Source organism: Streptomyces sp. NPDC017936 (genome assembly GCF_044328485.1).
In the GTDB taxonomy this organism is placed as follows: Bacteria; Actinomycetota; Actinomycetes; order Streptomycetales; family Streptomycetaceae; genus Streptomyces.
Genome location: NZ_JBIRHK010000001.1, coordinates 677427 through 788592, shown reverse-complemented (window position 1 = coordinate 788592; position 111166 = coordinate 677427). Strand labels below are relative to the sequence as shown.

General features: G+C 73.8%; 107 protein-coding genes and 2 pseudogenes (2 of these 109 only partly in view). 55 read left to right on the top strand and 54 right to left on the bottom strand.

Translation table 11 applies throughout. The features are described from left to right. From ACH4F6_RS03300 to ACH4F6_RS03290, 3 genes are all read right to left on the bottom strand, one after another. A protein-coding gene (locus ACH4F6_RS03300; protein WP_397958127.1) for a zf-HC2 domain-containing protein crosses the window boundary here: on the bottom strand, positions 1-61 show its 5' end (the start). The gene continues 596 nt to the left of window position 1, outside the view; 61 of the gene's 657 nt are visible here — the first part of the coding sequence; it begins with the start codon at positions 59-61; its stop codon lies beyond the left edge, outside the window. Between the two features lie 141 nt (positions 62-202). Further along, positions 203-715, bottom strand: coding sequence for a hypothetical protein (locus ACH4F6_RS03295; RefSeq protein WP_397958126.1), 513 nt, complete (start codon positions 713-715; stop codon positions 203-205). Between the two features lie 137 nt (positions 716-852). Next, positions 853-1401 (bottom strand): sigma-70 family RNA polymerase sigma factor, encoded by a 549-nt coding sequence (locus ACH4F6_RS03290; protein ID WP_397958125.1) that lies wholly within the window; start codon positions 1399-1401, stop codon positions 853-855. 245 nt (positions 1402-1646) lie between these two features. On the opposite strand from ACH4F6_RS03290, the gene ACH4F6_RS03285 reads away from it, so the two are divergent. Then, on the top strand, positions 1647-2798 hold the full coding sequence (locus ACH4F6_RS03285) for a CapA family protein (protein ID WP_397958124.1): 1152 nt from the start codon (positions 1647-1649) through the stop codon (positions 2796-2798). Positions 2799-2942: 144 nt separating this feature from the next. Here ACH4F6_RS03285 and ACH4F6_RS03280 read toward each other — a convergent pair whose 3' ends face one another. Continuing rightward, positions 2943-3404, bottom strand: a complete 462-nt coding sequence (locus tag ACH4F6_RS03280) for a universal stress protein (protein WP_397958123.1) — start codon at positions 3402-3404, stop codon at positions 2943-2945. Positions 3405-3574: 170 nt separating this feature from the next. On the opposite strand from ACH4F6_RS03280, the gene ACH4F6_RS03275 reads away from it, so the two are divergent. Beyond that, positions 3575-4417, top strand: coding sequence for a polysaccharide deacetylase family protein (locus ACH4F6_RS03275; protein ID WP_397958122.1), 843 nt, complete (start codon positions 3575-3577; stop codon positions 4415-4417). A gap of 37 nt (positions 4418-4454) precedes the next feature. On the opposite strand, the gene ACH4F6_RS03270 is transcribed toward ACH4F6_RS03275, so the two are convergent. After that, the gene (locus ACH4F6_RS03270) at positions 4455-5123 is read right to left on the bottom strand and encodes a class F sortase (RefSeq protein ID WP_397958121.1); all 669 of its coding nucleotides are present in this window, start codon (positions 5121-5123) and stop codon (positions 4455-4457) included. A 1086-nt stretch (positions 5124-6209) separates the two neighbouring features. On the opposite strand from ACH4F6_RS03270, the gene ACH4F6_RS03265 reads away from it, so the two are divergent. Beyond that, entirely contained in the window at positions 6210-6641 is a 432-nt protein-coding gene (locus ACH4F6_RS03265; protein WP_397958219.1) for a hypothetical protein, read from the top strand. A gap of 97 nt (positions 6642-6738) precedes the next feature. On the opposite strand, the gene ACH4F6_RS03260 is transcribed toward ACH4F6_RS03265, so the two are convergent. From ACH4F6_RS03260 to ACH4F6_RS03250, 3 genes are all read right to left on the bottom strand, one after another. Then, complete coding sequence (locus ACH4F6_RS03260; protein ID WP_397958120.1) at positions 6739-7503, bottom strand: DUF4239 domain-containing protein; 765 nt, start codon at positions 7501-7503, stop codon at positions 6739-6741. 20 nt (positions 7504-7523) lie between these two features. After that, positions 7524-7652, bottom strand: coding sequence for a hypothetical protein (locus ACH4F6_RS03255; RefSeq protein WP_397958119.1), 129 nt, complete (start codon positions 7650-7652; stop codon positions 7524-7526). 94 nt (positions 7653-7746) lie between these two features. Continuing rightward, positions 7747-7926 (bottom strand): hypothetical protein, encoded by a 180-nt coding sequence (locus ACH4F6_RS03250; RefSeq protein ID WP_397958118.1) that lies wholly within the window; start codon positions 7924-7926, stop codon positions 7747-7749. A 474-nt stretch (positions 7927-8400) separates the two neighbouring features. Between ACH4F6_RS03250 and ACH4F6_RS03245 the strand changes: the two genes are divergently transcribed. The 4 genes from ACH4F6_RS03245 to ACH4F6_RS03230 all read left to right on the top strand — a co-directional run bounded on the left by ACH4F6_RS03245 (position 8401) and on the right by ACH4F6_RS03230 (position 13035). Next, positions 8401-9375 (top strand): SCO0930 family lipoprotein, encoded by a 975-nt coding sequence (locus ACH4F6_RS03245; protein ID WP_397958117.1) that lies wholly within the window; start codon positions 8401-8403, stop codon positions 9373-9375. Between the two features lie 274 nt (positions 9376-9649). Beyond that, positions 9650-10462 (top strand): SAM-dependent methyltransferase, encoded by an 813-nt coding sequence (locus ACH4F6_RS03240; RefSeq protein ID WP_397958116.1) that lies wholly within the window; start codon positions 9650-9652, stop codon positions 10460-10462. Continuing rightward, complete coding sequence (locus ACH4F6_RS03235) at positions 10459-12594, top strand: putative bifunctional diguanylate cyclase/phosphodiesterase (RefSeq protein ID WP_397958115.1); 2136 nt, start codon at positions 10459-10461, stop codon at positions 12592-12594. Before ACH4F6_RS03240 ends, ACH4F6_RS03235 begins: the two co-directional genes overlap by 4 nt. Positions 12595-12645: 51 nt before the next feature. Next, entirely contained in the window at positions 12646-13035 is a 390-nt protein-coding gene (locus ACH4F6_RS03230; protein ID WP_397958114.1) for a DUF4440 domain-containing protein, read from the top strand. 6 nt (positions 13036-13041) lie between these two features. On the opposite strand, the gene ACH4F6_RS03225 is transcribed toward ACH4F6_RS03230, so the two are convergent. Further along, complete coding sequence (locus ACH4F6_RS03225) at positions 13042-13920, bottom strand: LysR family transcriptional regulator (RefSeq protein ID WP_397958113.1); 879 nt, start codon at positions 13918-13920, stop codon at positions 13042-13044. Positions 13921-14040: 120 nt separating this feature from the next. On the opposite strand from ACH4F6_RS03225, the gene ACH4F6_RS03220 reads away from it, so the two are divergent. From ACH4F6_RS03220 to ACH4F6_RS03200, 5 genes are all read left to right on the top strand, one after another. Continuing rightward, positions 14041-14712 carry a succinate dehydrogenase gene (locus ACH4F6_RS03220; protein ID WP_397958218.1) on the top strand — a complete coding sequence of 224 codons (672 nt, stop codon included), beginning with the start codon at positions 14041-14043 and terminating at the stop codon, positions 14710-14712. 1 nt (position 14713) lies between these two features. Continuing rightward, positions 14714-16663 (top strand): fumarate reductase/succinate dehydrogenase flavoprotein subunit, encoded by a 1950-nt coding sequence (locus ACH4F6_RS03215; RefSeq protein WP_397958112.1) that lies wholly within the window; start codon positions 14714-14716, stop codon positions 16661-16663. Beyond that, the gene (locus tag ACH4F6_RS03210) at positions 16660-17406 is read left to right on the top strand and encodes a succinate dehydrogenase/fumarate reductase iron-sulfur subunit (protein ID WP_397958111.1); all 747 of its coding nucleotides are present in this window, start codon (positions 16660-16662) and stop codon (positions 17404-17406) included. Before ACH4F6_RS03215 ends, ACH4F6_RS03210 begins: the two co-directional genes overlap by 4 nt. A 233-nt stretch (positions 17407-17639) precedes the next feature. Beyond that, the gene (locus tag ACH4F6_RS03205; RefSeq protein WP_397958110.1) at positions 17640-18413 is read left to right on the top strand and encodes a GNAT family N-acetyltransferase; all 774 of its coding nucleotides are present in this window, start codon (positions 17640-17642) and stop codon (positions 18411-18413) included. After that, positions 18413-19282 (top strand): lysophospholipid acyltransferase family protein, encoded by an 870-nt coding sequence (locus ACH4F6_RS03200; RefSeq protein ID WP_397958109.1) that lies wholly within the window; start codon positions 18413-18415, stop codon positions 19280-19282. Before ACH4F6_RS03205 ends, ACH4F6_RS03200 begins: the two co-directional genes overlap by 1 nt. Before the next feature lie 19 nt (positions 19283-19301). Here ACH4F6_RS03200 and ACH4F6_RS03195 read toward each other — a convergent pair whose 3' ends face one another. From ACH4F6_RS03195 to ACH4F6_RS03180, 4 genes and pseudogenes are all read right to left on the bottom strand, one after another. Beyond that, positions 19302-19595, bottom strand: a complete 294-nt coding sequence (locus ACH4F6_RS03195) for a gas vesicle protein K (protein WP_397958108.1) — start codon at positions 19593-19595, stop codon at positions 19302-19304. Beyond that, positions 19592-19833, bottom strand: a pseudogene (locus ACH4F6_RS03190) (gas vesicle protein). Before ACH4F6_RS03190 ends, ACH4F6_RS03195 begins: the two are co-directional and overlap by 4 nt. A 268-nt stretch (positions 19834-20101) precedes the next feature. Continuing rightward, the gene (locus ACH4F6_RS03185; protein ID WP_397958107.1) at positions 20102-22435 is read right to left on the bottom strand and encodes an ATP-binding cassette domain-containing protein; all 2334 of its coding nucleotides are present in this window, start codon (positions 22433-22435) and stop codon (positions 20102-20104) included. Positions 22436-22617: 182 nt separating this feature from the next. Continuing rightward, on the bottom strand, positions 22618-23631 hold the full coding sequence (locus ACH4F6_RS03180; protein WP_397958106.1) for an LLM class flavin-dependent oxidoreductase: 1014 nt from the start codon (positions 23629-23631) through the stop codon (positions 22618-22620). Between the two features lie 118 nt (positions 23632-23749). On the opposite strand from ACH4F6_RS03180, the gene ACH4F6_RS03175 reads away from it, so the two are divergent. Then, positions 23750-24241: an HAD family acid phosphatase gene (locus ACH4F6_RS03175; RefSeq protein WP_397958105.1), complete on the top strand. Its 492-nt coding sequence runs from the start codon at positions 23750-23752 to the stop codon at positions 24239-24241. A 36-nt stretch (positions 24242-24277) separates the two neighbouring features. Here the strand turns inward: ACH4F6_RS03175 and ACH4F6_RS03170 are convergent, their stop codons facing one another. Further along, positions 24278-24496: a dodecin gene (locus ACH4F6_RS03170; RefSeq protein WP_397958217.1), complete on the bottom strand. Its 219-nt coding sequence runs from the start codon at positions 24494-24496 to the stop codon at positions 24278-24280. A 317-nt stretch (positions 24497-24813) separates the two neighbouring features. On the opposite strand from ACH4F6_RS03170, the gene ACH4F6_RS03165 reads away from it, so the two are divergent. The 3 genes from ACH4F6_RS03165 to ACH4F6_RS03155 all read left to right on the top strand — a co-directional run bounded on the left by ACH4F6_RS03165 (position 24814) and on the right by ACH4F6_RS03155 (position 28259). Next, entirely contained in the window at positions 24814-26175 is a 1362-nt protein-coding gene (locus tag ACH4F6_RS03165; protein WP_397958216.1) for a sugar transferase, read from the top strand. 408 nt (positions 26176-26583) lie between these two features. Then, positions 26584-27135 carry a DapH/DapD/GlmU-related protein gene (locus tag ACH4F6_RS03160; protein ID WP_397958215.1) on the top strand — a complete coding sequence of 184 codons (552 nt, stop codon included), beginning with the start codon at positions 26584-26586 and terminating at the stop codon, positions 27133-27135. Beyond that, a complete protein-coding gene (locus ACH4F6_RS03155) occupies positions 27132-28259 on the top strand; it encodes a glycosyltransferase (RefSeq protein WP_397958104.1) in 1128 nt (375 codons plus the stop codon). Before ACH4F6_RS03160 ends, ACH4F6_RS03155 begins: the two co-directional genes overlap by 4 nt. A gap of 314 nt (positions 28260-28573) precedes the next feature. Here the strand turns inward: ACH4F6_RS03155 and ACH4F6_RS03150 are convergent, their stop codons facing one another. Then, a complete protein-coding gene (locus ACH4F6_RS03150; RefSeq protein ID WP_397958103.1) occupies positions 28574-29773 on the bottom strand; it encodes a glycosyltransferase family 4 protein in 1200 nt (399 codons plus the stop codon). Positions 29774-29805: 32 nt separating this feature from the next. Beyond that, a complete protein-coding gene (locus ACH4F6_RS03145; RefSeq protein WP_397958102.1) occupies positions 29806-30786 on the bottom strand; it encodes an NAD-dependent epimerase/dehydratase family protein in 981 nt (326 codons plus the stop codon). 318 nt (positions 30787-31104) lie between these two features. Here ACH4F6_RS03145 and ACH4F6_RS03140 point away from each other — a divergent pair, with 318 nt between their 5' ends. The 5 genes and pseudogenes from ACH4F6_RS03140 to ACH4F6_RS03120 form a co-directional block, all read left to right on the top strand. Further along, positions 31105-32565 (top strand): hypothetical protein, encoded by a 1461-nt coding sequence (locus ACH4F6_RS03140; protein ID WP_397958101.1) that lies wholly within the window; start codon positions 31105-31107, stop codon positions 32563-32565. Next, a complete protein-coding gene (locus ACH4F6_RS03135; RefSeq protein ID WP_397958100.1) occupies positions 32562-34115 on the top strand; it encodes a hypothetical protein in 1554 nt (517 codons plus the stop codon). Before ACH4F6_RS03140 ends, ACH4F6_RS03135 begins: the two co-directional genes overlap by 4 nt. 86 nt (positions 34116-34201) lie before the next feature. Then, positions 34202-35653: an oligosaccharide flippase family protein gene (locus tag ACH4F6_RS03130; protein ID WP_397958099.1), complete on the top strand. Its 1452-nt coding sequence runs from the start codon at positions 34202-34204 to the stop codon at positions 35651-35653. A gap of 130 nt (positions 35654-35783) precedes the next feature. Then, complete coding sequence (locus ACH4F6_RS03125; RefSeq protein ID WP_397958098.1) at positions 35784-37274, top strand: fibronectin type III domain-containing protein; 1491 nt, start codon at positions 35784-35786, stop codon at positions 37272-37274. Next, positions 37271-37690, top strand: a pseudogene (locus tag ACH4F6_RS03120) (adenylyltransferase/cytidyltransferase family protein); the annotation flags it as partial. The gene ACH4F6_RS03125 and the pseudogene ACH4F6_RS03120, both read left to right, overlap by 4 nt. 18 nt (positions 37691-37708) lie before the next feature. On the opposite strand, the gene ACH4F6_RS03115 reads toward ACH4F6_RS03120, so the two are convergent. Then, positions 37709-38410, bottom strand: coding sequence for a CDP-alcohol phosphatidyltransferase family protein (locus ACH4F6_RS03115; protein ID WP_397958097.1), 702 nt, complete (start codon positions 38408-38410; stop codon positions 37709-37711). 41 nt (positions 38411-38451) lie between these two features. Between ACH4F6_RS03115 and ACH4F6_RS03110 the strand changes: the two genes are divergently transcribed. Next, positions 38452-40002 (top strand): glycosyl hydrolase family 28-related protein, encoded by a 1551-nt coding sequence (locus ACH4F6_RS03110; RefSeq protein WP_397958096.1) that lies wholly within the window; start codon positions 38452-38454, stop codon positions 40000-40002. Positions 40003-40094: 92 nt separating this feature from the next. Here ACH4F6_RS03110 and egtD read toward each other — a convergent pair whose 3' ends face one another. The 4 genes from egtD to egtA are packed head-to-tail and all read right to left on the bottom strand — an operon-like array spanning position 40095 to position 44537. Beyond that, positions 40095-41057, bottom strand: a complete 963-nt coding sequence (gene egtD, locus ACH4F6_RS03105; RefSeq protein ID WP_397958095.1) for an L-histidine N(alpha)-methyltransferase — start codon at positions 41055-41057, stop codon at positions 40095-40097. Further along, the gene (gene egtC, locus ACH4F6_RS03100; protein WP_397958094.1) at positions 41054-41848 is read right to left on the bottom strand and encodes an ergothioneine biosynthesis protein EgtC; all 795 of its coding nucleotides are present in this window, start codon (positions 41846-41848) and stop codon (positions 41054-41056) included. Before egtC ends, egtD begins: the two co-directional genes overlap by 4 nt. Continuing rightward, positions 41848-43200 carry an ergothioneine biosynthesis protein EgtB gene (gene egtB, locus ACH4F6_RS03095; protein ID WP_397958093.1) on the bottom strand — a complete coding sequence of 451 codons (1353 nt, stop codon included), beginning with the start codon at positions 43198-43200 and terminating at the stop codon, positions 41848-41850. Before egtB ends, egtC begins: the two co-directional genes overlap by 1 nt. Next, positions 43197-44537 (bottom strand): ergothioneine biosynthesis glutamate--cysteine ligase EgtA, encoded by a 1341-nt coding sequence (gene egtA / locus ACH4F6_RS03090; RefSeq protein ID WP_397958092.1) that lies wholly within the window; start codon positions 44535-44537, stop codon positions 43197-43199. The genes egtB and egtA overlap by 4 nt, the downstream gene beginning before the upstream one ends. Positions 44538-44823: 286 nt before the next feature. Here egtA and ACH4F6_RS03085 point away from each other — a divergent pair, with 286 nt between their 5' ends. Continuing rightward, on the top strand, positions 44824-45645 hold the full coding sequence (locus ACH4F6_RS03085; protein WP_397958091.1) for a TIGR02452 family protein: 822 nt from the start codon (positions 44824-44826) through the stop codon (positions 45643-45645). An 18-nt stretch (positions 45646-45663) separates the two neighbouring features. Here ACH4F6_RS03085 and ACH4F6_RS03080 read toward each other — a convergent pair whose 3' ends face one another. Then, positions 45664-46134, bottom strand: a complete 471-nt coding sequence (locus ACH4F6_RS03080; RefSeq protein WP_397958090.1) for a type II toxin-antitoxin system PemK/MazF family toxin — start codon at positions 46132-46134, stop codon at positions 45664-45666. Positions 46135-46460: 326 nt separating this feature from the next. Next, positions 46461-47888, bottom strand: coding sequence for an amidase (locus ACH4F6_RS03075; RefSeq protein WP_397958088.1), 1428 nt, complete (start codon positions 47886-47888; stop codon positions 46461-46463). A gap of 228 nt (positions 47889-48116) precedes the next feature. On the opposite strand from ACH4F6_RS03075, the gene ACH4F6_RS03070 reads away from it, so the two are divergent. Together ACH4F6_RS03070 and ACH4F6_RS03065 are read left to right on the top strand one after the other, a co-directional pair. Next, positions 48117-49505 (top strand): glycoside hydrolase family 43 protein, encoded by a 1389-nt coding sequence (locus tag ACH4F6_RS03070; protein ID WP_397958087.1) that lies wholly within the window; start codon positions 48117-48119, stop codon positions 49503-49505. 182 nt (positions 49506-49687) lie between these two features. Next, positions 49688-50503 (top strand): SAM-dependent methyltransferase, encoded by an 816-nt coding sequence (locus ACH4F6_RS03065; protein WP_397958086.1) that lies wholly within the window; start codon positions 49688-49690, stop codon positions 50501-50503. A 379-nt stretch (positions 50504-50882) separates the two neighbouring features. Here the strand turns inward: ACH4F6_RS03065 and ACH4F6_RS03060 are convergent, their stop codons facing one another. Further along, positions 50883-51383, bottom strand: coding sequence for a MarR family winged helix-turn-helix transcriptional regulator (locus ACH4F6_RS03060; protein ID WP_397958085.1), 501 nt, complete (start codon positions 51381-51383; stop codon positions 50883-50885). 201 nt (positions 51384-51584) lie between these two features. On the opposite strand from ACH4F6_RS03060, the gene ACH4F6_RS03055 reads away from it, so the two are divergent. Both ACH4F6_RS03055 and ACH4F6_RS03050 read left to right on the top strand, forming a co-directional pair. Next, entirely contained in the window at positions 51585-53036 is a 1452-nt protein-coding gene (locus ACH4F6_RS03055; RefSeq protein WP_397958084.1) for an MFS transporter, read from the top strand. A gap of 383 nt (positions 53037-53419) precedes the next feature. Continuing rightward, positions 53420-54799 (top strand): TerD family protein, encoded by a 1380-nt coding sequence (locus tag ACH4F6_RS03050; RefSeq protein ID WP_397958214.1) that lies wholly within the window; start codon positions 53420-53422, stop codon positions 54797-54799. Between the two features lie 72 nt (positions 54800-54871). On the opposite strand, the gene ACH4F6_RS03045 is transcribed toward ACH4F6_RS03050, so the two are convergent. Both ACH4F6_RS03045 and ACH4F6_RS03040 read right to left on the bottom strand, forming a co-directional pair. Continuing rightward, entirely contained in the window at positions 54872-55816 is a 945-nt protein-coding gene (locus tag ACH4F6_RS03045; protein WP_397958083.1) for an FkbM family methyltransferase, read from the bottom strand. Between the two features lie 423 nt (positions 55817-56239). Continuing rightward, on the bottom strand, positions 56240-56803 hold the full coding sequence (locus tag ACH4F6_RS03040) for an NADPH-dependent FMN reductase (protein WP_397958082.1): 564 nt from the start codon (positions 56801-56803) through the stop codon (positions 56240-56242). A gap of 118 nt (positions 56804-56921) precedes the next feature. On the opposite strand from ACH4F6_RS03040, the gene ACH4F6_RS03035 reads away from it, so the two are divergent. Next, the gene (locus tag ACH4F6_RS03035; protein WP_397958081.1) at positions 56922-57572 is read left to right on the top strand and encodes a TetR/AcrR family transcriptional regulator; all 651 of its coding nucleotides are present in this window, start codon (positions 56922-56924) and stop codon (positions 57570-57572) included. 123 nt (positions 57573-57695) lie between these two features. Next, positions 57696-58745, top strand: a complete 1050-nt coding sequence (locus ACH4F6_RS03030) for a LacI family DNA-binding transcriptional regulator (RefSeq protein WP_397958080.1) — start codon at positions 57696-57698, stop codon at positions 58743-58745. 275 nt (positions 58746-59020) lie between these two features. Here the strand turns inward: ACH4F6_RS03030 and trxA are convergent, their stop codons facing one another. Continuing rightward, entirely contained in the window at positions 59021-59416 is a 396-nt protein-coding gene (gene trxA, locus ACH4F6_RS03025) for a thioredoxin (protein WP_397958079.1), read from the bottom strand. 157 nt (positions 59417-59573) lie between these two features. Here trxA and ACH4F6_RS03020 point away from each other — a divergent pair, with 157 nt between their 5' ends. Then, positions 59574-60992, top strand: a complete 1419-nt coding sequence (locus tag ACH4F6_RS03020; RefSeq protein WP_397958078.1) for a dihydrolipoyl dehydrogenase family protein — start codon at positions 59574-59576, stop codon at positions 60990-60992. Positions 60993-61013: 21 nt separating this feature from the next. Here ACH4F6_RS03020 and ACH4F6_RS03015 read toward each other — a convergent pair whose 3' ends face one another. From ACH4F6_RS03015 to ACH4F6_RS02985, 7 genes are all read right to left on the bottom strand, one after another. Continuing rightward, entirely contained in the window at positions 61014-61658 is a 645-nt protein-coding gene (locus ACH4F6_RS03015; RefSeq protein ID WP_397958077.1) for a peptide deformylase, read from the bottom strand. A gap of 319 nt (positions 61659-61977) precedes the next feature. Next, positions 61978-62343 (bottom strand): tetratricopeptide repeat protein, encoded by a 366-nt coding sequence (locus tag ACH4F6_RS03010; RefSeq protein ID WP_397958213.1) that lies wholly within the window; start codon positions 62341-62343, stop codon positions 61978-61980. 56 nt (positions 62344-62399) lie between these two features. After that, on the bottom strand, positions 62400-62846 hold the full coding sequence (locus tag ACH4F6_RS03005) for a MarR family transcriptional regulator (RefSeq protein WP_397958076.1): 447 nt from the start codon (positions 62844-62846) through the stop codon (positions 62400-62402). Beyond that, a complete protein-coding gene (locus ACH4F6_RS03000; RefSeq protein ID WP_397958075.1) occupies positions 62843-63325 on the bottom strand; it encodes a MarR family winged helix-turn-helix transcriptional regulator in 483 nt (160 codons plus the stop codon). The genes ACH4F6_RS03005 and ACH4F6_RS03000 overlap by 4 nt, the downstream gene beginning before the upstream one ends. 103 nt (positions 63326-63428) lie before the next feature. After that, complete coding sequence (locus ACH4F6_RS02995; RefSeq protein WP_397958074.1) at positions 63429-64394, bottom strand: pirin family protein; 966 nt, start codon at positions 64392-64394, stop codon at positions 63429-63431. Positions 64395-64412: 18 nt separating this feature from the next. Next, positions 64413-64901: a hypothetical protein gene (locus ACH4F6_RS02990; RefSeq protein ID WP_397958073.1), complete on the bottom strand. Its 489-nt coding sequence runs from the start codon at positions 64899-64901 to the stop codon at positions 64413-64415. Between the two features lie 2 nt (positions 64902-64903). Beyond that, positions 64904-65359: an ATP-binding protein gene (locus tag ACH4F6_RS02985; RefSeq protein ID WP_397958072.1), complete on the bottom strand. Its 456-nt coding sequence runs from the start codon at positions 65357-65359 to the stop codon at positions 64904-64906. 127 nt (positions 65360-65486) lie between these two features. On the opposite strand from ACH4F6_RS02985, the gene ACH4F6_RS02980 reads away from it, so the two are divergent. Together ACH4F6_RS02980 and ACH4F6_RS02975 are read left to right on the top strand one after the other, a co-directional pair. Beyond that, a complete protein-coding gene (locus ACH4F6_RS02980; RefSeq protein ID WP_397958071.1) occupies positions 65487-65717 on the top strand; it encodes a DUF397 domain-containing protein in 231 nt (76 codons plus the stop codon). Between the two features lie 96 nt (positions 65718-65813). Beyond that, the gene (locus tag ACH4F6_RS02975) at positions 65814-66728 is read left to right on the top strand and encodes a helix-turn-helix domain-containing protein (protein WP_397958070.1); all 915 of its coding nucleotides are present in this window, start codon (positions 65814-65816) and stop codon (positions 66726-66728) included. 75 nt (positions 66729-66803) lie between these two features. On the opposite strand, the gene ACH4F6_RS02970 is transcribed toward ACH4F6_RS02975, so the two are convergent. Continuing rightward, a complete protein-coding gene (locus ACH4F6_RS02970) occupies positions 66804-67619 on the bottom strand; it encodes an SAM-dependent methyltransferase (RefSeq protein ID WP_397958069.1) in 816 nt (271 codons plus the stop codon). Between the two features lie 419 nt (positions 67620-68038). Here ACH4F6_RS02970 and ACH4F6_RS02965 point away from each other — a divergent pair, with 419 nt between their 5' ends. Next, positions 68039-69016 (top strand): pyridoxal-phosphate dependent enzyme, encoded by a 978-nt coding sequence (locus ACH4F6_RS02965; protein ID WP_397958068.1) that lies wholly within the window; start codon positions 68039-68041, stop codon positions 69014-69016. A gap of 155 nt (positions 69017-69171) precedes the next feature. Beyond that, positions 69172-69531 (top strand): cupin domain-containing protein, encoded by a 360-nt coding sequence (locus ACH4F6_RS02960; RefSeq protein ID WP_397958067.1) that lies wholly within the window; start codon positions 69172-69174, stop codon positions 69529-69531. Positions 69532-69548: 17 nt separating this feature from the next. Here ACH4F6_RS02960 and ACH4F6_RS02955 read toward each other — a convergent pair whose 3' ends face one another. Together ACH4F6_RS02955 and ACH4F6_RS02950 are read right to left on the bottom strand one after the other, a co-directional pair. After that, a complete protein-coding gene (locus ACH4F6_RS02955; protein ID WP_397958066.1) occupies positions 69549-70901 on the bottom strand; it encodes a VWA domain-containing protein in 1353 nt (450 codons plus the stop codon). After that, positions 70898-71755 carry an AAA family ATPase gene (locus tag ACH4F6_RS02950; RefSeq protein ID WP_397958212.1) on the bottom strand — a complete coding sequence of 286 codons (858 nt, stop codon included), beginning with the start codon at positions 71753-71755 and terminating at the stop codon, positions 70898-70900. Before ACH4F6_RS02950 ends, ACH4F6_RS02955 begins: the two co-directional genes overlap by 4 nt. A 154-nt stretch (positions 71756-71909) precedes the next feature. On the opposite strand from ACH4F6_RS02950, the gene ACH4F6_RS02945 reads away from it, so the two are divergent. Further along, entirely contained in the window at positions 71910-72485 is a 576-nt protein-coding gene (locus ACH4F6_RS02945; RefSeq protein ID WP_397958065.1) for a hypothetical protein, read from the top strand. Between the two features lie 25 nt (positions 72486-72510). Here ACH4F6_RS02945 and ACH4F6_RS02940 read toward each other — a convergent pair whose 3' ends face one another. Beyond that, positions 72511-73356 carry an NAD(P)H-binding protein gene (locus ACH4F6_RS02940; protein WP_397958064.1) on the bottom strand — a complete coding sequence of 282 codons (846 nt, stop codon included), beginning with the start codon at positions 73354-73356 and terminating at the stop codon, positions 72511-72513. A 103-nt stretch (positions 73357-73459) separates the two neighbouring features. On the opposite strand from ACH4F6_RS02940, the gene ACH4F6_RS02935 reads away from it, so the two are divergent. The 3 genes from ACH4F6_RS02935 (at position 73460) to ACH4F6_RS02925 (ending at position 75926) form a co-directional block, all read left to right on the top strand. Next, positions 73460-73825: a winged helix-turn-helix transcriptional regulator gene (locus tag ACH4F6_RS02935; protein ID WP_397958063.1), complete on the top strand. Its 366-nt coding sequence runs from the start codon at positions 73460-73462 to the stop codon at positions 73823-73825. 84 nt (positions 73826-73909) lie between these two features. Beyond that, complete coding sequence (locus ACH4F6_RS02930) at positions 73910-74329, top strand: CBS domain-containing protein (RefSeq protein ID WP_397958062.1); 420 nt, start codon at positions 73910-73912, stop codon at positions 74327-74329. Positions 74330-74387: 58 nt separating this feature from the next. Next, the gene (locus tag ACH4F6_RS02925; RefSeq protein ID WP_397958061.1) at positions 74388-75926 is read left to right on the top strand and encodes an FAD-dependent oxidoreductase; all 1539 of its coding nucleotides are present in this window, start codon (positions 74388-74390) and stop codon (positions 75924-75926) included. A 10-nt stretch (positions 75927-75936) separates the two neighbouring features. On the opposite strand, the gene ACH4F6_RS02920 is transcribed toward ACH4F6_RS02925, so the two are convergent. The 6 genes from ACH4F6_RS02920 to rhaI all read right to left on the bottom strand — a co-directional run bounded on the left by ACH4F6_RS02920 (position 75937) and on the right by rhaI (position 83748). Next, positions 75937-76578, bottom strand: a complete 642-nt coding sequence (locus tag ACH4F6_RS02920) for a lactate utilization protein C (RefSeq protein WP_397958060.1) — start codon at positions 76576-76578, stop codon at positions 75937-75939. Continuing rightward, positions 76575-78062 carry a LutB/LldF family L-lactate oxidation iron-sulfur protein gene (locus ACH4F6_RS02915; protein WP_397958059.1) on the bottom strand — a complete coding sequence of 496 codons (1488 nt, stop codon included), beginning with the start codon at positions 78060-78062 and terminating at the stop codon, positions 76575-76577. Before ACH4F6_RS02915 ends, ACH4F6_RS02920 begins: the two co-directional genes overlap by 4 nt. Continuing rightward, the gene (locus ACH4F6_RS02910) at positions 78059-78814 is read right to left on the bottom strand and encodes a (Fe-S)-binding protein (protein WP_397958058.1); all 756 of its coding nucleotides are present in this window, start codon (positions 78812-78814) and stop codon (positions 78059-78061) included. The genes ACH4F6_RS02915 and ACH4F6_RS02910 overlap by 4 nt, the downstream gene beginning before the upstream one ends. Positions 78815-78947: 133 nt before the next feature. Next, entirely contained in the window at positions 78948-80399 is a 1452-nt protein-coding gene (locus ACH4F6_RS02905) for a rhamnulokinase family protein (protein WP_397958057.1), read from the bottom strand. Between the two features lie 5 nt (positions 80400-80404). Then, entirely contained in the window at positions 80405-82444 is a 2040-nt protein-coding gene (locus ACH4F6_RS02900) for a bifunctional aldolase/short-chain dehydrogenase (RefSeq protein ID WP_397958056.1), read from the bottom strand. A gap of 143 nt (positions 82445-82587) precedes the next feature. Further along, positions 82588-83748, bottom strand: a complete 1161-nt coding sequence (rhaI, locus tag ACH4F6_RS02895) for an L-rhamnose isomerase (protein ID WP_397958055.1) — start codon at positions 83746-83748, stop codon at positions 82588-82590. A gap of 306 nt (positions 83749-84054) precedes the next feature. On the opposite strand from rhaI, the gene ACH4F6_RS02890 reads away from it, so the two are divergent. From ACH4F6_RS02890 to ACH4F6_RS02850, 9 genes are all read left to right on the top strand, one after another. Continuing rightward, positions 84055-85572: a sugar ABC transporter ATP-binding protein gene (locus tag ACH4F6_RS02890; protein ID WP_397958054.1), complete on the top strand. Its 1518-nt coding sequence runs from the start codon at positions 84055-84057 to the stop codon at positions 85570-85572. Further along, positions 85569-86609 (top strand): ABC transporter permease, encoded by a 1041-nt coding sequence (locus ACH4F6_RS02885; RefSeq protein ID WP_397958053.1) that lies wholly within the window; start codon positions 85569-85571, stop codon positions 86607-86609. The genes ACH4F6_RS02890 and ACH4F6_RS02885 overlap by 4 nt, the downstream gene beginning before the upstream one ends. Continuing rightward, complete coding sequence (locus ACH4F6_RS02880; protein ID WP_397958052.1) at positions 86602-87603, top strand: ABC transporter permease; 1002 nt, start codon at positions 86602-86604, stop codon at positions 87601-87603. Before ACH4F6_RS02885 ends, ACH4F6_RS02880 begins: the two co-directional genes overlap by 8 nt. Positions 87604-87634: 31 nt before the next feature. Next, complete coding sequence (gene rhaS, locus ACH4F6_RS02875) at positions 87635-88717, top strand: rhamnose ABC transporter substrate-binding protein (RefSeq protein ID WP_397958051.1); 1083 nt, start codon at positions 87635-87637, stop codon at positions 88715-88717. A gap of 17 nt (positions 88718-88734) precedes the next feature. Then, complete coding sequence (locus ACH4F6_RS02870) at positions 88735-89055, top strand: L-rhamnose mutarotase (RefSeq protein ID WP_397958050.1); 321 nt, start codon at positions 88735-88737, stop codon at positions 89053-89055. Between the two features lie 69 nt (positions 89056-89124). Next, positions 89125-90549: a BNR repeat-containing protein gene (locus ACH4F6_RS02865; protein WP_397958049.1), complete on the top strand. Its 1425-nt coding sequence runs from the start codon at positions 89125-89127 to the stop codon at positions 90547-90549. 80 nt (positions 90550-90629) lie between these two features. Further along, positions 90630-91649: a LacI family DNA-binding transcriptional regulator gene (locus ACH4F6_RS02860; RefSeq protein WP_397958048.1), complete on the top strand. Its 1020-nt coding sequence runs from the start codon at positions 90630-90632 to the stop codon at positions 91647-91649. Between the two features lie 103 nt (positions 91650-91752). Then, a complete protein-coding gene (locus ACH4F6_RS02855) occupies positions 91753-93054 on the top strand; it encodes an alpha/beta fold hydrolase (protein ID WP_397958047.1) in 1302 nt (433 codons plus the stop codon). A 117-nt stretch (positions 93055-93171) separates the two neighbouring features. Beyond that, complete coding sequence (locus tag ACH4F6_RS02850) at positions 93172-94002, top strand: pentapeptide repeat-containing protein (protein ID WP_397958046.1); 831 nt, start codon at positions 93172-93174, stop codon at positions 94000-94002. Here the strand turns inward: ACH4F6_RS02850 and ACH4F6_RS02845 are convergent. After that, on the bottom strand, positions 93964-95508 hold the full coding sequence (locus ACH4F6_RS02845; protein WP_397958045.1) for a cytochrome P450: 1545 nt from the start codon (positions 95506-95508) through the stop codon (positions 93964-93966). The two genes, ACH4F6_RS02850 and ACH4F6_RS02845, sit on opposite strands and share 39 nt — an antisense overlap. Positions 95509-95617: 109 nt before the next feature. Between ACH4F6_RS02845 and ACH4F6_RS02840 the strand changes: the two genes are divergently transcribed. Together ACH4F6_RS02840 and ACH4F6_RS02835 are read left to right on the top strand one after the other, a co-directional pair. Beyond that, positions 95618-96235 (top strand): TetR/AcrR family transcriptional regulator, encoded by a 618-nt coding sequence (locus tag ACH4F6_RS02840; protein WP_397958044.1) that lies wholly within the window; start codon positions 95618-95620, stop codon positions 96233-96235. Positions 96236-96389: 154 nt separating this feature from the next. Further along, entirely contained in the window at positions 96390-97118 is a 729-nt protein-coding gene (locus tag ACH4F6_RS02835; RefSeq protein WP_397958043.1) for a DUF2470 domain-containing protein, read from the top strand. Positions 97119-97348: 230 nt separating this feature from the next. On the opposite strand, the gene ACH4F6_RS02830 is transcribed toward ACH4F6_RS02835, so the two are convergent. Both ACH4F6_RS02830 and ACH4F6_RS02825 read right to left on the bottom strand, forming a co-directional pair. Next, complete coding sequence (locus tag ACH4F6_RS02830; protein ID WP_397958042.1) at positions 97349-98602, bottom strand: aromatic acid exporter family protein; 1254 nt, start codon at positions 98600-98602, stop codon at positions 97349-97351. 182 nt (positions 98603-98784) lie between these two features. Continuing rightward, positions 98785-99279, bottom strand: coding sequence for an FBP domain-containing protein (locus ACH4F6_RS02825; protein ID WP_397958041.1), 495 nt, complete (start codon positions 99277-99279; stop codon positions 98785-98787). Between the two features lie 279 nt (positions 99280-99558). Here ACH4F6_RS02825 and ACH4F6_RS02820 point away from each other — a divergent pair, with 279 nt between their 5' ends. Then, the gene (locus tag ACH4F6_RS02820; RefSeq protein ID WP_397958040.1) at positions 99559-100848 is read left to right on the top strand and encodes an ROK family protein; all 1290 of its coding nucleotides are present in this window, start codon (positions 99559-99561) and stop codon (positions 100846-100848) included. 89 nt (positions 100849-100937) lie between these two features. Continuing rightward, positions 100938-101186: a hypothetical protein gene (locus ACH4F6_RS02815; protein WP_397958039.1), complete on the top strand. Its 249-nt coding sequence runs from the start codon at positions 100938-100940 to the stop codon at positions 101184-101186. 206 nt (positions 101187-101392) lie between these two features. Here ACH4F6_RS02815 and ACH4F6_RS02810 read toward each other — a convergent pair whose 3' ends face one another. The 3 genes from ACH4F6_RS02810 to ACH4F6_RS02800 all read right to left on the bottom strand — a co-directional run bounded on the left by ACH4F6_RS02810 (position 101393) and on the right by ACH4F6_RS02800 (position 104662). Next, the gene (locus ACH4F6_RS02810; RefSeq protein ID WP_397958038.1) at positions 101393-102421 is read right to left on the bottom strand and encodes an SDR family oxidoreductase; all 1029 of its coding nucleotides are present in this window, start codon (positions 102419-102421) and stop codon (positions 101393-101395) included. Between the two features lie 343 nt (positions 102422-102764). Next, positions 102765-104009: an aromatic acid exporter family protein gene (locus ACH4F6_RS02805; protein ID WP_397958037.1), complete on the bottom strand. Its 1245-nt coding sequence runs from the start codon at positions 104007-104009 to the stop codon at positions 102765-102767. Further along, positions 104006-104662: an HAD family hydrolase gene (locus ACH4F6_RS02800; RefSeq protein ID WP_397958036.1), complete on the bottom strand. Its 657-nt coding sequence runs from the start codon at positions 104660-104662 to the stop codon at positions 104006-104008. The genes ACH4F6_RS02805 and ACH4F6_RS02800 overlap by 4 nt, the downstream gene beginning before the upstream one ends. A gap of 325 nt (positions 104663-104987) precedes the next feature. Here ACH4F6_RS02800 and ACH4F6_RS02795 point away from each other — a divergent pair, with 325 nt between their 5' ends. The 3 genes from ACH4F6_RS02795 to ACH4F6_RS02785 all read left to right on the top strand — a co-directional run bounded on the left by ACH4F6_RS02795 (position 104988) and on the right by ACH4F6_RS02785 (position 107137). Beyond that, positions 104988-105797 carry an SDR family oxidoreductase gene (locus ACH4F6_RS02795; protein WP_397958035.1) on the top strand — a complete coding sequence of 270 codons (810 nt, stop codon included), beginning with the start codon at positions 104988-104990 and terminating at the stop codon, positions 105795-105797. Between the two features lie 4 nt (positions 105798-105801). Next, positions 105802-106827 carry a DNA topoisomerase IB gene (locus ACH4F6_RS02790; RefSeq protein ID WP_397958034.1) on the top strand — a complete coding sequence of 342 codons (1026 nt, stop codon included), beginning with the start codon at positions 105802-105804 and terminating at the stop codon, positions 106825-106827. A gap of 73 nt (positions 106828-106900) precedes the next feature. Next, on the top strand, positions 106901-107137 hold the full coding sequence (locus tag ACH4F6_RS02785) for a hypothetical protein (protein WP_397958033.1): 237 nt from the start codon (positions 106901-106903) through the stop codon (positions 107135-107137). Between the two features lie 60 nt (positions 107138-107197). Here ACH4F6_RS02785 and ACH4F6_RS02780 read toward each other — a convergent pair whose 3' ends face one another. The 4 genes from ACH4F6_RS02780 to ACH4F6_RS02765 form a co-directional block, all read right to left on the bottom strand. Beyond that, on the bottom strand, positions 107198-107803 hold the full coding sequence (locus tag ACH4F6_RS02780; RefSeq protein ID WP_397958032.1) for a VanZ family protein: 606 nt from the start codon (positions 107801-107803) through the stop codon (positions 107198-107200). A 176-nt stretch (positions 107804-107979) separates the two neighbouring features. Beyond that, complete coding sequence (locus tag ACH4F6_RS02775; protein ID WP_397958031.1) at positions 107980-108642, bottom strand: DUF4230 domain-containing protein; 663 nt, start codon at positions 108640-108642, stop codon at positions 107980-107982. 423 nt (positions 108643-109065) lie between these two features. Next, positions 109066-109446, bottom strand: a complete 381-nt coding sequence (locus ACH4F6_RS02770) for an anti-sigma factor antagonist (RefSeq protein WP_397958030.1) — start codon at positions 109444-109446, stop codon at positions 109066-109068. Positions 109447-109693: 247 nt separating this feature from the next. Then, a complete protein-coding gene (locus tag ACH4F6_RS02765) occupies positions 109694-110644 on the bottom strand; it encodes an NADP-dependent oxidoreductase (protein ID WP_397958029.1) in 951 nt (316 codons plus the stop codon). Between the two features lie 72 nt (positions 110645-110716). On the opposite strand from ACH4F6_RS02765, the gene ACH4F6_RS02760 reads away from it, so the two are divergent. Beyond that, on the top strand, positions 110717-111166 hold the beginning of the coding sequence (locus ACH4F6_RS02760; protein ID WP_397958028.1) for a GlxA family transcriptional regulator. 513 nt of this gene lie beyond the right edge of the window; 450 of the gene's 963 nt are visible here — the first part of the coding sequence; its start codon is at positions 110717-110719; its stop codon lies off the right edge, out of view.

Sequence of the window (111166 nt, the reverse complement as noted above, 5' to 3'; positions counted from 1 at the left end):
CCTCGTCCAGCACGCCGAGCGCGTACGCGCCGGCGTCGCGATGCCTTTCCAGGGACCTCATGCCGAAACCTCGTGCCGTTGAGTGCCAGTGGGGTTACTCGTTGCTCCCACCGGTACGCACCCGGCAGACGATTCACTCAAGGCCCATACCAAATCGTGACCCAGATGTTCGGAGCGGCCGCGGCCGCGGATTGGTGCGGATCTAAAAAAGATGGATCGCGAGGTGTCCGAGCGGCAGACCGAGCTGCCAGGCGGGCGTCCAGACCTCGGGTCCCTCGTCCTCGCCGGCGCCCGGCGCGCCGCCCGGCACCGCGTCGAGGTCGGGGGCGAGCAGCTCGGTCTCCTCCAGCCAGCGCCAGGCCGCCGCCGCCAGCTCCAGGTCGGGCGCGGGCCTTGCCGACCGGGCCGCCTCGGCGGTGAGTTGGGCCATGCGCTCGCCCACCCAGTCCTGCCACGGCTGGTCGTACGCGGTCAGGGAGAGCCAGGTCTCCAGCTGGGTGACGACCCGGATGCCGGAGAGTTCGCCGTCGGTGTCGGACAGGAAGATGGTCAGCGCCAGGGCGTCACGCCCGGCGCGGAACTCGAAGGACGTCGGCGGCATCAGATCGCCGGTCCGCAGCAGTTCGTCGGCGATGTACTCGGCGTACAACCAGGCCATGGGGACGGTGAGTTCGCCGTCGGCGCCGTCCGTGCCCTGATGACCTCTGTGCAGCATCCCTTCCTGCCTTCCTCCGGTGCGTGCGCGTCAGCCGACGCCGGGATCCCCCATCCGGAACACGGATAAGGACACCCGATTACTCAACCGGGGTGGTCGGCAAGGCGCTTTACGGAGGCTTGACCCGACCGTGGGTTTCAGCCCAGGTCGGGCGCGTAACCGGGAAGCACCCGGCGCAGGGCGCGCAGCGCGTAGTACGCGCGGGACTTCACCGTACCGGGCGGAATCCCCAGCGTTTCGGCGGCCTCCGCCACACTGGCCCCTTGGAAGTACACCAGCACCAGGACGTCACGGTGTTCCGGTGTGAGGGTCTTCACGGCCTCGCGCACATCGAGGGCCGCGGCCGCCCGTTCGGCGTGGTCGGCGCAGACCGGCGCGTTCTCCAGCACCGCGTCCCCGACCTCGGCGGGCCGGGCCTGGCGGGCCCGTCGCGCGTCGATCGCCAGCCGCCGGGCGACGGTGAGCAGCCAGGGCCGCACGGAGTCGAAGGCGTCGGCGCGCAGTGCCTCGGGATGCTGCCAGGCGCGCACCAGGGTCTCCTGGACGAGGTCCTCGGCCCGCTGGCGGTCGCCGTCACACAGCCTCAGCAGCAGCGCGTACAGGGGCCGGCCGTGCTCGCGCTGCAGCGCGGCGAGCTCGTGCTCGGCGGTCGTCGTCCTGGTGGTGAGGGTGGTTCCGGCCGTCATGGGCGTATGGCACCGCAGGGCGGCCGGGAGGGACAGGCCGCGCACACGGATCTGCGACGGACGGTCGATCGCGTCGACGAACGGTTCGACGAACGGTCGCGACCGCTTCGGCGGACGGCCGGGCTACGCCGATCGCGCGCATCGGGCGGGGCGTCGGGAGTGCCACGGACCGCCCGCTTCCGCTCATGGCTTAGTAGTGATACGTGCGCGTAAATATGACAATCCGTACGAAGCGTGGTAAGCCGGTGATCGCCCGCAGACACCAGGTGGCCCTGGCGCTGACGGCCCTCCTCGCGGTGACCGCGGCCTGGCGGGCCGACGCCCGCGACCCGGACACCCGGACCGCGGCGCCGGGCCCGCCCGCCACCCGCACGTTCACCCTCGCGGCCACCGGGGACGTCCTCCCGCACGCCTCCGTCATCGACCGGGCCCACTTCGACGCCGGCGGCCTCGGCTACGACTTCCGCCCCATGCTCGCGGGCGCCGAGCCGGTCGTCGCCGACGCCGACGTGGCCCTGTGCCACATGGACACCGTCTACGGGGCGAGCGGCGACTACACCGGCTCCCCCCTCTTCCGGTCCCCGCCCCAGATCGCCGACGCCCTCGCCGCCACCGGCTACGACAGCTGCTCCACGGCGTCCGACCACAGTCTCGAGGACGGCGCGCCCGGCGTCCGCCGCACCCTGGACGCCCTCGACCGGGCCGGCGTGCGCCACGCGGGCACCGCCCGCACCGGGGCCGAGGCCCGTGCCGTCACCCTCCTGCGCGCGGGCCCCGCGAAGGTCGCCCACCTCGCCTACACCTACGACACGGACGGCCGCCCGATGCCCGCCGGGCAGCCCTGGGCCGTCAACCGCATCGACGAGAACCGGGTCGTCGCCGACGCCAGGGCCGCCCGGGCGGCGGGCGCCGACGTGGTCGTCGTCTCCCTGCACTGGGGCACCGAGTGGCAGGACGCGCCGGACACCTTCCAGATCACCCTCGCCCGCAGGCTCACCGCGTCCCGCACCGGCGGCCGCCCCGACATCGACCTCATCCTCGGCACCCACGCCCACGTCCCCCAGGCGTACGAGAAGGTCAACGGCACCTGGGTGGTGTACGGCCTGGGGCACCAGATCGCCGGTGACATGTTCAACGCACAGGGCCTGCTCGACCCGCGCGGCAGCCAGTCCAGCGCCGCCCGCTTCACCTTCGCCGCGCCGGCCCGCCCCGGCGGCCGCTGGCAGGTGACCGGCGCCGCGTTCGTCCCGCAGCTGTTCGACGTCGACGCCGGCCGGATCGTCGACCTCGACAAGGCCCTCGCCCGGGGCGCGGACGTCGGCGGCGTACGCGACCGGATCCGCAACGTCGTGCTCAGCCGGGGCGCGGCCCGGGCCGGCCTCGGCACGGGAGGGTGACCGGCACGGGGAGGCGACCGGCACGGGGGCGGGGAGGGCGCGCGGCGCGGGAGGGGCGGGGAGGGCGCGGGACACGGGGACGTGCCGGGAGGCGCGCACCTCGCGGTGGCGGGGCGTCGGCGGGCCGCGCGGCCGGCGGCGGCGCTACGGCACCACCGTCACCGGCCACCGCCCCGCCTTCACCAGCCGTACCGCCACGGACCCCACGATCCGGTGACCCGCCTGCTCCGAGGCGCCCACCACCACCGCGTCGGCCTTCAGCTCGTCCGCCGCCCGCACCAGACCGCCGTACGGATCGCCGCGGAACGTGTGGAACTCCCAGCGCAGATCGAATATCCCCCGGACCCGCTCGGTGGCGTCCCGGATCTGCTGCACGAGGTCCTCGGCGATCTCCTCGGTCGTCCCGGCGACCGGCGCCCCGAGCGCCGCGCCCGCCGCCCCCACCGGCTGCACGTACACCACGGCGAGCAGCGCCCGCTGCCGCCGGGCCAGCCCCGCGGCGTAGGCGGCGGCCCGCAGGGAGGAGTCGGAGCCGTCCACGCCGGCCACGATGACCTTCGGGCCGTCCGTGCCCCGTTCGAACGCGGAGGAGTGCTGTTCCGTCACGGCCCCGAGGCTATCGGAACCCGCCGGTCCGGCCTCCGCGCGGGCCGCCCGCCGGGCGGACGGGCCCGGGGGTCCCGCGGCCGGAACGCACTGGGCCGCGCGGGTGGATCGGTGCCTCCACCCCGGTGCCGCGGGGGTGCGCCGGGCCCGCACCGGGCGACTGATGACTCATGCAGAAGGATCAGTTGTTCACGCGCCGCCGGATGCTGCTCGCCGGCACCGCCGCCGCCGGGGCGGCCGGCACGGCCGGACTGTTCGCGTGGGGAACGGGCGGCGAGCCGGACCGCACCACCGTCGCTCCGGCCGCCGGCGCCCCGCCGCAGGGCCTCCCGGCGAAGTCCTCCGCCTACCGCCTCCAGCCGCTGACCGGTCACGGCCCGCCGGGCGCCGTGCTCCGCCGGGTGCCCGTGCGGCGCGCCCCGCTGCTGCGGATCTCCGGCCGCGGCCGGACCATGGTGCTGACCTTCGACGACGGGCCCGACCCCGGCTACACCCCCGACATCCTCGACACCCTCGCCCGCTACGACGTCCGCGCGATGTTCTTCGTGTGCGGGGGGCTGGCCGCCGAGCACCCGCACCTGCTGGCCCGGATGGCCGACGAGGGGCACGTCGTCGGCAACCACACCTGGTCCCACCCCCTGCTCCTGCGGCTCTCCCGCCGGCAGATCCGCTCCGAGATGTCCCGCACCTGCGACGTCATCGAGGACGCCTGCGGCGAGCGGCCCCGCTGGTTCCGCGCCCCCTACGGCGCCTGGAACCGGGCGGTCTTCCAGCTCGGCGCCGAACTCGGCATGGAGGCGCTGGCCTGGACGGTCGACAGCCTCGACTGGACCACTCCCGGCACCCGCACCATCGTCGACCGGGTCGAGAACGGCGCGGGCCCCGGCGTCGTGGTGCTCTCGCACGACGCCGGGGGCGACCGCAGCCAGAGCGTACGGGCCCTGCGCGAGTACCTCCCGCAGCTCCTGGACGCCGGCTACCACCTCTCCGTCCCCCGCCGGCAGTACCTCTAGCCCGCCGGGCGGGCCGCACGCCCGCCCGGCCGGGGAGTCAGTGCGCCTCGACGAGGCGGGCGAAGGCGACCACGTTCCCGTCGTAGCCGTTCAGCTGGGTGAAACCGCCGCCGCAGGTGATCACCCGCAGTTCCGGGGCGCCCTTGGAGGCGTAGACGCGGTCGCCGGGGAAGTCGCTCTTGTCGAAGACCTCGACCCCGTAGATCTCGAAGACGGCGGTCTTCCCGTCCTGGCGCGTCACCTCGACGCGGTTCCCCTTCTTCAGCGCCCCGAGGCCGTAGAAGACGGCGGGGCCCTGGTCGTTGTCGACATGGCCGACGATGACCGCGGTCCCCTTCTCGCCGGGCGTGACGGCGCCGGTGAACCAGCCGGCCAGGTTCTTGTTCTGGGGCGGCGGCGCGGCGACCCAGCCGTCCGGGTCCAGGCCGACCGGAGTGACCGGGGCGTCCACCTGGATGGCGCCGATCCGGACCCGTGCGGGCATGCTGAAGGACAGGGGGGCCGGGGTCCGGCCCGAGGCGCCCTGGGCGTGGGCGTCCGCGGCCGCCGCCGAGGCGGGCTGCGGCGGACCGGTGTCGAATTCCCCCGACCCGTTCCGGACGAGCGCGAGGCCGGTCAGCAGAACAAGCGCTATCACGCCCCACGGAGCGCGTCGCTTCGGCCGCCCCTCCTCTTCCGCCATCTGGGACAGCTCGTACCAGGACATTCGCCCATCCCCTTTCGACGCGGCCGTCGCCGCGTCCCTTCGCGCATACGAGAACGCTAAGTCCCCCGTGGGGAACCGGCGACGGGACGCAGGCGAACGGGTGGCTCCCGCGCCGGCCGGTGCGCCATCCGAGGTGCCGCCGAAAGGAAATTTCTGACAGGGCGTGACCTGCGGCGATATCCGGGGTGAGCTCTTCGCCCGGCGTGTCGTCTCACCAGGACGGACCATTCCCGAAATGCGGGCGCGTGCACGGCATCTGAGGGTCGTTCCGGGAGGCGTTCGCTCGCCGACATGCCGGGGACGGGCCCCGGGGCGCCTTCCGCGGAGGATCACATGCGCAACTCACGTGCCCTGGCGACCGCGGTGACCGCGGCCGCCGTCCTCGGGCTCGCCGCCCCCGTGGCCGTCGCGGACGGCATGGGCAGTCCGGGCAGCCCGGGCGACAACGGACTGGGCGTCATCGGCAACGACGGAGGCCACTCGGGCTTCGGCCCCGGTGGCAACGGCAACAACAACGGGGGCCGGCCGGGGAACGGCTTCGGCGGGATCGGCAACAACTTCGGTGGAAACGGCAACGGCAACGGGCACAACAACGGCTTCGGCGGGAACGGGAACGGAAACAACGGCAACGGCAACGGCTTCGGCGGCAATGGGAACGGGAACGGGCACAACAACGGCAACGGCTTCGGCGGCAATGGGAACAACAACGGATTCGGCAACAACAACGGGTTCGGAAACAACAACAACAACGGGTTCGGAAATAACGGGTTCGGAAATAACGGACTCGGCAACAACAACGGTGGCCACGCGGCCAACAACTTCGGAGGCAACGCCCATAACAACAACGGCGGCCGGCCGGGGAACGGCAACATCGGCGGGAACGGCAACAACAACGGGGGACGCCCGGGGAACAACAACGTCGGCGGAGCCGGCAACAACAACGGGTTCGGCAACAACAACATCGGCAACAACAACGGGGGTCGGCCGGGGAACAACAACGTCGGCGGCGCCGGCAACAACAACGGAGCGCACGCGGGGAACAACAACGTCGGCGGAGCCGGCAACAACAACCGCCCGGGTGCCGACGTGGGCGGCGTCGCCGGCAACGCCGGCTTCGGACCGAGCAACATCGTCGCCCTGCCCAGCGTCATCTCCCGCGCCGGCCAGCTGACCCTCACCGTGGACGGCTGCCGCAGCGGCGGCACCATGACCTCCGACGCCTTCCCGAGGACCGGCCTGTCACCGATCAGCGGCACCGGCGGCACGTCCCGCGGCACCGTGACGGTCAACGGCAACGCGAGCCCGGGCACCCACAGCATCACCATCAACTGCGGCGGCCGCACCCTGACCAACCCGTCCGCCTTCACGGTCATCGGCGGCGTCCGCGGCGGTGTCGGCGGCAGCAGCTCCAGCGGGGCCACGGCGACCGACGTCGCGATCGGCGGCGGTCTCATCGCCACGGCCCTGATCGGCGGCGGGGTCTTCTGGATGCGCCGCCGCGCCGAACGCCGTACCTGAAGACCTCTCCTCGGGGCAGCGCCCCCCCGCACGCACCACGGCACAGGCCTTCGTCCCGTCCGGGATCCTGGACGAAGGCCTGCCGGTGCCGGGAGGATCAGCCCCCGACGTCCGGGAAGAGGGCCCGGAAGGGTTCGGCGGTCGCGGTGATGCCCCGGCTGTAGGGCGCGTCGAAGTCCCAGATCAGGAAGAGCAGGAAGGCGATCAGGGCGGAGAACAGGCCCGCCAGGATCAGTTCCCGGGCGGTGCGCCGGATCTGCAGGGCGAAGACCATCCCGACGGTGATGACGGCCCCGGCGACCAGCCCGAACCACACCACGCCGGGCATGGTGGGCTCGAGCGAGTCGGCGCGCGCGTTGCGTGCCTGCGCGGTCGCGGTCATCTGGTCCAGGAGCGGCTGGTAGGCCTGGGCCTCGAAGTCGGAGGCCGGCCGGTAGTCGGTGAGGTCCACGCGCAGACGCTGGAGGAGTTCGTCACCGCGCCGGGTGAGCCGCCCCTGGTCGGTCATCGTCCTCCACTCGGTGGTGACGACGTGTCCGACATAGGCGTTGACATCCTCCCGAATCCGGTCGCGCTCGTCGGCCGGGTACACCCGTACCCGTTCCGAGATCTCGCGCAGTGCCTGTGCCTCCGCCTGGACGTGGTCCTGGGCGACGCCCCGGGCCTCCCAGACCCCGGCGATGGCCAGACCCAGGACGATGGCGTACACCACGCCGATCCACATCGTCATGTACTCGATGACGTCGGGGGTCTCGGAGGGATCCTCGTCCTCGGCTGCCCTGCGGTGCCGGACGAGGGTGATGACGACCACCACCGCGCAGGCGGCGAGCATCGCGAGGGTGAGAACAAGCCATTCCGGCAAAGATGCCTCCAGGGTCGGCGTCAGCGCGGCCGCAGTGCGGCGACGGCGATCACCGCGGGCGCGGTGATGAGCAGGACGTAGGTGACCGGCGAGGGGCCGCCGCGGGCGGGCCGCCGGCGCGGCGACGCGTGGTACGCCGGGTAGTGCACGGGCGTCACGGAGGGGCGTGGCGTGGGCTTCGGCGGAGGGGTCGGGGTCGGTGGGGGCGGCGGTGGGGGAGGAGCGGGCGGGGGCGGCGGTGCCTCATGCCGCGGCGGTGCGGGCGGTGGAGGAGGCGGGGGCGGTGTGGTCCTGGGGGGCGGAGGGGGCGGCGTGGGCGACGGTTCCGGCGCGGGCGGCGGCTCGGGCGGCGGCTTCGGCTTCGGTGGCGGCTCCGGCGGTGGTGTGGGGGTCGGGGTGGGCGTCGGTGTCGGCACCGGGCACTGCGGCGGCTCCGGCCACGGGGGTGTCCCCGCGACCGCCACCGCTCCGGTGCCGTCCGGGCCCGTCGAGGCGTACGCACAGGCGTCGGCCACGGCCGCCCCGGCCGGCGCGGCCGCGAGGATCCAGACCGCGGTCACCAGGGCCAACGCCCGCGGGACCAGGGCGGATCGGGTCGTATCGGGTCCATGCACGACCGAGATCATGAGTCTTCCCGCCCGCGTGTACGCCCGTGTGCGGGGTGATTGCCCCGAACGGGGGAAGCGGGTCGCGGGCGGTCCGGACCGGGGGCGAGCGTGCGTCCGGCCGGCCGCACGCACGTACGAGCCGGGCGGTCGGGCCGGGCCCCGTCACCGGGGACGAAAAGATTTTTGTGCCGCCTTTGAACGCAACGCCCACCGACATGCGTACCCATGGCCGTGCGGCGGCGCAGCAGGGCGCTGCAACACCCTTGTGATGATCGGGGAGTTGTTGACGATGAAGACCTCCTGGCGGAGCGCCGCACTCGTGGCGAGCGCCGTGTCCGTGCTGGCGCTGACGACGGCGTGCGGTCAGGAAAGCGGTGCGTCGAGCGCGAGCCAGAACGTGGGGGCGACGGCACCGGCGGGCGGTATCGCGGGCGTGGGCAGCGGTTACGGCGGGGTCGGCGCCGGTGTGGGCTCCAGCGCTCCCGCGGCCACCGGAGGGGTCGGTGCGGGCGCCGGCGCGGGAACGGGCGCGGCCGGCCAGCTGTCCGTCTCCGCGAACGCGGAACTCGGCAAGGTGCTGATCGACGGGGGCGGCATGACCCTGTACCGCTTCGACGCGGACACCGCGGAACCGCCGAAGTCCAACTGCGACGGCGACTGCGCGAAGACCTGGCCGCCCGTGCCCGCCGACGACGCCACCGCCGGCGACGGCATCGACAAGTCGCTGCTGGGCGAGGTCACCCGGTCGGACGGCAGCAAGCAGCTCACCGTCGACGGCTGGCCCGTCTACCGCTACGCCAAGGACACCAACGCCGGCGACACCAACGGCCAGGGCGTGGGCGGCAAGTGGTTCGCGCTGGCCCCCGACGGCAAGAAGGCGAAGGCGGAGTCCGACCTGCCGGGGCTCTCCGTCCGCAACGACCCCAACCTCGGCGAGATCGTGGTCGACAAGAACGGCATGACGGTCTACCGCTTCCTGAAGGACAAGGCCTGGCCCGAGCCGGTGTCGAACTGCAACGACGCCTGCCTGGAGAAGTGGCCGGTCGTCGCCCCGGTCGCCACGAACGACACCGAGGGCGTCCAGAAGAAGGGCCTGATGAGCTTCACCCGGTCCGACGGCACCAAGCAGATGACGGTCAACTGCTCGCCGATCTACACCTTCTCCGGTGACAAGGCCCCCGGTGACATCAACGGCCAGGGCGTGGGCGGCCAGTGGTACGCCGTGGCCCCCGACGGAAAGCTGGTCGGCGCGCCGAAGCAGTAGGGGTCGCCTCCCCAGGGCCGATCCCCGCACCTGCCACGGCACGCACGACCCCCGGTCCGCCCCCTCCGCGCCGCACGGAGGGGGCGGACCGCTGTGCTGCGGGTCCCTCGCTCCTTCGGGTACTTTTCATGCTTCCCGCCGGAAAGGCCGATTCGGCACGTGCCGCAGGCAGTGACCGGGAACGGATGGTCAATTTCCGTTTCCGCTCGCCCGTTCGGCGGGCGATCAGTAGCCTCAGCTCGAACACCGGATCGCCTACGCCTTGGAGAGATGGATGGAGCGTCCCGCCTGGGCTCCACGGAGCATCGACATCTCCGTGCCCAGTGTCTCGCGGATCTACGACTATTACCTGGGCGGTTCGCACAACTTCGAGGTCGACCGGCAGGCGGCCCGCAGGGCCATGGAGTTCATGCCGGGACTCCCGAAGATCACGCAGGCGAACAGGGCGTTCATGCGCCGCGCGGTGCGGTACGCGGCCGGCCGGGGCATCACCCAGTTCCTCGACATCGGTTCGGGCATCCCGGCCTTCGGCAACGTCCACGAGGTGGCCCGGGCGGCCGTCCCCGGCGCCCGCGTCGTCTACGTCGACCACGACCCGGTCGCCGTCGCGCACAGCCAGGCGGTCCTGGAGGGCGACGAGGACGCGGACGTCGTCGCCGCCGACCTGCGCAAGCCGCGCGAGATCCTCAGCAGCCCCCAGGTCGGCCAGCTCCTCGACCTGGAAAGGCCGGTGGCGCTGCTCCTCGTCGCCATACTGCACTTCGTGGAGGACGAGGACGACCCGTACGCGGCGGTGGCCGAGCTGAGCGCCGCGCTCGCGCCCGGCAGCCTGCTCGTCCTCACGCACGCGTCGTACGAGGGGATCCCGCTCCCGCCCCGGCGGGCGGAGGGCGCGGTGGACGTGTACAAGGACATCCGCAACCCGCTGATCATGCGCTCGCGTGACGAGATCGCGCGGTTCTTCGAGGGGTACGACATGGTGGAACCGGGACTGGTGCCGATGCCGCACTGGCGGCCGGAGACGGCGCCGGAGGACGAGGATCCCTACGCCTTCTCCGGTTTCGCGGGCGTGGGACGCACTCCGTGACCGCCGTGCCGGACGGGCCGGAGGACAGACTGCGGCGGTTCGCGACGATCTGGAGCCGGGCGGTGTTCCCGGTGACGTCGACGTCGCTGACCCGGCCGGAGTTCGAGGAGCGACTCCTCCCGCTGGCCCGGCGGTTGAGCCAGGCCCTGCGGGCCAGGGCGTTCGACGCCGAGACCGGCAAGGAGGTCGGGGCCGCGCTGGTCGACGCGCACTGCACCGACCCGGACGCGCTCAGCCGCAGCCTGGACTGCGTCGACGCCTACCTGGTGCTGTACTGCGGTGAGGACGGCCCGCAGGAGGACCTGCGCACGCGCTGCTCCCGGCTCCAGCACGCCATGGCCGCCGGGTTCGCGCAGGCGCTGCGCGAGCGCACGCTGGCCGAGCAGGAGGCCATCGCCCGGGCCGCGCTGCAGGCGCAGGGCGTGGTCGCGCAGGCGCTGCACGCCAGCGAGGCCCGCTTCCGCGCGGTCTTCGAGGGCGCCGCCATAGGGATCGGCATCGCCGACCTGGAGGGCAACGTCCTTCAGGTCAACGGGGCGATGCTGCGCATGTTCGGCGGCGGCGAGCAGACGGTGCGCGGCCGCAACGTCCGCGAGTGGACGCACGCCGACGACGCGCCCCAGGTCTGGCGGCTCTACGAGGAGCTGGTGTGCGGCGAACGCGAGCACTACCACGTGGAGAAGGCGTTCTACCGCCCCGACGGAACGGTCCTGTGGACCAATCTGACGGTCTCCCTGCTGCGCGACGCCGACGGCACGCCGCAGTACCAGCTGGCGCTGATGGAGGACACCACCGAGCGGCGCCTGCTCAACCTGCGGCTGCGCTACGAGGCCACCCACGACGCGCTCACCGGCCTGCCCAACCGCACACTGTTCTTCGAACGCCTGGAGAAGGTGCTGTCGGCCGGGGAGGACCAGCGCTTCGGCCTGTGCTACCTCGACCTGGACGGCTTCAAGACCATCAACGACAGCCTCGGCCACGCGGCCGGCGACCGGCTGCTCGTCGAGGTCGCCGACCGGCTGCAGTCCTGCGCCACCGCGCCGGGCGAGATGGTCGCCCGGCTGGGCGGCGACGAGTTCGTGGCGCTGACCACCGGACCCGACTCCCGCGGCGAGGTCGACGAGCTCGCCGCGCGCATCATGAACGCCCTGGTGGCGCCGGTGCGCATCGACGGCCGGGAGCTGACCGTGCGCGGCAGCATCGGCATCGTCGAGGGCCGGGCGGGGGAGCGCAGCCCCGCGGAGGTGCTGCGCAGCGCCGACATCACCATGTACCGGGCCAAGTCGGCGGGCGGCAACCGCTTCGAGCTCGCCGACCCCGAGGCCGACGCCCGCGCGATCACCCGCCACGGGCTGACCACGGCGCTGCCGGCCGCGCTGGAGCGGGGCGAGTTCTTCATCGAGTACCAGCCCCTCGTCCACCTCGGCGACGGCAGCGTGCGCGGCGCGGAGGCCCTGGTGCGCTGGCTGCACCCGCAGCACGGCGTGCTCGGCCCCGACCGGTTCATCCCGCTCGCCGAGCACACGGGGCTGATCGTTCCGCTGGGCCGCTGGGTCCTGGAGCAGTCGGTCCGCCAGGCCCGCGCCTGGCGAGAACGCACCGGGGACGACGGTCCCCTGCGCATCAACGTCAACCTCTCCCCGTGCCAGCTCAATCATCCCGGGCTGGTGCAGGACACCGTCGACATCCTGGAGCGCGCGGGCGTCGAACCCGAGGCGCTGTGCCTGGAAGTCACCGAGTCCGCCCTGATCGGCGCCGACGACGACCTGCTCAAGCCGCTGCGCCGACTCGCCGAGATGGGCGTCGACATCGCCCTCGACGACTTCGGCACCGGCTACTCCAACCTCGCCAACCTGCGCCGGCTGCCGGTGAGCGTGCTCAAGCTGGACCGGTCCTTCACCCAGAGCATGCAGCAGTTCCCGGCCGACCCCGTCGACCTCAAGATCGTCGAGGGGATCGTCTCCCTCGCCCACAGCCTCGACCTCGCGGTGACCGTGGAGGGCGTGGAGACCGGAGCCCAGGCCGAACAGCTGCGCGTCCTGGGCTGCGACACGGCCCAGGGCTGGTACTACGCCCGTCCCGGCCCCCCGGACCGCCTCCACGAACTGGCCCTGGCGGACGCGAGGGGGTGAGGGCCGCAATCCGCTTGCGGAGGCGCGGGGGGCATGGGCGATCATGTGCGGATGACCCAGGGAACAGACGCGGTGAACGCGGCGATCGAGGGGGAACTGCGCCTCCTGGACCCCGCCGTACGGTCCTCCCGCACCGAGGCCGTGCGCCTGCTGGACCCCGAGTTCACCGAAGTGGGCTCCTCGGGCCGGCGCTACACGTACGAGGACATGATCGCGTGGCTGCCCGACCACCCGGGCAGCTCGGCGACCGGCCCGGTCTACGAGCCGTCGGAGATCACCGGCGTGCTCCTCGCGCCCGGCCTGGTGCACCTCACCTACGAGACCCGCTTCGACGGGCGCCGGGCCCGCCGCAGCTCCCTGTGGCGCAAGCGCGACGAGGAGACGGGCTGGCGCATGTACTACCACCAGGGCACCCCGGTGCCGCCGGACGCCGACCGGTGACCTGAGTCATCTCTCCAGCAGCATCCGCTGGAGCTCCCTGGCGGCCCGGGGCGGAGCCACGTCGCTGCGGTGCGCCAGGGCGATGGTCCGGTGCAGGCCGGGGCGGGCCAGGGGCGTCACCCGCAGACCGTGCCCGGACCGCGCGGCCACCATGCGCGGTACGACGGCGACGCCGAGCCCCGCCCGCACGAACCCCAGCACCGCGTCCATCTCGCCGCCCTCCACCGCGAACTCCGGCTCGAAGCCCTCCGCGCGGCACGCGGCCACGGTCAGCTCGCGCAGGTCGTACCCGTGCCGGAACATCACCAGGCGTTCCCCCTCCAGGTCGGCGACGCGCACGGTGCGCCGTCCCGGTCGCGGGGCGTCCGGGGAGGACACCACGACCAGGTCCTCGCGCAGCAGCTCCACCGTCGTCAGGGCGGGGGAGGGCGTCGGCAGCGGCAGGACGACCAGGGCCAGGTCCAGCGCGCCGCGGGCCAGCTGGCGGACCAGGTCGTGCGAGCCGCCCTCCTCGATCATCAGCCGGATGCCGGGATAGCGGTCGTGGAAGGCGCGCAGCACGTCCGGGAGCAGACCCGTGCACAGACTCGGCGTCGCGCCCAGCCGCACCCGGCCGCTGCGCAGCTGCACCAGCTCCTGCACCTCGTGCCGGGCCGTCTCGGCGTCCGCCAGGATCCGCCGGGCGAGCGGCAGCAGCGCCTCGCCGGCGTCGGTGAGGGTGATGTTGCCGCGCGCCCGCAGGAACAGGTCCGCCCCCAGCTCCCGCTCCAGCGCCTTGATCTGCTGCGACAACGACGGCTGCGCGACGTGCACGAGCTCGGCGGCTCGGGTGAAGTGGTGGGTCTCGGCGACCGCCACGAAGTACTGGAGCTGCTGGAACTGCATCCAGTCATCATAGGCACGCACTATCGAAACGAGCTGGACCATGTCTTGGACCGATGAGGTGGTGCGGCCGTAGCGTCCTGTCCCATGGCTCTGGCAACGCGGACGGACCGACGGCCGTCCATGGCGCGCACCGTGTGGGACTCCTCCGTCGGCAAGAAGACGGTGATGGCCGTCAGCGGTCTGATCATGCTGCTGTACCTGGTCGTCCACATGATCGGCAACCTGAAGATCTTCTTCGGGGCGGGGGAGTTCAACCACTACGCGCACTGGCTGCGCACGGTCGGCGAACCGTTCATGCACTACGAGTGGACCCTGTGGCTGGTCCGCGTGGTGCTGGTCGTCGCGGTGGTCGCCCACGCCGTCTCCGCGTACCAGCTCAGCCGCCGCGACATCAAGGCGCGCCCGGACAAGTACGTCCACCGCAAGCCGCGGGCGAGCTACGCCACCCGCACCATGCGCTGGGGCGGGATCATCCTCGGCCTGTTCATCGTCTGGCACCTCCTGGACCTGACGACCGGGACCGTGCACTCCGGCGGTTTCCAGGAGGGCCGCCCGTACCAGAACGTCGTGGACACCTTCTCCACCTGGTACGGCAACGTGATCTACATCGTCGCGATGCTCGCCCTCGGCCTGCACGTCCGGCACGGCTTCTGGAGCGCCGCCCAGACCCTCGGGGCCGGCAGCCGCACCCGCGACCGCGCCCTGAAGACCGTCGCCGACGTCCTCGCGCTGGTGCTCACGGCCGGTTTCGTCGCCGTGCCCGTGGCCGTCATGACCGGAGTGGTGAGCTGACATGACCTCGTACACCGACTACCTGACCGGCGAGCCCGTCGCCGACACCAAGGCCCCCTCCGGGCCGATCGGCGAACGCTGGGACAAGCGCCGCTTCGAGGCCAGGCTGGTCAACCCCGCCAACCGGCGCAAGCACACCGTCATCGTCGTCGGCACCGGCCTCGCGGGCGGCTCCGCCGGCGCCACCCTCGCCGAACAGGGCTACCACGTCGTCCAGTTCTGCTACCAGGACTCCCCGCGCCGCGCCCACTCCATCGCCGCGCAGGGCGGCATCAACGCCGCGAAGAACTACCGCAACGACGGCGACTCCGTCCACCGGCTGTTCTACGACACCGTCAAGGGCGGCGACTTCCGGGCGCGCGAGTCCAACGTCCACCGCCTCGCGCAGATCTCCGTCGAGATCATCGACCAGTGCGTCGCCCAGGGCGTGCCCTTCGCCCGCGAGTACGGCGGCCTGCTCGACACCCGCTCCTTCGGCGGCGTCCAGGTGTCCCGCACGTTCTACGCCCGCGGCCAGACGGGCCAGCAGCTGCTGCTCGGCGCCTACCAGGCCCTCAGCCGGCAGATCGCCGCCGGCAACGTCGAGATGCACCCGCGCACCGAGATGCTCGACCTGATCGTCGTCGACGGGCGGGCGCGCGGCATCGTGGCCCGGGACCTGATCACCGGGAAGATCGACACGTACTACGCCGACGCCGTCGTCCTGGCCAGCGGCGGCTACGGCAACGTCTTCTACCTGTCGACGAACGCCATGAACTCCAACGCCACCGCGATCTGGCGGGCGCACCGGCGCGGCGCGTACTTCGCCAACCCCTGCTTCACGCAGATCCACCCGACCTGCATCCCGCGCACCGGCGACCACCAGTCGAAGCTGACGCTGATGAGCGAGTCGCTGCGCAACGACGGCCGGATCTGGGTGCCGAAGGCCAAGGGCGACGACCGGCCGCCGCACCGGATCCCCGAGGACGAGCGCGACTACTACCTGGAGCGCGTCTACCCCTCCTTCGGCAACCTGGTCCCGCGCGACATCGCCTCCCGCGCCGCGAAGAACGTGTGCGACGAGGGCCGGGGCGTCGGCCCCGGCGGCCAGGGCGTCTACCTGGACTTCGCCGACGCGATCCTGCGCATGGGCCGCAAGGCCGTGGAGGCCAGGTACGGCAACCTCTTCGACATGTACCACCGGATCACCGACGAGGATCCGTACGAGGTGCCGATGCGCATCTACCCGGCCGTGCACTACACGATGGGCGGACTGTGGGTCGACTACGACCTGCAGACCACCGTGCCCGGCCTGTTCGCGATCGGCGAGGCCAACTTCTCCGACCACGGCGCCAACCGGCTCGGCGCTTCCGCGCTGATGCAGGGCCTCGCCGACGGCTACTTCGTCCTCCCGGCCACCATCAACGACTACCTCGCCCGCAACCCACGGCAGGCGGAGGTGTCCGACGACCACCCGGTCGTGCAGGAGGTGCTGGCCGAGACCCAGGACCGCCTCAACCTGCTGCTGTCCGTCGACGGCGACCGCACCCCCGACTCCTTCCACCGCGAGGTCGGCGAACTCATGTGGGAGTTCTGCGGCATGGCCCGCACCGACTCCGGACTGCGCAAGGCGCTGACGCGCATCCCGCAGATCCGCGAGGAGTTCTGGCGGCGGATCAAGGTCCCCGGCACCGGCGAGGAGTTCAACCAGTCCCTGGAGAAGGCCAACCGCGTCGTCGACTACCTGGAGCTCGCCGAGCTGATGTGCCTCGACGCCCTGCACCGCGCCGAGTCCTGCGGCGGCCACTTCCGCGAGGAGTCGCAGACCCCCGACGGCGAGGCCGCCCGCAAGGACGAGGAGTTCGCCTACGCGGCCGCCTGGGAGTTCACCGGCACCGGCGAGGCCCCGACCCTGCACAGGGAAGACCTGGTCTTCGAGTACGTCCACCCCACCCAGCGGAGCTACGCATGAAGCTCACCCTGCGCGTCTGGCGGCAGAAGAACGCCGACGCCGACGGCGCCATGTCCACGTACGAGGTGGACGGCGTCTCGCCCGACATGTCCTTCCTGGAGATGCTCGACACCCTCAACGAGGAGCTCATCCTCAAGGGCGAGGACCCGGTCGCCTTCGACCACGACTGCCGTGAGGGCATCTGCGGCGCGTGCTCGCTCGTCATCAACGGCGACGCGCACGGACCGGAGCGCACCACGACCTGCCAGCTGCACATGCGGTCCTTCCGGGACGGCGACACGATCGACGTCGAGCCGTGGCGGGCCTCGGCGTTCCCCGTGATCAAGGACCTGGTGGTGGACCGGTCGGCCTTCGACCGGATCATCCAGGCCGGCGGCTACATCACCGCCCCGACCGGCTCCGCGCCCGAGGCCCACGCCACACCGGTGCCGAAGCCGGACGCCGACTCCGCCTTCGAGCACGCGGAGTGCATCGGCTGCGGGGCGTGCGTCGCCGCCTGCCCCAACGGCGCCGCGATGCTGTTCACCTCCGCCAAGATCAACCACCTGAACGTCCTGCCGCAGGGAGCGCCCGAACGCGAGACGCGGGTGCTGGACATGGTGGCGCAGATGGACGCGGAGGGGTTCGGCGGGTGCACGCTCACCGGAGAGTGCGCGACCGCCTGCCCGAAGGGCATCCCCCTGATGTCCATCACCGGCATGAACAAGGAGTGGCTGCGGGCCACGCGGAAGGCGAGGCGGTAACGCCTTCCGGGGGCGCGGGACGACAGACGTTCGCCGACGGTGCGGACGGGCGGGGCCGGGGTGGTGCTCAGACACCCGGCCCCGTCTGGTTCCCCGGCGACCGCGCGAGCGCCTGGCGTTCAGCATTCCCCCATCCGTTCTCCCGGCACAGGTCACGTACACGCCAACCGGGGCCGGGAGAAACAGGGGGTAGCGCCACCGTCCCCGAAGTGGCCCGTGCCCAGGAGTGAGCCATGACCGGCGTTTCCACCCTCGACCGTCCCCCGCAGTCCACGGCATCCGTCCGGTACACCGTCTCCCTCGCCCGCGACGAGGCCGACGTGCGGGCCGCGCAGCGGCTGCGGCACGAGGTGTTCGCCGGTGAGATGGGCGCCCTGCTGTCCTCCCCGGAGCCCGGCCTCGACGTCGACCCCTTCGACGCGTACTGCGACCACCTGCTGGTGCGCGACGCCGGCACCGGACAGGTCGTCGGCACCTACCGGCTGCTGCCGCCGGAGCGCGCCGCGGTCGCCGGACGCCTGTACTCGGAGGGCGAGTTCGACCTGGCACGGCTGGCCCCCATCCGGCCCGGACTCGTCGAGGTCGGCCGCTCCTGCGTGCACCCCGACCACCGCGACGGCGCCGTCATCGGCCTGATCTGGGCCGGCATCGCCCGCTACATGGTGGACCGCGGCCACGAGTGGCTGGCCGGCTGCTGCTCCGTCCCGCTCGCCGACGGCGGCGTCCTCGCGGCCGGCACCTGGGACCGGGTGCGGGACAAGCACCTGGCGCCGGAGGAGTTCCGGGTACGGCCCCGGCTCCCCTGGACGCCGCCGGCCGGCGTGACGCCGCCCGCCCGCACCGAACTGCCCGCCCTGCTGCGCGGCTACCTCCGCCTGGGCGCCCGGGTGTGCGGCGAGCCCGCCCACGACCCCGCCTTCGGGGTCGCCGACCTGTACGTGCTGCTGTCCATGCGCCGGGTCGACCCGCGCTACCTGCGGCACTTCCTCTCGCTCGCGCCGGCCTGATGAGCGCCTGGCTGCCCGGCGCGCCGTGCACCCCCGCGGCGTGCGTGAAGGCCACCGCCCGCGCCACCGCCGTACCGCGCGCGGTGCTGCGGCTGGCCGCGGTGGTCGCGCTGCTGCTCGCCGGCGTCGCCCTGTCCCCGCTCGGCGGGCGGATCCCGGCGCCGGCCGTGCGGGCCTGGTGCCGGTGGATCGTGCGGGCGGCGGGCGTCCGGGTACGGATCACCGGCGCCGCCGCCGCGCCCGCCGGCGGTCTCCTCCTGGTCGCCAACCACATCTCCTGGCTGGACATCCCGCTGGTGGCCGCCGTACGTCCCGCCCGCATGCTCGCCAAGAGCGAGATACGCCACTGGCCGGTCGCCGGGGCGCTGGCCGCGCGCGGCGCCCTGTTCATCGACCGGGACCGGCTGCGCGCCCTGCCCGGCACGGTCGCCCGGATCACCGACGCACTGCGCGCCGGGCAGGCCGTCGCCGTCTTCCCCGAGGGCAGCACGTGGTGCGGCCGCGCCCAGGGCCGCTTCCGCCGGGCCGCCTTCCAGGCCGCGCTCGACGCCGCCGTCCCGGTGCAGACGGTGCGTATCCGCTACCGCCACGCCGACGGGGCCGTGAGCACCGTGCCGGCCTTCGTCGGCGAGGACCCGCTGGCGGCGTCCGTGTGGCGGGTGGTCACGGCACGCGCGCTGGTGGCCGAGGTGGAGGTGTGCCGTCCGCTCCGGCCCGGCGCGCACGCCGACCGCAGGGCGCTGGCCGACGCCGCGCACCGTCTGACCCAGGGCGGGCGGTACGGCCCACGGGCAGCGGACCACCCGGGGCCGCGGGGGCCGGCGGCAGACCGAGGTCCGAGGAGGCGGCACATCGGGAACGCCGTCTGACCCGTCCGCCGACGCCTCGTCACCACTCCGGGTCGGCGAGCAGCCGGCCGAGCGGACCGAGGTCGAGGTTCGGGTCGGCGCGGCTCAGGCCGTGCTGGGCGCACAGCTCGTCCATCTGCCGGTCCAGCAGCACCAGCGCCGTACCGAGCCGCTCCTCCTGCTCCTCGCCGAGCGCGCCCGCGTCGAAGCGCCGCACCGCCTGACGTTCCATCAGCTGCCGGAGCAGCTCCACCACCGTCAGCACCGGCGCGGCGAGGTCGTGGGTCACCCGCTGCGGGTCCAGGTCCACGGCGTGCGCGCGGCGGGCGTTCACAGCGGCCCGCTGTCCGCCCAGGGAGCGGGCACCCGCTCGCCGACCGACGAGAGCGGCGCGTGCAGGGACACGCGCACCAGCGGCACGTCCGCGACCGACAGCACCAGGTCCCCGCTGATCACGACACCGGTCGCGAGGACCCGGTCGAGCAGGTCGACCAGGGGCACCCCGAGGGGGCACAGGGCTCCGCCCCGTCCCACGGGACGGGGGAGGGCGCCGGGGCGGCACGGCCCGGCAGCCGGTTCGCGGTCACCCGGCCACCCCGCTCCCCGGGGCGCTCGGACCGGGCGGTGCCGGGTGATCCGCAAGCGACGGGGCGCCCGGTGCCGGTGGTGCGGGCGCCGCGGAGCAAGCGCCCGACGGCGCGGGAGCCGGCTGGGACGTCGCTGCGCCCGGGCCGGGCGCAGCGGGAGCACGTCGGCGCGTGTCCGCCCGGAGGCGCGGGCGGCCCGGGCCGGTGCGTGCGCACCCGTTCTCGGACCCGGCGTGCGGAGACGCGGCTCGGCTCAGCCGCGCAGCGCCCGCGCCAGATACGGCGCCGTCGCGCTGTGCTCGGCGTGGGCCACCTGAGCCGGGGGCCCCGCCGCCACGATCCGCCCGCCCGCGTCACCGCCGCCGGGCCCCAGGTCGATCACCCAGTCGGCGCCGGCGACGACCGACATGTCGTGCTCGACCACGATCACCGTGTGCCCGGCGTCGACCAGGTCGTGCAGCCGGCGCATCAGCACCTCGACGTCGGCCGGGTGCAGACCGGTGGTCGGTTCGTCGAGCAGGTAGAGGGTGTGGCCGCGGCGCACGCGCTGGAGCTCGCTCGCCAGCTTGATGCGCTGGGCCTCGCCGCCGGACAGCTCGGTCGCGGGCTGGCCGAGGCGGAGGTAGCCCAGGCCGACGTCGAGGAGGGTGGCCAGACTGCGGGCGACGGCCGGGGTGTCGGCGAAGAAGTCCGCCGCGGCCTCCACCGTCAGGTCCAGCACCCGGGCGATGTCCAGACCGCGGTACGTCACCTGGAGCGTCTCGGGGCGGTAGCGGGCGCCGCCGCAGTCCGGGCACGGCGCGTACGTGCTCGGCAGGAACAGCAGCTCGACGCCGACGAACCCCTCGCCCTGGCAGGTCTCGCAGCGTCCCCCGGCCACGTTGAAGGAGAAACGCCCCACGCCGTAGCCGCGTTCCCGCGCCGCGTCGGTGGCGGCGAACACCTTGCGGACGACGTCGAACAGGCCCGTGTACGTCGCCAGGTTGGAGCGCGGGGTCCGGCCGATCGGCCTCTGGTCGACCGCGACCAGGCGGCCCACGCCCTCCAGTTCCTGGGTGATCTCCCCGATCAGCGTGGACTTGCCCGACCCCGACACCCCGGTGACGGCCGTGAACACGCCGAGCGGAAACTCGGCCGTCACCCCGCGCAGGTTGTGCCGGGTCACCGGACCGACCTTCAGCCGTCCCCGCGGCGCACGGGCCTCGCGCACCGGGGCGGGGGAACGGTCGAAGAGGAAGCGGGCCGTCGCCGACCCCGCCACCGACGCCAGGTCCGCCGGCGGACCGCTGTACAGCACGCGCCCGCCGTGCTCACCGGCTCCCGGCCCCACCTCCACCAGCCAGTCGGCGGCACGCACCACGTCCAGGTGGTGCTCCACCACGAACACCGAGTTGCCCGCCGTCCTCAGCCGCTCCAGCACCGTCAGCAGGGCCTCCGTGTCCGCCGGGTGCAGTCCCGCCGACGGCTCGTCGAGGACGTACACGACCCCGAACAGTCCGGAGCGCGCCTGCGTGGCCAGCCGCAGCCGCTGCAGCTCGCCCGCCGAGAGGGTCGGGGTGGCGCGGTCCAGGCCGAGGTAGCCGAGGCCCAGCTCGACGACGGGCGCGATCCGGGAGAGGAGGTCGTCGGCGAGGACGCGGGCGGTCCCGGAGGCCTGGTCGACGACGTCCGCCAGCTCGGTCAGCGGCAGCGCGGCCAGCTCGGCGATCGTCCGGCCCGCGAAGGTCACCGCGAGCGCCTCCGGCCGCAGCCTGCCGCCGCCGCACGCCGGGCAGGGCGCGCTGGTCAGGAAACGCTCCGCCCGGGCCCGCAGGGTCGCGCTCTTCGAGTCGGAGAACGTCTTCATCACGTAGCGGTGCGCGCTCATGTACGTGCCCTGGTAGGGCCGTTGGATCCGGTCCGCCTCCCGTACCGGGTGGACCGTCACCACCGGCTGCTCGTCCGTGAACAGGATCCACTCGCGCTCGCGCGCGGGCAGTTCGCGCCACGGCCGGTCCACGTCGTGACCGAGCGCCGCGAGGACGTCCCGCAGGTTCTTGCCCTGCCAGGCACCCGGCCAGGCGGCGATCGCGCCCTGCCGGATCGACAGCGAGGGGTCCGGGACCAGGGACTCCTCGGTCGTGCGGTGGACCTCGCCCAGCCCGTGGCAGTCCGGGCAGGCCCCGGCCGCGGTGTTGGGGGAGAAGGCGTCCGAGTCCAGGCGCTCGGCGCCCGGCGGGTAGGCGCCGGCCCGGGAGAAGAGCATCCGCAGGGTGTTCGACAGGTTGGTGACCGTGCCGACCGACGAGCGGGAGGTCGGCGCGGAGCGGCGCTGCTGGAGGGAGACGGCGGGCGGCAGCCCGGTGATCTCGCCGACCTTCGGCGCGCCGACCTGGTGGATCAGCCGGCGCGCGTACGGCGCCACCGACTCGAAGTACCTGCGCTGTGCCTCCGCGTAGAGCGTGCCGAACGCCAGGGACGACTTCCCGGACCCGGACACCCCCGTGAACACGGCCACCACGTCCCGCGGGATGTCGACGTCCACGCCCTTGAGGTTGTGCTCGCGGGCGCCGCGGACCCGGACGAACGCGTCGTGTGGGCTCGGCATGGGGGCTCCGTACGGATCGGCGGCGGCGGGACGACCACCGGGCGGGACAAAACCCCCCGATTCTATGCGCGGCGGCGCCTGGCGCCCGGCGGCCCGCCCGGCTGCGGGCGTGCGCGCCCCGTGCGGGGCCTGTTCACCGGCTCACGGGTCCGGCTCACCGGCTCCGGCACGGGGGGCGGCCGTCACCCGGTCGTCCTTCCCCGGCCGACGACGGCGGCCAGCCGCCGGTAGGAGTCCAGCAGGGCCCGGCGGTCATGGGTGCTGGTCGTGACCAGGACCTCCGCGGCTCCCGTCTCCTTCAGCAGGTTCTCCAGCTCGGCGGCGACCTGCTCCTGCGTGCCCGCGATGTGGCCGTCGAGACCGGCCTCGTAGAAGCCGCGTTCCTTCGCGGTCATCGCCCTGCGCTCGGCCTCCTCGGCGGGCGGCAGCGGCGGGAAGGTGCCGTGCGTGCGCGCGTGCGCCATCGACCAGGCCTCCGGCACCAGCAGCCGCCGGGCCGCCTCGGGCGTGCCGGCCACGGCGACGGTGCCGGAGACGACGACGTACGGCTCCGCCGCCCAGGGGGAGGGCCGGAAGCGGGCGCGGTAGTCGTCGATGCCGCGCCGCATCCTGTCCCGGTCGCGCAGGTCCCCGATGACCAGGGGCAGGCCCGCCTCCGCCGCGATCCGCGCCCCCTCGCCCATGGCCAGCACGAACGGCGGGACGGTCAGGCCCTCGGACGGCCGCGCGTGCACGCCCGTCGGGGAGGTGCCCCGGAACCAGCCCAGCAGCTCCCGCAGCTGTCCGGCGAAGTCCTCGGCGTCGTCCTTGTCGCGCCCCAGGGCCCGGCGCACGCCGCCGGTGAAGCCCACCGAACGGCCGAGGCCCATGTCGATCCGCCCCGGGAAGAGGGACTCCAGGACGCCGAACTGCTCGGCCACGACCAGCGGCCGGTGGTTGGGCAGCATCACCCCGCCGGTGCCGACCCGGATCGTGCGGGTCGCGCCGGCCACCGCCGCGGCCAGCACCGTCGGGGCGGATCCGGCGACGCCGGGCACGCCGTGGTGCTCCGCCACCCAGAAACGGTGGTAGCCGAGCCGCTCCGCCTCCCGCGCCAGCCGCACGGTGTCCCGCAGCGCCTCGGCGCCGGTGTGGCCCTCGCGGACGCGGGAACGGTCGAGGACGGAGAAACGGGCCGAGGCGATCACGGAGCTCATACAGGGTTCAACACCTGCCGTCCCGCGGGATTCCTCACCCCGGCCGCGGCGTCCGGTACGGCGTGCCGCCCCGGGGCCGGGCTGTCGCCGGGCCCCGGGAGGTCCATAGGGTGAGGAGGTGACCGAGACCAGCAGGCGGCCGATCGCCGTGTTCGACCTGGACAACACCGTCGCCGACACGGCCCACCGGCAGCGGTTCCTGGAGCGCACGCCGCGGGACTGGGACGCCTTCTTCGCGGCGGCGCCGCAGGACCCGCCGATCCCCGAGGGCGTGGCGATGGCCGTGGAGAACGCGCGCCGCTGCGAGGTCGTCTACCTGACCGGGCGGCCCGAGCGCTGCCGGCGGGACACCCTGGAGTGGCTCGAGCGGCACGGGCTGCCCGAGGGGCGCCTGTACATGCGCCGTGACGACGACCGCAGGCCCGCCCGCCGCACCAAGCTGGAGACCCTGCGCCGGCTGGCCCGCGACCGCGAGGTGCTGGTCCTGGTGGACGACGACGACCTGGTGTGCGACGACGCCGAGCGGGCCGGCTTCCCGGTCTTCCGGGCGCGCTGGGCGCTCCCGTCGGTCACGCTGCGGGTGGCGCAGGAGCGGGAGGGCCGCACCTGAGGGGGCCGTCGAGCGGCCGCCGTCACACGGGCCCCGTCACTCGGACTCCTCCAGGCGGAAGCCGACCTTGAGGCCCACCTGCCAGTGGGCGATGTCGCCGTCCTCCCCGATCTGGCCGCGCACCTGGGTCACCTCGAACCAGTCCAGGTTGCGCAGGGTCTGCGAGGCACGGGTGATGCCGTTGCGGATCGCCTGGTCCACGCCCTCGGGCGAGGTGCCGACGATCTCCGTGACCCGGTAGGTGTGGTTCGACATGCGGTGCTCCTCTTCGCGGCGGGCGGCGTCACGGGTTGTCACGCGTCACTCCACCGTGCCCCAAGCCGCGTCGAAGCGCGAGGCGCCGAAAGCGGATATTCCTATGTATCGGATGATATAAGGATCATGTTGTTGGGGATGTGGCTGCTGCGTCGGCACTCCGGCAGCCGCACCCGCGATCCGTGATTGGGGGTTTGTAGGCAACCATGCGGCCGTTCAAGAACGTGACGTCCCGGCAGGCGCCGATTCCCGTGGCGCGCGACCCCGTCCGACGGGAGGAGACGAGGGCGCGCTGGTACGCCCCCTTCTCGGTGTGCGTGGACCTCCTCGCCGCGGCCCTGCCGGTCGCGGCGGCGTTCGTCAAGGTCGACGAACCCCATCCGCTGCGGCTGGCGGCCGCGGCGGCGCTGCTGTGGCCGCTCATCGGCGTGGCGAGCAAGCGGTACACCCCCGCCGCCTGGGGCGACGGGGGAGGGCTGAGGGCGGTGATACGGGACTGGCTGGTCCTGGTCGGCGCCCTGGCGACGCTCCGCGTGGTCTGCGGTCTGGACAGCGTGCCGGCCGAGGCGTTCACCGCGCTGATCCCGGCGCTGGTGCTCACGGGCGTCTGCCAGAAGCTGATCAGCCGTCACCTGCTGGCCGCCCGCCGGGACGCGCGCGCCCTGCGCCACGTGGTGGTCGTCGCCGAGGCCCCGACGGTCGACGCCGTGGTCGAGCAGCTCGCCCAGCGCACCGACCACGAGTACGTGGTCGTCGGCGCCTGTCCGGTGGGCGAGGGCGAGGTGCGCTCCGGGGTGCCGGTGTGCGTGCGGCTGCCCTGCGAGCCGCCCGAGGTGCCCGAGGACGACGCCGTGGCCGTGCTCGGGGCGGCCGACGAACTCGCGGCCGACCTGGTCTTCGTCGCGCCCGGCCCGCACATGCCCGGTGAGCGGGTGCGCCGGCTGTCCTGGGCGCTGCACGACCAGGGCCGCTCGCTCATGGTGCTGCCCGGCATCGTCGACGTGTCCCGCCGAAGGGTGCGGCTGACCTCGGCGGCCGGCCTCACCCTGCTGCACATCGCGCCGCCGACGCAGCGCGGCGCGCACGCCGTGACGAAGGGCGTCGTCGACCGGCTGGGCGCCCTCGCGCTGATCCTCCTGTTCTCGCCGCTGCTGCTCCTGCTGGCGCTGGCCGTCCGGCTCGGCTCGCCCGGGCCGGTCCTCTACCGCCAGATCCGGGTGGGCCGGAACCTGAGGCCGTTCCCCATGTGGAAGTTCCGCACCATGGTGGTCGACGCGGACCGGCTCAAGGGCGGGCTGGAGGCGGAGAACGAGAACGACGGGCACATGTTCAAGATGCGCCGCGACCCGCGCGTCACCCCCGTGGGACGCGTCCTGCGCCGCTACTCCCTGGACGAACTGCCCCAGTTGTTCAACATCCTGTTCGGGCACATGTCCCTGGTCGGTCCGCGTCCCCCGCTGCCCGAGGAGGTCGCCAAGTACAACCGCGTGGAGCTGCGCCGGCTCACCATCAAACCGGGCCTGACCGGCCTGTGGCAGGTGAGCGGCCGGTCGGACCTGTCCTGGCGCGAGACGGTCGCGCTCGACCTGCGGTACGTCGACAACTGGTCGCTGGCCGGGGACATGAACGTCATGGCCCGCACCCTGCGCGCGGTGCTGAACGGACAGGGCGCCTACTGACGGCGGATGTGGCCCCTCGGGGCCACATCCTCCATCCGGGCACGTCTGCCGCCAACACGCCGTGATCACGGATGATCCGTCTCCGGGGACGTGAAGGATCGCGGGCGTGGACGTCTTGGGCCCTCCGGAAGGGACACCGTCATGGCACAGACACCAGCCGCACAGACACCGGCCGCGCAGACACCGGCCGTAGAGACTTCAGCCGTAGAGACTTCAGGCGCACGGACATCGGTCGCACGGACACCGGCCGACGCACAGGGCGCGGCCGCACGGGACCCGGCGCCGCGGAGCCCGTCCGCCCCCGCCCCGGCCGCGCGGACCGCGGCCGTGAGGGCGGCGACGGCACCTCCGGCGGCCTCCGCTCCGCCGCCCGCCGATCCCGCCGGCGCCACGGCGCACCGGCCCGTCGTGGCGCGCTCGCTGCGCGGCTTCACCGGCGCCGGATACGACAAGGGGCGCCCCCTGGCGGTCCAGGCCGCCTGGTTCGCCGCGCTCCATCTGCTCTTCGTGAAGTGGTGGTTCCCCGCCCGCTGGCGGCCGGCCCTGCTGCGCGCCTTCGGCGCCCGCGTCGGGGAGCGGGTGCTGATCCGGCGCGGGGTGCGCGTCCACTGGCCGTGGAAGCTGGACGTGGGCGACGACGTGTGGATCGGCGAGGACGCCTGGATCCTCAACCTCGAGCCGGTCGCGATCGGCAGCGACTGCTGCGTCTCGCAGAACGCGCTGCTGTGCACGGGCAGCCACCGCCGTCGTTCCATCACCTTCGAGTTCGACAACGCCCCCATCCGGCTGGAGCCGGGCAGCTGGGTCGCCGCCCGCGCGGTCGTGCTGCGCGGGGTCACCGTCGGCCGGGGCGCGGTGGTCGGCGCCGGCGCCGTCGCGCACCGCGACCTCGCACCGGGCGCGGTCCTGACGGCGGCCGGTCCGTCCGCCTCCGCCCCCGTGAAGGGAGCCACGGCGTGAGACTGGTCCACGTGGTGACGCTCGTCAGCGACGACGGGGCCTTCGGCGGCCCGACGAGCGTGGCCGTCGCCCAGCTCGAGGAGTGCGCCGCCCGCGGCCACGACGTGACGCTGGTGTCGCTGTGGCGGGGCAGGTCACGGGCCGCGGACCGCATCGGCGGGGTCCGTTTCGTCTCCCGCCCGGCGCGGAGCCTCGTCCCGGGCCGGGGACTGCTCGGACTCATGAACCCGCTGCTGCTGCGGGACCTGTGGCGGGCCATGGGGAACGCCGACGCCGTGCACGTGCACGCCGGACGCGACCTCGTCTCCCTGGCCGCGCTCGCCGTGGCCCGGCTGCGGCGCACCGCCTTCGTCACCCAGACGCACGGCATGGTCGAACCCCGCACCGGAGCCGTCGCACGGGTCTTCGACCGTCTGTTCGTCCCCCTGCTGCGCCGGGCACGCTGCTGTCTCGTGCTCACCGAGCGGGAGCGGCGCGCCCTGACCGCGGTGCTGGGCCCCGACGGGCCGCCGCTGGTGTCCCTGCCCAACGGCCTGCGCCCGGGCGCGGGCGCGATCGGCGCGCGGCGGCGCGGCGACCACGAGGTGATCTTCCTCGCCCGGCTCCACCCGCGCAAACGCCCCGAGGCGTTCGTGGAGATGGCGGCCCTGGTCCACAAGGAGTTCCCCGAGGCACGGTTCACGCTGTACGGGGCGGACGAGGGGTCCCTCCCGGCGGTGAACCGGCTCGTGGCGGACCGCGGTCTGACCGACGTGGTCTCCTACGGCGGCGCACTGGACCACTCCGCGGCGCTGGAGGCCTACCGCAGGGCCGCCGTGTACGTCCTGCCGAGCGTGCACGAGCCGTTCCCGATGACGGTCCTGGAGGCGCTGGCCGAGGGAACGCCGGTCGTCTGCACGGACAGCAGCGGCATCGCGGCCGAACTCGCCCGCAGGGACGCGGCACTGGTCACCGACGGCAGCCCGGAGGCCCTGGCCGACGCGGTCTGTCTCCTGCTCGCGGACGAGCCCCTGCGCCACCGCCTCGCCGACGCCGGCCGCCGCGCGATCGACGAGGTCTTCTCCATCGGCGCGGTGGTCGACCGGCTCGAGGACGTCTACCGGGGCCGGCCGGCACACGGATGACCCACGCACCGGGCCGCCGGCCCCCCGGTCCTGCCGTACGGGCAGGGGAGGGAGGGGCCGGCGGCCCGGGTGGGTCCGCGCGCCGGCCGCCGGCCGCCCCGGTCCTGCCGTGCGGGCAGGGCAGGGGCCGGCGGCCGCCTCGGCGGAATCCCGAACGGCACGGGGCGGTACGCGCTTGCGGACCGTCGGACGTCTTCGCGCTGCCGCGCCGGCGGAGCACCTGACGGGCGGGGGTCCACCGGCGGTGGCCCCCTGGGGCCCGCCGCGGTGGCGGCGGGCCCCAGGGGGCCGGCGGAGCGCGGGGCGGACGGCCGTCAGCGGGCCGGGGGGCGGCTCACGGTGCGGAGGATGTCCTCGAACCGGGACGCGCAGTCCTCGAGGGCGAACTCCCGCTCGGCGAGGGCGCGGCTCTCCTTGCCCAGCGACTCGGCGCGCGCCGGGTCGGACAGCACCTCCCGGACCCAGGCGGAGGCGTCGTCGAGCGAGGACTCCTCCGGGGGGAAGACCGCGGACCCCGCCTGCCGGAGCAGGCGCGCGGCCAGGTTGTCCGCGGGCATCAGACCGAGCACCGGGCGTCCGGCGCACAGGTACGACAGCGTCTTGGACGGGACCGAGAACTCACCGGCGTCCGCCCCGAGGAGGACGACGAGGAGATCGCCCGTGCCCAGCACCTCGGGCAGCCGCTCGTAGGGCTGGAAGGGCAGCAGGGTCAGCTCGACGCCCCGGGCGGCCGCGGCCTGCCGGAGGACGGGCACGGCCGGGCCGTCGTTGACGACGACCAGACGGACCGGGGAGCCCCGGTCCCGCAGCCGCTCGGCCAGCTGTACCAGCAGCACCGGGTTGTGCTTCAGCCCGAGCGTGCCGGAGTAGAGCACCGTCCGCACGCCGGTCAGACCGTGCTCGGCCGACCAGGCGTTGGCCCGGTCCACCGGCGCGATCTCGTCCAGCGGCGCCCAGTTGGGGATGACGGTGACCTTGCCGGCGGTGCCCCACTGCCGGTGGATCCGCACGAAGGACTCGGCGATCACCACGATGGCCGAGGCCCGGCGCGCCGACCACTTCTCGCCCGCGCCGAAGACCTTGGCGGCGACGCCCATGGACCGGGCGACGTCGGCGGCGGCGAAGCTCTCCAGCGCGACGGCGGTCACGTCCTGGTGCCACAGCACCCAGGGGATGCGCAGCCGTCCGAGCACGGCCGCCGCCACGACCAGCACCGGGATGGGCAGGTTGGACAGCAGTGCCACGTCCGGTTTCTCGCGCCGCACCTGGTGGGCCAGTTCGAGGCCCAGCAGGGTCTCCTGGCGGAGCCGGCGGAAGTAGGCCTCCTTCCTGAGCGCCGTGCCGTCCCCGATGGTGACGAAGCGCAGCCCCGGGGTGTCCCCGGCGAGGTTGCCCTTGCCGGAGACGTAGGCCGTGCAGGTCGAGTGGACGACGTCGTGGCCGCGGCGCGCCAGCTCCCGGCTCAGCTGGGCCTGGAACGGGTGGCCGCTGTAGTCGTGGACGAGGATCCTCATCGGTTCTCCCTGTCCCGGTCCCCGGTCGCGGCTCACTGCCGGGAGCGCTTGACCTGGTCGTAGACCCAGGCGTAGGTCTGCTCCAGGCCGTCGATGAGGGTGACGGACGGCTCCCAGCCGTGGATCTCGCGGATCAGGGTGTTGTCGGAGTTGCGGCCGCGCACGCCCTGCGGGGCGTCGAGCCGGTAGGTGCGCTCGCAGCACACACCCGCGATCTGCTCGACGATGTCCACGAGCTGGTTGATGGTCACCAGCTCCGACGAGCCGAGGTTGACCGGCACCGCACTGTCACCGTTCATGATCATCTGGCTGCCGTGCAGGCAGTCGTCGATGTACATGAAGGAGCGGCTCTGCAGTCCGTCGCCCCAGATCTCGATCCGGTGCTCACCGGTGACGACCGCCTCGGCCACCTTCCGGCAGACCGCGGCGGGAGCCTTCTCGCGGCCGCCGGTCCAGGTGCCGTGCGGGCCGTACACGTTGTGGTAGCGGGCGACGCGGGTGACGAAGCCGTAGTCCTCGGTGTAGTGCCGGCACATGCGCTCGGAGAACAGCTTCTCCCAGCCGTAGCCGTCCTCCGGCTGCGCCGGGTAGGCGTCCTCCTCGCGCAGGGCGGTGAGGTCCGGGTCGGTCTGCTTGCCGGCGGCGTACACGCAGGCGGAGGAGGAGTAGAAGTACCGCTCCACGTCGGCCCGGTGCGCCGCCTGCAGCATGTGGGTGCTGGTCAGCACCGACATCATGCAGGCGGCCTTGTTGTTCTCGATGAAGCCCATGCCGCCCATGTCGGCGGCGAGCATGTACACCTGCCGGGCGCCCTCGACGCCGGCTCGGGCGTTGTCCGGGAGCGACAGGTCGGCGACCACGTTCTCGGCGTCCTGGTGGACCTGGTACCACTCGTGCCGGGGCTTGATGTCGATGGAGCGGACGGTCATCCCCTGGGCGAGGAGGTCGCCCACGAGATGCCCACCGATGAATCCCCCGCCTCCGGCGACGACGACGTCGACCTGCTTGCTCATGCGCCAACTCCCTTGGGAATCACGGAATCTGATGTGCGGTCAGTGAGTCCGCCGCTGTGGACGCCCGTCCGGGCCCAGGCCCGGCGGAGACCTGCGCGATAAGCTATGCAGACTTGTCATGATTTGGGGTAATTGGCGCGCCGCCGATAACTAAGATCACCCGATGACCGTTTTCGGTGGCTTGTGCGAAGAAGTCAATGATGTGTGCGCGCCTGGAACGTTTTGCCAAGTTCGAGCGCTATATATCTTTCGGTGATGCTTCAGCCTGAAAAATCGCTCGGCAGAGAGGTCGGGATGCAGGACGCTCGCGTCCGCAGTGTGGCTGCGGTCACTCTCTGGGCCGTTGCGCTCACCGTCCTGCTGCCCGGGCTGATCCTCCAGTCGGACGACGTGCGGATGTCGGTCGCACTCGCGTTGCAGGGCGTCGTCGTGGTGCACAGCGGCGGTGCGCTCGCCCGCGTGCTCACCGCGCCCGCGGTGCGGGTCGTCGCCTTCGGCTTCTGGGTCTTCGCCTACATCTGGTTCGGCCTGGCGCCCCTGGCGATGCTCGCCGTCGACGCGTACCCGTGGCCCTACCGGCCCGACGAGACGACCGCGTTCGAGGCCGTCGCCGTGGTCGAGCTCGGACTCCTCGCCTACAGCGCCGGAACGGCCCTCGCCGCCCGTCGCCGGCGGGTCCGGGCGGCCTCCGTCCCGCCGGGGTTCCTGGAGCGCCTGCTCTCGCGCCGGGTCGCGCCCTGGCGCCTGATGGCGCTGTGCGGGTTCGCCCTCGCCTTCGCGGCACTGGTCGTCTCACGCCAACCGGGCCGCCTCGCCGCGTACTTCACCAGCCGGCAGGCCATCACCGAGGCCGCCGCGACGGGCAACGCGCAGGAGGCCTTCCTCCAGGTGCTGCTCAGCTGGTCGCTGTCCGTCCCCGCCTTCTGGGCCCTGCTCGGCCTGCTGCACCTGCCGCGCGTGCCGGGCGGCGACCGCTGGCTGCGCGGCCTGCGCTGGCTGCTGCTGCCGGTGCTGCTCGTGCTGAACGCCGTCGTCAACAACCCGATCAGCAAGCCCAGGTTCTGGGTCGGCACCGTGCTGCTGACGCTGGTGTTCACCGTGCCCCGGCTGTCGCGGCCCCGTGCCTTCCGCGCCGCGGCGGCCGCTCTCATCGCCGCGCTCCTGGTCGTCTTCCCCTACAGCGACTACTTCCGCTACAGCGACCGGGAGGACGTCTCCGTCGTCTCCCTCACGGACCAGTTCACCACCAACGGCGACTACGACGCCTTCCAGCAGGTGCAGACCGGCGTCGACTACGCGCGGGAGAACGGCTTCCACCCCGAGGACGCGCTCGGCCCCCCGCTGTTCATGGTGCCGCGCTCGATGTGGCCGGAGAAGCCCGAGGACACCGGCATCGCCCTGGCCCGGTTCGCGGGATACGAGTTCCTCAACCTCTCCGCCCCGCTGTGGATCGAGAGTTACCTGTGGGCCGGCCCCTTCGCGGTGGTCGTCGTGTTCTGTCTGCTCGGCGCGTTCGGACGGCGGGCCGACGACGTACGCCACCTGCTGCGCGACCGGCCGGGCACCCTCGCGGCACTCCTCGTCCCGGCCTTCGCCTTCTACCAGATGGTCTTCCTGCGCGGCAGCCTGCTCGGCATCGCGGGCCCGCTGACGCTCCTGACGGCCGTCCCGCTGCTCATCAGTGCCCGTACCGCCCGGGCATCCCGGCTCCCCTCACCGGCGGTGCCGGCCGCACCCATCCGTCACGCATCGATCCCTGGAACAGGAGGGCACCCGTGACCGGCCCCATCCCCTTCGACGACCGGTACGACGAGCCGGACCAGCTACGCGACCAACTGCGCCGGATCCTGCGCCACCGTGCCCTGATCGCGCTGGGAATCCTCCTGGGGGTGCTCGGCGGGCTGGCCCTGTCCCTGCAGCGCGCCCACACCTACTCGGCGACCAGCGAAGTCCTCGTGCGCTCCACCACCGACCCCTTCGGCGCGGTCGGCGTCTCCGCCGACAACCAGGTCAGCATGAGCACCGAGCAGCGGATCGCGGCCAGCGCGGCCGTCGCCCTGCGCGCGGCGCGCCTCCTGGGCCGGCCGGAGAGCCAGGCCGGCGCGCTCGGCGCCCGGCTGCGGGTCACCAACCCGCAGAAGTCCCAGGTCCTGCGCTTCGAGTTCACCGCCGGCGAGCCCCAGCGCGCGGCGCGCGGCGCGAACGCCTTCGCCGAGGCGTACCTCGCCGACCGCAAGAGCCGCAACGACGCGACCGTACGGCGCGCCACGCGCGGGCTGGACCAGCAGATCTCCGGGCTGAACCACCAGCTGGCCAACGGCCGGGCGTCCAACAAGAGCGCCGCGCAGAACCAGCTGTACAACCTGCAGAAGCGCCTCCTCGACATCAAGTCCCGCGACACCGACGGCGGTGACGTCGTGCGCGAGGCCTCGGCGCCCGCCCACCCGGCGGGGCCCGGCCTGCGCACCCTGACCGGCATCGGCGCGGTGTGCGGTCTCCTCCTGGGCATCGTGCTGGCCTGGGTGCGCTCCGCCCTGGACAACCGGGTCCGGTCGGTCGGCGAGGCGCAGGCCGCGCTGCGCGCGCCGGTGCTCGGCCTGCTGCCCTCCGACGACGGGGGAGACCACGCCCTGCTGACGGTCGGCCGTTCCCGCAGCCCCCGCACGGAGGCGTTCCGGGCCCTGGCCTTCCGGCTGCGGCAGACCGGCGGCCCCGCCGGGCCGGGCCGGGTGCTCGTCGTGGCGCCGCGGACCGTCGCCGACGCCGAGGAGGTCGCCGCCAACGTCGCCGCGGCCCTCGCCGAGGACGGCAGCGACGTGGTGCTGGTCGACACCGCCCCCGACAGCACCAGCCTCGCCGAGCAGCTGCCGCTGATGCCGTACGAGGCACCCACCCTGGAGGAGGCGTTCCTCCCCGCCGGCAGCGTCCTCGTCGACATCGACGTCGTCGGCCGGTTCGCCTTCTCCTCCGGCGGCGGCACCGGCTCGTACGGCCGGATGGCGTCCGTCGAGGGCCTCGCGTCCTCCGTGGTCGTCACGGGACCCTTCCTCGGGCACGCCGACGCGCTGGCGGTCGCCCAGCGCGTCGACGGCGTCGTCGTGGTCGCCGGGCTGAACCGCACCCGGCGGGACGACCTCCGGCAGATCCAGGAGCTGGTCGGCTGCTCCGGCGGACGTCTCCTCGGGGTCGTCCTCGACGCCGGGCGCCCGCACCGGCGCATGGGCGGCGTCCTGCGCCGCCGTCCGAGGTTCGGCTCCGCGTCGCACGGCGACCCGTCGGGCATGGCCCTTCCGTCGCAGGACGGCTCGTTCAGCGTCTCCCACCGGTGACCGCCGCCGAAGCGACCGCTCGTCCCCGCGCCGGGGCGTCCGCCCCGAGCGGGGTGGCCGCGACCGCGCGGGGCGGGTGGTGGGGGATGGCGGGTTCCCTCGCGAACGCCGTCTTCTCCTTCCTCCTCGTCGGCCTGATCACCCGGGCCGTCGGGGCGCAGGGGGCGGGAGCGATCTTCACGGGCGTCGCCCTGTTCACCATCCTCAGCAACACCTGCAAGCTCGGCGCCGACACCGGGCTCGTGCGCTTCGTGCCGCGCGACCTCGCCGTCGACGAGGGCCGCTCGGTGGACGCGCTGCTGCGCACGGCCGTCCTGCCGGCGGCCGTGGCCTCCACCGCGGCCGCCGTGCCGCTGCTGCTGTGCCCGCCCGTGGCCACCGCGCTCCTGCCCCACCTGCCGCCCGGGGACGCCGTCGCCCTGGTCCGGTTCTTCGGGCTCTTCCTGCCCGCCGCCACCGTGGGCGCGGTCCTGCTCGGCGCCACCCGGGGATACGGCACGGTGGTGCCGTTCGTCGGGGTGGAGCAGATCGGCAAACCGGTGCTGCGCGTACTGATCGCCGTGCCGGTGGCCTGGTACGCGCCCGGGGTGACGGCCCTCGCCTCGGCCTGGCTGCTGCCCGCGCTGGCCGGCTCCGTCGCCGCCTGGTTCTCCCTGCGCCGGTGCCGGGCCGGCCGCCCCGTTCCGTCTCCCCGCGGCGGCACGGCCGTGCCCTGGCGGGACTTCTGGGGCTTCGCCGCCCCCCGGGCGGTCTCCTCCGTCTTCGACATCAGCGCCGTCTGGGTGGGCGTCATCCTGCTGTCGGTCCTGGCCACGGCCGGCGAGGCCGGCGTCTACACCGCCATCGGCCGCGTGGTCACCGCGGGCACCCTCGTCCAACTCGCCGTCCGGCTCGCGGTCGCGCCGGAGCTCAGCCGTCTGCTCGCGCTCGAGAAGCACGGCGAGGCGCACGAGGTGCACCGGGTCTCGACCTGCTGGACCGTCCTCCTCTCCTGGCCGCTGTTCGTGCTCGTCGCCGCCTACCCGGGGACCGTGCTGTCCGTCTTCGGGCCGGAGTTCTCCGACGGCGCGAGGGCCCTGGTGGTGCTGTGCGCCGCCTCCATGGTCAACGTGGCCGTCGGCAACGCCCAGACCGTGCTCCTCATGGCCGGCCGCAGCTCCTGGCACCTGGCCGTCACCGGGGCGGCGTTCACGGTGCAGTTGACCGTCGGCGTGCTCGCCGTGCCCGTCTGGGGCGTGCTCGGCGCCGCGGTGTCCTGGGGCGCGGCCATCGTCGTGGAGAACCTCGCGGCCGCCGTGCTGATCCGGTGGCGGCTCGGTTTCAGGACCGTCGACCGGGGCTACGCGGGGGCGTTCGCCCTCGGCCTGGCCGTCTCCGTGGTGCTGGTGGCCACCCGTACGGCGGAAGGTGACACTCCGTCAGGACTCGCCGTCGGGATGGTCTTGGGAATGTGTGTATTTGGGATTACTTTGTGGCGATATCGGACGTCGCTACGGGTGAGCGAGCTGGTCGGAGTGCTGCGCCGCCGCGCCGCATGAGCCGGACCCGGTCCTCCCGTCCGGGCCCACCCCGTCGGCGTCACCCCCATGTCACTGCTATCCGGGGTGTCCCTTGCACCTGAGAAAACTCCGCACGAAGCCGGCCGCCAGGGTTGCCGCCACAGCCCTCGTGTGCTGCACCACCGCCCTGCTCGACGCGTCCCTCGCCGCGGCCGCCGACGGCAAGCCGTCCTTCTCCGCCGATCCGCTGGCCACCTGGCAGACGGACGGCATCGTCTGGTCGCTGGCCGCGGCGAACGGCGTCGTCTACGTCGGAGGAACCTTCGACAACGTCCGCCCGCCCGGCGCCGCCCCCGGTCAACAGCAGGTGAAACGGCGCAACTTCGCCGCGTTCGACGCCGTCACCGGCAAACTCCTGCCCTGCGCGCCCTCGTTCACCGGCCACCACCACACCGTGCGGGCCATGAAGGCCTCCGCCGACGGGCGGGTGCTGTACGTGGGCGGGTCCTTCAACCGCGTCGGGTCCACCGCCGTCGCCAACGCGGTCGCCTTCGACACGTCCACGTGCACGCTGAGCAAGACCTTCCGGCCGTCCGTGTCCGCCACCGTCCGCGCCGTCGAGCCGACGGACCGGGCGATCTACCTGGGCGGCGACTTCTCCCGCATCGGCGGGCAGCCCAGGAACCGGGTCGCGGCCGTGACGCCCCAGGGCGCCCTGCTGCCCTTCCGGGCGGACGTCGACCTCCCGGTCCGTGCCCTGGCGGCCGCGACCTCGCACGGACGGCTCTTCGTCGGCGGCGACTTCGAGTCGGTCAACGGCCAGGGGGCCCGCTCGCTGGTCACCCTGAACCCCACCAGCGGCAAGACGGTGCTGACCTACCCCAACTGGTTCCCGCCCCTGTCGTCGGTGAAGACCATCGCACGCGACAAGACCCGCTTCTACGTGGGCGCCGAGGGCCACGGGCCGGGCATCTTCGACGGGCGCATCGCCGGCCGCCTCACCAACGGCACCCTGGTGTGGAAGGACACCTGCCGCGGCGCCACCCAGGCCATCGTGCCCTACGAGGGCGTCCTCTACAGCGCCTCGCACGCGCACGACTGCGACGAGACGCCCGGCGGATTCCCCGAGCGCGGCGACCGGCAGCACCTGCTGGCCCAGTCGCTCGACAACCGCAAGATCCTGCACTGGTTCCCCGACACCAACGACGGGCTGGGCGAGCACGTGGGCCCCCGCGCCCTGGCGGTCTCGCGGGGCACCCTGTGGGTGGGGGGCGAGTTCACCCAGGTCAACGGCGCCGACCAGCAGGGCCTCACCCGCTTCGGGGCCCGTGACACCGGAGCGCCCGACGTACCCGTCCTGGCGGTGTCCGGCACCGGCCCCGGTGCGGTGACCCTCACCTGGCGCGCCTCCTCGGACCGCGACGACGCGTCCCTGACGTACCGGATCTACCGCGACGGGAAACTCGTGGCACAGCAGACGAAGACGTCCACCTACTGGGACATGCCGAAGATGAGCCACACCGACACGGCGCCCCCCGGCAGCCACCGGTACGCCATCGAGGTGACGGACGGGACGAACACCTCGCCCAGGTCCGACGCCGTGACCGTGACCGTGCCGCCGAAGACCGACCGGACCCGGGCGGCGGGTGGTCCGCGGTGACACGCATCGGATTCGCGCCCGGGGTCTACGACCTGTTCCACATCGGCCACCTCAACATCCTGCGCGAGGCGCGCCGGCACTGCGACCGGCTCGTGGCCGGGGTGACCTCCGACGACCTCACCGCGCACCTGAAGGGCCGGGTCCCGGTCGTCCCGCTCGCCGAGCGCCTGGAGATCGTCCAGAGCGTGCGCTACGTCGACGAGGTCGTCGTGGAGGCGGAGGTCGACAAGCTGAAGACGTGGAAGCGGATCGGTTTCCACGTCATCTTCAAGGGCGACGACTGGCGGGGAACGCCCAAGTGGGAGGAGTTCGAACGCCGCTTCGCCAAGGTCGGCGTCGAGGTCGTCTACTTCCCCTACACCATGCACACCTCGAGCACCCTGCTGCGCGGCGCCCTGGAGCTGCTCTCCACCCGCCGGCCGCCGGAGATCCCCTCAGCGCAGCTCGCGGAACCACTTCACCAGGAAAGCGGCCATGAACACGACGTGGGCCAGCAGCAGCGCGCAGTACACCGTGAGGAAGACCTGCTGGCTTCCCAGGAGTAGGAAGCTGATGCAGGTCAGGCCGTAGTCGACCGGCAGCAGCAGCACGGAACGCAGCGCCGGGGGCGACCCGGCCGGAACTTCGCCCGGCGTCCGCACCTTGAGCTTCTCCGTCAGGATCCCGGCGAAGAAGATCACCACGGCAGCCAGCTGGAAGACCATCGGCGCCAGCTGGAAGGCCGGGTCGGGCAGGTCGAAGAACCGGTGGAACGACACCAGCACCACGAGGTGGAGGGTGACGATCTTGACGCAGTCGAGGACGTGGTCGAGCCACTCGCCCGACGGGCTCCCCGAGCGCTGCCCGCGCGCCAGCTGACCGTCCGCCGAGTCCAGCGCGAACCCCACGACCAGGGCCGCGCCGACACCGGCCGCCATCCCCGGACCGGGCGGCAGCAGGGCCACCGCGGCCAGCGCCGGGAAGGTGAACAGGGCGCTGAGGACGGTCAGCTGGTTCGGCGTCGCCCCCACGCCGTGGGCCAGTGCGGCCAGTACCCGTCCGGCCGGGCGGTTGACGAACCGGGTGTAGAGCGAGACCCCCTTGGCCGGCTTCTGAGCCGCCGACAGCTGTCTGAGCATCATGGCGAATTCGGTCATTTGCATCCTTTGATGACAAATCCTTGGGAAAGAAGGCAAGTATGGCAGAACGGGAAGGCGGGAAGTCTCGTGTCAGCCGTCGGGGATGGCTGCGCGGCGGCGCGACGGTGGTCGCCGCGACAGCTCTGACCGCGCACACCGCGTCCGCCGCCATGGGACCGGAACGCGCCCCCGACGACCCGCCCGGACCCTCGGGAGGCGGCCGGCGCCGTTCCGCCGGCCAGGTGCCCCTCGTGGTCAACGTGGCCGACATGGGCGCGGTGGGCGACGGACGGACCGACGACACCACGGCGTTCGAGATCGCCTACTCGCTGGCGGCCTCGCGGGTCGTCCGCGGGGTCGGACGCACGGTGATCGAGATTCCCGCCGGCGAGTTCCTCATCACCCGCCCGCACGCCCTGCTGAACGGCGCCGCCCCGCTGCGCTCGGCCAACGGCCTGCGCATCAGCGGGGCGGGCAAGCGCATGACCACCCTCGTCTTCCGGCCGGCCGACGGGCCGGGCTCCTACCTGTGCCGCAACGAGGACGTCTGGTCGAACCTGTCCTTCGAGCGCATGCAGTTCCGCTCGGCCACGCCGGGCGCCTCCTTCTTCAGCTCGTACTCCACCGGACAGGCGCAGGACTACCGGTTCTCGGAGTGCGAGTGGATGGGGGAGTGGGAGTTCGGGCTCGCCCTGGACGGCACGGACACCAACTCGGAGATGCGCTGGGAGGCGTGCCGGGTCGGCGGCAGCTACCGCCGGGCGTTCCTCTACTCGGGCCTGTCGCGCCGCCGGCAGACGGATCCCCACGAGCAGGACCAGTTCCTCAACTACTGGTTCACCGACATGAAGGTCGAGTACGAGTGGGGGAACTTCCTGGAGTTCCCCTACGGCGGTTCGATCACCTGCCGGGGCGGCTCCTACATCATCACCGGCACGCGTCCGCGCGGCACGCGGGAGTACGGCACCAGCAGCACGTTCTTCCGCTTCCCCGTCGCCCAGCACCACGACTCGGTGCAGCGGTTCCACGCGTCGGACATCCGGTTCGAGGTGCGCAACCCCGACGCGCGGATCATCGACTGCGTGTGGAAGAGCGGAACGGTCCACTTCAGCGACTGCGACGACACGAGCATCGCCTTCAAGGACTTCTCCGCCGACGTCCGGCCGCACCGCTACGCCGTGGGTCCGCGCGGACCGCTGATCCGCTACGAGTCCTGCCAGCTGGTGGGCCGTCACGAATACCGGACGACGGTCCCGCCGGACTCCCTGCCGACCCTCGCCCGTTACGACATGTGTCTGCTGCGCAGCCATCCGGCGGGCGAGTTCGCGATCGCCGAAGGCGCCGAACGGGCCGGCTTCGTCACCTTCGTCGACTGCCTGGACACGACCGCCCCCGACGCACCCGCGCCGGGCCGGCCCGACGGCCCGGTCCCGCCGGACGCGCCGGCCCCGCCGGACGGACCCGTCGCGCCGGGCGGCCCGGCGTCGTCGACGGGCACGGCGCCGCCCGCCGGCACGGCGCCGGCGCCGCCCGTGCCGCTCACGCCGCCGACACCGCCGATGCCGCCGGCCGGCGGGAACGCCGCGCCCGGCCCGGTCCCGGCGCGCTGACACCCGTCGCGGGCCGGCACGACCCCGCCGGCCCGCGCCGGGCCCGGCCGTCCGCGCGCCGGGCCCGGCGGATCACGCCCGGCGCACCGCGCTCAGCGCACCGCGCTCAGGGAGAGCGCGAAGCGCCCCTCGCGGTCCGTCCACCAGTGGGTCAGCTCCAGCCCGGCGGCGGACAGTTCGGCCCGCACCCCCTCCTGCCGGAACTTCGCCGACACCTCCGTGCGCAGATCCTCGCCCGCGGCGAAGTCGACGGCGAGGTCGAGCGCCGGGATCTTGACGGTCTGCGCCGTACGGGAGCGCAGCCGCATCTCGATCCACTCGTTCTCCGCGTCCCAGAGCGCGACGTGGTCGAAGGCGCCGGGATCGAAGTCGGCGCCCAGCTCCCGGTTGACGACGGCCAGGACGTTCTTGTTGAAGGCGGCCGTCACCCCCGCCGCGTCGTCGTAGGCCCGCACCAGCACGTCCTCGTCCTTCACGAGGTCGGTGCCGAGCAGCAGCGCGTCACCGGGCGCGAGCAGGCCGCGGACCGAGGCGAGGAAGGCCGCGCGCTCGTCGGGCACGAGGTTGCCGATCGTCCCGCCGAGGAACGCCAGCAGCCGGGGGCCCGGGGTGTCCGGCAGCGTCAGCGGGGCGGTGAAGTCGGCGATGAGGGCGTGCACGCCGAGGCCGGGCCGCTCGGCGATCAGGGCCCGTCCGGCCTGGGTGAGGGCGCTCTCGCTGACGTCGACGGGCACGTACGTGTGCAGCCCGGTCAGCGCGGCGATCAGGTGGCGGGTCTTCTCCGACGACCCGGAGCCCAGTTCGACGAGGGTGCGGGCGCCGGCCGCGGCGGCGATCTCCGCCGAGCAGTCCACGAGGATCTCGCGTTCGGCCCGTGTCGGGTAGTACTCGGGCAACCCGGTGATCCGCTCGAACAGGTCGCTGCCGTGGGCGTCGTAGAACCACTTCGGCGGCAGCGTCCTGGGGAAGGCGGACAGGCCGTCGCGGACGTCGGTGCGCAGGGCGGCGTCCGTGGCGTCCTCGGGCAGGGTGCGGGTGATGCGGAACGGGCTCACGTGCCGGTCTCCTCGGGGGGTACGGGTACGGGTGCGGTGTCCGCGGCCGGGTCCTTGAGCGGGGTGAGTAGGACGTCGGTGCGGTCCGCCGACAGCAGCGTGCGGTCCGGGACCTCCTGCCAGCGCGGATCGTCGTCGTAGGGCTCGGAGGCCACGACCGTGCGGCCGGACCCGGTCAGGTACCAGAGGGTGTCGCCCCAGGCCGTCGCGGTGACCGTCTCGCCGTCGGCGAGCAGGAGGTTGAGGCGGGAGCCGGGGGCCGCCGCGGCCACCTCCTGCACGGTGTCGGCCAGCGCCTGTCCCTCCGTGTCCCCGGCGCGCAGCCGGGCCAGGACCAGCGCCCAGACGAACGCCGAGTCGTTGCGGGCCTCCATCGACAGCACCTCGGCCGCCGGCAGGCCGCGGGCGAGGGCCGCCAGGGATCCGGGCCACCCCCGGACCGCCCCGTTGTGGCTGAACAGCCAGGGCCCGGCGGCGAACGGCGCCGCGGCGGCCTCCGCGTCCGCGCCGGCCAGCGTCGCGTCCCGCACGGCGGCCAGCAGCGCCCCGGTCCGTACGACGCGGGCCAGGTCGGCGAAGGACAGGTCGGCCCAGATGGGCCCGGCCCGGCGGTAGCGGGCCGGCACCGGGTCCCCCTCGGCGTACCAGCCCACCCCGAAGCCGTCGGCGTTGACCGTGCCGTACCGCTGCCTGCGGGGCGCCCACGACTGGCGGTACAGGGCGTGCGGGGGCTCCACCAGGATCCGGCCGAGCGGCTCCGCGGGCCCGACGTAGGCCACGTGACGGCACATCAGACGGCCCCCGAACGGGCCGTGCGGAACCCGGAGAAGATCTGCCGCCGGACCGGGTGGTCCCAGTTGCGGAACGTGCCCCGGCAGGCCACCGTGTCCACCGCGAACGAGCCGCCGCGCAGCACCTTGTACGCGGGTCCGAAGAACACCTCCGAGTACTCCTTGTAGGGGAACGCCCGGAAGCCGGGGTAGGGCAGGAAGTCGCTCGCCGTCCACTCCCACACGTCGCCGATCAGCTGCCGCACGCCGAGCGGGGACTCACCGGCGGGGTAGCTGCCGGCCGGGGCGGGGCGCAGGTGCCGCTGGCCCAGGTTGGCGTGTTCGGGTCCGGGGTCGGCGTCGCCCCACGGGTAGCGCATCGAGCCCCCGGTCGCCGGGTCGTACCGGGCGGCCTTCTCCCACTCGGTCTCGGTGGGCAGCCGCCGCCCGGCCCAGCGGGCGTAGGCGTCGGCCTCGTACCAGCACACGTGCAGCACCGGCTCGTCGGGCGGTACGACCTCGGTGACGCCGAAGCGGCGGCGCAGCCACTGCCCGCCGTCCCTGCGCCAGAACAGCGGGGCGCGCAGGGAGTTCCGGCGGACGTGGTCCCAGCCCTCCTTCGTCCACCAGCGTTCCTCCCGGTAGCCGCCGTCGTCGATGAACGCCTGGTACGCGGCGTTCGTCACCGGGGTCGTGTCGATGAAGAAGGGCGCCACCTCACGCACGTGGGCGGGGCGTTCGTTGTCCAGCGCCCAGGGCTCGGCGGAGGTGCCCATGGTGAACGGGCCGCCGGGGACGAGCACTTCGGGAGGGCCGGTGAACAGGGGGGCCGGGCCCGGGTCGGGGGCGGTCAGCGCCCGCGGGCCGGTGCGCAGCTGGTGGGTGATCAGCATCGTCTCGTCGTGCTGCTGTTCGTGCTGCGCGATCATCCCGAAGGCGAAGCCCGCCTCGGTCAGCCGCGTGCCGTGGAAATCGGCGGACTCCAGCACGTCGAGGGCCCGTCCGCGCACCTCCGCCGCGTACCGGCGGGCCTCGTCCGGCGGCAGCAGCGGCAGCGAGGGCCGTTCGGAGCGCGGGTGCTCGAACGCGTCGTAGAGGCTGTCGATCTCGGGGCGCATCGCCTCGCGCCCGGCCACCGTGCGCAGGAGCCACTGCTCCTCCTGGTTGCCGATGTGCGCGAGGTCCCACACCAGCGGGGACATCAGCGGCGAGTGCTGCGCGGTGAGGTCGGGGTCCTCGACGCAGGTGGTGAGGAGCGTGGTGCGCTCACGGGCGGTGGTCAGCGAGGCGAGCACCCGCTCGCGCAGGGTGTCGGTGTCGGCGGCCGGGCCGGTGGCGCCGGCGGTCTCGGTGTCCGGGGCGGGACCGGTCATGGGCGGATGTCCTTCCCGTGGGCGGCGGGCAGCGGGCCGGCCGGGCGGGGCCGGGAGGCGGCGGCGGTGCCGCGCAGGCGGTCGAGCCGGTCGTCGGCGGGGCAGCGGCCCGGCAGGACGTAGCGGTCGCGGAACGCGGTGACCGTCTCCGTGACGGCGGCGGTGGCGCCGATCCGGGGCAGTGCCTCCAGGGCCGCCGCGAAGCAGATGACGGCGGCCTCGTGCAGCTCGGGGTCGGTGAGTGCGGCGCGGGCCGCGTCGGCCCACAGCGGATTGTGCGGGGCGGGCTGCGACAGCGCCCGTTCCGCCAGGGGTTTCACCGCGCGGTAGGCGGTCTCGGCGGCCTGCGGATCGTCGAACAGCGCCGTCGTCACGGCGACCGGCACGATCCAGCCGTCGTCGCCGGGCTGGGCGTCGATCATGCGCAGTTCCAGGTGGCCGCGGGGCCTGACCGGCGGGAAGAGCGTGGACAGGTGGTAGTCGAGGTCCGCCCGGGTGGGCGAACCGGTCCGGACCCACTCCCGGAACGTCAGGCCGTCGGGCACGTCCCACGGCCCGCTGTCGCGCCGTACGCACATCACCGGCGCGTCCAGGACGCGCCGGGCCCAGGCGCCGCGTGGCTCGGCTCCGAGGTCGGGGGCGCCGGCGCGGTCGGCGCCGATCTCCGTCCACAGCAGTTGCCGGCTGGAGCGCCAGCCGGTGGGGGCGCCGTCGAGCACCGGGGAGTTGGCGAAGGCGGCGACGAGCACCGCGCCCAGGGTGTGCCCCAGCCACCAGCGCCGCCCGTGCCCCAGGGGGCCGGGCTCCTCGAACCCGGCGTCCAGGCAGACCTGCACGGACGCGGAGGTGCACATCATGGCCCGGCCGGCGGGGCCGGTGCGGTCGAGGTACGCCTCCATGGCGTCGTAGCGGGGTCGGCGCAGGAACCGGCGGGGCGGGTGCCACGGGTCGGTGCCGATGCCGGAGAGGACGAGCCCCGCCCCGCGCAGGACCGCGCGGACGGCGTCCAGGTCCGCGGAGAGGGTGCCGATGCACTCCATCAGGGAGGCGGCGGGCGGCGAGCTCAGCTCCAGCTGGCCGCCGGGTTCGACGGTGAGCGCCGATTCCAGGGGCACGGTCCGCAGGGCGGCGTAGGCCGCTTCGAGTCGTTCGGGTGTCACGGGGAGCTGCGGTGCGCGCAGCTCGTGGACGAGCCATTCCACCTCGACCCCGACGGTGCGGGGCGGGCCGGTCTTGAAGCAGATGCCCCTGACGAGGGCCTCCACCTCGGCTTCCGTGAGGGCGGTACGCGACCTCGTACAGTCGCCCGCCGAAGGGGAACTCGGTATGTCGGACATGTCGGGATCCTCCTGAGATTCCACCATGCCATCGGTCCGGCGGCGGTGGAGCCGGACCGGCATCACTCGTCCCACCCAAGACCCTCGGCCGGATTCGCACAAGGGTGCACAACCACACGTTCCGGGTCATGAACCTCCGATTCCGGGGGCGTGGGCCCCGCGGGGATATTCCGTTGCACCGCACGACCAGCATCGCTCACCATGCGTTCATGAGCACGACGGGGGAGGCGCACGGGACGGAGGACGCCGCGCGGAGCGCGGTCGCGGCGCCCACGGGGGTGGCGCCGTGAGCGCGCGTCTGCGGCAGATCGCCCGCGAGACCGAGCAGATCGTCGCGGCGGGCGCGTACCGTGCGCCGGACGGGCGCGAGGTGTCCCTCGCGGCGGCCGTCGAGGCCGCCCGCGAGGGCACGCGCACGGTGGGACCGGACCCGGTCCCGGTGCCCGGCCTGCCCGAGGTGGACCCGTTCGTGGAGGTCACCGGCGAGAGCAGCACCCGGGCCGCCCGCCGGCTCGCGGCGGACGGCCCGGTCGCCGTGCTGAACTTCGCCTCCGCCCGCAACCCCGGCGGCGGTTACCTCAACGGCGCCCAGGCCCAGGAGGAGGCCCTGTGCCGCGCCTCCGCGCTGTACGCCTGCCTGGTCGGGGCCCGCGCCTTCTACGACCACCACCGCGCCCACCGCGACGCCTTCTACACGGACCGGGTCGTCCACTCCCCGGCCGTGCCCGTGTTCCGGGACGACCGCGGCCGGCTCCTGGACGAGCCGTACACCGCGGGGTTCCTCACGGCCGCCGCGCCGAACGCCGGGGTGGTGCTGCGCACGACGCCGGAGCGCGCCCCCGAGCTGCCGCGCGCCCTGGCCGTCCGCGCCGAGCGCGTCCTGGAGACGGCCGCCGCGCACGGCTACCGGCGCCTGGTCCTCGGCGCGTGGGGCTGCGGGGTGTTCCGCAACGACCCCGCGCAGGTGGCGGGGGCGTTCCGGACGCTGCTGGAGCCGGGCGGGCGGTTCGGCCGGAGTTTCGCGCACGTGGTGTTCGGGGTGCTGGACCGGACCCCGGGGAGCGTGGTGCGCGGGGCCTTCGAGGAGGCGTTCGCCCTCCGGCCGTGACCCGGCTCCCCAGGGGCCTCAGACCCAGCCGTAGCGCTCCCGCAACCGGTGGACCACCAGGTTGAAGCGCATCCGGTCCAGCGCGCACGCCTCCCGGCGCATGCCCTGCTCGTGCAGCCGCAGCACGCGGTCCACGCCCACCCAGGAGTCCCGGCCGGACCGGTCCCAGGGTCCGCTGCCGATCGGCACCCACGCGCGGGCGTCCCTCCCCCCGCCGGACCGCCCGGCGTCGGGCCGCTTGCTGGACAACCGGACGGCCAGGAAGGTCCCGGCCGCCTCGCGGGCCACGACGAGCACCGGGCGGTCCTTGCCCCGTCCGTCGCCCTCCTCGAAGGGCACCCAGGTCCACACGATCTCGCCGGGATCGGGGTCGCCGTCGTGCGCGGGGGAGTACTCGGTGCGCACCCGGCCGACTTCCCGGGGGTCGGCCTCGGTGGTGGCGGAGGGGCCGGAGCGGCCCGGAACGTTCTCTTCGGTCAACGCGTTCACACGGGCACCTTAGAACCTGCCGCCGCGACGGACTCCGCCGCCGGGTGGCGGCCGCCTCCGTGACCTCCCGGGTCACGCCTCCCCGACGGGCGCACGGCCGGCGGGGCGGCGCGCCCGCAGGGACAAGTCCCGGGCGGGTGAGGGCCGTTGTGGCTCGAGGGGCGGTGGTGGCCGGCCCGGGTGAGCGCCGTCCGGGCGCGCGGCCGGCCCCTGGACGGGTCACCGGACCGGCCGCGCCGGCGATCCGTCCCCCGAGCCGGCCGCCGACGCCCCGTCAGGAGACCGGCGCACGGGCGCGACCCGCGAGGCGTACGCCGTCCACGCCGTCATCCGGCCGTCGCGTTCGCGACCGGCTCCGGCCGCGGCGGCCACAGCTCGTGCCAGCGCAGCTCCGCCTCCAACTGCGCGGCGAGCGACAGCAGCAGCGGCTCGCTGTGCGCCGGGCCGAGCAACTGCGCCCCGACCGGCAGTGAGCCGGGCGCGAACCCGGCGGGCACGTTGACCCCGGGCCAGCCGAGGACGTTCCACGGCCAGGCGTACGGACACGCGGCGATGATGGCGCGGTCGGTGGCGAAGCCGCCGAGGTCCGCCATGGCCCCGATCCGGGGCGGGCCGGTGGCCGTCGTCGGCGCGAGGACCACGTCGTACGCCGTGAAGAAGGCGCCGATCCTGCGGTGCAGGGCCGCCTCCGCGCGCCGGGCGGCCCTCAGCGGCGCGCCGCCCAGGAGCCGGCCCAGCCGGGCGGCGCCGTGGGTGCGCCGGTCGAGCAGCGCGGGGAAGGGCGCCTCGGCGACCCACTCGGCGATGCCCGCGGTCGCCCGGGGCACGAAGGTCAGCCCGATCCGCCCGTACGGCGGGTCGGCCTCCTCGACGGTGTGCCCCAGGCCGGCCAGCGTCCCGGCGAGGTCGACGATCCGGGCGCGCACCTCGGGCCGCAGCCGGGCGGGCACGGCGGTGAACGGCGGCTTCAGGGCGAGCGCGATCCGCAGCCGGCCGGGGTCGCGGCGGACGGCGGCCGAGGCGTCGACGGCGGGCGGGCGGTGCGGGTCGCGCTCGTGGTTGCCGCTCGCCGCGTCCAGCAGGAGGGCCGCGTCGGCCACGGTCCGGGTCAGCGTGCCGTTGACGGTGATGCCCTGGAAGGACTCGCCGCGCGGCCAGGTGGAGATGCGGCCGCGCTGCGGTTTGACGCCCACGAGATGGGTCCAGGAGGCCGGGATGCGGACCGACCCGGCGCCGTCGGAGCCGAGCGCGGCCGGCACCAGGCCCGCGGCGACCGCGGCCGCCGAGCCGCCGGAGGAGCCGCCGGGGGTGTGCGCGGTGTTCCAGGGGTTGCGGGTCGCGCCGAAGGCCGGGCCCTCGGTGAACGGCCACTGCCCGAGCTCGCAGGTGTTGGTCTTGCCGACGATCACGGCGCCGGCGGCGCGCAGCCGCCGCACCGCCTCCCCGTCCTCGGCGGCCGGCGGATGGGAGCCGCAGCAGCCGAAGGCGGTCGGCTCGCCGGCCACGTCCATGTCGTCCTTGACGGCGACCGGCACGCCGAGCAGGGGCCGCCGCGCTCCGGCGGCCAGCTCCCGGTCGGCGGCCCCGGCCTCGGCGAGCGCCGCCTCGGTCCGGACGATCCGGAAGGCGTTGAGGGTGCCCTGGGTCGCCTCGATCCGCGCCAGGGCCCGCTCGACCAGCGCGCGGGAGGACACCTCCCCCTCGGCCAGCGCACGGGCGGTCTCCGCGAGGCCTGCGGAACGGTCGAGCGTCATGCGGGACACCTCCGGGAGCACGTCGTCTACTGAACGGTAACGTGCGGGGAGGCCCGAAGGGACGACCGCCGGACGACGGCGGGTTCGGTGGCCGCCGCGGCTTTCCCGCGGGGCGTCCGCGCGTTCCTGCGCAGGGCATTGACGAGTGGGGGCCGCACCCCTACGGTCTGACCGAATTTCCGAACCGTGTTCGGAATCTCGGACGCTGAGCCGTAGGGAGAGCCGCCCATGACCACCCGTCCCCCCACGCCGTCCCGCCGCACCCTGCTGCGCGCGATGGCGGTCCTGCCCGCCTCGGCCCTCGTCCTCGGCGAGTCGCCCGGCCTGCTCGGCGCCGCGCTCGCCGCCGCCCCGCCCGGCGGCTCGGCCACCCGCTACACCATCGTGCCGTTCCTCGACAGCGACGACGGCACGGTGAACGTGTACCAGTCGGACGACGCCACCGACTTCCGGCTCCTGCGGTCCTCCGCCTACACACCGCCCGGCAACCGCATCCGCGACGCGAGCATCCTCAAGCACACCGACGGCTCGTACTACCTCACCTACACCACCCACACCTGGCAGGACGTCAGCACCACGATCGGCTTCGCCCGCAGCACCGACCGGGTCAACTGGACGTTCCTGTACGACCACCCGGTCCCCGTCGCGGGGCTGTCCCGGGCCTGGGCGCCGGAGTGGTTCGTCGACGGCGACGGAAGCGTCAACGTCATCGTCTCCTGCTCGACCACCGACGACGAGTGGATCTTCACCCCGTACCTGCTGAAGGCCGCCGACTCCGCGCTCACCTCCTGGAGTTCGCCGGTCGCCCTGGCCGGCATCGGCAAGAACCACATCGACACCTTCCTGGTGCGGATCGGTTCCACCTACCACGCCTTCACCAAGAACGAGACGACCAAGTACATCGAGTACGCCACCGCGAGCCGCCTCACCGGCCCCTACACCGTCTCCCGCACCGGCAACTGGGCGGGCTGGGGCAGCTACCGCGAGGGGCCGGCCCTCGTCCAGCTCGACAACGGCGCCTGGCGGATCTTCTTCGACGGCTACGGCGACGGCACCTACTACTACAGCGACAGTCACGACACCTTCGCCACCTGGAGCACGCCCAAGGCCCTGCCGGCCGTCTCGGGCACGGCACGCCACTTCACCGTCGTCAAGGAGACGGTCGCCGGCGGAGTGAGCCTCGCCAGGAACGTCACCCGCTCCTTCCGGTCGGCCAACTACCCCACCCGCTACTGGCAGGAGTCGTCCTCGCTGCTCGACCTCCCGGTGGTGACCTCCTCCAGCACGAGCGCCCAGAAGCAGAACTCCACCTTCACCGTCGTGGCCGGCCTGGCGGACGCGAACGGCTGCTCCTTCCGCGACGCGGCCGGCAACCACCTGCGCCACTACTCCTTCCGCGGCCGCTTCGACGCCGACGACGGCACCTCCGCCTTCGCGAAGGACGCCACGTTCATCGCCCGCACGGGCACCGCGAGCGGCTCGGTGCGCTTCGAGTCGTACAACTACCCCGGCCACTACCTGCGCCACTACAACTACCAGCTGCGGGTGGAGCAGACGGACGGCACGGACCTGTTCCGGCAGGACAGCTCGTTCGTGCCCGTCACGGGCTGGGCCTGAGAGCCGGGACGCCGGGGCCCGGCCGGGCGGGAGCGCGACGCGGCCGCCGGGCTCCCGGGCGTCGCGATTGGCCGAAACGGCACGGTGGTCCGCCTCCCGCTCGTCCGACGCGCGTTCGACGGCCGGAAGTTCGCCTAGGTTGGGGCCCTGATCATCCACGTGCACGCGCAGGAGGCTTTGCTGTGTCGGACGACAACCAGACCACCGGCAACGGAGCGGCGCCCGGCCGGATCGACACGTCCAAGCCGCACTCGGCCCGCTTCTGGAACTACTTCGTCGGCGGCAAGGACAACTACGAGGTCGACCGGGAGATCGGCGACCACATCAAGGACATCTTCCCCGGCCTCGTCGACGTGGCGGTCTCCAGCCGGCTCTTCCTGGGGCGCGCCGTCCGTCACCTGGCCGGTGAGCAGGGCGTCCGGCAGTTCCTGGACGTCGGCACCGGTCTGCCGACCGCCGACAACACCCACGAGGTGGCGCAGCGCGTGGCCCCGGACGCCCGGATCGTGTACGTCGACAACGACCCCATCGTCCTCGCCCACGCGAACGCCCTGCTCACCAGCTCGCGCGAGGGCAGGACCGCCTACCTGGACGCCGACCTGTACGACCCCGAGGCCGTCCTGAAGGCCGCCGAGGGCACCCTCGACCTCACCCGGCCGGTCGCCCTGATCATCCTGAACACGCTGGGGCACGTCGCCGATCACGAGCAGGCGCGCGACCTGGTGCGGCGGCTGATGGCGGGCCTCCCCTCGGGCAGTCACCTGGTGATCAGCGACAGCACCGCCACCAGCGAGGGCATGATCGCCGCGTCGGAGGCGTACAACGCGAGCGGCGCGGTGCCGTACCACGTGCGCAGCGTCGAGGAGATCGCCGGCTTCTTCGACGGTCTCGAACTCGTCGAGCCGGGTGTCGTCCGGGTGACCGACTGGCGTCCGGAGCCGGGTGATTCGGCCAATTCCGCCGTCGACGCCTACTGCGGGGTGGGCCGCAAGCCCTGACGGCCCGGGCCCCGGGCCCGTGGGGGGTCCGGCCGGCGGACGACGGAGGGCGGCCGCCGGCCGGAAACGCCTCCTGGCGGGACGCGGCCCGCTTCCGCTTCCGCGAGCCCTGCCCCCCACGGGCCGGCCTCACCCCCGCCCACGGCCTCGGATCCGGCGGCGCGACCGTCACCCGGCACGCCCCGGCCGACGGTCGCCGGCCGGGGCGGAGGGGGAGCACGCCTGCCGGGCGGGCACCACGGGACCGTGCCACGACTCCCTCGACGCCGACGCCGACGGCAAGTTCACGCCGACCCGCCGGCCCGCGGTGAGCCCACTTCCTCGAGGGCGCGGGGAACCGCGCGACCGGTCACGGCGGACCGGCATGCGCCGCTGACGCTCAGCCGCCCTCGACGGACCGCGTCCCGCGCGCGGCCGGCGCGGCCGACCGTCGTGGCCACGGCCGTCCCCCGATCCGCTCGATCCCGTGGTTGAAGCGCCGCAGATACCCCGCGAAGGCGGCGATCTCGTCGTCCGACCAGTCCGCCATCACCCGGTCCAGCACCTCGACGATGCCCTCGCGCTCCTCGTCGAGCAGCCGCCCGCCCTCGTCGGTGAGACGGAACTTGCGGGCCATCCCGCCCGCCGGATCGGGGATCCGGTCGAGCAGCCCGGCGCGCATCGCCGCCGCCGTCTGCCGGTTCAGCGTGGAGGCGTCCAGCCCGAAGGCCTCGCTCAGCTCGCCGATCGACATCGGCCCCTGGACGCGGATCCGGCTCAGCAGGATGTACGCGCTGCGCTCCAGCACCCCGTCCTTGCGGCGGCCTCCGCGGTGGTTCAGGAAGGTGTGGCGGCTGAGCAGCATCTGCTCGTACTCCACCTCCTGCGTCGGCCTGTCCATGTGCCCGAGCCTCCTGTTCGTGCGACCGCCCCGGGACACCTCCCGGCGGGCGGACGTTCCATCCTGGCACACCGTCGTGCACCCGCCACATCACATGGTTGATACATGCCGCATGTAAGATGCATATCCTTCACTTCCGGCAAGTAGTTCCGGACCGTCCGGCGCTGTTCCGGTACCGAGAGAAAGTCGAGGAGTCCGCCCATGGACGCCCCCCAGCCCACGGCCCGCGCGGGCGGCGTGGTCGCCACGCTCGCGCTCGCCGGCATCACGGCCGCGATCATGCAGACCCTGGTCACCCCGCTCATCGCCGAGCTGCCGCAGATCCTGAACACCTCGTCGTCGAACGCCGCCTGGGTCATCACGGTCACCCTGCTCGCCGGCGCGGTCTGCGTGCCGGTCGTCGGACGGCTCGGCGACCTCGTGGGCAAGCGGCGCATGCTCCTGGTGTGCGCGGTGCCGCTGGTGGCGGGCTCGGTGGTGTGCGCGGTCGCCTCCGACGTCGTGACCATGATCGTCGGACGTGGCCTCCAGGGCATGGGCATGGGCATGGTGCCGCTCGGCATCGCCCTCCTGCGCGACGTCGTCCCGGTGGAGAAGCTCAGCTCCTCCATCGCCCTGGTCAGCGCCTCCATGGGCATCGGCGGCGGCCTCGGCCTGCCCATCGCCGCGGCGATCGCCCAGTACGCGAACTGGCGCGTGCTGTTCTGGGGTTCGGCCGGCATGGCCGTCCTCGTCTCCGTGCTGATCTGGTTCCTCATCCCGGACGTCCCGGCCGCCGCCAAGGGCCAGCGCTTCGACCTGCCCGGCGCGCTCGGCCTCGGCACCGGCCTGGTCTGCCTGCTGCTCGCGGTCTCCAAGGGCGCCGACTGGGGCTGGGGTTCGGGCCTGACGCTCGGTCTGTTCGCCGCCGCCGTGGTCGTGTTCGCGGCCTGGGGACTGTGGGAGATCCGCACCACCGACCCCCTGACCGACCTGCGCACCACCGCCCGCCCGCGGGTGCTGCTCACCAACGTCGCCTCGGTCTTCGTCGGCTTCGCGATGTACGCGAGCATGCTCGTCATGCCGCAGCTGCTGCAGTTCCCGGAGGCCACCGGGTACGGTCTGGGCCAGTCGATGCTGGCGGCCGGTCTGTGGATGGCGCCCGGCGGCATCATGATGATGTTCGTCTCCCCGCTCGGCGGAAAGCTCACCAACGCCCGCGGTCCGAAGTTCACCCTGATCTGCGGCGCGCTGGTCATCGCGGCCGGCTACGGCCTGTCCATGGCGCTGATGGGCTCCGCCTGGGGGCTGATGCTGGTCGGCATCGTCATCAACAGCGGTGTCGGCCTCGCCTACGGCTCGATGCCCGCCCTGATCATGAGCTCCGTGCCGCTCTCGGAGACCGCCGCCGCCAACGGCTTCAACACCCTGATGCGCTCCCTCGGCACGTCGGTCGGCGCCGCCGTCATCGGCGTGATCCTGGCCCAGATGACGACCACCCTGGGCGGCCACACCTTCGCCTCCGAGGACGGCTTCCGCACCGCGCTGCTGGTCGGCGGCGGCCTCGCCCTGGTCTCCGCGGCCGTCGCGACCCTCATCCCCGCCGCCCGCGCCGCGCAGGCCGGCACGGAGGAGGCCGACCCGGCTCCCGAGCCCGAGCAGGCCAAGGTCTGACCGTCCGGGGCGGGCGGGGCCCCTCCCGTATCGCCCGGGTGCCGTGACCGACCGGCCCGCCCCGTACGCCGTCGCGTCCGCCCGTGGCCGGCGGACGCGACGGCGTCCCGCCTCACCGGGCGTTCACCACGCCCGCCGCCCGCCGCCCGCCGCCCGCCGCCCCCGCACAGTCGGGCCGGCCCCGTGAGCCGTGGCGTCCGGGAGCGTCCCCGCCGGCGCCCGGTCGCCGAGCGGAGTCCGGCCCGGAGTCCGGCCCGGGGCGTGCCACACCGTGCCGGCCGCCCTTTCCGGCATCGCGGGCCGAACCGGTGGCGGCCGCCGCCTCCCGGCCCGGTGTGGCACAGTGGCGGAAAAGGCCACGGGGAGAGCGCGGGGTGAGCGGCATGCCGGAGTTGGGCAAGGGCGGGAACACCGCGGTGGGAGCCGGCCCGGTGACCGTGGAACTGCACGCCGAGGGCGACACGGTCGACCTCAGCGCCCTCCTGGTCACCGCGGAGGGCAAGGTCAGGTCCGACGACGACCTGGTCTTCTACAACCAGCCCTCCGCCGCGTCCGGGGCCGTCCGCCACCTGGCCGCCGACGCCGGACGTCCCGAGCGCATCGAGGTCGACCCGGCCGCCCTGCCCGCCGACGTCGACCGGGTGGTGCTGGTGGCCAGTTGCGACCCCGACGACACCGCCCGCACGTTCCGTGAGGTCGAGAACGTCCGGGTCAGCGCCGTGCAGGCCGGCGCCGAGACGATCGTGTTCCGCCCGCCGGCCCTCCTGGACGGCGAGCGCGCCGTCCTGCTCACGGAGCTCTACCGGCGCGGCCCGGCCTGGAAGCTGCGCGCCATCGGACAGGGCTACGCCGACGGACTGGCCGGACTCGCCACGGACTTCGGCATCGAGGTCGCCGAGGACGACACCCCCGAACCCGCGCCGGCGCCCCCCGCGCCGCCGGTCGCACCGGCCCCGGCGGCGGGTCCCGTACCGCCCGCCGCACCGGTCCCGCCGACCGCTCCGCCCGCGACCCCGCCGAGCCTGGTCAAACCGCCGCTCGGGAGGATCAGCCTCGACAAGGGCAGCCAGGTCTCCCTCAGCCTGGACAAGGGCGACCCCCGGCTGGTCGTCACGGTGGCCCTGGAGTGGGACGGCGGCAGCGACCGGCGCCGCCGGCAGGGCGCCGACCTCGACCTGTACGCCCTGTACGTCCCCGCCGCGAAGGCGCTGCGCGGCTCCCGGGAACCGGGCACCCTGGTCAGGTCGGGCCACGTGGCGCAGGGCGAGCCGCTGCGGCCCGGCGGCGCACAGGCCCCCGCCGCGCCGGCGACCGCGAAGACGGGCAAGAAGGCGGGCAAGGCGGCGGACGTCGTCTACTACCGCGACCTCGGCTCGCTCACCGACCGCCCCTACATCCGCCTCGACGGCGACTCCCGCGTCCCCGGCCGCGAGGCCGTCCAGATCGTGCGCCCCGACGAACAGGGCTACGTCCTGCTCTGCGCCTACTCGGCGGTCAGCAACGGCTTCGGCTCCTTCCGCAGCTTCGGCGCCAGGGTCGTGGTCGACGACGGCCGCGGCTCCACGGTCACCGTCCCGCTCTACGAGAACACCAAGACCCGTTACTGGGTGGCGATCGCCCTCGTCGACTTCACCTCCGCGGACGGAGCGGCCATCCACCACGTCGAGGCCTACAGCGCCCGGATGACCGAACGCCGGCCGGTGCTGCACGCGGACGGCACCATCGAGATGAACGCGGGCCCGGTGGAGTTCAAACGCCGCTGACCCCACCGGCGGTCGTGCCGCGGGACCGGGGGACCCGCCGCCCCGCCGGCAGGAGCGGCGGGCCGTGCCGGCCTAGGCCGCGGGCGCGGCGTCCGCGCGCATCATCACGCAGTCGAACTCGATCACCCGCCCGGTGGTCGCCTCGCGCGTCACCGGGTACATGCCGGTGATGCCGAAGCCGTCCGCCTCGTACGCGGCGATCGCCTCGGACATCGGCGGGCTGCCCTCGTACAGCCGCAGCACGGCGACCTCGGACTGCAGGCCCACGAACTCCGCGGTGCGCTCCCCGGCCCCGGCGAAGACCTCCAGGTCGTAGCCCTGGGTGTCCATCTTCAGGTACGGGCAGGGGGCGGTGAGGCCCTCCAGGGCCTCGTCCATGATCTCGTCCAGACGGCGGACCGGGATCCGCGCCGTGTCGGTCGTGGCGAACCGCGCGTAGCGGCCCTTGCCGTAGGCGCTGGGCGCCAGCAGGGAGTTCATGGTCTTCCAGCCGGTGTGCAGGGCGGCGGCGGTGTTCTCGCGGCCCAGGGCGCAGGGGTACACCCGCCAGTCGGGGTCGTCCGCCGCGGCCTCCTCCAGCCGGGCGAAGGTCTCGGGGGCGGGCTCGAAGGAGACGATCCGCCCGCCGTAGCCGAGCCCGCGCAGCCGCCGGGCGTACTGACCGGTGTTGGCGCCGACGTCGAAGACGCAGTTCACGCCGTACAGGGCCAGCATGGCGGCCACGTGCCGGGTGCACAGGTACTCGGCGGCCGCCAGTTGCAGCCCGCGCTCGTCCCGCCCGGCCGCGGCGTCCATCAGGAGCACCGCGCCGCTGTCGCCGAGCCGGACGGCGCTGCCGTCGCCGCCGCCGGGCGTCCCGTCCTTCGTGCGCCGGACGATCCAGGTGCCCCTGCCCGCGCCCACGACCGCGTACGGGGCGGCGGACCGGGAGACCAGCGCGGCTCCCGGGGCCAGGTCGGTGACCCGCACACCGAGGCGGGGCACGAGCCGCAGGAGTCGTCGATAAAGGGTCTGCATCCGGCCACCCCTATCAGACCGGGCGGGGTCCGGGCCCCGGATCGCACGACATTCACCGATGCCGGTGACGAGGTGACCGGCTCACGGCTCCGTGCGGGCACGGCGTGCCGACCTCGGGAGCGGTCCGGCGCCCGGCGCGGGCGGGCTCGGTGAGGACCGGGGCGAACGGAGGCGGACGGGGGCACGGTGATCCGCGCGCCGCGGCCGGGGAGGCGGCCGGGGGATCGAGCGGTCCGTCGCCCGGCCGCCGAACGGCTCGCGGAGCCGGACCGGGGGTACGCGAAAAGGGCCCGGAGACGCGCTCCGGACCCTCGCACCACGGGCCGACGAGGTCCGGAGCGGCTCCGGGCCCCGTCGGCACGGCGCGGGGGTCCGGAGCGCGTCTCCGGACCCCCGGCGCCCGTTCGGCGGCGCCTACGGCACTCAGGCGGCCGCGGCCTCGCCGGCGTGGCCGTGCAGACGGGCGACGACCTCGGTCAGCTGCGCGGCGACCTCGGCGTCGTCGACCGGGTGGGTCTCGGCGAAGCGGGTCAGGGAGCCGGGGATGGAGAGCTTGAGGTCCTCGATCACCTTGCCGCCGGCGATGCCCACGGCCTTGCGGGCCTCGTCCTGCGCCCACACGCCGCCGAACTGGCCGAACGCGGTGCCGACCACGGCGACCGGCTTGCCGCCGAAGGCGCCGGCGCCGTACGGGCGGGACAGCCAGTCGATGGCGTTCTTCAGGACGGCCGGGATCGTGCCGTTGTACTCGGGGGAGAAGAGCAGGAAGGCGTCGGCGGCCTGGGCGGCCTCGCGCAGCTTGGCGGCCGTGGCCGGGACGCTGCCCTCGACGTCGATGTCCTCGTTGTAGAAGGGGATGTCGGCCAGGCCCTCGAAGAGGTCGACCTCGGCGCCCTCGGGAGCCAGCTTCACGGCGGCCTCGGCGAGCTGGCGGTTGGTCGAACCGGCGCGGAGGCTGCCGACGAGCGCGAGGATACGAACAGACATGGGGAACTCCAGGAGGCTGAAACAGTGCCGTCACGATCCGGACCGGGGTCCGTTTAAGGTTCTATCACTGTAAGCGGACCGCGGTCCAGTTTCATTCCCCGTGCTTTACGCTGTGTTCATGTCCACCCCGCTGCCGCCCTTCCGCAGGCCTGAGGAGACCTTCGGCGAACCCGAGCTGCTGCAGCTCGGCCAGACCGATGAGGAGCGCTGCCTGCGCGCCGACGCGGCCCGCAACCGGGCCCGACTGCTGGACGCCGCCGCCCGCCTGGTCGCCGAGCACGGCGCGGCCGCGGTCACGATGGAGGCGGTGGCCGCGGCGGCCGACGTCGGCAAGGGCACGGTGTTCCGCCGCTTCGGCGACCGCACCGGACTGCTGACGGCGCTCCTGGACCACTCCGAGCGGAAGTTCCAGGCGGCCTTCCTGTCCGGCCCGCCGCCGCTCGGGCCCGGCGCGCCGCCCGCGGAACGGCTGCGGGCGTTCGGCGTCGCCCTGCTGCGGCGCACGGTCGACGAGCTCGACCTGCAACTGGCGGCCGAGCCGGCGGCGGACCGCCGTTTCCAGGTCCCGGCGCGCCGCGTCCTGCACAGCCATGTCGCGCTGCTGCTGCGGCAGGCGGCCCCGCGGGCGGACGGCGAGCTCCTCGCCCACACGCTGATGGGCTACCTCAACCCCGTCCTCGTCCACCACCTGACCCGGCAGTGCGGCACGCCGCTGGAGCGCCTGGAGGCCGGCTGGAGCGACCTGGTGGACCGGCTGACGACCTGCTGACGGTCGCTCAGACACCGTCCGTGCGAGCGGAGTTCGCAGCCGCACCCGGAAAACCGGTCCCGCGGGGCGTCCGGACCGGCTCCCGCGGCCCCGCCCGGCGGGCCCGCCCGCGCTTCTGCCAAGATGCGGTACGTCATGGTGCAGATACCCAACACGCCCGCGCCGGCACCGTCGCCGGCGCCGCGCTCCGTGCCCACGAGCGCCGACGTGGCCCGCCTGGCCGGCGTCTCGCGCGCGACCGTCTCCTACGTGCTGAACAACACCAGCGCCGTACGCATCAGCGAACCCACCCGCCGCCGGGTCCGCCAGGCCGCCAAGGACCTCGGGTACGTCCCGCACGCGGCCGCCCGCAGCCTGCGCGCCGGACACAGCCGCATGGTCCTGATGCCCGCCCCGCCCGTCCCGGCGGGCCCCCTCTACAGCCAGTTCGTGCACGACTTGCAGAGCGCGCTCAGCCGCCTCGACTACACCGTCGTCCAGTACGGCGCCGGCGGCCTGCACGGGGACGACGCCGCCCGCGCCTGGGCCGAACTGCGGCCGGTCGCCGTCCTGGTGCCCGGACCCGGCCTCGGCCCGCGGGGCGTGGCGGTGCTCAAGCGCTCCGGCGCCCGCGCCGTGGTGACCCTCGCCTCCGAACCCGTCGAGGGCGCCCACGCCCTGTTGCTGGACCACACCGGCGTCGGCCGCAGCGCCGCCGGGCACCTGCACGCGCGCGGCCGCCGCCGCGTCGGCGTCGTCGTCCCCGAGGAGCCCGGCCACCGGATGTTCTCCGCGCCCCGCCTCTCCGGCGCCCGCGACGCCCTGCACGGCACCGGCGCCACCGTCACCGAACTGCCCCTCGCCTACACGGAGGAGTCCGCGGCGGCCCTCGCCGCCCGCTGGCCGGAGCTCGGCCTGGACGCGGTCTTCGCCTACAACGACGAGTACGCCATGCTGCTGATGCGGGCCCTGCAGGACGAGGGCGTGCGCGTTCCCGAGGACACGGCCGTCATCGGCGCCGACGACCTGATGCTCGGCCGGCTGCTGCGCCCCCGGCTGAGCACCGTCCGGATCGCGCTGCCGTCCGGCCGCGACCTCGCCGAACTGGTCGACCGGGCGGTCCGCAACCCGGATGCCGCGCCCGAGTCGCACGAACTGCTGGAAGCCTCCGTGGTGCACCGCGACTCCACCTGACGCCCCCGCGCACCGGTCGCACGCCGGTGACCGTGGCACGGCCGGGACGTCGCGCGCTCGACCGGACCGGGAGGCGTCCGCCCCCGGGACGCGGCTCGCCCGGTTGCGCCGATCACCTCGTTCCGCCGCGCGGCCGCCGGTCCGGCGGCCGCGCGCAGGGGCCTCCGGGCCCCGGGCGAGTCCCGCGGGCCGCCGGGCGCGGCGACGCGGCGCCGTACGCCCTGTACGGAGGGACTCGGACGGAAAGCGTCCGGGAGGTCACCCGGACCGGGAGGTCACTCGCTCCCGGCGCCCTGCGGACCCCCGGCGGCCTGCTGCTCCTCGACCGCCTTGCGGACCTCGTCCATGTCGAGCTTGCGGGCCTGCCCGATGACGTCCGCCAGGGCGGCCTCGGGCAGGGCGCCCGGCTGCGCGAACACGGCGACGCGGTCCCGGACGATCATCAGCGTCGGGATGGACTGGATGCCGAAGGCCGCGGCCAGCTCCGGCTGCGCCTCGGTGTCCACCTTGCCGAACACCAGGTCCGGGTTGTCCTCGGCGGCCTTCTCGTACACCGGGGCGAACTGACGGCAGGGCCCGCACCAGGACGCCCAGAAGTCGATCAGCACGAAGTCGTTGTCGGTGACCGTCTGGTCGAAGTTCTCCTTGGTGAGCTCCACGGTGCTGCTCATGACGTGATTCCTTCTTCCCGGTGCTACCCGCGGGGTGCTTCCCGGCAGGTGGTGGCTGACGTGGGGTGAAGCCGTCCGCACAACACGGCCGGCCGGTCGCGTATTCCGCGCCCCTACCCGTGTGGCCGCCCCTCACGCCACCCACCAGACTGACCCCATGACGGAAACGGAAAACATCGCGTACGACGTCGTGGTGCTCGGGGCCGGGCCCGTGGGGGAGAACGTGGCCGACCGCACCCGCGCGGCCGGCCTCACCACCGCGGTCGTGGAGAGCGAGCTGGTCGGCGGCGAGTGCTCGTACTGGGCCTGCATGCCCAGCAAGGCGCTGCTGCGGCCGGTCATCGCCCAGGCCGACGCACGGCGCCTGCCCGGCCTGCGCCGGGCGGTCGACGGACCGCTGGACGCGGCCGAGGTCCTCGCCCGCCGGGACTCCTACACCTCCGACTGGAAGGACGACGGCCAGGTCGGCTGGCTGGACGGCATCGGCGCCGACCTCCACCGCGGCCACGGCCGGCTGACCGGCCCCCGCACCGTGGCCGTGGGCGACAAGGTCCTCACCGCCCGGCACGCCGTCGCCGTCTGCACCGGCAGCCGGGCCGTGCTGCCCGGTCTGCCGGGCCTGGCCGAGGTGAAACCGTGGACGAGCCGGGAGGCGACCAGCGCGCGGTCGGTGCCCGGCCGCCTCGTCGTGGTCGGCGGGGGAGTCGTCGCCACCGAGATGGCCACCGCCTGGCAGGCCCTCGGCGCGCGGGTCACCCTCCTCGTGCGCGGCAAGGGCCTGCTGAACCGGATGGAGCCGTTCGCCGGCGAACTGGTCGCCGAGGCGCTCGCCGAGGCCGGCGCGGACGTGCGCACGGGCACGTCGGTGGCGTCCGTGACCCGGTCGGACGGCACCGTCACGGTCGTCACCGACAGCGGCGACCGCATCGAGGCCGACGAGATCCTCTTCGCCACCGGCCGCGCCCCGCGCACCGACGACATCGGCCTCGACACCGTCGGCCTCGAACCGGGCTCGTGGCTCCCGGTCGACGACAGCCTCCGCGTCACCGGCACCGACTGGCTGTACGCCGTCGGCGACGTCAACCACCGCGCCCTCCTCACCCACCAGGGCAAGTACCAGGCCCGGATCGCGGGCGCCGCCATCGTCGCCCGCGCCTCGGGGGCGTCCCCCCTGGACTCCGGCCCGTGGGGCGCCCACGCCGCCACCGCCGACCACCACGCCGTCCCGCAGGTCGTCTTCACCGACCCCGAGGCGGCCGCGGTCGGCCTCTCCCTCGCGGAGGCCGAACAGGCCGGCCACCGCGTCCGCGCCGTCGACGTCGACCTGTCCTCCGTGGCCGGCGCGGGCCTGTACGGGGACGGCTACAAGGGCCGCGCCCGCATGGTCGTCGACCTGGAGGACGAGATCCTGCGCGGGGTCACCTTCGTCGGCCCCGGCGTCGGCGAGCTCATCCACTCGGCGACCGTCGCCGTCGCGGGGCAGGTGCCGATCGCCCGGCTGTGGCACGCCGTCCCGTCCTACCCGACGATCAGCGAGGTGTGGCTGCGGCTGCTGGAGGCGTTCCGCGACAGCTGAACCGCCCGGCGGCAAGGCCGCTCAGGGCAGCTCGAAGCCGAGCGCCCGGGCGGCCTCCCGCGGTGTCGGCTGCGCCCACCGCTCCGCCACGGCCGCGTTGGCGGACAGGGAGCGCAGCTCGGCCCGGTCCAGGTAGAGCAGGCCGTCGAGGTGGTCCGTCTCGTGCTGGACGATCCGGGCGGGCCACCCGGTGAACACCTCGTCCAGCGGGCGGCCGTGCTCGTCCTCGCCCGTCAGCCGCACCTCGGCGTGCCGGGCCACCACCGCCTGCCAGCCCGGCACGCTCAGGCAGCCCTCGAAGAACGCGGCGCGTCCGCCGCCGACGGGCTCGTACGAGGGGTTGACCAGGACCCGGAACGGCTGCGGCACCCGGCCCCGCGCCACCCGCACCTCCTCCGGCACCGGCGCCGGGTCCTCGACGACCGCGATCCGCAGCTCCACGCCGACCTGCGGCGCGGCCAGACCCACTCCCGGCGCCGCGTGCATCGTGATCCGCAGGGCCTCGACGAAGCGGGCCAGCAACGCGGGACCGAGCTGGCCGTCGTAGCGCACGGTGCCGGCGCGCAGGACCGGGTCGCCGGCCGCGACGATCGGCAACGGACCACCGGGGGCGAGGAGTTCCTCGATCCGCTCGGCAAGGGGGGCGCGGGGAAGGGGAGGTGCCATCGGGCCAGCATGCCACGACGGCCCGGCACGCGAACGGCCGCGGAGCCCGTCCGCGCCCATGGGCCGGCCGTGCCCGCCGGCGACGCCGGGCATCCGGTGCCGCGGCAGGAGACCGCCGCCCGCAGGTCCTGCCCGGAGGACACGGTGGCGGCCGTGCGGCCCCGCGCGTACGGGAGCGGCCCGGCGGTGGTCCTCACCGCCGGGCCGCCCCCGGTCGTGCCGGGTCCCGCCGTGCCGTTCTCCGTCGTGCCGTTCTCCGCCGTGCCGTTCCCCGGCGTGCCGGGCCGCGTCGTGCGGGACCGTGCCGGGCCCCGCCGTGTCAGGTCTCCGGGAAGTCGCCCGCCAGGGCGGAGGCGAGGCGCAGGTGCGGTCCCGCCTCCTCGTGCCGTCCCTGCCGCTCCAGGGTGCGGCCCAGCATCAGCCGGGCGTAGTGCTCCACCGGGTCGCGCTCCACGATGATCCGCAACTCGGCCTCGGCCCGGCGCAGTTGGGCCGAGTGGTAGTAGGCGCGGGCCAGCAGCAGCCGCGGTCCGGTCTGCTCCGGGACCTCCTCGACCAGCCCGGCCAGGACCCGTGCCGCGGCGGTGTAGTCGCGCGCGTCGAAGAACAGCCGCGCACGCTCCCACCGCTCGGCGGGCGTCCCGTGGCCGTAGTACGCGCTGTCGTACGTGGCCTCGTATGTCATGTCCACTCGTGACCTCCTTCGAGGCCGACAACCGGACCGGTTGATTTAATATTCCACTACTTGTTCAGGGCGGCCAGTTCGCCGTCGGCCCGTTCGGTGATCAGGCTCAGCACCCGCCCGGCGACGGCCAGGTCCTCCGTCGGTATGCCCGCGTAGATCCGGGCGGTGAAGGGCGCCGTCTCGCGGGTCGTCCTGTCGTACAGCTCCCGCCCGGCGTCGGTGATCCGCAGCCGCGACGTCCCGTCCGGGGCCAGCAGCCGCGCGGCGACCAGCTCGTCGATCACGCCGTGCGTCGCGGCCGGGTCGGTCTTGAGCGCGTCGACGGCGCCGGCGACGACCTCGTCGCGCTCGACCGGACCGTCGGCGACGGCGGCGAGCCGGAGGACGACGGACTGCTGGAAGTCGACGCCGTGCCGGGCCAGCACGGTCTCGAGGACCGCTCGGGCGGCGTAGTGGGCCAGGGCGACGACCCGGGGGTCGAGCAGGGGTGCGGTGGTGGTCATGGCTGCTCCGTCTCGTTCTCGCCGAAGGGGTCAAGAGGTGCGTCGAGCAGGGCCGCCAGTTCGCTCGTGAAGGTGCGCGCCCGCGGGCTGTCCGGGCCGCCCAGCGGCTCCAGGAGCTGCTCCAGCAGCCCCTGGACCACCGTGATCGCCCGCCGTGTGACGTCCCGGCCCCGTTCGGTCAGGGCCAGTTGGACGGCCCGGGGGTCGCGCGGATCGCGGGTGCGCTCGACCAGTCCCGCGGACTCCAGGGCCCGCGCGAGTTTCGAGACGTACAGCGGTTCGAGTCCCGTGTGGTCGGCGAGGCGCCGCTGGCTGGGGCGTTCGCCGCCGCGCTGCATGCCGTGCAGCGACGCCACCAGGGAGTACTGGGCGTGCGTGAGGCCCAGCGGCGCCACCGCCCGGTCCACCGCCACCCGCCACTTCGTCGACAGGCGCCACACCAGATAGCCGGGCGTGGGCCCGTGGGAACCCTTGCTCATGACGGATACGGTACATGGCTACCATGTCCATGGCTACTATTTCCTCGGCGGCGGGTCCGGGCGCCCGGGGAGCGGGTACGCGCGGCTCAGGGCCGTGGACCGGTCAGCGGACCCTTCCGCGGGCCTTCAGGGCCGTCGGCGGCAGCGCGGGAGCGGGCAGCCGGTCGCCGTCGTAGCCCTTCACCTCGCCGAAGCGGGTGCCCGTCATCCAGTCCTCGCGGGCCTGTTCGATCTCCGCGTGGTCGCGTCCGACGAAGTTCCACCACATGACGAGCTCCTCGGCGAAGGGTTCGCCGCCGAGCAGCATCAGCCCCGCGTCGGACTCGGCCCGCAGGGGCAGTTCGGTCCGGCCGCAGCCGAGGTAGAGCATCGAGCCCGGCAGCACGGGCACGCCGTCGACGTGGACCTCGCCGGACATCGCGAGCACGCCGTACTCGAAGTCGGGGACGAGCGGCAGCCGTACGTCGGCGCCGCGGGCGAGCGCGAGATCGGCGCCGACGATCGGGGTGTACGCCGTGCCGGGCGAGGTCGCGCCGTCGAGGTCGCCGAGGACGACGGTGGCGGTGAGGCCGGGGGCGGTGACCGTGGGCAGGGCGGTGTGGTGCTCGAAGCGGGGTTCGGTGTGCCGGTGGGCGTCCGGCAGGGCGACCCACAGCTGGGCGCCGTGCAGGAAGCGGGCGTGCGTCCTCGGGCTCTCCTCCGAGTGGCTGATGGCGCGCCCCGACGTCATCAGGCCCAGCTCGCGCGGGCGGATCGTCGCCAGGCCGCCCGTGGAGTCGCGGTGCAGCACCTCGCCCTCGTGCAGCCAGCTGACGGTCTGCAGGCCCATGTGGGGGTGCGGCGGCACCTGCATGCCGGGTTCGTCGGCGATGTCGTCGGGGCCGTAGTGGTCGACGAAGGCCCACGCGCCGATCATGCGCCGGCCGAGGTTCGGCAGCAGCCGGCGCACCTCGGTCGACTCCCCGAGCGGCACGTGCCGGGGGCTCAGCAGCTCGCGGACGGGCTCGGCGACGACGAAGCCACGGCCACCGCACGCGCCGGGCACGGGAGCGCGGTCAAGGTTGCTCATGGCGGACAACCTAGCGCTTCACCGGCCGGTCAGGGCGGCGGCCAGCTCCCGGCTGGCCCGGACGATCTCCCGGTCCGGTTCGTCGAGCAGGTGGCGCAGGACGCCGCTCTGGGCGCGGACGGCGTGGCGGGCGTCGCGCTCCCACTCCACGTAGTTGTCGCGGCGCAGCAGCTTCGGGTAGGCGGCGGCCGTGGTCTCCCACTGGCGGGTGGCGGCGATGCTCTTCAGCAGGTGCAGGATCTCGACCCGGCAGGTGACCTGCGGCATGCGGACGAGTTCCCAGAGGAAGGGCACCGTGGCCGCCGTCGCCTGGCCGACGACGAAGCCGTACTGGCAGATGCGCCGGCGCAGCTGTCCGAGCGCGGGGCCGGCGGTGTCGGCGTCGCCCCGGGCGACGGTGGCCAGCAGCGAGGGGATGGCGGCGGCGCAGCCGGTCGAGTCCTTGATCTCGGGCCACGGCACGTGGTCCAGGTCCTCGAGCGGTGCGGGTCTCTTGGTGGCGGTCATGGTCAGAGGTGGGGACGGGTCGGGAGCATGGCCCAGACGGTCTTGCCCAGGGGGGAGCGGAGGGTCCAGCCCCAGTGCTCCGCGAGGGCGTCGACGATGCGCAGTCCGCGGCCGTGCTCCAGTAACGGGTCGGTGGCGTGCGGGTGGACGGGCGGCTCGTCGCTCGGGTCGGTGACGGCGCACATCAGGTGGGAGCGGCGCAGGGTGAGTCTGAGCCGTGGTCCGGCACCGGCGGTGGGCGGCTCCGGCAGGGCGTGCAGGACGGCGTTCGAGGCGAGTTCGGTGACGACCGCGAGCGCGTCCTCGGTGCACCGGTCCAGGGACCAGTCGCCGAGGGTGCGGCGGGTGAAGTCCCGTGCCTCGGCGAAGCCCTCCCGGCTGCCGGTGAGCCGCAGCGCGGCCGTTCTGGACGAATCGCGGACGGACGCGGGACTCCGGAACTGCGCGGGTGCTGACACGGCATCTCCCTGAGGCGACGTCAGGACGGGGCGTCGGAAGTGCGGTTGACGACACGGCTATTATCCACGCTGACGATGCCCTCGTGCAATTTCACGGGAAATTGCGCGTACGAGCGAGGAGAGTGCCATGTCGTCGGTGCCGAACGGAGTGCGGGCGAGCGCGCTGGGCGTCCGCTGGACGAAGAGCAGTCACAGCAACGCCGAGGGCAACTGCGTCGAGTTGGCCGTTCTGGAGGGCGGGGGCGTCGCGATGCGCAACTCCCGTGATCCCGACGGCCCGGCCCTGGTGTACACGCCGGCCGAGGTGGCCGCGTTCCTCGCCGGGGCGAAGGGCGGGGAGTTCGACCACCTGCTGTGACGGTGTGCGGGCGGGCCAATTCCCTTGCTGCGTGCGGCTGGAGGCCCTCGAATGCGATAATGCGGTCTGTCGCCTGCCGGTCAATGGGGAGTCAGCATGTCTGCCGAGTCGTCTCGCGTCTCCCGCCTCGAACCGTATCTGAACCGGGCCGAACCCGCCCCGACCTTGCTGAAAATGCTGGTCGGTGTCCAGCTGGCGGGCATCCGGGAGGACGCGGGCTTCGCTCAGGAGCAGGCCGCGCGGGCCCTCGGGTTCAGCCCGGCGAAGCTGTCGCGGATCGAGACGGGCAAGGGACGCCGGCCGCCCTCCGAGGCGGACGTCCGCGCGCTCCTGGGGCTGTACGGCACCGGCGAGCACGAGGCGTCCGTGCTGCTGCACCTGCTGCGGCGCGCGGGGGAGCCCGGCTGGTGGCAGCGGTACGACAAGCGGCTGATGCCCGAGTGGTTCGACCGGCTGGTGGGGCTGCAGGAGGCGGCCACGGCGATCCGTACCTTCGAGATCCAGTACGTGCCGGGCCTGTTGCAGATCCCCTCGTACACCCGCGCCGTGGTGGAGCGCGGGCTGCCGACGGCGTCGTCCCGGGAGGTGGAGCGCCGGGTCGAGCTGCGGACGCGGCGCTGTGAACTGCTCCGGCGGCCCGACGCGCCGCAGCTGTGGGCCGTCGTCGACGAGTCGGTGCTGCTGCGCGTCCTGGGCGGCCGCGAGGTGATGCGCGAGCAGCTCCACCACCTCGTGGAGATGGCCCGGCTGCCGCATGTCACCCTCCAGGTCGTGCCGTTGGACGTGACGCACGCGTCGGCGCCGGCCATCCCCGTGACCTACCTGCGGTTCGCCGGCTCCGACCTGCCCGACGTCGTCTACCTCGAGCAGATCAGGAGCGCCACCTTCCTGGAGGACCGGGAGGAGACGGAGGAGTACCGGGTCTCCCTGGACCGGCTGGCCGACGAAGCCCTCCAGCCGCGGGAGTCCGTGGCGCTGATCGAGGAGACCATCCGGCAGCGCTACTCCTGACGGATCCGGCGGCGCCACCGCCGGCAGGTCCGGCGGCGCCGTTTCCGGCGGGTCCGCCGGGCCCGCTCCCCGCGGTCATCCGAGGCGGCCCACGCCGCCGAACTCGATCCACTCCTGCGTGAGCTGGCGGGGCGCGACCTCGGTGTCGGGGCGCCAGGTGGAGACCTCGACCAGCCCGGGGTCGAGGATCTCCAGCCCCTCGAACCACGCGGCGACGTCCTGCTGTTCCCGCACCCGGCCCCAGTGACCCTGGGTGGCCTTGTCCATGAAGTCGGTGACGAACGTCCGGACCGCGGGGTCCTCGCTGACGAGCTGGCACATCACCAGGAAGCTGCCCGGCGCCAGGCGTTCGGCGACCCGGTGGACCACGGCGGACGGCCCGTCGGTCGGGCTGTCGGGAATGCAGTGGAAGACCGAGTTGAACAGCACCGCCACCGGTTGCGAGAAGTCGATCAGCCGCTCGGTCTCGGGGTGGGTGAATATCGCCTCGGTCTCGCGCAGGTCGGCGTGGATGACGGTGGTGCGCTCGTCCTGTTCCAGCAGGGCGCGGCCGTGCACGAGGACCATCGGGTCGTTGTCGACGTAGACGACGTGCGCCGTCGGGTCGACGCGCTGGGCGACCTGGTGGACGTTGTCCTGGGTGGGCAGGCCGGAGCCGTGGTCGAGGAACTGCCGGACGCCGTGCTCCTGCGCCAGGGTCCGCACGACCCGCCGGAGGAAGCGCCGGTTGTTCAGGGCGAGGGCGCGGGTGCTGGGGACGACCTTCTCGAGTTCCTCGCAGGCGGCCCGGTCGGCCGCGTAGTTGTCCTTGCCGCCCAGATAGTGGTCGTACATGCGTGCGGCCGTCGGGACCGAGGCGTCGATCTTCGTGGACAGCGGCTTCCCCTGCATGTCTTCCCCCAGCTCTCGGCCGTGACCCGCACCGGCGCGGTCGGCAACCCATCCTAGGGAAGCGGCACTTGGCCGTGCCACCCCTTGATCGAGGGTCCCCTGAAGGGGGCACGGCGCGCGGCGGGCGCGGTGTCGCGATCCGCGGTGGGGCACGGTGCGCGGAACGGTCGTCCGGACCGCTGGTCCAAGGTCCGGACCCGTGGTCTCATCGCTCCATGGGCTCCAGGAACTCCCGGGAGGCCGGGCGGGACGCGGGTCCTGCGTGCGCCGCTCCCGTCGTCGCCGCGCGCCGCGCCGGCGAGCGGGCCGCCGCCCGCCCCGGCATCCCGGTCCTCCGCCCGCCCCTGCCCGTCCCGGGCCCGGGCGGCGGGCCCGTCCGGCACCGCCGGCCACCACGACACCCCCGAGGGAGCACACCCGTGACGACCGCACCCCCGCCGATCACCCCCGACGACGTCCGTGACGCGGCCGCCCGCCTCCGGGGCGTCGCCCACCGCACCCCCGTGCTCCGCTCCCGCACCCTCGACGCGCTGGCCGGCGCCGAAACCCTGCTCAAGTGCGAGAACTTCCAGCGCGTGGGCGCCTTCAAGTTCCGCGGCGCCTACAACGCGGCCTCCCGGCTCCCGCCGGAGCGGCTCGCCCGGGGCGTCGCCGCCTACTCCTCCGGCAACCACGCCCAGGCCGTCGCCCTCGCCGCCCGGGAACTGGGCACCACCGCGGTGATCGTGATGCCGCAGGACGCGCCGCGCTCCAAGCGGGAGGCGGCCGAGGCGTACGGCGCCGAGATCGTGACGTACGACCGCTACACGGGTGACCGGGTGGCGATCGCCGAGGCACTGGCCGCCGAGCGCGGGCTGACCCTCGTCCCGCCCTACGAGCATCCGCACGTCATGGCCGGTCAGGGCACCGCCGCGCTGGAACTCCTGGAGGACGCGGGAGAGCTGGACGCGCTGCTCGTCCCGGTGGGCGGAGGAGGACTGATCGCCGGCAGCGCCACGGTGGCCAAGGGGGTGCGGCCGGGCATCCGGATCGTCGGCGTGGAGCCGGAGGCCGGGGACGACACCAAGCGGTCCCTGGAAGCGGGCCGGCGGATCGAGATCCCGGTGCCGCGCACCATCGCCGACGGCCAGGCCCTGCACACCCCCGGCGAACTGACCTTCTCGGTCAACCGGCGGCTCGTCGACGGCATCGTCCTGGTGTCCGACGACGAGATCCGCGCGGCGATGCGGTTCGCCTTCGAGCGGCTGAAGATCGTCGTGGAGCCGAGCGGCGCCACTCCGCTGGCCGCCCTGCTCACGGGCCGGGCCGGTGCCGTGGGCCGTCGCGTCGGTGTGATCGTCTCCGGCGGCAACATCGACGCCGGGCGCTTCGCCGAGCTGTGCGGGGACGCCGCCTGACAGCCGTCCTCCACCTGACAGCCGTCCTCCGCATGGCGGCTCCCGGCGGACGGGCGGACGATGGAGGTGCGGGGTTCGCCCCTGCCGGTGACGCGTGTGCCGCCGGGGAGACGGGCCCCGGTGGCAGTGGAGTGCGGCCGGAAGGGAGGCGCGTCATGCTGGAGGTCAAGACGCTCGAAAAGCCGGACGAGCGCCGTGATTTTCCCCGCGGTCACCTCGAAGTCGTCCATCTGACGGGGTGCGACTTCGCCGTGGGGACCTTCGAACCGGGCTGGCGCTGGTCCGAGTCCGTGGGTCCCGTCGCGGGAACGGACAGCTGCCGGATGAACCACAACGGCTACATCGTCCAGGGCCGTCTGCACATCCGCATGGACGACGGCGGCGAGCAGGAACTCGGGCCCGGTGACGTCTTCGTGTGCTCGGCCGGACACGACGCGTGGGTCGTGGGGGACGAGCAGTGCATCGCGTACGACTTCGAGGGCCAGACGGCCAAGGAGTACGCGAAGTCCGACTGAGGCCGGGGCCGGTTCGCTCACACGGGGAGCAGCCGCCCGATCAGGGCGCCGAGCTGGCGGGCGTTGCGGCACTCGTGCATCGCCACCAGCCCGGCGTACTCCGGGGCGGCCGAGTCGCCCGTCCCCCACAGCGCGCGCGGCTCCGGGTTCAGCCAGTACGCGCGGCGGGCCCGTCCGACGATCTCCCGCACCGCCGGGAGGTTGGGGTCGCTCATGTTCGTCCGCGCGTCCCCCAGCACGAACACCGTCGTGCGCGGGCCGACCGCCGCGCCGTACCGCTGCGCGAACTCGCCCAGCGCGACCCCGTAGTCACTGCTGCCGTGGTATCCGGTCACGCTCGCCTCCGCCCGGATGAGGGAACCCAGGCCCCGCGGATCGGCGCCGCCGTGCCTCAGCAGCCCGGTCACCTCGTCCACGCGGTTGACGAAGGCGAAGGCGCGCACCTTGCTGAACTGGTCGTGCAGCGCCTGCACCAGCAGCATCGTGAAGTCGGAGAAACCCGCCACCGAGCCCGACACGTCGCACAGCAGCACCAGCTCGGGACGGGCCGGACGCCGCCGGCGCAGCACCGGCCGCATCGGCACCCCGCCCGTGGACAGCGAACCGCGCAGGGTGCGGCGCAGGTCGATCGTGCCGCGCGCGGCCCGGCGCCGGCGCGCGGCCAGCCGGGTGGCCAGCTTGCGGGCCAACGGCTGGACCGTGCGCCGCAGTTCGGCCAGCCGGTCCTGGCCCGCGTACAGGAAGTCGACCCGGTCGGCGGTCGGCGCCACCGCGCGCCGGGCGATCTCGTCCCGTCCCCGCCGCTCGGCCACCCGGCGCCGCGCCTCGGTCGCGACCAGCGCCCGGAAGGTCTCGATGCGCCGCCGGATCTCGTCCTCCAGCAGCCGGCCGGCGAACCCGTCCCCGCCGCCCCGGGCCCGGACGTCGTCCCGCACCCGCGCCAGCAGCGTCTGCGGCCGCAGCCGTTCGAGGGCCTGGTACGACGACCAGCCGTCCGTCCCCGGCGAACTCCCGTACCCGCCGTACCCGTCGACCGCCTCGACGGCCAGCCGGGCCAGCAGTGCCCGGTCGTCGTCGGCCAGGGCCCGGGCCAGCCGGTCGCGCAGTCCGTCCCGGTCGCCGGGGTCCTGTCGGGGCGCGCCGACGCCGTGCGGGAAGTACAGGTCGAAGACGGTGTCGAACAGCCGCCGCTGGTCGTGGGTGTGCAGCAGGGTGGCGGCCAGCCCCTCGCGCAGCAGCGCGCGGTCCGCGAACCCCAGCACCGCCGCCGCCCCGGCCGCGTCCACCGTCTCGCCGGTGCCGATCCGCACCCCGTGGGCGCGGAGCGCGGCGACCAGGCCGACCAGCCGGTCGGCGGCACCGGCGCTCACACGGCGTCCAGGTCGAGCTTCGCGGCCGCCTTCAGCACGTCGTCCTGGTGCTTGAGGAGCACCCCCAGCGTGTCCTGGACGACGTTCTCGTCGAGGGTGCGGGCGCCGAGGGCGAGCAGGGTGCGGGCCCAGTCGACGGTCTCGGCGACGGAGGGCGCCTTGCGCAGGTCCATCGCGCGCAGCGCGCCGACCACCCGGACCACGGACTCCGCGAGCGCCGCGTCGATGTCCGGCACCTTCAGCCGGACGATCCGCCGCTCCAGCTCCTCCTCCGGGAAACCGATGTGGAGGAACAGGCAGCGGCGGCGCAGGGCCTCCGACAGCTCCCGCCCGGCGTTGGACGTCAGCACGACGAACGGGCGGCGGGTCGCGGTGACGGTGCCCAGTTCCGGGACGGTCACCTGGAAGTCGCTGAGCACTTCGAGGAGCAGCCCCTCCATCTCGACGTCGGCCTTGTCGGTCTCGTCGATCAGCAGCACCGTCGGCTCGTCGCCGCGGATCGCGGTCAGCAGCGGGCGCGGGAGCAGGAACTCCTCGCTGAAGACGTCCGTGCGGGTCTCGTCCCAGGTCTCGTCGCGGCCCGCGCTGATGCGCAGCAACTGCTTGGCGTGGTTCCACTCGTACAGCGCCCGGGACTCGTCGACGCCCTCGTAGCACTGCAGGCGCACCAGCCGGGCCCCCGCCACCGCGGCGACGGCCTTGGCGAGCTCGGTCTTGCCGACCCCGGCGGGACCCTCCACCAGGAGCGGCTTGCCGAGCCGGTCGGCGAGGAACACGGTCGTGGCGACGGCGGGGGAGGCGAGGTAGCCGGTCCCGGCGAGACGGGCGGCGACGTCGTCGACGGACGTGAACAACGGGGCCTCCGGGGGAGCGGGGCCGGCGCGGACGCAGGCCGGGCGGGCGGGGACGTGCGGCGGGCGCGTCACCGGAGACTATCTAAGCGCTTGTTCACCCTCGCTGTCATCAGGGTCGCCGGGCGCTGTCAGCGCCTCCCCGTACGCTCCGGTCATGGGTGTGTACGTGGTGAGCATCGACGAGCGGGAGTGGTTCGGCCGGGGCGAGGGCGGCCACGGGGAGACCGCCTCCGCCCTCGACGAGGAGCTGGTGCGGCGAGGGCGGCCGCCGTACCGGCCGGGACCCGGCGCGGCCGGCCCCGGCTGGTTCGAGGAGAAGGCCGGCCCCCCGATGGAGGGGTTCGCGGCGCTGTGCGAGGCGCGGCTGACCGAGACCGAGCGGGAGACGCTCCTGGGCTGGACCCTCCTCGTCCCCCTCTCGCTGGAGGAGCCGATCCGCCTGCCCCTCGGCTCGGCCTACTGGGACGAGACCGTCGTCGCCGGCGCCCCGCAGGTCCTCGCCCTCGCCGAGCGGCTGGCCCGCCTCCTCGCCCTGCCCCTGGACGCGATACCGGCGACCGGCGGCAACCTCGAACTGAGCCTGTGGTTCATGGAGGACGGGGCCCGCGGGACCGCCGAGGCCCGGCCGGGACCGTGGAGCGACGACCTGGACGCGGCCTTCTACACGGCCGTGCACCTGCGCGCCGCCCGGTACGCGCTGCGCCACGGCTGCCCGATCGGCTACTGCTGACGGCCACGACCAGGGGAGGGGCGCCCTAGCGGAAGACGGCCGCGTGCCGCCGCGCCCACTCCTCGAAGCCGCGCGGCGCCCGGCCCAGCACCCGCTCCACGTCCGGGCTGACGCGCCGCTCGTCGGGTGTCGGCTCGCCGAGGATGGCCAGGGTGGTCTCCACGACGGGTGCGGGCAGGAAGGCCAGCATCTGCTCGCGGGCCTCCTCGCGGGTCTGCTCGACGAAGCGGACCGGCTCGCCGAGCGCGGCGCCGATCGCCGCGGCCCGCTCCCGGGGCGTCGTCGGGACCGGCCCGGTCAGCACGTAGGCGCGGCCGGCGTGACCGTCCTCGCGCAGGGCGACGGCGGCGACCTCGGCGATGTCGGCCGGGTCGACGGTGGGCAGGCCCACGTCGCCGAAGGGCGCCGCGACGGTGCGGTGGGCGCGGACCGCCTCCGCCCAGGCGAGGGCGTTGGAGTGGAAACCCCCCGGCCGCAGGATCGTCCACCGCGGGGCCGCCTCCCGGACGGCGTCCTCGAGGGCGCCCGCCACGCCCCCGTGCGACGCCGAATCCGGCCGGGTGACGACCCCCTGGGAGGACAGCAGCACCACCCGGCCGACCCCGCCCGCCTCGGCCGCGTCCAGCAGGTCGCCCGGGGCGAGCCGGTGCGCGCCGGCGCCGCCGTTCTGCAGGAACAGCGCGTCGGCGCCGTCGAGGAGGGGCCGCAGGCTCTTCGCGTCGGTGAGGTCGGCGCGCACCGCGCGCACACCGTCCGGGACGTCCGCGTCCGTGATCGAGCGGGAGGTGGCGGTCACCCGCTCCCCGGCCGCCGCGAGGACGCGCACGAGCGCACGGCCGACGTTCCCGGTCGCCCCTGTCACCACGATCATGAATAACTCCCTGTTCGGAACGGGTTGTTGACGTTGCACGGGACGCTAACACCGTCGATATAGTAGGTACCCAGAGGAAAGTGACTTCCCGGAAGGGGTGCACATGACCGGCGACACCCGCGATCCCGAACGCGCCTGTCCCATCTCGCCCGTCGTGGACATCGTGTTCAGCCGCTGGACCACGCCGATCCTGTGGACGCTCCACGCCCGCGGCCGCCTGCGCTTCGTCGAGCTGGAGCGCGAGATCGCCGCCATCACCCCGAAGGTGCTGACCCAGCGGCTGCGCCAGCTGGAACGCGACGGTCTGGTCGTGCGCACCTACCACCCGGAGGTGCCCCCGCGCGTCGAGTACGAGATCAGCGAACTCGGCCTCAGCCTCGCCCCGCTCTTCGCCCACCTGGCCGAGTGGGCCACCGACCACCTGCCCCAGGTGGAGAAGGCCCGGGAGGGCTACGACACGAGGACGTGACCCCGTCTTACGGCGAGGCGTGCCGGGTACTCGGTGGCCCGAGCGGTGGAGAGGACACCGCCGGAGCCGGAAGGAGGACACGCCGTGACGCAGCACGTACGGGACATCATGACCGCCACTCCCGTGACCGTGGAACCCCAGGCCTCGGTGCAGGACGTGGCCAAGATCATGCGGGACGAGGACATCGGTGCCGTCCTGGTCACCGACGACGAACGGCTGCGCGGCCTGGTCAGCGACCGGGACCTCGTGGTGCGCACCCTCGCCGAGGGCGAGGACCCCGAGCGGACCACGGTCGCCGGCGCCTGCAGCGACGACCTGGTCACCGTGGGCCCGGACGACGAGCTGGACCTCGTGATACGGGTGATGCGCGAGCACGCCGTCCGCCGCGTGCCCGTCGTCGAGGAGGGCCGCCCGGTCGGCATCGTCTCCCTCGGCGACCTGGCGATCGAACGCGACCCGGATTCCGCGCTCGGCGACATCAGCGCCGCCAAGGGCAACCAGTAGGCCCGCGCCCCGGACCGGCCCGTCGTGTGACCGGGCCGGTCACGGGCACCCGGACCCCATGGACGAACAGGCGGACATCCACGGGTCGTACTGGCTGGACACCGCACCCCCCGGTGATCCGGCGCCCCCCTTGGAGGGGCCCCTCACGGTCGACGTCGCCGTCGTCGGCGCCGGCGTCGCCGGGCTCAGCACGGCCTGGGAGCTGGCCCGGCGCGGCCGTTCGGTGGCCGTGCTGGAGGCCCACCGGATCGCCGCCGGCGTCACCGGCCACACGACGGCCAAGCTGAGCGCCCAGCACACCCTCGTCTACGACCGGCTGCGGCGCACCCGCGGCCGGGAGGCGGCCCGGCTGTACGCCCGCTCTCAGACGGACGCCATCCGCCACGCCGCCCAGACCGCCGTGGAACTGGGCGTCGACTGCGAGTGGGAGGACACCGACGCCTACACCTACGCCGAGGACCCGGCCCGCACCGACGAGCTGAAGACCGAGGCGGAGGCCGCCCGCGAGGCGGGTCTGCCCGCCGAGTACGTGACCGGGACCGACCTGCCGTTCCCCGTCGCGGGCGCGGTCCGGGTCACCGGCCAGGCCCAGTTCCACCCCCGCAAGTACCTGCTGGCCGTGGCCGACGACATCCGCCGGCTCGGCGGCACGATCCACGAGCACAGCCGCGTCACCGGCCTCGACGAGGGCGAGCCCTGCGAGCTGACCGTCGAGTCCCCGGCGTCCACCACGAAGGTGACCGCCCGCAGCGTCGTCGTCGCCACGCACTACCCCGTCTTCGACCGCGCCCTGCTCTTCACCCGCCTCTCCCCGCGCCGCGAACTGGTGCTCACCGCGCCCCTCGACGCGGACCGGGCCCCCCGCGGCATGTACATCACCCAGGAGCAGAACACGCGCTCGGTGCGCACGGCCCCGCTCCCGGACGGCCGCCGCCTGCTCATCGTGACCGGCGAGCACTTCACCCCGGGCACCGGCGGCGACGTCGAGGAACGCTTCGAGCGGCTCGCCGCCTGGGCGACCGACCGCTTCGGCGACCTCTCCTTCAGCCACCGCTGGGCCACCCAGGACAACGACTCCACCGACTCCGTGCCGCTCGTCGGCCCCCTCCACCCCGGCAGCAGGCACGCGTACGTGGCCACCGGCTTCGGCGGCTGGGGGATGAGCACCGGCATCATGGCGGGCCGCCTGCTCAGCGAGCGGATCACCGGCCGCGACTGCGCGTGGAGCGACCTGTACGACCCGCGCCGCATCGCGTCCGTCGTCCGCGAGGGCGCCGCCTTCCTCAAGCAGCAGGCCGACGCGGCCCGCCACTTCGTCGGCGACCGCCTGCCGTCGGCGACCGGCCCGTCGGTGGACGAGATCGCCCCCGGCGACGGCGCGGTCGTCCACGTCTCCGGGGAGCGCCGCGCCGTCCACCGCGACGAGTCCGGACAGCTCCACGCCGTGTCGGCGCGCTGCACCCACCTGGGGTGCCTGGTCGCCTTCAACCGCGCGGAGCGGGCCTGGGAGTGCCCGTGCCACGGCTCCCGCTTCGACGTGCAGGGCAAGGTCATCCAGGGCCCGGCCCAACAGCCGCTGGAGCGCAAGGAGTTGTGACGCGGTCCGCTCAGCCCACCAGGACGACCTCCAGGGTGCGCGGGCCGTGCACGCCCTCCACCCGGTCGAGTTCGATGTCGCTCGTCGCCGAGGGACCGGAGATCCACGTCAACGGGCGTGCCGGGTCGAGCCGTTCGAGCGCCTGCGGGACGGAGGCGACCACCTGGTCGGGGACGCGCACGACGCAGACGTGGTGGTCGGGGACGAGGGTGACACGACGTCGGCCCTGGTCGGGGGAGCCGTCCAGGACGATGGTGCCGGTCTCGGCGATCGCGACCGCGCAGCCGGTCACCACGCTGTCCACGCGGTCCAGTTCGTGCGGGGTGCTGTCGGCCCGGTCGGGGATCCGCTCGGCGCCGGCCGCCGCGAGCCACTCCGGCTCCAGGCCCGGCGGCGCCAGCACCGTGCGCGCGCCCCGTGCCGCCAGCAACCCGGCGATCGTCGCCGCCAGGTCGCCGGGCGCACACCGGTGCACGACCGCCCGGTAGTCCGCGAGGTTCTCCGCCAGCAGGTCCACCGTCTCCGCGGCACTGCGCCGTCCGTGCTCCCGCGCGTAGGTCCGCGCCACGGCGTCCTCGTACGACCGGTCGTCCCGCGGGACGTCGGCCAGCGCGCGCCGCACCCGGCCCAGGATCCGTTCCCTGCTGCTCACTTCGCGCCTCCCGCGCCGGTGTCCTTGCCGTTCGTCCGCTGCCACCAGTCGCGGAACGGCTCCGCGGGCACCGCCGGCAGGTCGCGCGAACCGCTCCACGCCCTGCCGGGACCCGGCAGGGTGCGCGGATGCAGCCGCCGGGTGCGGGACGCCAGCCGCTGCCCCGCCCGCAGGGCGCCGGGCCGGGCGAACGCCCAGCGCGCCGCCCGCATCGCCGCCCGCTCGGCGGCGTGGCCCTTGGCGGGCTTGAGGACCACCCTGTTGCCCTCCCGGACCACCGGACCGCCCTGCACGACCCGCTCCCGCAGGTGCACCAGCACCTCCGGGATGTCGATGGCGACCGGGCACACCTCGTAGCAGGCGCCGCACAGCGAGGAGGCGTACGGCAGCGAGGCGTCGATGTCGCTCGCGGTGCCCCTCAGCTGGGGGCTGAGGATCGCGCCGATCGGGCCCGGGTAGACCGAGCCGTAGGCGTGGCCGCCGGCCCGCTCGTACACCGGGCAGACGTTCAGGCAGGCCGAACAGCGGATGCAGCGCAGCGCCTGACGGCCGACCTCGTCGGCGAGGGTGTCGGTGCGGCCGTTGTCGAGCAGCACCAGGTGGAAGGTTCGCGGCCCGTCCCCGTCGGTCGTGCCGGTCCACGTGGAGGTGTACGGGTTCATGCGCTCGGCGGTCGAGGAGCGGGGCAGCGTCTGGAGGAACACCTCCAGGTCCCGCCAGGTCGGCACGACCTTCTCGATGCCGACGACCGAGATCAGCGTCTCCGGCAGGGTCAGGCACATCCGCCCGTTGCCCTCGGACTCGACGACCACGAGCGTGCCGGTCTCGGCGACCATGAAGTTGGCGCCGGAGATGCCGACCTTGGCGCGCAGGAACTTCTCCCGCAGGTGCAGCCGGGCGGCCTCGGCCAGCTCGGCCGGGGTGTCGGTCAGGCCCTCGGGGGCCGGGCGGCCCCACTCGCCCATCTCGCTCGCGAAGATGTCCCGGATCTCGCCGCGGTTGCGGTGGATCGCGGGGACCAGGATGTGCGAGGGCCGGTCCCTGCCCAACTGCACGATCAGCTCGGCGAGGTCGGTCTCGTAGGCGCGGATGCCCTCGGCCTCCAGCGCCTCGTTGAGCCCGATCTCCTGGGTGGCCATGGACTTGACCTTGACGACCTCCGACTCGCCCGTCTCCTTGACGAGGGCGGCCACGATCCGGTTGGCCTCGTCGGCGTCGGCCGCCCAGTGGACGGTGCCGCCCGCCGCGGTGACCGCCTCCTCCACCTGCTCGAGGTACCGGTCGAGGTGACGGAGCGTGTGGTCCTTGATCCGCTTGCCCGCCTCCCGCAGTTCGGCCCAGTCGGACACCTCCGCCACGGCCTTCGCCCGTTTGGCGCGGATGGTGTGCGTGGCGTGGCGCAGATTGCCGCGCAGGGTCTCGTCGCGCACGGCCTCGTGCGCGGCCTTCGGAAACGCCGGCATGCCGACGAACGTCCCGCTCATGCGGCCGGTTCCTCCTTGGTGCTCGCCAGGATCTCCGCGATGTGCACCGGCCGCATGCCCGACTCGAGCCGGGCCATCGTCCCGCCGATGTGCATCAGGCAGGAGTTGTCGGCCGCGCACAGCACCGCGGCGCCCGTCGCCTCGGCGTTGCGCACCTTGTCGGCGCCCATCGCCGCCGAGACGTCGGAGTTCTTCAGCGCGAACGTGCCGCCGAAACCGCAGCACTCCTCCGCACCCGGCAGCTCCGCCAGCTCCAGCCCCTCGACCGCCTCCAGCAGGCGCCGGGGCCGCTCCCCGAGCCCGAGTCCGCGCAGCCCGTGACAGGTCGGGTGGTAGGTCACCCGGTGCGGGTAGTACGCCCCGACGTCCGTCACCCCGAGCACGTCCACCAGGAACTCGGTCAGCTCGTACGTCTTCGGCACCACCGGCGCCAGGGTCGCGGCGAGGGCGTCCCCGCGCCCCTCGGCCCGCGCCCGCTCGCCCATCCGCGGGTACAGCTCCCGCACCATCGCGCCGCACGACCCGGAGGGCGTCACGATCGCCTCGTACGCGCCGAAGACGTCGGAGAAATGCCGGGCCAGCGGTTCGGCCTCGTGGCGGTAACCGGTGTTGTAGTGGGCCTGCCCGCAGCAGGTCTGGGCCATCGGGAAGTCCACCTCCACGCCCAGCCTGGTCAGCAGTTTCACCACGGCACGGCCGGTGTCCGGATAGAGCGTGTCGTTGACACAGGTCAGGAACAGTGCGACACGCATCGCGGCTCCTCGGGGTCGATCATCGGATGGGTGCCGGGGGCACCGCCCACGCGGGTTCAGCGTAGTGGGGGAGGTGGCCCGGCACCGGGACGAGGGGGAGGCCCCGGCCCACCGCGGTGGGCCGGGGCCGGGGTCAGCGCGCGGTCAGCCGGGCCTGCGCCGCGCGCCAGCGGTCGGTGCCGCCCTGCGGTTCGTAGCGGGTCAGCGGCTGGGTGCGGGCGAGCAGCCGCCGCATGGCGTGCCGGTCGCCGACCAGCCCGTGCGCCCGGGCCTGGACGAGGACGTTGCCGAGGGCGGCCGCCTCCGTCGGACCGGCCACCACGGGCAGTCCGCAGGCGTCGGCGGTGAGCTGGCACAGCAGCGCGTTGCGGGTGCCGCCGCCGACGACGTGCACGACGTCGACGGGATGGCCGGCCAGCCGCTGGGCGTCCTCGACCGCCCGCCGGTGGGCCAGCGCGAGCGAGTCGAGGATGCAGCGCGTGATCTCGCCCCGGCTCTCGGGCACGGGCTGCCCCGAGGCCCGGCACGCCTCGGCGATCCGCTCGGGCATCCGCCCCGGCGCGAGGAACGCCGGGTCGGAGGCGTCCACCACCGAGCGCAGCGCCGGCACCCCGGCCGCCTCCCGCAGCAGCGCGCCCAGATCCGGGTCGCCCCAGGCCCGTACGCACTCCTGGAGCAGCCACAGGCCCATGATGTTGCGCAGGTAGCGGACCGTGCCGTCCAGCCCCAGCTCGTTGGTGAAGTTGGCGGCGCGGCTCGCCTCGGTCAGCACCGGAGCCTCCAGCTCCAGGCCGGCCAGCGACCAGGTGCCGGTGCAGATGTAGGCGAACCGCTCGCCCGTCGCCGGCACGGCCGCCACCGCGGAGGCGGTGTCGTGCGAGCCGACCGCCGTCACCGGCACCGGACCGGTCAGCCCCGTTTCCTCCAGTACCTCCGCCCGCAGCACGCCCGCCGGATCGCCCGGCTGCCGCAGCGGCGCGAACAGGCTCAGGTCGATGCCGAGCCGGGCGGCCACGTCGTGGGACCAGTCCCGCGTCCGGGGGTCGACGAGCTGGGTGGTCGAGGCGTTGGTCAGCTCGGTGCCCTGCTCGCCGGTCAGCCAGTACGACAGCAGGTCCGGGACGAGCAGCAGGCGCCGCGCGTGCGCCAGCTGGGCCGTGGAGGCCGCGGCCGTCAGCTGGTACAGCGTGTTGAAGGGGGCGTACTGCAGGCCCGTCGCCGCGTACAGCTCGGCCGCCGGCACGGTGGCCCACACCTTCTCGGCGACGCCCTCCGTGCGGGCGTCCCGGTAGTGCACCGGGTTGCCGAGCAGGGCCCCGTCGGCGTCCAGCAGGCCGTAGTCCACGGCCCAGCTGTCGATGCCGACGGAGTCGAGCCGGCCACCGGCCGCGGCACCGGCCGCCCGCAGACCCTCCAGCACCCCCGCGTACAGGCCGAGCACGTCCCAGCGCAGCCCCTCCGGGACCCGCACGGGCCGGTTGGGGAAGCGGTGCGCCTCGGCCAGCTCCAGCGAGTCCTGCGTCACGCGGCCGAGCATCACCCGCCCGCTGGAGGCGCCGAGGTCGACCGCGGCGTACGCGCGCACGGCCGTCACCGGAGGAAGGCGGCCGCGACGCCGGCGTCGACCGGGACGTGCAGTCCGGTGGTGTGGGTGAGGTCGCCGCCGGTGAGCGCGAAGACCGCGTTCGCGACGTGCTCCGGCAGCACCTCCCGCTTGAGGATGGTCCGCTGCGCGTAGAACTCGCCCAGCTTCTCCTCCTCCACCCCGTACACGGCGGCCCGCTGGGCGCCCCAGCCCCCGGCGAAGATGCCCGAGCCGCGCACCACGCCGTCCGGGTTCACGCCGTTGACGCGGATGCCGTGCTCGCCCAGCTCGGCGGCGAGCAGCCGCACCTGGTGGGCCTGGTCGGCCTTGGTCGCCGAGTAGGCGATGTTGTTCGGCCCGGCGAAGACGGCGTTCTTCGAGGCGATGTAGACGATGTCGCCGCCCAGTTCCTGCGCGATCATCACCCGCGCCGCCTCGCGCGAGACCAGGAAGGAGCCGCGGGCCATGATGTCGTGCTGGAGGTCCCAGTCCTTCGCCGACGTCTCCAGCAGCGGCTTGGAGATGGAGATGCCGGCGTTGTTCACGACCAGGTCCACGCCGCCGAAGGCGAGGACGGCCGCCTCGAACGCCGCGGCGATCTGCTCCTCGTCGGTGACGTCCACGGTCACCGCGACGGCCTTGTCGGCGCCGCCCAGCTCCTCGGCGACGGCGGCGGCGTTCTGCGCGTTCAGGTCCGCGACGACGACGCAGGCGCCCTCGGCGACGAGCCGGTGCGCGATCGCCCGGCCGATGCCGCTGCCCGCGCCCGTCACCAGCGCCACCCGGGTGGCCAGCGCCTTCGGCTTCGGCATCCGCTGGAGCTTGGCCTCCTCCAGGGCCCAGTACTCGATGCGGAACTTCTCCGACTCCTCGATCGGCGCGTACGAGGACACCGCCTCGGCGCCCCGCATCACGTTGATCGCGTTGACGTAGAACTCGCCCGCCACGCGCGCGGTCTGCTTGTCCTTGCCGAAGGAGAACATGCCCACGCCGGGGACCAGGACGATCGCGGGGTCGGCGCCGCGCATGGCGGGGGAGTCGGGCCCGGCGTTGCGCTCGTAGTAGGCCGCGTACTCCTCGCGGTACTCGGCGTGCAGCTCCTTGAGGCGGGCGATCGCCTCGTCCAGCGGAGCGGTGGGCGGCAGGTCCAGGACCAGGGGCCGCACCTTGGTGCGCAGGAAGTGGTCGGGGCAGGAGGTGCCCAGCGCGGCGAGCCGGGGGTGCTCGGCGCGGGCCACGAAGTCGAGGACGGCCTCGGTGTCGTTGAAGTGCCCCACCTGCGGGCGGTCCTGCGAGGCCACGGCCCGGACGTACGGTGCGAGCGCCGCCGCCCGCTTGCGCCGCTCGGCCTCGGGCAGCGGCTCGTACCCCTCGATGACCGGGCCGAAGGGCTCCGGCCGGCCCTTCCGGGCCAGGAACGCCTCGGCGGTGCGGATGATGTGCAGCGAGTTGCGCTCGCACTCCTCGGCGGTCGCGCCCCAGGCCGTGATGCCGTGCCCGCCCAGGATCACACCGATGGCCTGCGGGTTGGCCTCCTTGATGGCGGCGATGTCCAGACCCAGCTGGAAGCCGGGCCGCCGCCACGGCACCCAGGCGACCGTGTCGCCGAAGCACTCGGCGGTCAGCTTCTCGCCGTCGGCGGCACACGCGAGCGCGATGCCCGAGTCGGGGTGCAGGTGGTCGACGTGGGCGGCGTCGACGAGTCCGTGCATCGCGGTGTCGATGGACGGGGCCGCCCCGCCCTTGCCGTGCAGGCAGTAGTCGAACGCGGCGACCATCTCGTCCTCGCGCTCGACCCCGGGGTAGACGTCGACGAGCGCCCGCAGCCGGTCCAGCCGCAGCACGGCCAGCCCCGCCTCGGTGAGCGTCCCGAGGTCCCCACCGGACCCCTTCACCCACATCAGCTCGACGTCCCCGCCGGTGACGGGGTCGGTCTCGGAGCCCTTGGCGGACGCGTTGCCGCCGGCGTAGTTGGTGTTGCGGGGGTCGGCGCCGAGGCGGTGGGACCGGGCGAGGAGAGCGGCGGCTTCGGGGTGCGGTGCCATGAACTGTCAGTCCTTACGTGTGGGGAGTCGGCGAGGTCGGCGCCCTCGGCGGCGCGGGGCGGTCTCGATGTGCGGGTCCACCGCGTGGGCGCGACCGGTCGCATCCGGCTCGCACCCCGCGGGGAGGAGAACCCGGCGGAGGCTCACGCCCCCCAGCCGGCCTGCTCGCCACCGACCCGCTCGGCGACGATCTTCTCGGCCCACCCGGACGCCTTGTACGCGGCGATGGGGTCGGGGGCCAGTCCCCTCTCCTCCCGCAGCTCGCGCAGCAGCGGCCGCACGTCCGTGTTGTACGCGTCCATGAGCACCGCGTTCGCCTCCAGCACGTCGCCGGCGGCCTGTGCGGCGGACAGCGCAGACCGGTCGACCAGCAGCGCCTTGGCCGTCGCCTCCTGGACGTTCATCACCGAACGGATGATCGCCGGGATCTTCGCCTCGATGTTGTGGCACTGGTCGAGCATGAACGCGACGTCGGGCGTGAACCCGCCCCCGCGCACGACCTCGTACATGATCCGGAACAGCTGGAAGGGGTCCGCCGCGCCCACCATCAGGTCGTCGTCGGCGTAGAAGCGCGAGTTGAAGTCGAACCCGCCGAGCTTCCCCTCCCGCAGCAGCGTGGCGACGATGAACTCGATGTTGGTGCCCGGCGCGTGGTGCCCGGTGTCGACGACGACCTGGGCCTTCGGCCCGAGCTTCAGGCAGTGCGCGTACGCGGTGCCCCAGTCCGGGACGTCGGTCGTGTAGAAGGCCGGCTCGAAGAACTTGTACTCCAGCAGCATCCGCTGCCCGTCCCCGAGCCGTTCGTAGACCTCGGCCAGCCCTTCGGCGAGCCGGTCCTGGCGGGCGCGGATGTCGTCCTGGCCGGGGTAGTTCGTCCCGTCGGCGAACCACAGCTTCAGGTCGTTCGAGCCGGTGGCGTCCATGATGTCGACGCACTCCAGGAGATGGTCGACGGCCTTGCGGCGGATCGCCGCGTCGGGGTGGCAGACGCTGCCCAGCTTGTAGTCGTCGTCCTGGAAGGTGTTGGAGTTGATCGCGCCCAGGCGGACACCCCGGTCCTCGGCGTGTTTCGCAAGTGCGGAGTAGTCCTCCACCTTGTCCCACGGGATGTGCAGGGCGACGGTCGGGGCCACGCCCGTGACGGCGTGCACCTGGGCGGCGTCGTCCAGCTTCTCCTGCGGCGTGCGCGGCACGCCCTGCTGGGCGAACACCTTGAAGCGGGTCCCCGAGTTCCCGTACGCCCACGACGGCGTCTCGACGGCCTGTGTCTTCAGCGCGGCCTTCACCGCGGCGAGGTCGGTCACTTCGGGCTCCTGTGACATCGGTCCGGAGGCGACTCCGGACGTGCTTCGGACGAGCTTGGAAAAGCTCTTGATGAAACGATTCAAAACGGAAAGCTATGAGCCCGTCGGTGGAGTGTCAAGCCTTCTGTCCAGGTCGGCCTTCCGTGACCGGTGAGTGACCTTCGCCTATCGAAAACTTTTCGAAGCGGACCCATTGACGTGACATGCCCGCGATGCCTAACGTCCCGGCAACCCAGTTGAAACCTTTCACGACGCTGTGACGGCCCCTGGTGGGTACGGTCCGCAGACGTCGTCGAGGAGCCACCCATGACCCACCCGTCCGACACGGGACCGGCCCCGGTGCTGGCGCTCAGGGACGTCGCCAAGTCCTTCGGCGCCGTACGCGCCCTGCGGGGCGTCTCCCTGGAGCTGTTCCCCGGCGAGGTGCACGCCCTCGCCGGTGAGAACGGTGCGGGCAAGTCGACCCTGATCAAGACGCTCGCCGGGGTGCACCGACCGGACGCCGGCCAGGTGCTGCTCGACGGTGAGCCCGTCGTCTTCCACGGCCCCGGTGACGCACGCGACGCCGGTATCGCCGTCATCTACCAGGAGCCCACGCTCTTCCCCGACCTGTCGATCGCCGAGAACATCTACATGGGCCGCCAGCCCAGGCGCGCCCTCGGCCGCATCGACCACAAGGCCACCCACCACGCCACCGCCGCGCTGATGCAGCGCCTCGGCGTCGACCTCGACCCCGACCGCCCGGCGCGCGGCCTGTCCATCGCCGACCAGCAGATCGTGGAGATCGCCAAGGCCCTCTCCTTCGACGCCCGGGTCCTCATCATGGACGAGCCGACCGCCGCCCTCACCGGCAGCGAGGTCGCCCGCCTCTTCGGCGTCGTGCGCACCCTGCGCGAGCAGGGCGCGGCGGTGCTGTTCATCTCGCACCGGCTGGAGGAGATCTTCGAGATCTGCCGGCGGGTGACGACCCTGCGCGACGGCGCCTGGATCGCCAGCGAACCGCTGGCCGGGATGACCGAGGACGACCTGGTCCGCCGGATGGTCGGCCGTGACCTCGACGAGCTCTACCCCAAGCAGGACGTCACCCCGGGCGAGGTCGCCCTCAGCGTCCGCCGGCTGACCCGGGAGGGCGTCTTCACCGACGTCTCCTTCGAGGTCCGGCGCGGCGAGATCGTCGGTCTCGCCGGACTCGTCGGCGCCGGCCGCACCGAGGTCGCCCGGGCGGTCTTCGGCATCGACCGCTGGGACGCCGGCGAGGTGGAGGTCGACGGGCGCAGGCTCGTCAACGGCGCCCCCTCCACCGCCATGGCCGCCGGGCTCGCCCTGGTCCCCGAGGACCGCCGCGCCCAGGGCCTGGTGATGGACATGTCGATCGAGCGCAACATCGGACTCACCGGACTCCGTACGACCGTCAGGGCCGGCCTGATGGACCGCGGCGCCGAACGCAGCCGCTCCCTCGACTGGGCGGTCAAGCTCCAGGTGAAGTACGCCCGGATCGCCGACACCGTGAACACCCTGTCCGGCGGCAACCAGCAGAAGGTCGTCCTCGCCAAGTGGCTGGCCACCGGCCCCAAGGTGCTCATCGTCGACGAGCCGACCCGGGGCATCGACGTCGGCACCAAGGCCGAGGTGCACCGGCTGCTGTCGCAACTGGCCGCCGACGGCGTCGCCGTCCTGATGATCTCCTCCGACCTGCCCGAGGTCCTCGGCATGGCCGACCGCGTGCTCGTGATGCACGAGGGCCGGCTCACCGCCGAGATCCCCCGCTCCGACGCCACCGAGGAAACCGTGATGGCCGCCGCCACCGGGAGGGCCGCCGCATGACGGTGATCACCCCGAACCAAGCCCCCGCCGCCGAGGTGCCCAAGTCCAGCGGCACCCGGCTGGTCGACCGCGTCTTCAAGATGCGCGAACTCGCCATCCTGATCGTCTTCCTGGTGATGATCGCGGTCACCCAGGCGGGCAACAGCGAGTTCCTCTCCGAGCAGGGCATCAAGGACCTGCTGCTGAACGCGACCATCCTGGTCCTGGTCGCCACCGGCCAGTCCCTGGTGGTGATCACGAGGAACGTCGACCTGTCCGTCGGCTCCACGCTCGGCATCACCGCCTTCGCCGCGGGCGTCCACCTCCAGGGCGGCGGCGACCCGGTCGTCGCGATCGCCCTCGCGGTGCTGCTCGGCATCGGCGTCGGACTGCTCAACGGACTGCTGGTCAGCCTCGGCCAGGTGCCGGCCCTCGTGGTGACCCTCGGCACGATGTACATCGTCCGCGGCGTCGACTCCATCTGGGTCGGCTCCCGGCAGATCACCGCGGCCGACCTGCCCGGCTCCTTCGTCGACTTCGGCGCCGGCGGCGTCTCCGCCGTGCCGTACCTGGCCTTGATCGCCCTCGCCGTGCTGATCGCCACCGCCTACTACCTCAAGCACTTCGGCAGCGGCCGCGAACTGTACGCGCTCGGCTCCAACCCGGAGGCCGCCCGCCTGGCCGGCATCCCCGTCCGCCGGCGGATCCTCGTCGCCTACACCTTCTGCGGCGCCCTCGCCGGCCTCGCCGGAGCCCTGTACCTGGCCCGCTTCGGCAACGTCGACTCCGGCACCGGCAACGGCTACGAACTCACCGTCGTCAGCGCCGTCGTCGTCGGCGGCGTGGTCTTCACCGGCGGCTCCGGCAGCGTCTACGGCGCCGCGCTCGGCGCGCTGCTGCTGACCTCCATCAACAGCGTGCTGCCCGCCCTCGGCGTCAGCTCCGTCTGGGTGCTCGCCATCAACGGCATCCTGCTCCTCCTCGCCATCGCCGTGGACCGCGTGGTCGCGCTGCGGGTGGCGTCGGCCCTGAAGAAGAGGAACGCCCGCCATGCCTGAGTCCGGATCCTTCGCGAGCCGCGCGGTCCGCTGGGACACGGTCGTCGGCGCCCTCCTGATCGTCCTGCTGCTGTTCTCCTTCTCCTTCGTCGACGGCTTCGGCAACGCGCTGAACCTGTCCTTCCTGATCGGCAACACCCTGCCGATCGCGCTGATCGCGCTGCCCATGACCCTGCTGGTGGTCTCCGGGGAGATCGACCTGTCGGTCGCCTCCACGGCCGGCCTGTCCGGCGCCGTGATGGGCGCCCTGTGGAACCAGGGCCTGACCATCGAGGCGATCATCCCGATCTGCCTGCTGCTGGGTGTCGTGTGCGGTCTGGTCAACGGCCTGCTGGTGACCCGGCTCGGACTGCCGTCCCTCGCCGTCACCATCGGCACCCTCGCCGCCTACCGGGGCATCGCGCAGATCGTGCTCGGCTCCGACGCGGTGACCGACTTCCCGAGCCAGTACCTGGACTTCGCGGCCGGACGCGTCGGCGACACCTTCGTCCCGCAGGCCTTCCTGCCCTTCCTGGTCCTGCTCGCGATCGCCGTGGTCGCCCTGCACGCCACCCCGTTCGGCCGGTCGCTGTTCGCGATCGGCGCCAGCGAGGAGGCCGCGCGCTTCGCCGGCATCCGCGTCAAGCGGCAGAAGCTGCTCCTGTTCACCCTGACCGGCCTGATGGCCTCCCTCACCGGCGTCTTCTGGGCACTGCACTACGCCAGCGCCCGCTACGACAACGCCACCGGGCTCGAACTCTCCGTCATCGCCGCGGTGCTGCTCGGCGGCATCGACTTCGACGGCGGCAAGGGCACGCTCGGCGGCGCGATCGCGGGAGTCTTCCTGCTCGGCGCGCTGCAGAACGTGATGAGCCTGAAGGACGTCTCCGCCCAGTCGCAGATCGTCGTCACCGGCGTCCTGCTCGTCGTCTCCGTGCTCGGCCCCCGGGTCGCACGCCAGATCTCCGTCGCGAGGGCGGGCCGTAGAGCCGCCGCCTCGACCCCGACGGGCTGAAACCCCGCTCATCCCTCGTAAAGGACCCGCCATGCGCAAGTCATCCCTCCGCCGTGCCTGCGCGGCCCTCGCGGCCGTCACCTCCCTCGCCCTCGCCGCCACCGCCTGCGGCGGCACCACCAAGGAGGACGTGAAGAACGAGAGCACGGGCGCGGCCGCCTCCGGCGCCAAGGCCGACCCCAACGCGGCCACCAAGAAGGGCCTGACCGTCGGCTTCCTGCCCAAGCAGGTCAACAACCCCTACTTCACCTCCGCCGACAAGGGCGGCGAGGCCGCGCTGAAGGAGCTGGGCTCCGGCTACAAGGAGGTCGGGCCGTCCAGCGCCACCGACACCTCGGGCCAGGTGTCGTACGTCAACACCCTCACCCAGCAGCAGGTCGACGCGATGGCCGTGTCCGCGCAGGACCCGGGCGCCCTGTGCACGGCGCTCAAGCAGGCCATGAGCAACGACATCAAGGTCGTCACCTACGACTCCGACACCAATCCCGAGTGCCGCAACGCCTTCGTGTCGCAGGCGTCCGCCGAGGACCTGGGCCGCACCGAGGTGCAGCTGCTCGCCGAGCAGATCGGCTACAAGGGCGAGATCGCGATCCTGTCGGCCGCGCAGACCGCGACCAACCAGAACACCTGGATCGAGTTCATGAAGGACGAGCTGAAGGACTCCAAGTACAAGGACATCGAGCTCGTCAAGGTCGCGTACGGCAACGACGACGCCCAGCAGTCCTTCCAGCAGACGCAGGGCCTGCTCCAGGAGTACCCGAACCTGAAGGGGATCATCTCCCCGACCACCGTCGGCATCAAGGCGGCCGCGCAGTACCTGTCGGGCTCCAAGTACAAGGGCAAGGTCAAGCTGACCGGCCTCGGCACCCCCAACGACATGCGCAAGTACATCAAGAACGGCACCGTCGACGCCTTCGAGCTGTGGGACCCCTCCAAGCTCGGCGCGCTGGCCGCGCAGACCGCCGTCGCCCTGGTCTCCGGCCAGATCACCGGCAAGGAGGGCGAGACCTTCACGGCCGGCGGCACCAGCTACACGATCGGCAAGGACGGCGTGATCAGCCTCGGCAAGCCGACCGTGTTCGACGCCAAGAACATCGACCAGTTCGACTTCTGATCCCTGGAGGGGTGTTGATGCAGCGCGTGTGCTTCCTGCTGAAGGTCCGGGCCGACCGCCTCGACGAGTACCGCGAGCGGCACGCCGCCGTGTGGCCGGAGATGTGCGAAGCGCTCTCGGCCGCCGGCTGGCACAACTACTCGCTCTTCCTGCGCGAGGACGGACTGCTCGTCGGCTACCTGGAGACCGAGGACTTCGCGGCCGCCCGAGCCGGCATGGAGGCCACCGACGTCAACGCCCGCTGGCAGGCGGAGATGGCGCCGTTCTTCGAATCGCTGGACGGCGCCCGGCCCGACGAGGCCATGAAACCGCTCACCGAGGTGTTCCACCTCGCCTGATCCCCCGTGCCACACCTGCGTGCCCCACCCCGTCCCCTCCCTCACCTCGCCCGACGATGGAGTCCCGAGATGAAAAGACGAACGCTGCTGGGCGCCGCGCTCGCCGGCGCCGTGGTCACCCCCGCCCTCGCCTCCGGCACCGCCCGCGCCGCCGACCCCGGCCCGTCCGTCACCCGGACCGGCACCACGACCCTCGACAGCCAGGCCCTCTTCTTCGTGTCGTACGACGGCCTGGTCAACAACAACGCGTTCCAGAAGAACGGCCTGCTGACCTACAAGGGCCACCAGTACGCCGCCTGGTACACCGCCGACCGAGGCGCCGTCGTCGGCCGCAGGGTGCTCGGCGGCACCACCTGGTCCACCGTCAGGGTCGGGCACACCCTGCGCTACGACGACTCCCACAACGTCATCTCCATGGGCGTCTCCAAGACCGACGGCCGCCTGCACCTGAACATGGACTCCCACAGCGACGGCTTCACCTACGTCAAGTCGGTCGCCGGGCTCATGGACGACCCAGCGGGCCTGAGCTGGACCGCGAGCCGCTTCGGCGCCCCCCGGTCCACCCTCGACGGGCTCGCGCTCACCTCGCAGTTCACCTACCCGCAGTTCGTCGCCACGCCCGAGGGCCGGCTCCAGCTCAGCTACCGCGCCGGCGTCTCCGGCAACGGCCGCAACGCGCTCGCCGAGTACGACGGCACGTCCTGGACCGGCCTGGGCGAGTGGAGCGGCTCCACCGGCACCTACACCAGCGAGCACGGCTCCAGCACGGCCCGCAACATGTACCTGCACGGCATCGACTACGACCGCAACGGCCGCCTGCACGCCTTCTTCACCTGGCGCGAACAGAACGGCGCCGTGATGTGCAACGGCGGCGGCATCACCAACCACGACACCGGCTACGTCCACTCCGACGACCGGGGCCGCACCTGGCGCAACGACGCGGGCGCCGTCGTCGGCGTGACCGGCGGCTCCGACAAGGTGTCCGTGAACGACGCCGGTCTGGTCGTGGACCCGCTGAACCCGGACCACTCCCTGATGAACCAGGAGAGCCAGTTCACCGACTCCGCGGGCCGGCCGCACGCGATCATCTCCTACGTCCCCGGCCGCTTCGGCCAGTGCACGACGAACTACGTCGCCGACCGGACGAGGAACGGCCGCGCCTTCCACGTCCGCAAGAACGCCTCCGGCGCCTGGCAGAAGACCGAGATCCCGGTCCCGCTGGACTCCAGCCAGCGCACCAAGCTGATCCTGGACGCGTACGACAACGCCTACGCGATCCTCCCCTTCGGCCGGATCGCCGGCGCGTCGAAGGCCTCCGGGCACACCGACTGGAAGCTGCTCTTCGACGGCGGCGGCCTCAACGCCTTCGGCGAGGTCGTCGTCGACGAGACCCGGGTCGCCCAGGACAACGTCCTGTCCTTCCTCTACCAGGAGAAGTCGAGCGGGACGACGCCCTCGGCGCTCCACGTCGTCGACTTCCGGCTGCCCGTCTGACCGGTCCGGCGCGCGGCGGGGCGAAGGTAATGTGAAGACCTCGCCCGCCGCCCCTCGTTCCCCCTGGAGGTCCCCGCCCGATGGCCCAGTCGGTGGGTATCAAGGACGTCGCCCGTGCCGCCGGAGTCTCCGTCGGCACGGTCTCCAACGTCATCAACCGCCCGGACACCGTCGCCACGGAGACCCGCGCCCGCGTGCTGTCCGCGATCGACCGCCTCGGCTACGTCCGCAGCGAGTCCGCGCGCCAGCTGCGCGCCGGCCGCAGCCGGATCATGGGGCTGCTCGTCCTCGACATGGGCAACCCGTTCTTCGTGGACGTCGCCCGCGGCGCCGAGCGGGCGGCCCGCCGCGCCGGGCTCGGCGTGATGGTCTGCAACAGCGCCGAGAACGTCGGCGAGGAGGCCGACTACCTGGCGCTCTTCGCCGAACAGCGGGTGCGGGGCGTGCTGCTCACCCCGGCCGACGCCACCGGCCGCAACATCGACTCCTTCCGCCGGCACGGCATCCCCTTCGTCCTGGTCGACCGGGTCTCCGAGGGCACCACCGAGTGCTCGGTCTCCGTGGACGACGTGGCCGGCGGCGCCCTCGCCGTACGGCACCTGATCGACGCCGGCCACCGCTCGATCGCGTATGTCAGCGGCCCGCCCGGCTTCAACCAGGTCCGCGACCGCCGCACCGGCGCCCTCAGCGCCCTCGCGGAGGCGGGCCTCGGCCCGGAGCACCTGCGCGAACTGCCCACGGAACGGCTCGACGTCGCCGCGGGACGGGACGCGGGCGCCCGCCTGCTCGGCCTCGCCGACCGTCCGACCGCCGTGTTCTGCGCCAACGACCTGCTCGCCCTCGGCGTCCTGCAGGCCATGTACGCGGCCGGCGTCACCGTCCCCGACGACCTCGCGATCGTCGGCTACGACGACATCGAGTTCGCGGCCGCCGCGGCCGTCCCGCTCACCTCCGTGCGCCAGCCCGCCGTCACCATGGGCGCCCTGGCCGCCGAGATGCTGCTGGAGGAGACGGAGGAGGACCGGGGCAGGCACGAACACCGGCGGGTGGTGCTCCAGCCGGAACTGGTCGTGCGGCGCTCCAGCCTCTCGGCGCGCTGAGTCCCCGTTCAGTAGCCATTCGTGATCCCCGGCGTCCGCCGGCGCCCGGACATGTGCTGAACTGGGACGCGGCCCGCACCTCGATCGCCCCGGGAGCCCCCTGTTGTCCCTCAGCTACCGCCAGCCCGGCGTCGTCCTCACCGACCGTCACTTCACCGTGCCCCTCGACCACGCCGACCCGGCGGGGGAGACGATCGAGCTGTACGCCCGCGAGGTCGTCGCGAGCGACAAGGCGGGCCAGGACCTGCCCTGGCTGCTCTACCTCCAGGGCGGACCCGGCTTCGGCGCCAACCGGTTCGTCGGCAAGCCGGCCTGGCTCGGCCGCGCCCTGAAGGAGTACCGGGTCCTCCTCCTCGACCAGCGCGGCACCGGCCGCTCCACGCCCGCCAACCGCCAGACGCTCCCGCTGCGCGGCGGCCCCGCCGAACAGGCCGGCTACCTCACCCGCTTCCGCGCCGACTCCATCGTCCGGGACTGCGAGCTGGTCCGCCGCGAGGTCACCGGCGGCGCCCCGTGGACCGTCCTCGGCCAGAGCTTCGGCGGCTTCTGCACGGTCACCTACCTCTCCCTCGCCCCCGAGGGCCTGGCCGCCGCCGTGATCACCGGCGGCCTGCCGTCCCTGGACGCCCACGCCGACGACGTCTACCGCGCCGCCTACCCGCGCATGGAGCGCAAGGTCGCCGCGCACTACGCCCGCTACCCGCAGGACGTGGAGCGGGTGCGGCGGATCGCCGGTCACCTCCTGGACCGGGAGGTGACCCTGCCGAACGGCTACCGCCTGACGGTCGAGGCCTTCCAGTCGCTCGGCATCCTCCTCGGCGGCGGCGAGGGCAGCCACCGGCTGCACCACCTCCTGGAGGACGCCTTCGTCCGCACCCCGGACGGTCCCGCCCTGTCCGACGCCTTCCAGGAGGAGGTCCAGGGCCTGCTCTCCTACGCGAGCCACCCGCTCTACGCCCTGGTCCACGAGGCGATCTACGGGCAGGACGCCCGCCCCACCGCCTGGGCGGCCGAACGGGTGCGCGCACAGTTCCCGCAGTTCGACGCGGCGAAGACGCTCGCGGGCGACGGGCCGCTGCTGCTCACCGGCGAGACGGTCCACCCCTGGCTGTTCGACTGCGACCCCGCGCTGCGCCCGCTGCGCGAGACCGCCGAGCACCTCGCCGCCCGCACCGACTGGACGCCGCTGTACGACCCCGCCCGTCTCGCCGCCAACGAGGTTCCGGTCGCGGCGGCGGTCTACCACGACGACCTGTACGTCGACACCGCCCACTCGCTGCGGACCGCGCGCGCCGTCCGCGGACTGCGCACCTGGGTCACCGACGAGTTCGAGCACGACGGCGTCCGGGCCGGCGGCCCCCGCGTCCTCGACCGCCTGCTGGCCCTGACGCGCGACGAGGCCTGACGGAGCCGACGGGGCCCGGCGGAGGCCGCGTACGTCACGGGGCCCGGCGGAGGCCGCGTACGTCACGGAGCCCGGGCGGGGGCCAGGACGTGACGGCAGGTCAGTAAGGTGGACGGAATGCGAGAACAGATGGCGGACCGGAGCGGTCTGCGCGGTGACTGCGGGAACTGCTTCGGGCTGTGCTGCGTGGCCCTGCCCTTCGCCCGGTCCGCGGACTTCGCGATCGACAAGGCCGCGGGCAGACCGTGCCCCAACCTGGGGGAGGACCACCGCTGCGGCATCCACACCCGGCTGCGGCAGGAGGGCTTCACCGGCTGCACGGTCTACGACTGCTTCGGCGCCGGGCAGAAGGTCTCGCAGGTCACGTTCGGCGGCCGGGACCGGCGCTCGGGCGACCGTGCGCACGCCCGCCGCATGGTCGAGGTGTTCCCGGTGGTCCGGCAGCTCCACGAGCTGCTGTGGTACCTCACCGAGGCGCTCGCGCTGCCCGCCGCCCGTCCGGTCGTTCCGCGGCTGCGGACGGCGCTGGAGAAGACCGAGGCCCTCACCCGGGGGACTCCCGAGGAACTGACCGCCCTGGACGTCCCCGCGCACCGCCGGGACGTCAACGTCCTGCTGCTGAAGGTGAGCGAGCTGGCCCGCGCGGGCCGGTCCGGACGCGGGAAGGACCGTCGGAACGCGGACCTGATGGGCGCCCGTCTCCGCGGCGCCGACCTGCGCGCGGCCGACCTGCGCGGCGCCTACCTGATAGCCGCCGACCTCACCGGCGCCGATCTGCGCGGGGCGGACCTCATCGGGGCCGACCTGCGCGACGCCGATCTCACGGACGCCGACCTCACCGGCGCGTTCTTCCTGACCCAGCCGCAGGTCGACGCGGCCCGGGGGAGCGCCGGGACCCGGCTGCCGGAGTCAGTCACCCGCCCCGCGCACTGGACGGCGGGGCTCTGACCCGCCCTCGCCGCGGTCCCGCCCGTCCGCCGGCGCCGGAGCGGACGTGCGGCGCTCCGGGCGCAGCCGCAGCCCCTGCGGCATGAGCGTCAGCCGCTCGGTCACCCGCAGCCGGTAGGCCGGGTCGGGGCGCAGCTCGTAGCGGCGCAGCAGCAGGCCCAGCACGAGCGTGGCCTCGTGCAGCGCGAACTGCCGTCCGATGCACGCCCGCGCCCCCGTGCCGAACGGCTTGAAGGTGTGCGGGGCCCGCGCCCGGACCGCCCCCGCGTCGAAGCGGTCCGGGTCGAACCGCTCGGCGTCGGCGCCCCACACCTCGGGGTCGCGGTGCAGCATCGGCGTCAGCACGAGCGCCCACGCGCCGCGCCGCATCGGGTGCTCCCCGGCCAGCACGGTGTCCTCGCGGGCCTCCCGGGCGAACGCGGGCGCCGTCGGCCACAGCCGCAGCGACTCGTCCAGCACCCGGCGCACGTACCGCAGCTTGGCCACCTGGTCGTACCCGGGTGCCGCGGCGTCCCCCCACACCCGGTCCACCTCGGCGCGGGCGCGGGCGGCGACGTCCGGGTGCCGGGAGAGGTAGTGCAGGGCGAAGGAGAGCGCGCCGGAGGTGGTCTCGTGCCCGGCGACGAGGAAGGTGATGACCTGGCGGCGCACGTTCTCGTCCGACAGCCGTTCGCCCGTCTCCGGGTGGGCGGTGTCCAGCATCCGGTCGAGCAGGTCGCCGTCCCCGCCGCCGTCCGCGCGGCGCGCCCGCACCAGGTCGTCGACGGTGCGGTCGAGGTGGGCGATGTCGGCCTCGTTGCGCCGCGCGGCCCGCCACAGCACGCGGGGGGACGGCACGGTGTTCAGCCGCTGCGCGTAGCTGAGGGTGCCGACCATCGCGGTGACGAACGGGTGCGGCCGGGAGCGTTCGAAGGAGCCGAAGTCGTGTCCGAAGCCGGTGCGCGCGATGGTCTCCAGGGTCAGCTTGGTCATGTCCCCGGGCACGTCCACGGACCGTCCGGCGGCCGCCGCGCGGTCCCAGTGACCGGTGAGCCGCTCCGCCACGTCCAGCATCATCGGGTGGTAGGCCCCCATCGCCTCCCGGCTGAAGCCGGGGGCCAGCACGTCGTGGGCGAGCTGCCAGTTGGGCTCGTGGTTGTAGGCCGTGAACAGCCCGTCCCCGGCCACCGGCCGCAGGTTGGCCACCCCCAGCCCCACGTGCTTGGCGAAGCGGGTCTCGTCGGCCAGGTCGGCGACGAGCCGCGCACCCCACACGAACACGAACTCCCTGCCGAACGCGCGGCGCCGGTAGATCGGCCCCAGCCGGCGGGCGTGCCGCAGGGAGTCCTGCAAGGGGGTGCGCGGACTCGCCCCCAGCACGTCGCCGAGCAGCGGGAGCCGGTACGGCGGGTGCGGGATGCGGTGCAGCCCGGGCCACCCGTGCTCGGCGCCGCGGAACCCCCTCGGCACCTCCCCGGTCGTGCCGCCCGCCGTCCCGGCCGTCGCCCCGGTCCTCGTCCCCGCCATGACGCGATCTCCCTCGGATCAGCGGTGCGCTGCGCCTGTTGTACGTGGGTTCAATAGCGTGGGGCCAGTCTGGTCCCGGCGTCGAACGGGCGTCAAGTAAGGTGCGGGCATGGCCGAGGAGACGCGCACCCGGCGGCGGCTCAGTACCGGGGAGCGCAGGGAACAGCTCCTGTCGGTGGGCGCGCGCCTGTTCTCCGAGAGCCCCTACGACGAGGTGTGGATCGAGCAGGTCGCCGAGATCGCCGGGGTCTCCCGGGGGCTGCTCTACCACTACTTCCCGACCAAGCGGGACTTCTTCGCGGCGGTCGTCGAGCGGGAGAGCGAGCGGATGCTGCGCATGACGGCGGCGGTGCCGGGCGTCCCCGTCCGCGAACAGCTCGCCCCCGGCCTGGACGTCTACCTGGAGTACGTCCGCACCCACGCCCACGGCTACCGCGCCTTCCACCGCGCGGACGCGGCCGGCGACCAGGGCGTACGGCGGGTCTACCAGCGGGCGCTGGCGGCCCAGGAACGCCAGATCCTCACCGCCCTCGCGGCCGACCCGGAGTACGGCCCGCTCCTGCGGCGGCGTGCCGACGTCCGGCTCGCGGTACGGGGCTGGCTGGCGTTCATCACGGCGGTCTCCCTGGAGTGGCTGCGCGCCCCGGACGGCTCCCCGTCCCGGGAGCAGGTCCGGGACCTGTGCGCGAGGGCCCTGCTCGGGGTCCTGCCGACCCCGCCGGCATGACCCCGCCGGGGGGAGGACGGGACACGACCGCCCCTCCCTCACCGTCACCTCCGACGACCGCGGACCGGCCCGAGCCCCACGGGCACGACGGCCGCGGTTGGCGTGGGCTCGGATCTTCGATAGGTTAGGCAAGGCTTACCTAAGGAGGTTCGGGATGGGTGACAACCACAGCTGGGCGGCCGTGCCCGGCACGGCCGAACGGGCCCGGTCGGTGCTCGCCGCCTCATGGTCCTGCGCGGTGACCGCGGACGGCGGGCGCGAGGAGTTCGTCGGCGCGCACACCGTCGACGAGGACGGGCGGGTGCGCCTGCGGGTCCCCGAGGACAGCGCCCTGCTCACGGCGGCGATCTGCGCGCCGCGGGGCGAGCCGTCCGCCGTGCTGGAGTTCGCGGACGTCGCGCCCGTCCCCGTCCGCAGCCGTATCCGCGCCCGGCTCTGGCTCGCCGGCTGGTTCGTCCCGGAGGACGGCGGCCTCGCCTTCCACCCCACCCGGATCGTGCTGAAACAGCCCTCCGGCGCCCTCGTGGTCGACCTCGAGGAGTTCGCCGCCGCCGCGCCCGACCCGCTCGCCACCGCCGAGGCGCAGCTCCTCACCCACCTCGCCGACGCCCACCCCGACGCCGTGGAGCGCCTGACCCGGCTCGTCGGGCCGGACAGCCTGCACGGCGCCGTCCGCGTCCAGCCCTACGCCGTCGACCGGCACGGCCTCACGCTGCGCATCGAGCGCGCCCGCGCGCACGGCGACGTCCGCCTGCCCTTCCACGCGCCCGCCGACGACGTCGGGCAGCTCACCGAGCGCGTGCACGTCCTGCTGGCACAGGCCGCCGCGGCCTCCTGCCCGCGCGCCGCCCTCCAGCGGCAGCGCGCGGACGGCGACGGGTGAGACGGACGGCGCGTCCGCGCGCCGCGGCGCACCGGTGACGCCGTCCGCCGAGGGGCGCCGCCGGCCGTGCCGGAGCGCGGAGCGCCGGTGGGCGGCGAACAGCGGGCCCGTCCGGCACGAGGGCGATCCGCCGGGGAAGCGGCCGTGACGGCCGCCCCGGCGTGCGGGGACCGCCGGACGCGAGAGCCCGGTCCGCCGCGACGCCCGCCGCCGAACGGGGTGACCTGACCTCAGCGGTCGCGCCCGCCGAAGCCCGTGCGGTGGCGCCACAGCTCCTCCTGCACGCCCAGGCGCTCGCGCAGTCGGGTCAGACGCGGCATCCGCGCGCGCTGTTCCCCCGACACCCGGTCCAGCTCCTCCAGGAGCCGGCGGGAGCGGTGCTCGGTGTCGAGTTCGTCGATCATGCGGTTGACCTCGGTCAGCACCGCCCCGTGCAGCTGCCACTGCCGGGCGTCGTGCTGGAGCCGCCCCAGCAGCAGCTGGGCCAGCTTGTCGCGGGTGGCGGCGGCCTGCCGCAGCTCGGCGGTGAGCCGGGCCTCCGCGGCGTCCGCGTCGAGGCTGACGTGCGTGGTGACGAGCACCGAGAAACTGACCACGGCGTCGGCGACCTCCGACAGCAGCCGCTCCACCACCTCGCCGATCTCGGGCTCGAACAGGGTGTCGGGCTCGCGCTCCTTGGCGAGGTCGGTGAGCGTACGGGCCAGCACCCGCAGGACGACCGTGCAGATCTCCAGCGTGTCCAGGCCGGTGCGCAGCACCACCCGGTGCAGCAGGCCCTCCCGCACCCGGGGATTGAGCCGCAGGCTGTCCTCGGCCTGCCGCAGGGACGCGTCCACCTCCACGATGTCGTGGTCGAGCCGGCGCGCCTCGTGCAGCCGCGCCGCCGCCTGCTCGAACGCCGTGCGTCCGGAGGCCTGCTCGCCGATGCGCAGCATCAGCTGCCGCACCCGCCGGGCCAGCCCCCCGATCGACTCGCCGGCCTCCTCCACCCACACCGGAGGGGGCAGCAGGAGGTTGATGGCGAGGCCGACGACGGCCCCGATCAGCGTCTCCAGGATGCGCGCCCACGCCGTGTCGCCGATGCTGGTGACCCCGAGCACCAGCATGGCGCTGATCGCCACTTCGGGCACGTACTCGTCGACCCGCACCAGGTGCCCGACCGCCAGCGACGCCACGATCAGCAGCGCGAGGGACCACCAGGTCAGCCCCACCAGCAGGCTGAAGGCGATGGCGACCAGCACCCCGGCCACCACCGCGTTGACCCGGCGCACGCCGTTGGTGATCGTCGCGAACAGCGTGACCTGGACGACCAGCAGCGCGGTCAGCGGAGCGGTGAGCGGGGCGGCCTCGGGACTCAGCCGCAGCGCGATGACATAGGCGATCGTCGCCGCCGCGGCGGATCGGAAGGCCTGGACGACCACGGGTTCCCGGTGCCGTTGGACCAGCCGCACGAGCGGTGCGGCACGTTCACGTACATCTGCCATTCCTTGGCCAGTTCCCGTTCCTCGGTGACCTCGAACGTTCCTTCCGCCACAGGTCAGGAGTTCCCGGCGGAGGAGGTGGCGCGGCCACGAGGGCGGTTTCCGGCCACCCCTCGCCGGGTTCCCCGAGTGCTCCGCGGAACACCGGTGGCGGCGACGGGCCGGAGGACGGTCGTGCGGCGGCGTCAGGCGTACAGCTTGTCGAGGAAGGCGGCGAGGTTGCCCTCGGTCCGGGCGATCTGCTCCTCGAGCGTCAGGCTCTCCTCGAAGCGGCCGCCCGCCTCCGGGGTCTTACGGCCCCGGACGTAGAGGGAACAGGCCAGGTCGGTGCACATGTACAGGCCCACCGAGTTGCCCTCGCGGCCCGCCGCGCCCGCCTTGCGGGCCGTCATCAGGGAGACGCCGCCGCCCGGATGCGTGGTCAGGCACAGCGAGCACATGCTGCGGTGCAGGAAGCCGCGCTGCGACGCCGGGAAGCGCAGCGTCACGCCGACCGGCCGGCCGTCCCGTTCGGTGACCAGATAGCTCCGGTCGGGCGCGCCCGGATCCCGCCATCCGAGGAAGTCCAGATCGTCCCAGGGGCGCTCGTCGAGGTCGCGCGGCACGGCCAGGCGCTTGGCCTCGCCCTTGGAGCAGTTGACGAACGAGGCGCGGATGTCCTGTTCGGTGAGCGGTCTCATGGGGGAGCCTCCTCGGCCGTACCGGAAGAACCTAGGGGAGCTAGGTTTTTCCCTACAGTAATCAAGCCCGTAGGAGAGGAGCCACCCGTTTTCCCCGGTGGGCGGGCGTCCCGCCCTCGTGCGGCGCGGGCCCGGACCCCGGCGTTCCTCGTCGCCTACGTACCCGTCACACGGTGGACGTCTCTTAGCTCACAGCGTGAACTAAGGGTTGGACGAATGTCGCGCCCAACCCGCCCGCAGCGGTATGTTGCAGGTCGGGCGAGGTGCGAGGGGAGCCACATGGCAGGGCGCAACGGGCGTACGGTACGCGATCTGAGGCGGGCCAACCGCACGGCCGTACTGCAACGGATCTACTTCGACGGGCCGCTGAGCCGTTTCGAGCTCGGCCCGGTCACCGGGCTGAGCTCCGGCTCCGTCAGCAACGTCGTCGCGGACCTGATCGCCGACGGGCTGCTGGAGGAGGCCGGCAGCGTCGACTCCGACGGCGGCCGCCCCCGCACCCTGCTGCGGGTCGCCGCCGGCAGCGGTCACATGATCGGCGTGGACGTCGGCGAGACCCGGGTGCGGATCGAGCTGTTCGACCTCACCCTCACGGAGCTGGCCCGCGCGGAGCGCCCGTTGGAGCAGCGCCGGTACGAGGTCGAGGGCATCGTCGGCCACATCCGCGACGGTGTCGCCGAGGTCCTCGCCGCCGCGGGCATCGCCGCCGGGGGGCTGCTCGGCGTCGGCATCGGCGTCCCCGGCATCGTCGAGCGCACCCCCGACCGGGGCGCCGTCGTGCACGGCCAGACGATCGGCTGGGACGCCGTCCCCCTGGAGGAGCTGCTGCGCGCGGGCTCCCCGCTCCCCGACGCCGTCCCGTACTTCATCGACAACGGCGCCAAGACCCTGGGCCAGGCCGAGATGTGGTTCGGCGGCGGGCGCGGCGCGCACAACGCCTGCGTCGTCCTCTTCGGCTCCGGCGTCGGCGCCTGCCTCGTCACCCCGGACGTCGAACAGGGCCGCGCCGTGGAATGGGGACACCTGACCGTCCGGGTCCGGGGACGCCGCTGCCGCTGCGGCGCCCTCGGCTGCCTGGAGGCGTACGCGGGCGCCGAGGCGCTCCTCGACCGCTGGCGCGAGGAGGGCGGCGAGCCCCCCGAGGGCACCGACGAGGAGACCGCGCTGACCGCCATGCTCGCCGCGGCCTACCCGGCCGGGGGAGAGCCGGCCGACCCGGTCGCCCGCGCCGTCCTGGAGGAGACCGCCGAGTACCTGGGCGCCGGGCTCTCCGACCTGATCAACCTCTTCCAGCCCGAGCGCGTCCTCATCGGCGGCTGGGCCGGCCTCCAGCTCGGCTCCCGCTTCCTGCCCGCCGTCCGCCGGCACACCACCGCGTACGCGCTGCGCCACCCGGCCGAGAAGGTCACCGTCGAACTGGGCCGGCTCGGCCCCGACGCCGTGACGGTGGGCGCCGCGATCCTGCCGCTCGCCGACTTCTTCGCCCGGGGCGGACGGCGCCCCGAACCCCTGCCCAGCGGGCCCGCGCCCGCCTGGCGCACGGCACTGGAGGACCGCACCCCGCACTGAGGTTTCGCCGGCCGGGCCGGAGGTACTCGCGTGAGGCCGCGCGGCGCGACCGCACGCGGCGCCCCACGATCCCGAAGGGAGGCCGCCCCGTGGCCGATCACCGCCTCGAAGGATCCGGCGAGAACGGTCCGCCGGTCCCGCGCGACCTGCCCGACCAGCAGGCAGGCACGGGGGAGGACCCCTGGGAGGCCGCCCCCGGCGGCGAGCAGGAGAACCAGGACGAGGAACCGTCCACCGACGTCCCCGACACGGACGAGGCGGGCACCGGCCGGCAGGGCGCCCCGCAGGGGGCCACCGTCCACCCGGAGCACCCCGTCCCCGACGAGCCCGCCGACTGAGCCGCGACGGGCACTTCGCCGGCCGGCCCGGCCGGACGACCGGCTGATCCGGCCGGACGTCCGCCGATCCGGTCCGGCGGGAGCCCGGCCGGCCCCGAGCGGGAGTCGATCCGGCGTGACCGATCCGGTGGACCCGGACCCGGCCCCGCGGACCGGGCGGGGCGCCGTCGCCGACCGCGAAGGCGCCCCGCCCGGTCCGCCTTCGCTCAGCCCACCTTGCGTCCGCGCATCGGCGCCGTGGGCTCGCCGTCCCCGGCCCGCACGCCGCGCAGGAACTCCTCCAGCACCTCGGTGGCCGAACGCTCCGGGCGCCAGCCCAGTTCGACCCGCGCGCGCGTGCAGTCCATCAGCGGCAGGCGCAGCACCGCGTCGAACAGGTGCGGGGAGGCGGGCAGCAGACGCAGGTTCCACGCGGCGGCGATCGCCGTGCGGGCCGCCGTGCGGGACAGGCGCACGGGCCGGGCGTCGAACATCTCACCGAGCAGCTCCGCGTCGACCGGCGGATCGGCCGCCAGGTTGAACGCGCCGCGCACCTCGGTGCGCAGGGCGAGCCGGTACGCCGCGGCCGCGTCGTCGGTGTGCAGCGCCTGCATCCGCAGTCCCGGGACGTCCGGCAGGAAGGGCAGCAGCTCGGGGCGGACCGCCGGCCCCGGCAGGAACCGTCCGCCGAAGATGCGCCGCTGCTCGCTGGCCGACTCCCGTTTGAACAGGAACGCCGGCCGCATCCGCACCACCCGCACGTCCGGATGGTCGCGCTCGAAGGTGTCCAGGGCCCGCTCCAGGTAGGCCTTCTCCCGGCAGTACGCGGCGTCCGGCCACCCGTGCGTCGGCCACGACTCGTCCACGGCGCGGTCCTTCGGGCCCGGCGAGTACGCGCCCACCGAGGACGCGTGCACCAGGACCGGGACCCGGGCGGCGGCCACCGCCTCGAAGACCCGCATGCTGCCCAGTACGTTCGTCCGCCAGGTCAGCGCCGGATCGTGGGTCGGCTGGAACGCCCACGCCAGGTGCACCACCGCGTCCGCGCCCTCGAACACGCCGTTCAGTTCGGCCCGCTCCGAGGACAGGTCCACCGCCGTCCAGTGCGTCTTCGGCGGCGCCCAGTCCGGCATCCGCCGGGCCAGCCCCACCACCGACCCGACCTCCGGATCCCGTGCCAGGAGCCGCACCACGCTCGTGCCGACGTTGCCGGTCGCCCCCGTGACGACGACCTTGCTGCCCGACCCGTTGCTCACCGTCGACTCCTCTCACCGTGTCCGGCTGGAGCGCACCGAGTACCCCCGGGCGCGGGGGGCGCACGCGGGACGCCCGGCCGGGCGGAGGGGCTGCGGGGGGGGGGGAGAGAGAGACATGAGAAGGCCCCGACCGGACGGGGGAATCGCGGTCGGGGCGGTCAGGTGGTGGGCGCGGACGGCGGTCGCCTCTCGGCGAAACGCTCCACAGGGCTTCAGCCGGACGATCGTCCCTGTGGGCAGAAGGTGAGGCCCGGGGACACTGTCCCGTCCGCACCCACGGTCCGTTCAACGGCGCGCCGCCACCCGGTGTTCCCGGGCTCGCCCCCGTTCGCGGTGATCCGCGTCACTCGGCCCGGCATGTCCGGACGGAGCCGGGAAGGGCCTCGGCCCACAGGTTCTCCGCCTGGAGCAGCAGCGTCCCGAGGACGGCCGTGTGCGCCGCGCCCTGTCCGGCGTGCTCGCGCAGACTGCTCTGCAGGCGGGCCCGCAGTTCCTCGCGCTCCCGCTCCTCGCGCTCCGCCCTCTCGTGCTCCGCTTCCGCCTCCGTCCGTGGCCGGGTTCCGGCCTCCGGGCGCCCGCCGCCCGCTCCCAGCAGACGCCCGGCCTCGGCCGTGCACGCGTCGCCGAGCAGCTCCAGCAGCCGGGCGTAGACCCGCAGCGCCGCCGCCTCCGGCGGAGCCGGCGCGCGGTCGGCGTCGGCCGCGACGGCCAGCGTGCGGGTGAGCACCCCGACGTGGTCCGCCACGCGCCCCCAGCGGGCGTCCTCCGACTCCGGCGGCACGTCGAGCGGCACCCGGTGCAGCGCGCGCAACGGCCCGGCGGTCAGTCGCAGGCTCTCCCGGCTCCAGCTCCGCGCCGACCGCAAGTTCTCGCACCGCCGCTCCAGCCGTTCCGCCGCGTGCGTCCAGTCGGCGGCCGTCGCGGCGTCCCATTCGCCGTCGCGCAGTCCGGCGGCGACCGTGCGCAGCGTTTCGCCGGACTCGCGGGCCAGCGCGGCGAGGTTCTCGCGCACGTCCCGCAGGTGCACGGGCGGCAGCACCAGCGCGTTCACGGTCACCCCGATCACCGCGCCGAGCGCCGCCTGCCCCATCCGGTGCCCCACGGCCGACGCCGACACCGCGCCCGACGCCAGGGTGAACACCGCCGTGGTGGCCGCGTAGACGCCCTGGTCGCCGAAGCGGGGCCAGTGGGCCAGCAGCATCAGCGGCGGTACGGACAGCGCGAGCGCGCCCAGCGTGTTCCCGGTCAGCGCCTGCGCCGCCGACGCGAGCAGCGTGCCCGCGCAGATCGCCGTCCACTGCTGGGCGGCCTGCCGCAGCGAGCCGTACACCGTGGCCCGCACCAGGACCAGCGCCACCCAGGGCGCCATCAGGACCATGGGGTCGCCCAGCCAGTCGCTCGCCACGAACCAGGCGAGCACCGCGGCCAGCGCCGCCTTGAGCGCCTGCACGACGAGGTCCCGTTCCCGCCCCGGTCCGCCGCGGGCCGCCCGGACGGCCCGGCCGACGGCATCGGCCTCCCGGCGTACGGCCTCCGTCCAGGCGGCCCCGGATCCCGCGGTCCCCGGTGTGTCGTTCCGCATGCTCATGCCAGGGGGCTGTCCTCCAGGGAAGCCAGCAGGGCGGCGGGGTCGGCGTAGATCGCCTGGGCGCCCGCCTCCTCCAGGTCGGCGCGCGGGATGCCGCCGCACAGCACGCCCACGCAGCGGACGCCGGCCCGGCGGCCCGCCCGCATGTCCCACACGGTGTCGCCGACGAACACCGCCCGCTCGGCGGGCACCCCGGCCAGTTCCAGGGCGTGCTCGACCGGCTCCGGCGCCGGCTTGCCCTCCTCGACGTCGTCCGCGCTGGCGGTGGCCGTGATCGCCTCGTCGGCGTCGAGGGCGCGCCGCAGCGCCGACAGCTCCGGCCCGCTCGCCGAGGTGGCGAGCACGACCGTCCAGCCCTCGCCGTGCAGCCGCTTCAGCAGCGCCCCGGCGTCCTCGAGCGCGGGCAGCCGGTCGAAGTACTGCCCGTACAGGGCCTTGTGCGCGGCGCTCAGGCCGGCGTCCTCCTCCTGGTCCCGGTCCTCGCCCAGGAGGTGGGCGATCAGATCGGTGGAGCCGAGGCCGATCGCCCGGTGCACGGCGTGCATCGGCACCCGGTGGCCGGCCTGTCGCAGCGCCTCCCACCAGGTCACGGTGTGCAGATGGTTGGTGTCGACGAGGGTGCCGTCGACGTCGAAGACGGCGGCGCGTTCCATGCGGGGTCCTTTCGTCGGGCCGGCGGTGGGCGAGGCGCCCCGGGTACCACGTCAGGCGCTCGCCACGCCCTCCGCTGCCCGTCCCTCCCGCGTCCACACCCGCGGGCCGGACACCGGCCGGGCGGTCACCGCCCGGTTCCGCGGGCGCCGGGGACCGCTCCGGCGGGGAGGCGGTCCGGTCCGGGGCCTCCACGGGAACCCTCGCCGTCTCCTGGCACCAGGGTTCCCCGGCCGTGTCCGGTCCGCACGGCGGTTTGCGCCGTACGCACCCGGGTACTGCGTCGGCCACCACCCTCGCCCGCAGCCGTCCACGAGGAGGCCAGTGATGTCCGCCCCGACCGTCCCCCGCCCCAGGGTGGCCGTGATCACCGGCGCCGACTCCGGCATCGGCCGCGCCACCGCCGTACGCCTCGCCCGGGCCGGGATGGACATCGGCATCACCTGGCACAACGACCTCAGGGGGGCCGAGGAGACGGCGGAGGAGGTCCGGTCCCACGGCCGGCGGGCCGTCGTCGAGCAACTGGACCTCACCCGGCTGCCCACCGCGGCCGGCACCGTCGACGAGCTGTGCGACCGGCTCGGCCGCCTCGACGTCCTGGTCAACAACGCCGGTACGGGCACCATGACGCCGTTCCTCGACCTGGAACTGGACGACGTGCGCCGGGTGCTGGACGTCGACCTGGTCGGCCCGTTCCTGTGCGGGCAGAAGGCCGCCCGGCACATGATCCGGCAGGGCGACGGAGGCCGGATCGTCAACGTCACCTCCGTCCACGAGCACCAGCCGCGCGTCGGCGCCGCCCCGTACTGCGCGGCCAAGGGCGGCCTCGGTCTGCTCACCCAGGTCATGGCGCTGGAGCTCGCCGAGTACGGGATCACCGTGAACGCCGTCGCCCCCGGTGAGATCGCCACGCCGATGACCGGGCAGGAGGACACCGACGTGCACACCGTCGACCGGCCCGGCGTCCCGCTGGGCCGGCCCGGTGACGCCCGCGAGGTCGCCGCCGTCATCGCCTTCCTCGCCGGCCCCGACGCCTCGTACGTCACCGGCGCCTCCTGGAGCGTGGACGGCGGCATGCTGCGGATGGGCCCGCAGGCGGGCTCGCACCTCGGCAGCGACGACTGGCGCCGTCCCTGAGCCGATGCGACTGCGAACGAGCTCCTGCGACCGGCCCGGCTTCACCCGCGTCCGCCACGGCCGCGGGTTCCGGTACCTCGACCAGCACGGCGAGCCCCTCACCGACGCCGGGCAGCTCGCCCGCGTCCGGGCCCTGACCGTCCCGCCCGCCTGGCGCGACGTGTGGATCTGTCCCTGGCCCAACGGCCACCTCCAGGCCGTCGGCACCGACGACGCCGGCCGCCGCCAGTACCTGTACCACGAGGACTTCCGCGCCCAGCAGGAGGAGGCCAAGCACGAACACGTCCGCCAGGTCGCCCGGGCCCTGCCCGACCTGCGCGAACGGGTCCGCTCCGACCTCGCCGGACGCGGCCTGAGCCGGACCCGCGTCACCGCGTGCGCGGTGCGCCTGCTCGACCTCGGCTTCTTCCGCATCGGCAGCGACCGGCACACCCGGGTGAGCGAGACGTACGGCCTGACGACGATGCTGCGCGAGCACGTCACCTGCGGCGGCGGCGAACTCACCTTCCGCTTCCCGGCGAAGGGCGGCATCGAGACCGTCCGGGCGCTGGTGGACGACCAGGCCCACGGCGTGGTCCGGTCCCTGCTGCGGCGCCGCCGCGGCGGGGAGCGGCTGCTGACCTTCTGGGAGCACGGCGCCTGGCACGACCTGCACGGCGACGACCTGAACGAGGCGCTGCGACGGCTGGCGGGCACCGACATCACCGCCAAGGACTTCCGCACCTGGCACGCCACCGTGCTCGCCTCCGTCGCCCTCGCCGTCACCACGGGGGAGGCCCGGGCCACCCCCGCCGCCCGCCGCAGGCAGACCGCCCGGGCCGTCCGCGAGGTCAGCCGCTACCTCGGCAACACGCCCGCCGTGTGCCGGGCCTCCTACATCGACCCGCGCGTCATCGAGCTCTTCGAGCAGGGACGCACCATCGCCCCCGCGCTCACCCGGCTGGGCGAGCACGGGGACTTCGGGCGCCCCGCCACCCAGGGAGCGATCGAGGAGGCGGTGCTCGACCTGCTCGACGGTGGGCCGAGGTGACGGAACCGGGTCGGGTGAAACATGGGAAAAGCAGGAGATTCCTACCCGCCGGTTGCGCTCTACGCTCTAAGACATGACCGAAATCGCGAGCCCTTTCATCTCCCATCCGCGGATCACGGTGCTCGGGGTGCAGCCGGGCGACTCGCCGTTCCGCATCGTGGAAATCGACGGAGAAGTGGTCGGTGAGGCGAGGGCCGTCACGGAGGTCCTCCAGGCGGCGGCCGCGTTCGGCATCACGGTCCACGACCTGGACGACCCGGACGTGATCCGCTGGGTGGGCGGCGACCGGTACACCTGGCGACCGCGCTAGCGCGGGCCGCCCCGCCCGGCGGCGGCCGGTCCGGTCCCGGTGCCCCGGTCGCCGCCGTCGTCAGGCGCGCCGCTCGCGCGCGTGGACCGCCCGGCCCATGCGCCGGCCCACCAGCAGGTAACCGATCAGCGCGCCCGTCGTGTTGAGGATGACGTCGTCGATGTCGAAGGCGCGTCCGGTCACCAGCGCGCCCTGGGCGAACTCCACGAGCAGCATCACGGACGCCGTCAGCACCATCACGCGCAGCATCCCGCGCGCCCGGGGCGCGAGCACCGGCACCAGGACGCCGAACGGCACGCCCAGCAGCACGTTCCCGCCGATCTGCTTGACCGCGTCGCGCAGGCCGGGCTGGTCGAGGTAGGCGCGCAGCGAGCGGCCCGGCCGCAGGTTGGAGTGGACCAGCGCCTCGGAGGCGGGGGACGGCTCCAGGGTGAGGCGGGCGAGCACGACGGCGAAGCCCACCATGAACGCGAAGGCGCACAGCATCGCCAGCAGCCGCAGCGGGAGCGGCAGCGGCCGGCGCCCGGCCGGCTCCTCCCCCTTCGCCGCCCTGCCCTTCGCGCTCTCGGCGGGCGGGGCCGGCGGCGGTTCACGCCTGGTGGTGCGCAGGCGAAACGCGTTCCGCGCGCGCAGGACGGCACGCGGACTCAGGGCTGCACGGGCCATGCGGACCTCCAGTCTTCAACTTCCGTGTGTTGTGGGGCGGTTACCCGCGAACGGACGGAGGATGCGGCCGGCCCGGCGGTCGGGGACCAGGTGGGGGCCGCTCCCCGGGCCGGACCGGACACCGCCTCCGGTCCGGCCCTCGCCGGGTCCGCTCGGCGCCCGGCCGGCCGCGCGCCTCAGGCGCCGTAGGTCACGCGCACCTCCTTGAAGCCGAGGGAGCGCAGCAGGCCCTGGAGCATCCCGGTGGTGTTGGACTCGGCGCGCGCGGTCAGCTCGCTGTCCTTCGCCGCGTCCCCGATGTGCCGGACGGCGAGCTTCTGCACGGCCTGCTCGCTGTTGGGGTTGTCGGAGAAGAGGTCGCCGATGCGGTCGAAGAGACCGCGCTGCTTGGAGACCGCGTAGGAGCGCCCGGGATCGAGGGCCGGGGTGCCCAGCCGCGCGTGGGGCAGCCTGAGGGTGGCCGACGTGCGGTCCTCGTCGACCGTCACGTCCTTCTCGCCGACCTGGCCGAGGTCGACGTAGGCGTCGACGGTGCCCGCCCCCACGTACAGGGTGCGGGTGCCGCGGAGCGCGTCGGGGAGGTACTTGGCGTCCTTCTCCAGGTCCACGACGACCTGGAAGTTGCCGGAGGCGGCGTCGTAACGGCTCATGTCCTGGATCGACTTGAGCAGTGCGGGTCCCGAGCGGTCCCGGGTCTCGGTGCCGAAGACGTCGCGCAGGCCGGGCAGCAGGCTCAGCCGGATCCCGGCGAACAGGACGACGAGCACCAGCACGACGGCGGTGAGCACCTTCGCCCAGCCGGGCATGCGCTGCGGGAGGCGCTTGAGGGGAGTCGTCATGGCGGGGTCCTCCTTCCTGCAGACCGGATTCCCGCCATGTTCCGTGGCAGACCGGCTTGTTGAGGACCTGTGACAGTGCGCCCGCGGTACGGCCGGGTCGCTGTTCCGCCCGGCCGGACCGGCGGCCCGTGGCCGAGGGCGAGGCCAGGGAGGAGGACGAGGTCGGGGAGGAGGACGAGGCCGGGGAGGGGGACGAGGACGACGGCGTGCGCCCGGTCGCGCGGGCGTCCGCGCCGCGCCCCGTTCGACGCGTCGCGCGGCGAGCGGACGGGAACGGGAAAGGGGGAGGGAGTGGCGCACGGCGGCACTCCGCTACGGGGAGGGGCCGGGTGCGCGAGGCGTGGGGGGCGGGCGGCCGGCGCCGGTCAGGTCATCGGGTTCGTCGGGCAGCGCACCGGACGCGGTCGTCGCGCCGGGGCGCGGTCATAACGTGCCGGACGTGGTCTCGTGCCGTCCCAGGGCCGCGTCCAGCGTCGGCGCGGGCCGCAGCAGCCGGGACAGCCCGGTGGCCCGCAGGATGCGCAGGGTCAGCGGATGGGCGCAGACGAGGTGCAGGTGCCCGCCGTGCTCCAGGATCCGGCCGCGGGCCCGGTAGAGCAGGCGCAGCCCGGAGCAGTCGAAGAAGTCGATGCGGCTGAGGTCGATCACGACCTGCGGGGCGGCGACCGCCGTGGCGGCGTCGAGGTGCGGGCCGATCTCGGCCGCCGCGACGATGTCGATCTCGCCGCGGAACTCCAGCACCGTGTACCCGCGCTCCCGACGGACGCGCAGGTGCTCGGTGTCCGCGGCGGGTCCCTGCTGCACGACGACATCGCCTCCAACCCGCTCCACCGCTCGGGAGCCTCCAACGGCGGGGGAGAACACAGCTGTTCCCCGCCCCAGCAAGTTACCCCCGATGGAGTGAATTCCAGCATGTTCGGTTGACATATGTCTTCGAATTGAGGGCGTGTCTGACCGAGTTTTTTCGGGTCGTGAGCGAAGTGGTCCGACTTTCGCCGCACGGCCCGGTCGGCGCTCACGCGTGCGCGGTCGCCGACCGGGCCGCGGACCGTCAGTCGACGGTCAGGACCAGCTTCCCGGTGGTCCGGCCGGTGTCGCCGAGCCGGTGCGCCTCGGCGGCATCGGCCAGCGGGAAGGTCCCGGCGATCGTCGCGCGCAGCGAGCCGGCCTCGACCAGCTCGGCGATCCTGCGCATCCCGGTCCGGTCGGCGTCGACGAGCATGCGCACCGCGCGCACGCCGAGCGCCTCGGCCTCGTCGAAGAACTTCCGCGACCCGACCGGCAGGATCGACACCACGACGCCGCCCGGCCGCAGCACGCGCAGGGAACCCGTCGACGTGCTCCCGCCGATGGTGTCCAGCGCCACGTCGACGTCCTTCACGACCTCGGTGAAGTCCGTCTCCCGGTAGTCGATCACCTCGTCGGCGCCGAGCTCCCGCAGGAAGTCGTGCTTGCCCGCGCTGGCGGTGCCGATGACGTACGCGCCGCGCTCCTTGGCGATCTGCACGGCCACGTGGCCGACGCCGCCGGCCGCCGCGTGGACGAGGACCCGCTGCCCGGCGCGCAGGCCGGCGACCTCGTCCAGCGCCTGGAGGGCGGTCAGCGAGACCAGGGGCAGCGCGGCCGCCTGGACGTGGTCGATCCCGGCGGGCTTGTGCCACAGGGCGCGGACGGGGGCGATGACGTACTCGGCGTGCGAGCCGTGGCCGTGCGGGTAGGGCAGCATGCCGAAGACGTCGTCCCCCGGGGCGAAGGCGGCGACGCCGATGCCCACCTCCTCGACCGTGCCGGAGAGGTCCCAGCCCAGGACGAACGGGGGCTTGCCCAGGAAGCCGCCGTTCGCCCGGTGCTTCCAGTCGGTCGGGTTGACGCCGGCGGCACGCACCCGGACCAGTACCTCGTTGGGGCGCGGCTTGGGCCGTTCCGCCTCGGCCACTCGCAGAACCTCGGGGCCGCCGAGGACGTCCTGTCTGATGACGCGCATCGTGCGCTCAGTGCTCATGGGATCACAGCCTGCCAGGGTTCGCGCCCCGCAGTAAATGGCAAGATTGCCACTCTTCGATAAGATCGTGCCATGCGTGGCAAGCAACGGCAGCGGACGGAACGCGTGGTCGTCCTCGCCCTCGACGGCGTCTACCCCTTCGAACTGGGCATCCCGAGCCGTGTCCTCGGCGCGGCCGACGGCCGTTACGAGGTCCTGACGTGCACGGTGGACGGCCGGCCGGTGCACACCGAGGCCGACTTCACGATCGGCGTCGAGCACGGTCCCGAGGTGCTGGAGACGGCCGACACGGTGATCATCGCCCCCGTGGCGCCGTCGCGCGTCGGCCCGGACCTGCCCGCCCCGCTCGCCGCGGCGCTCGCCCGGATCCGCCCCGGGGCGCGCATCGTCTCCATCTGCACCGGCGCCTTCGTCCTGGCCGCCGCCGGTCTCCTCGACGGCCGCCGGGCCACCACCCACTGGCAGCTGGCGGAGCGCTTCCGCCGGATGTTCCCGCACGTCGACCTCGACCCGGACGTCCTG

Bases quoted from the DNA above. Each gene is read 5' to 3' on its own strand.
- ACH4F6_RS02790 (WP_397958034.1), top strand. From the start codon at position 105,802: ATGCGACTGCGAACGAGCTCCTGCGACCGGCCCGGCTTCACCCGCGTC.
- ACH4F6_RS03130 (WP_397958099.1), top strand. From the start codon at position 34,202: ATGGCGGGTTCCCTCGCGAACGCCGTCTTCTCCTTCCTCCTCGTCGGC.
- ACH4F6_RS03270 (WP_397958121.1), bottom strand. From the start codon at position 5,123: ATGTCCTGGTACGAGCTGTCCCAGATGGCGGAAGAGGAGGGGCGGCCG.
- ACH4F6_RS02960 (WP_397958067.1), top strand. From the start codon at position 69,172: ATGCTGGAGGTCAAGACGCTCGAAAAGCCGGACGAGCGCCGTGATTTT.
- egtB (WP_397958093.1), bottom strand. From the start codon at position 43,200: ATGACCGGTCCCGCCCCGGACACCGAGACCGCCGGCGCCACCGGCCCG.
- ACH4F6_RS02795 (WP_397958035.1), top strand. From the start codon at position 104,988: ATGTCCGCCCCGACCGTCCCCCGCCCCAGGGTGGCCGTGATCACCGGC.
- ACH4F6_RS02880 (WP_397958052.1), top strand. From the start codon at position 86,602: ATGCCTGAGTCCGGATCCTTCGCGAGCCGCGCGGTCCGCTGGGACACG.
- ACH4F6_RS02940 (WP_397958064.1), bottom strand. From the start codon at position 73,356: ATGATCGTGGTGACAGGGGCGACCGGGAACGTCGGCCGTGCGCTCGTG.
- ACH4F6_RS02910 (WP_397958058.1), bottom strand. From the start codon at position 78,814: ATGCGTGTCGCACTGTTCCTGACCTGTGTCAACGACACGCTCTATCCG.
- ACH4F6_RS03040 (WP_397958082.1), bottom strand. From the start codon at position 56,803: ATGTCTGTTCGTATCCTCGCGCTCGTCGGCAGCCTCCGCGCCGGTTCG.
- ACH4F6_RS02935 (WP_397958063.1), top strand. From the start codon at position 73,460: ATGACCGGCGACACCCGCGATCCCGAACGCGCCTGTCCCATCTCGCCC.
- ACH4F6_RS02945 (WP_397958065.1), top strand. From the start codon at position 71,910: ATGGGTGTGTACGTGGTGAGCATCGACGAGCGGGAGTGGTTCGGCCGG.
- ACH4F6_RS03035 (WP_397958081.1), top strand. From the start codon at position 56,922: ATGTCCACCCCGCTGCCGCCCTTCCGCAGGCCTGAGGAGACCTTCGGC.
- ACH4F6_RS02860 (WP_397958048.1), top strand. From the start codon at position 90,630: ATGGCCCAGTCGGTGGGTATCAAGGACGTCGCCCGTGCCGCCGGAGTC.
- ACH4F6_RS02765 (WP_397958029.1), bottom strand. From the start codon at position 110,644: ATGAGCACTGAGCGCACGATGCGCGTCATCAGACAGGACGTCCTCGGC.
- ACH4F6_RS03215 (WP_397958112.1), top strand. From the start codon at position 14,714: ATGACCTCGTACACCGACTACCTGACCGGCGAGCCCGTCGCCGACACC.
- ACH4F6_RS02840 (WP_397958044.1), top strand. From the start codon at position 95,618: ATGGCCGAGGAGACGCGCACCCGGCGGCGGCTCAGTACCGGGGAGCGC.
- ACH4F6_RS02870 (WP_397958050.1), top strand. From the start codon at position 88,735: ATGCAGCGCGTGTGCTTCCTGCTGAAGGTCCGGGCCGACCGCCTCGAC.
- ACH4F6_RS03000 (WP_397958075.1), bottom strand. From the start codon at position 63,325: ATGAGCAAGGGTTCCCACGGGCCCACGCCCGGCTATCTGGTGTGGCGC.
- ACH4F6_RS02775 (WP_397958031.1), bottom strand. From the start codon at position 108,642: ATGACGACTCCCCTCAAGCGCCTCCCGCAGCGCATGCCCGGCTGGGCG.
- ACH4F6_RS03210 (WP_397958111.1), top strand. From the start codon at position 16,660: ATGAAGCTCACCCTGCGCGTCTGGCGGCAGAAGAACGCCGACGCCGAC.
- ACH4F6_RS02990 (WP_397958073.1), bottom strand. From the start codon at position 64,901: ATGACCGCCACCAAGAGACCCGCACCGCTCGAGGACCTGGACCACGTG.
- rhaS (WP_397958051.1), top strand. From the start codon at position 87,635: ATGCGCAAGTCATCCCTCCGCCGTGCCTGCGCGGCCCTCGCGGCCGTC.
- ACH4F6_RS02780 (WP_397958032.1), bottom strand. From the start codon at position 107,803: ATGGCCCGTGCAGCCCTGAGTCCGCGTGCCGTCCTGCGCGCGCGGAAC.
- ACH4F6_RS02885 (WP_397958053.1), top strand. From the start codon at position 85,569: ATGACGGTGATCACCCCGAACCAAGCCCCCGCCGCCGAGGTGCCCAAG.
- ACH4F6_RS03050 (WP_397958214.1), top strand. From the start codon at position 53,420: ATGCCGGAGTTGGGCAAGGGCGGGAACACCGCGGTGGGAGCCGGCCCG.
- ACH4F6_RS02970 (WP_397958069.1), bottom strand. From the start codon at position 67,619: ATGCAGGGGAAGCCGCTGTCCACGAAGATCGACGCCTCGGTCCCGACG.
- ACH4F6_RS03150 (WP_397958103.1), bottom strand. From the start codon at position 29,773: ATGAGGATCCTCGTCCACGACTACAGCGGCCACCCGTTCCAGGCCCAG.
- ACH4F6_RS02865 (WP_397958049.1), top strand. From the start codon at position 89,125: ATGAAAAGACGAACGCTGCTGGGCGCCGCGCTCGCCGGCGCCGTGGTC.
- ACH4F6_RS02850 (WP_397958046.1), top strand. From the start codon at position 93,172: ATGCGAGAACAGATGGCGGACCGGAGCGGTCTGCGCGGTGACTGCGGG.
- ACH4F6_RS02820 (WP_397958040.1), top strand. From the start codon at position 99,559: ATGGCAGGGCGCAACGGGCGTACGGTACGCGATCTGAGGCGGGCCAAC.
- ACH4F6_RS03030 (WP_397958080.1), top strand. From the start codon at position 57,696: ATGCGGTACGTCATGGTGCAGATACCCAACACGCCCGCGCCGGCACCG.
- ACH4F6_RS03205 (WP_397958110.1), top strand. From the start codon at position 17,640: ATGACCGGCGTTTCCACCCTCGACCGTCCCCCGCAGTCCACGGCATCC.
- trxA (WP_397958079.1), bottom strand. From the start codon at position 59,416: ATGAGCAGCACCGTGGAGCTCACCAAGGAGAACTTCGACCAGACGGTC.
- ACH4F6_RS03075 (WP_397958088.1), bottom strand. From the start codon at position 47,888: ATGACGCTCGACCGTTCCGCAGGCCTCGCGGAGACCGCCCGTGCGCTG.
- ACH4F6_RS03295 (WP_397958126.1), bottom strand. From the start codon at position 715: ATGCTGCACAGAGGTCATCAGGGCACGGACGGCGCCGACGGCGAACTC.
- ACH4F6_RS02915 (WP_397958059.1), bottom strand. From the start codon at position 78,062: ATGAGCGGGACGTTCGTCGGCATGCCGGCGTTTCCGAAGGCCGCGCAC.
- ACH4F6_RS02890 (WP_397958054.1), top strand. From the start codon at position 84,055: ATGACCCACCCGTCCGACACGGGACCGGCCCCGGTGCTGGCGCTCAGG.
- ACH4F6_RS02835 (WP_397958043.1), top strand. From the start codon at position 96,390: ATGGGTGACAACCACAGCTGGGCGGCCGTGCCCGGCACGGCCGAACGG.
- ACH4F6_RS03010 (WP_397958213.1), bottom strand. From the start codon at position 62,343: ATGACATACGAGGCCACGTACGACAGCGCGTACTACGGCCACGGGACG.
- ACH4F6_RS02975 (WP_397958070.1), top strand. From the start codon at position 65,814: ATGTCTGCCGAGTCGTCTCGCGTCTCCCGCCTCGAACCGTATCTGAAC.
- egtC (WP_397958094.1), bottom strand. From the start codon at position 41,848: ATGTGCCGTCACGTGGCCTACGTCGGGCCCGCGGAGCCGCTCGGCCGG.
- ACH4F6_RS03060 (WP_397958085.1), bottom strand. From the start codon at position 51,383: ATGGACAGGCCGACGCAGGAGGTGGAGTACGAGCAGATGCTGCTCAGC.
- ACH4F6_RS02800 (WP_397958036.1), bottom strand. From the start codon at position 104,662: ATGGAACGCGCCGCCGTCTTCGACGTCGACGGCACCCTCGTCGACACC.
- ACH4F6_RS03115 (WP_397958097.1), bottom strand. From the start codon at position 38,410: ATGACCGAATTCGCCATGATGCTCAGACAGCTGTCGGCGGCTCAGAAG.
- ACH4F6_RS02900 (WP_397958056.1), bottom strand. From the start codon at position 82,444: ATGGCACCGCACCCCGAAGCCGCCGCTCTCCTCGCCCGGTCCCACCGC.
- ACH4F6_RS03220 (WP_397958218.1), top strand. From the start codon at position 14,041: ATGGCGCGCACCGTGTGGGACTCCTCCGTCGGCAAGAAGACGGTGATG.
- ACH4F6_RS03045 (WP_397958083.1), bottom strand. From the start codon at position 55,816: ATGCAGACCCTTTATCGACGACTCCTGCGGCTCGTGCCCCGCCTCGGT.
- ACH4F6_RS03240 (WP_397958116.1), top strand. From the start codon at position 9,650: ATGGAGCGTCCCGCCTGGGCTCCACGGAGCATCGACATCTCCGTGCCC.
- ACH4F6_RS03015 (WP_397958077.1), bottom strand. From the start codon at position 61,658: ATGGCACCTCCCCTTCCCCGCGCCCCCCTTGCCGAGCGGATCGAGGAA.
- ACH4F6_RS03005 (WP_397958076.1), bottom strand. From the start codon at position 62,846: ATGACCACCACCGCACCCCTGCTCGACCCCCGGGTCGTCGCCCTGGCC.
- ACH4F6_RS02845 (WP_397958045.1), bottom strand. From the start codon at position 95,508: ATGGCGGGGACGAGGACCGGGGCGACGGCCGGGACGGCGGGCGGCACG.
- egtA (WP_397958092.1), bottom strand. From the start codon at position 44,537: ATGTCCGACATACCGAGTTCCCCTTCGGCGGGCGACTGTACGAGGTCG.
- ACH4F6_RS03055 (WP_397958084.1), top strand. From the start codon at position 51,585: ATGGACGCCCCCCAGCCCACGGCCCGCGCGGGCGGCGTGGTCGCCACG.
- ACH4F6_RS02785 (WP_397958033.1), top strand. From the start codon at position 106,901: ATGACCGAAATCGCGAGCCCTTTCATCTCCCATCCGCGGATCACGGTG.
- ACH4F6_RS03070 (WP_397958087.1), top strand. From the start codon at position 48,117: ATGACCACCCGTCCCCCCACGCCGTCCCGCCGCACCCTGCTGCGCGCG.
- ACH4F6_RS03145 (WP_397958102.1), bottom strand. From the start codon at position 30,786: ATGAGCAAGCAGGTCGACGTCGTCGTCGCCGGAGGCGGGGGATTCATC.
- ACH4F6_RS02925 (WP_397958061.1), top strand. From the start codon at position 74,388: ATGGACGAACAGGCGGACATCCACGGGTCGTACTGGCTGGACACCGCA.
- ACH4F6_RS03245 (WP_397958117.1), top strand. From the start codon at position 8,401: ATGAAGACCTCCTGGCGGAGCGCCGCACTCGTGGCGAGCGCCGTGTCC.
- ACH4F6_RS03185 (WP_397958107.1), bottom strand. From the start codon at position 22,435: ATGCCGAGCCCACACGACGCGTTCGTCCGGGTCCGCGGCGCCCGCGAG.
- ACH4F6_RS02995 (WP_397958074.1), bottom strand. From the start codon at position 64,394: ATGAGCAACCTTGACCGCGCTCCCGTGCCCGGCGCGTGCGGTGGCCGT.
- ACH4F6_RS02825 (WP_397958041.1), bottom strand. From the start codon at position 99,279: ATGAGACCGCTCACCGAACAGGACATCCGCGCCTCGTTCGTCAACTGC.
- ACH4F6_RS03180 (WP_397958106.1), bottom strand. From the start codon at position 23,631: ATGAGCTCCGTGATCGCCTCGGCCCGTTTCTCCGTCCTCGACCGTTCC.
- ACH4F6_RS03290 (WP_397958125.1), bottom strand. From the start codon at position 1,401: ATGACGGCCGGAACCACCCTCACCACCAGGACGACGACCGCCGAGCAC.
- ACH4F6_RS03275 (WP_397958122.1), top strand. From the start codon at position 3,575: ATGCAGAAGGATCAGTTGTTCACGCGCCGCCGGATGCTGCTCGCCGGC.
- ACH4F6_RS03225 (WP_397958113.1), bottom strand. From the start codon at position 13,920: ATGCAGTTCCAGCAGCTCCAGTACTTCGTGGCGGTCGCCGAGACCCAC.
- ACH4F6_RS03200 (WP_397958109.1), top strand. From the start codon at position 18,413: ATGAGCGCCTGGCTGCCCGGCGCGCCGTGCACCCCCGCGGCGTGCGTG.
- ACH4F6_RS03020 (WP_397958078.1), top strand. From the start codon at position 59,574: ATGACGGAAACGGAAAACATCGCGTACGACGTCGTGGTGCTCGGGGCC.
- ACH4F6_RS03110 (WP_397958096.1), top strand. From the start codon at position 38,452: ATGGCAGAACGGGAAGGCGGGAAGTCTCGTGTCAGCCGTCGGGGATGG.
- ACH4F6_RS03170 (WP_397958217.1), bottom strand. From the start codon at position 24,496: ATGTCGAACCACACCTACCGGGTCACGGAGATCGTCGGCACCTCGCCC.
- ACH4F6_RS03230 (WP_397958114.1), top strand. From the start codon at position 12,646: ATGACCCAGGGAACAGACGCGGTGAACGCGGCGATCGAGGGGGAACTG.
- ACH4F6_RS02805 (WP_397958037.1), bottom strand. From the start codon at position 104,009: ATGAGCATGCGGAACGACACACCGGGGACCGCGGGATCCGGGGCCGCC.
- ACH4F6_RS02980 (WP_397958071.1), top strand. From the start codon at position 65,487: ATGTCGTCGGTGCCGAACGGAGTGCGGGCGAGCGCGCTGGGCGTCCGC.
- ACH4F6_RS02830 (WP_397958042.1), bottom strand. From the start codon at position 98,602: ATGGCAGATGTACGTGAACGTGCCGCACCGCTCGTGCGGCTGGTCCAA.